Genomic DNA, 113,416 nt, shown 5'->3' on the forward strand with positions numbered 1-113,416 from the left:
CACAATCGCCCAGGCGAACCTGTGGGTGTAGATTGAGCGCTTCGCCGCGCGCGGGGACTTGCCCGTCCCGCGGCCCCGGCCGCGGGCGACACTGTCGCCCGCGGCCTTCGCCACCGACTGGCTGGGGGTGTCCACAGCCATCAGCCGGCCTGCCTTCCTTCTTCTTCCTGCGTCTTCGCTACTGCTGCGCCTGCGGCTTCGCCTGCGTCTTTCCCGCTACTTCCAGTCCTTCAGGAGCTTGCGGTAGGCGTCACCCGTCGCCTTGGCGCCCGCGTCCGGGGAGGTCTGGCCGGTGAGGACCTTGGTGTACTCGGTGACGAGCGGCGCGAAGAGGCTGCCGGTCTCCGGGATCCAGGGGCGCTCGACGGCCTTGTCGACGACCGGCTTGAAGAACGTGATCATCTCGTTGGTGGCGACGTCCGACTTGAGGTAGACGGACTGGCGGGTCGGGAGGAGGCTGAGCTCCTTCGCGACCGTGGCCTGCGTCTCGGCCGAGGTCATGTACTCGGCGAAGGCGTAGGAGGCGTCGAGGTTCTTGGAGCCCGCGTAGACGGCGAGGTTGTGACCGCCCTGCGGGGCGCCCTGACCGGCGGAGCCGGCCGGGACCGGGGCGATGCCCAGGTTGGCCTTGTCCTTGAACTCCTTGCCGGCGTAGGTGTCGGCGACGGCCCACGGGCCGTTGATCATCATGGCGACCTTGCCGTCCTTGAAGGCCGTCTGCATGTTGTTCCAGCCGTCGGTCGCGTCGGTCTTGGCCGCGCCCGAGTCGACGAGGTCCTTGACGACCTTGAAGCCCTTCACGCCGGCCTCGTTGTCGACGGTGACCGTCTTCTTCTCGGCGTCGACGAGGTTGCCGCCCTCGCCGTACAGGAAGGAGAGGAACCAGTACGCGTCGTCGCCGCGGAGGTACAGGCCGGTCTTGCCGGTCTTCTCCTTGATCTTGGCGGAGACGGTCTTGAGATCGGCGACGGTCTTGGGGACCTCGACGCCGGCGTCCTTGAAGATCTTCTTGTTGTAGAAGATGCCCATGGAGTCGATGACCTGCGGGACGCCGTAGGTCTTGCCGTTGTACTTGGTGGAGGCGGCGGCCTGCTCCAGGAAGTCGTCCGCGTCCTTCAGGGCCGTGGTGCCGTCCAGCGGGGCCAGGTAGCCGAGGTCCGCGAACTCGGGGGTCCAGGCGACCTCGGAGCGGATGACGTCGGGGGCGCCGGAGCCGGACTGGGCCGCGTTCTTGAACTTGTTCTGCGCCTCACCGAAGGGCACGTTCACATACTTGACGGTGACCTTGGGGTGCTTCTTCTTGAAGTCCTCGGCGACCTTCTTGAAGACCTTGTCCTCGGAGCCGACCGTGGACGTGTCCCACCAGGTCACGGTGCCGGAGAGCTCGCCGGAGCCCTTCGAGCCGCCGCCGTCCGAACCGCTGCCACTCCCGCACGCCGCCAGGGAAACGCCCAGGGCCGCGACCAGCGCGGTGGCCGCTATGCCACGCCGCATGTGAACTCCTTCAGTGATCCCGGGGAGACGAGGGGGTCGAACCTTCCTCATTGCGACCGCTCCCTCGCGGCGCTCCGGGTTGGCAGGAACGTAACAGGGATGAAAACGCGCCGAAAGACCTTGCGTGAAATTTCTGCAAGACCCGGGGATCGTTACATCCGCGTGTCCCGAAGGTTGCCGAAGGGTCGGTTGACAGGGGCCGGAGCAGCCCACTTCCGGACAGAACGCCCTCATGGCGGCGCACCGGCCTCCGGCGGTTCGCGCCGCAAGCCTTGCAAGACCTTGCGCAATCTCGCGACATCCGCCCCGAATCCACCCCGACGGGCGTTCGGTGGGCAATACGCGCTGTGACCGGTACAGTCCATCCTCATGACCGCGCGGCTTGCCGACATCGCAGCCCAGGCGGGGGTCAGTGAAGCCACAGTCAGCCGCGTGCTCAACGGCAAGCCCGGTGTGGCCACCGCCACCCGTGAATCCGTGCTTGCCGCACTCGACGTGCTCGGCTACGAGCGGCCCGTACGACTGCGTCAGCGCAGCGCCGGGCTCGTCGGCCTCATCACCCCCGAGCTGGACAACCCGATCTTCCCCGCGCTCGCGCAGGTCATCGGGCAGGCCCTGACCCGGCAGGGGTACACGCCGGTCCTCGCCACCCAGACCCCCGGCGGATCCACCGAGGACGAGCTCACCGACATGCTGGTGGAGCGGGGCGTCGCCGGCATCATCTTCGTCTCCGGGCTGCACGCCGACACCACCGCCGACATGACGCGCTACGACCAGCTGCGCGGCAAGGGCGTCCCGTACGTCCTCCTCAACGGCTTCTCCCCCAAGGTCCAGGCGCCCTTCGTGTCGCCAGACGACCGGGCGGCGATGCGGCTCGCGGTGACGCACCTGGCGGCGCTCGGCCACACCCGGATCGGGCTCGCGGTCGGCCCCAAGCGGTTCGTTCCGGTGCTGCGCAAGATCGAGGGCTTCCAGAAGGGCATGGAGGAGCGGCTCGGCCTCGGCCCCGAGGAGTCCGAGGAGTTGATCCAGCACTCCCTGTACACCCTGGAGGGCGGCCAGGCTGCGGCCGGTGCGCTGATCTCCCGCGGCTGCACGGCGGTCGTGTGCGCGAGCGACATGATGGCGCTCGGTGCGATCCGGGCGGCCCGGCAGCAGGGGCTCGACGTGCCCCGGGACGTCTCCGTCGTCGGCTTCGACGACTCTCCGCTCATAGCCTTCACGGATCCGCCGCTGACGACCATCCGCCAGCCCGTGCAGGCGATGGGCCAGGCCGCGGTCCGCGCGCTGCTCGAAGAGGTCGGGGGCACCCCGGCACCGCACTCCGAGTTCGTCTTCATGCCTGAGCTGGTCGTTCGCGGTTCGACGGCGTCGGCCCCGTCCTCCGGCTGAGGGTCTCCTGGGGGAGAACCCCTCCTTCTTGAGAGGGAGCGGGTGCGCTCGGAACCCGACCGGGGGATGATCGGTCGGAGGGACGGGATCTGGCAAACTCTCTGCCTATGGGTGAAACGACCGTGAAGAGTTTGGACGACCGGACGACCCCGTCGTCACCCATCGTGGCCGACGGCAGGTGGTCCCGCATGCGTGGGCGCGTACCGCGCCGACCCACGATCTGGTTCGAGATCGCGCTCATCGCGATCAGTTACTGGACGTACTCGCTGATCCGCAACGCGGTGCCGGAGCAGAAGACGCAGGCGCTCAAGAACGCGGACTGGATCTGGCGGACCGAGGATTCCCTCGGCCTCGCCTTCGAGCACGCCGTCAACCACGCCGTGAACTCGGTGACCTGGCTGATCGTGTCGATGAACTACTACTACGCGACGCTGCACTTCGTCGTGACCATCGGTGTGCTCGTGTGGCTGTACCGATGGCAGCCGGGCCGTTACGCGGCGTTCCGTACGGTCCTGTTCGCCACCACCGGTGTGGCACTGGTCGGTTACTACCTGTACCCGCTCGCGCCGCCGCGGCTCATGACCGGCCAGAACTTCATCGACACGGTCCTCGTCCACGAGACGTGGGGCTCGATGGCCTCGGGCAACCTCAAGCACGTGTCGAACCAGTACGCGGCGATGCCGTCGATGCACATCGGCTGGTCGCTGTGGTGCGGGCTGACGATCTTCCTGCTGGCCAAGGCGCCCTGGGCGAGGATCCTGGGCCTGCTCTACCCGACGGTGACGCTCGTCGTGATCGTCGCGACCGCCAACCACTTCTGGCTGGACGCGGTCGGCGGCATGATCTGCCTGGCCTTCGGCTTCCTCGTCTCGTACTTCTGGTACGGCTCCCGGCCGCACCGGCTCCCGAAGCTGGTGGAGCCGGCCGTCCCCGTCGCCCAGGGTGGTCCGCGCCCGCCGGAGAGCACGGAGGACGCGGACCAGGAGGCGGAGCGCCCGGTCGGTTCCCGGAGGTAGCGGGTCCCGCCGCTCAGTCCTGCCTGTACGCGATCCGGCCACCGGTGACGGTGAGCCGGATCGCTGTCTTTGCGACCTCGGCCGCCGGGGCCTCCACGGGGTCCGCGGCGAAGGCCGTGAGGTCGGCCCGGAAGCCCGGGGCGACCCGGCCGGCGACCGACTCCTCCCCCGCCGCGACCGCCGCGTGCGTCGTCATGCCCTCCAGGGCCATCAGACCGGTCAGCCCGTGCCGGGCCGAGGCCGCGCCGCGCGGGGCCCGGGCGGTGGCGAGGACCTGACGGGCGTCGTGGTGGGCGATGGGCCAGTCGGAGCCGAGGGCGAGGTGCGCCCCGGCCTCGCGCAGGTCGCGGCAGCGCCAGGCGCGGGCGGCCCGCTCCTCGCCGAGCCGCTTGGACCACTCGTCGGTGTGGTCGGCGCGGGTGTACGCGGTGTGCGGCGGCTGCATGGAGGCGACGACCCCGAGCGCGGCGAAGCGGCCGAGCTGGTCGTCGGGGACCGTCTCGATGTGCTCGACGCGGTGGCGGGGACCGCCCGTACCGAGGGCTTCCACGGTGTCGAGGACGTGCCGGACGGCGGCGTCCCCGATCGCGTGGGTGGCGGTGCCGACCCCGGCGCGGTGGAGGTGCGCCACGGCGGCGGAGTACGCGGCCGGGTCGGGCCAGAAGGCGGCGGTGCCCTGGCCGTGGCAGTCGGCGTGGTCCAGCCAGGCGGTGCCGCCCTCGACGGTGCCGTCCATGAAGAACTTCACGCCGCCGATCCGCCACAGCCGGCCGGCCCGCTCCTGGAGGCGTACGAAGCCGTCCAGCTCCTCCTCGGTGGCGCCCGGCATGCACCAGGGCGCGAGGCGCAGGCGCAGCGGCAGGTCGCCGTCCTCCTCCAGGGCGGCGAGGAGCCCGGGCACGTCGTGTCCGCCGAGGTCCATGACGTGGGCGCCGGTGAGGCCGGTGGCGGCCATGCCGGTGAGGAGCTCGACGAGCCGGTCGCGGCGCTCGGCGTACGGCTGGGCGGGCAGGACCGGGGTCAGCAGGTCCATGGCGGCGTGCTCGACGAGGTGCCCGGTGGGGCGGCCGTCGGCGCCGATGACGATCTCGGAGCGCTGGGTGAAGGCGCGCGGCCCGTCGATGCCCGCGGCCCTGAGGGCGGTCGCGCTGACGAGGGCGGAGTGTCCGTCGTAGAGGCGCAGGTGGGCGGGGGCGCCGTCGAGGACGTCCTCGATCAGGTCACGGTGGACGGGCCGGCCGCCGAAGGCGTTGTGGTCGAGGCCGAAGCCGAGGACCCAGCCGTCGCGGCGCTCGGCGGTCCTGAGGGCGGCGCGGAGTCCTTCGAGGTCGGTGACGCCCGAGAGGTCGGTGCCGGTGTACATCTCCAGTCCCCAGACGGGGTGGCTGTGGGCGTCGGTGAGGCCGGGCGTGAGGGTGGCGCCGGCCAGGTCGACGGTCTCGGTGCCGGGTCCGGCCCAGGAGCGGGCGTCGGCGGCGTCGCCGAGGGCGGTGATCAGTCCGCCATGGACGGCGACGGCGGTCGCGCCGGTGAGTTCGGGGTCGCGGACTCGGGCGTTGACGAGGACGAGGTCGGGTGCGGACACGAGGGGTCGGTCCCTTCGGTAGGGGGTTCGGTGGCGAAGTTCGCGTAGACCTCGGGGCGCGTGCGGCGGAGCCGGTACGCGAGGAGGAGCCCGAGGAGGAAGACGGCGGGGACGAGCGAGACGAGCACGGTGTTGACGGTCGTCGAGGCCGCGGTGAAGAGCTCGATGTTGGCGGCGACGAGCCCGATCGCCCCGGCGAGCAGGACGAAGGCGGTGACGGGGGCGACGACCGTGCGGAGGAGGCCCTCGCGGTGGTCGATCCGCCGGAAGAAGAAGGGCACGGCGAGCGCGGCGAGCAGCTGGAGGACCATCAGGCCGAGCATGCCGGGGGTGTTCACCCAGAGCAGGAGCTGTTGGTACGGGTCGGCCCCGGCGAGCGCGAAGGCGAGGACGACGACGGCGCCGAGCACGGTCTGCGCGGCCCCCGCGACGTACGGGGAGCGGTGGCGGGAGTGGATCCGGCCGAGGGTCTTCGGCAGCACGCCCTCCTCGGCGAGGGAGAGGGTGTAGCGGTTGATGGCGTTGTGGAAGGCGAGGAGGGACGCGAGGACGCTGGTGACGATGAGCACGTGCATCAGGTCGGCGGCCCAGGCTCCGACGTAGGTGGTGATCGCGGCGAAGAAGAGGCCGCCGGGGTCGTCGGCGGCGGCCTGGACGACCTTGTCCTCGCCGAAGGCCTGGATCACGGTCCAGACGACGAAGGCGTAGAAGAGGCCGAGGAAGGCGACCGCGAGGTAGGTGGCGCGGGGGATGGTGCGCTCCGGGTCCTTGGCCTCGCGCCGGTAGATGACGGTGGACTCGAAGCCGGTGAAGGCGGCGAAGGCGCAGGCCAGGACGGCGGCGGTGCCGCCGGTGAGGACGTGGGCGGGGGCGAGGCCGCCGAGGGAGAGGCCGTGGGCGCCGCCGGCGAGGAGGACGCCGCCGGCGAGGAGGACGAGGATGCCGGTCTCGGCGACGAGGAGGACGCCGAGGAGCTTGGCGCCGAAGTCGATCGAGCGGTAGCCGCCGTACCAGATCAGCAGGAGGCCGGCGAGGGAGACGGGCAGCCAGGGGACGTGGTGGCCGGTCAGGGCGGTGGCGGTGTCCGAGGTGGCGGAGCCGAGGAGCCCGTACACGCCGATCTCCATGCCGTTGTAGCCGAGCATGGCGACGAGGGCGGCGGCGATGCCGATCGGTCGGCCGAGGCCGCGGGTGATGTACGCGTAGAAGGCGCCGGCGCTGCGGACGTGGCGGCTCATGGTGGTGAAGCCGACGGCGAAGACGGTGAGGGTGAGGCCGGCCAGGAGGTAGCCGACGGGGGCGCCGATGCCGCCGAGCAGGATGGCGACAGGGGCGACGCCGGCCATGACGGTCAGCGGGGCGGCGGCGGAGACGACGAAGAAGGAGATGTCGGCGGTGCTGAGCGTGCCGGTTCTCAGCCCCGGTGGCTCGTCGGGGGTGCCCTTGGGCATGGGTGAGGACATGGGTGGGGAAGCCCTTCCACGGCAGGAAACCTATAGGCTTTCGGTTTTCGCAATGTAACCTCGGCTCCGACGATTCGGGAAGACCCGACGTGGACCCCAAGTGGACCTGAACAGGGAGTGACGATTCATGGGCCGGCCGCGCAGACCTCTCCTCGACCGGGAGCGGATCACCACCACGGCGCTCGAAATCGTCGACGAGCAGGGCGAGTTCAGCGTCCCGCAGATCGCGCGACGGCTCGGCGTGCAGACCGCGTCCGTCTACCACCACGTGGACGGCCGGGACGGGATCGTGGAACTGCTCCGCGAGCGGGTGGCCGCGGCGATCGACGGCGGGACGCTGGAGCTGACCCCCTGGGACGAGGGCATGGCCGCCTGGGCCCGCTCCTACCGCGCCGCCTTCGCCGCCCACCCGCGCGCGATCCCGCTGCTCATGACCTCACCGGTGCGCGCGCCCAAGGTCCTCGCCCAGTACGAGCAGGCCGTCGGCCTCCTCCTCGACGCCGGGTTCGCACTGCCGGACGTCATGCCGGTGATCATCGCCCTGGAGAACCTGGTCCTCGGCTCGGCACTCGACCTCGCCGCCCCGGAGGCGATGTGGGAGCTCGCCGACGAGACGGCGACCCCCCGACTGGCCCGCGCGCTCGGCGCGGTGCCCGAGGGGCGCGCGGACCAGGCCTTCGAGCTGGCGCTCACGGGGTACCTGGCCCACGTCCGGGAGGTCTACGCCCCGTAGGGACCGGGGGGCGGGGACGGCAGGGGATCGCCGACCACCGCGACGCCGCGACGCACATGCTCGCGCATGTCGGCGGCCCTATCCTGAGGGTGTACGGCCCTCGGGGTCCCGGCCGCTCCGACTCCCCCGACACGGTCCACCGCCCGCGGTGGTCCCGTGACAGGAGGCAGAGAATGCGCTTCCACCGCAGATGGGCCGCCGCCCTCGCCGCCACCGCCCTCCTGACCGTCGGCGCGTCCACCACGACCGCCGCACCCGCCGCACCCGCCGCGCCCGGTCCCGGAGGGCTCGTCGTGAGCTACCAACCCGCCCAGACCGAGGCGGGCCTGACCGAGCAGCAGTTCCTCCAGGAGAACGAGGTCCTGGAGAGCGCCGCCGCCCACGCGAACGCCCAGATCGGCCTGCCCCGGGACATCCCCCTGGTGGCGGTGAGCTGCGACCCTCCCAACGCCTACTGGGATCCGGAGTCCCAGGCCATCCTCTTCTGCTACGAGTACGCCGCGCTGTTCCGCGGGATCTTCTCGGAGCGCAACACCGAGGGCACTCCCGCCGAGCAGGCCCGGGCCACCGACGAGGACGTCATCGGCGTCTCCAACAGCACGGTCTTCCATGAGCTCGCGCACGCCCTCATCGATGTCTACGACCTTCCCGCCACGGGCCGGGAGGAGGACTCGGCCGACCAGCTCGCCACGCTGCTGCTCTCCGAGGACTCGCTCCACCAGGGGTACGCGATCAGCGACATCGAGGCGTGGGGCGCCCTCGCCGAACTCTCCGAGCAGGGCGACCTCAGCGACAAGGTCGCCGACGATCACGCCCTGGACTCACAGCGCTACTACAACGCCATCTGCTGGCTGTACGGCTCCGACCCGAAGACCTACGAGTTCGTGGTCCGCACCGAGGCCAACCCCGAAGGCTTCCTGCCGGAGTCCCGCGCCGTCCGCTGCCCCGGCGAGTACACACAGATGCAGGAGGCGTGGAGCACCCTGCTCGCCCCGTACCTGAAGTGAGGGGTCCTACGCCCCGTAGAACAGCTCCTCGACGACGGCCCTCGCGCGGCGGGTGACGCGGCGGTAGTCGTCGACCAGTTCCCCGACATGGCCGGGGACGTACCCCAAGTACCGTCCGACCGCCGCCAGTTCGCGCGGCTCCGAGGGGAAGGTGTCGCCGGGGCGGCCGCGGACCAGCATCACCGCGTTGCGGACGCGGGTCGCGAGGACCCAGGCCTCGTCGAGGGTCTGCGCCTCCTCCGTCCCGATCAGGCCCGCCGCGTGCGCGGCGGAGAGGGCCTCGCGGGTACGGGTCGTCCGCAGCCCCGGTTCCGCCCAGCCGTGCCGCATCTGGAGCAGCTGGACCGTCCACTCGACGTCGCTCAGGCCGCCGCGCCCCAGCTTGGCGTGGAGCGTCGGGTCGGCGCCGCGCGGCAGCCGCTCGGACTCCATCCGGGCCTTGAGGCGGCGGATCTCGCGGGCCGCGTCCTCGCCGAGGCCCTCGGCGGGATAGCGCAGCGGGTCGACGAGCTCGATGAACCGGTCCGCCAGCTCCCGGTCGCCCGCCATGGGTTCGGCGCGCAGCAGGGCCTGGCTCTCCCAGACGAGCGACCAGCGGCGGTAGTAGGCCTCGTACGACTTCAGGGTGCGGACCAGCGGGCCGCTCTTGCCCTCCGGCCTGAGGTCCGCGTCGATCAGCAACGGCGGGTCGGCGGTGGGGAGCTGGAGCAGTCGCCGCATCTCCGAGACCACCTTGTTCGCGGCCCGCGTCGCCTCCTGCTCGTCGACGCCCTCGCGCGGCTCGTGCACGAACAGCACGTCGGCGTCGGAGCCGTATCCCAGTTCGTGTCCGCCGAAGCGGCCCATGCCGATGACGGCGAACCGGGTCGGGAGCGTCTCGCCCCACTCGGCGCGCACGGCGGCCCGCAGGGCGCCCGCGATCGTCGCCGCGTTGAGGTCGGTGACGGCCTCCCCCACCCGGTCGACGAGCGCGCCGGGGTCGGACTCCCGAGGGTTGTCCTCGGTGCCGTACGAGCCGATGAGGTCGGCCGCGGTGGTACGGAACAGCTCCCTGCGGCGCACCCCGCGGGCCGCCGCGACCGCCTGCTCGGCGTCGTCCGCGCGGCCCACCGCCGCCAGGACCTCCTGCTCCAGGTGGTCCCGGCCGCGCGGCTTCAGGCCCTCCGGGTCGCCGAGGATCGCGACCGCCTCGGGGGCGCGGAGCAGCAGGTCGGGGGCGAGGCGCCCGGCGGACAGCACCCGGGCGAGGTTCTCGGCGGCGGCGCCCTCGTCCCGGAGGAGCCGGAGGTACCAGGGGGTCTTGCCGAGGGCGTCGGAGACCTTGCGGAAGCCGAGGAGGCCGGCGTCCGGGTCGGCCGAGTCGGCGAACCAGCCGAGCAGCACCGGGAGCAGCGTCCGCTGGATCGCGGCCTTGCGGCTCACCCCGGCGGAGAGCGCCTCCAGGTGGCGCAGGGCGGCTACCGGGTCCCGGTAGCCGAGGGCTTCGAGGCGCTGCCCGGCCGCCTTCGGGCTGAGCCGGATCTCGCCGGGGGCGAGCTGGGCGACGGCGTCGAGCAGCGGCCGGTAGAAGAGCTTCTCGTGCAGCCTGCGGACGACGGCGGCGTGCCGCTTCCACTCCTTGTTGAGCGCGGTGACCGGGTCGGTGCGCAGGCCGAGGGAGCGGCCGAGGCGGCGCAGGTCGGCCTCGTCCTCGGGGACGAGGTGGGTGCGGCGCAGGCGGTAGAGCTGGATGCGGTGCTCCATGGCCCGCAGGAAGCGGTACGCCTCGTCGAGCTGGGCCGCGTCGGCGCGGCCGACGTAGCCGCCGGCGGCGAGCGCGGCGAGCGCGTCCAGGGTCGTGCCGCTGTGCAGGCCGGCGTCGCTGCGGCCGTGCACGAGCTGGAGGAGCTGGACGGCGAACTCGACGTCCCGCAGACCGCCGGGGCCCAGCTTGAGCTCGCGCTCGACCTGGGCGACGGGGATGTTGTCGACGACCCGGCGGCGCATCTTCTGCACGTCGGGGACGAAGTTCTCGCGCTCGGCGGCCTGCCAGACGAGCGGGGAGACGGCGTCGATGTACTGGGCGCCGAGCTCCGGGTCGCCCGCCACCGCGCGCGCCTTGAGCAGCGCCTGGAACTCCCAGGTCTTCGCCCAGCGCTGGTAGTAGGCGAGGTGGGAGGAGAGGGTGCGGACGAGGGGGCCGTTGCGGCCCTCGGGGCGGAGGTTGGCGTCGACCGGCCAGATCGTGCCCTCGATGTTGGTCTCGGAGCAGATCCGCATGAGGTGCGAGGCGAGCCGGGTCGCCGCCTGGAGCGCCTTCCCCTCGTCGGCGCCCTCCATCGGCTCGCCGACGAAGATCACGTCCACGTCGGAGACGTAGTTGAGCTCGTGGCCGCCGCACTTGCCCATCGCGATCACGGCAAGGCGGCACTGGGCGGCGTCGGCGGGCGCGGCGGTACGGGCGATGGCGAGCGCGGCGCGCAGGGTCGCCGTCGCCAGGTCGGCGAGCTCGGCGGCCGCCTGCGCGACGTCCGTCGTGCCGCACACGTCTCGGGCCGCTATGGCGAGCAGGCAGCGGCGGTAGGAGACGCGCAGCGAGACGGCGTCGGTGGCGTCGGCGAGCCCCTGCTCGAACTCGGCGACCCCCGGGTGCAGGTCGGCCGCCTCGTACGTGACGAGGGTCTCCCAGTCGCGGGGGTGGCGGGCCAGGTGGTCGGCGAGGGCCTCGGAGGCGCCGAGCACCCCGAGGAGCCGGTCCCGGAAGGGCTTGGCGGAGAGCAGGGTGGAGGTGAGGGTCTGCCGCTCGGTCTCGGGCTGGGCCTCGACGAGCCGGACCAGACCGCGCAGGGCGAGGTCCGGATCGGCGGTGGCGCCGAGGGCGTCGAGGAGGACGGCGTCGCCGCGGAGGGCGGACAGTTCGGGCACGTCGAGGAGCCGTTCGGCCCCCGAGGGATCGGTGAACCCGTGCCGCAGCAGACGTGAGAACGTACTGCTCCTGCGCCCCGGCACCGTCATCCGACCGCTCCCTCCACGCACGCCCGTCCCGGTTCTCCCACAAGGTCGGGCCCGGGAGATCGAGCCTATCCGGAGTGGGGGGCGCGGGCGCCCAGGCCTTCGGATCGAAGCGGATCACACGTGACATCTCGCACATCGATCGCTTTTCGGACCCAATGAACCGTATTTCTTGAAAGTCCGTCTTGTTGTGCGTGCACCACCCCCGCACGCCCGACCGACCGATGTCCCGTCCTTCTCTTCCCTGTGAAAGCGCGCCCTCACCGATGCCCGTCCGCCTCCCCCGCCGTCCCGCCGCCGCCTCCCGTCGCGGGGTCCCCCGCCGCAGAGTCGTCACGACGGCCGTGACGGCCGTCCTGGTGGGCGGCACCTTCGCCGGTCTGCTGTCGGTGACGACGGCGCCGGACTCCTCGGCGGCCGCGGTTCCCCTTCCCCCGCGGACACCCGCGGGAGGGGAGATACGCCCGGTCGAGGCGCCCGGGAAGGCACGCCCGGCCGAGGCGCCGACCGCCGCGTCCGACGGCGCGTCCGTGGTGCAGATCGTGGCGCACCCCGACGACGACCTGTTCTTCATGAACCCGGACACCTCCCAGTCCATCCGCTCCGGCAGCCCCCTGACCTCCGTCTACCTCACCTCCGGCGAGTCGGACGGCGTCAACGCCCGCCCGCGCGACGCCGCCGGCACCGAGCCCGACAAGGCGGGATACGCCGAGGCCCGGCAGAACGGCATCCGCGCCGCGTACGCCGAGATGGCCACCGGCAGCCGCATCAGCCCCTGGGACCGGGTCGCGATCCCCACGGCCGGCGGCGCGACCGCCGAGCTGGACACCCTGCGGGCGAAGCCGCACGTGAAGCTGGTCTGGCTGCAGATGCGCGAGGCCGGGGCGACCAACGGCGACCGCCCCGAGAGCCTGAACGGCCTGTGGCACGGCCGGATCTCCGCGCTCGCCTCCCAGCGCGCCTCCGGCACCCCGGTCGCGGCGGACTTCACGTACACCAAGGAGCAGGTCGTCGCGACGGTGACCGGGGTCCTGGAGCGCTTCCGGCCGACCTTCGTCCGGATGCAGGACCCGACCTCCGGCAAGGTCCCCGGCACGGACCGCTACCAGGACCACCAGGACCACCTGTACGGGGCGCGGTTCGTCCAGGCCGCGCTCGCCCGGTACGCGGACCTCCCCGGGCACCCGCACCTCGGCGTCCAGAACTACCTCGGCTACCCGACCAGCGTCCTCCCGCACACGCTCGACCCCGAGACGGCGGACGCGAAGCTGAAGACCCTGAAGACGTACGCGTGGATGGACGGGGTCAACGACTGCGGGACCGTCTCGGGCTGCGGCGACCTGAAGGTGGCCGCGCGGCCCGCGGGCCGGGGCTGGACGCACACCATCCGGTACGCCCGGGGCACCTCCACCTCCTGGGTGCAGCGCGACCGGGACGGCGGGCTGCACGCCTTCTCCGTCCTCGACGGGCGACTCGCGACCTGGCGGAAGGCGGCGGGCGCGAGTGCCTGGCAGGGGCCGGTGCTGCTGCCCGGCGGCGGCCTGGACAGCGGCGTCACCTCCACCCTGCTGTCCGACGGCCGCCTGGCCGTCTTCGGCACCCGGACGACGCTCGGCACCGGACCGGCGGACTACCGGCGCGAGGTGGTGACGGCCGAGCAGACGACGAGGGGCGGCGCGTTCGGCCCGTGGCGCTCGCTCGGCACGCCCGAGCTGGACGACGTCAGCGGCACCTCCGACATCAGCGCGCCGGCCGTGACCGTGGGCCTTGACGGCCGGGTGACCCTGGTCCTGCGGGACAGCGGTCACCGGCTCGCGGCGCGCGAGCAGGGCGCGGACGGCCGCTGGGGCCCGTGGCGGACGCTCGGCGGGGCCGACGTGCACGGCGACCCGGTGGCGGCGACCGACTCGGCGGGCCGCGGGTACGTCTTCGCGAGCACCCCGAACACCGTCCTGGCGTGGGCGGCGCAGCGCCCCGGCGGCCCGCTGACGGGTCCGGTCCGGACGGGCCTGCCGGCGACGACGCTGGCGCTGAGCGCGAGCCCGATGCCGGGCGGCGAGGGCGTACGGCTCTGGTTCCGCAAGCCGTCCTCCAACGACCTGCGGTCCGCCGACTTCTCGGGTGCCGGCCTGGTCTCCCCCATGCGGGAGCTGGTGGGCGGCGTCGCGGGCTTCGGCCCGGTGAGCGGGGCGGTGGGCGGCTCCACCGGCGGCTCGGTGGGCGGGTCCCGGGGCAGCGCCTCGGTGAGCGGCGAGGGCATGCTCGCGGTCCGCTCCCGTACGGGCGTCCTGGCGACGGCCCCGCTGGGGCGGGGCGCGACCCGGCCGACGTGGACGCTGGAGCGGTTCCTGTTCTCCGGGGCGCCCGACGCGGGGACGGACGGAGTCGCGGCGATCGGCCTGAACGGCAGGCTGCACTGGACGCCCGCGGGCCACTGAGTTCGGGCGGGTGTGTGGGCCGACCGAGGGATCCCCACGGGCGTACGGGCCGGCGACCGATGAGTTCGGGCGGGCGGACCGGTCTCCTTTTCGTGGCCCCTTCCCGGGCGCAGCGACTTCCCGGGAGCCGCGAACGAAAGGACGGCCGGTCATGGACCCGCGTACTTCCCTCGACCCCCGCTACAGCGATCCCCGGGCGGCCCCGCTGCCCTGGTCCGACGCGGCCGCCCGGCTCGCGGCGGCCGAGGTCTTCTGGCTGACGACCGTCCGCCCGGAGGGCCGCCCCCATGTCACCCCGCTCATCGCGGTCTGGTCGGCGGGGGCCCTGCACTTCTGCACCGGGCCGGACGAGCGGAAGGCCCGCAATCTCGCCGAGAACGCGTCGGTGGTCCTCACCACCGGCTCCGGCGCGCTCGACGAGGGCCTCGACCTGGTGGTCGAGGGCGAGGCGGCCCGGGTGACGGACGAGGACCGGCTGCGGCCCCTGGCGGCGGCGTACGTGGAGAAGTACGGCCCGGATTGGCGGTTCGGCGTGCGGGACGGGGCGTTCGTGGGCGACGGTGGTACGGCCCTGGTGTTCGCGGTCGCGCCTCGTACGGTCTTCGGCTTCGCCAAGGGCGAGCCGTTCGGCCAGACCCGCTGGCGTTTCCGAGGAGCAGAGGAGCAGACGTGAACTGGACCCTGGAGGTCGTCCCGGTCCCCGTGACCGACATGGACCGGGCCAAGAAGTTCTACGGCGACAAGTGCGGCTTCACGATCGACCTGGACGACGAGGTGGCGCCGGGCATGCGGATCGTCCAGGCGACGCCGCCGGGCTCGCGATGTTCGATCGCGATGCTGAGCGGCATGCCGACGATGCCGGGTACCAAGGAGATGGCCCCCGGCAGCCTGCACGGCCTCCAGCTCTGCGTCACGGACATCGAGGCGGCGCGGGCGGAGCTGGTCGAGCGGGGCGTCGACGTCTCGCCCGTGATGCACGTCGGCGAGAAGGGCTGGGAGGACGGGAAGGGCGACACCTGGAACTCGTTCATGACCTTCGAGGATCCGGACGGCAACGGCTGGGTGGTCCAGGAGGCCCCGTCGGAGCTGTCGGAGCGCTGAGGGCGGTCACGGCCTCCGGGGTCCAGTGCCCGGCCGCGCCGGGGCAGCCGGCGAGATAGGCGGCGGTGTCGGCGGGGCTCCAGGCCCCGGCCAGGTTCAGCCCGGCCGCCAGCTGCCGCAGGTACGCGGCGGAGGGCGGCCGCAGCTCGCCGGAGTCCGCCGGCACCGGCATCGGCCACGGCGCGGTGAAGGTGAGGACGGGCAGGCCGTCGAGGAGGCCGGGAGAGACGAGGGTCTCGTACCGGCCCGGCCCGAACGACCGGCGCCCGGTGGCGAGCACCTCGGCGAGATCGAGGTCGGTCCCGGGCGGCCGGTCCATCTCCTGCGCGGCGATGTCGGAGAACTGTCCGACGGTGAGCAGGTGGGCGACGCCGCGGGCGGTGCCGTCCGCCGACGGGTCGTAGAAGGCCCGGCCGCCTCCCCACACGGGCGACTCGGTCGCGAAGTAGACGCGCCCGGGCATCAGGAGCGCCACCGACCGCTCCGGCGGGCTCGGGTCCCGGCACCCCGGAAACGTCCGCGCGGCTCCGGGCGGACGGCCGCCGGCGAGGTAGTACCCGAGGCGCTCGGCATGCGTGTTGGAGCCGTAGGCGGCGTACCAGACGCGGGAACGGGATGATTCCGGCATACGGCCAGACGGTAGCGGCTGGAGCCGGTCTGGAACCCCACGGAGAGCCGGTCTAGAAGCCCAGGTAGAAGTGGACGAGCTTCTCGTCCGCGGCGACGCGTGCCATCCCGGCCGCCTCCATCACCCGGTGGGAGGGCGGGTTGTCGACGTCGGCGTCGCCCTTGACCCCCTCGGCGCCGGCCTGCCGGGCGAGCTCCAGGACCGCCCGCAGGGCCTCGGAGGCGTACCCGTTCCCGCGTACCCCGGGCGTGAGCCCGTACCCGATGGTGGCGACCCCCAGCTCGTCCGGCGGCCCGTGGAACCCGATGCCACCGACGGCGACACCGCTGTCCCGGAGCCGTATCTCGTAGAGCCGGAACGCCCCCGGGTCCCCCCGCTCGGCGACTCCGCGCAGGAACCCGGTGTTCGCACGGACGTCCCCGGCCCCGGGATACCCGTCGCCCCACAGGTCCTGGTCCCCGGGCTCCCCAGCGAGGATGCGCTCGGCCTCGGCCACGCTCAACGGGTGCAAAAGAAGCCGCTCGGTGGCGACAGCACTGATCTTCACCGGGGCAGTGTGAGCCGCTCCCCGTCCGCCGGGCAACGCATTTCCTCCGGCAACGGCCGGGCCGGTGGCTGCCCGCCACCGGCCCGGATCGTCAAGTCCCCTACAGGACCGGCAGGTTCTTCCGCAGCTCGAAGGCGGTGACCTCGCTCCGGTACTCCTCCCACTCCTGCTTCTTGTTGCGCAGGAAGAAGTCGAAGACGTGCTCGCCGAGGGTCTCCGCGACCAGTTCGCTCTTCTCCATGAGGGCGATCGCCTCGCCCAGGTTCTGCGGGAGCGGCTCGATGCCCATCGCGCGGCGTTCCGCGTCGGAGAGGGCCCAGACGTCGTCGTCGGCGCCGGCCGGGAGTTCGTAGCCCTCTTCGATGCCCTTGAGGCCGGCCGCGAGGAGGACCGCGTACGTCAGGTAGGGGTTGGCGCCCGAGTCGATGGAGCGGACCTCGACGCGGGACGAGCCCGTCTTGCCCGGCTTGTACATGGGGACGCGGATGAGGGCCGAGCGGTTGTTGTGGCCCCAGCAGATGTACGAGGGGGCCTCGCCGCCCGAGCCGGCCGTGCGGGAGGAGCCGCCCCAGATGCGCTTGTACGAGTTGACCCACTGGTTGGTGACGGCGGAGATCTCGCCCGCGTGCTTCAGGAGGCCCGCGATGAAGGAGCGGCCCACCTTGGAGAGCTGGTACTCGGCGCCCGACTCGTAGAAGGCGTTCCGGTCACCCTCGAAGAGCGACAGGTGGGTGTGCATGCCCGAGCCGGGGTAGTCGGAGAAAGGCTTCGGCATGAAGGTGGCCTGGACGCCCTGTTCGAGCGCGACCTGCTTCATGACCAGGCGGAACGTCATGATGTTGTCCGCGGTGGAGAGGGCGTCCGCGTAGCGGAGGTCGATCTCCTGCTGGCCCGGCGCGCCCTCGTGGTGGGAGAACTCCACCGAGATGCCCATCGATTCGAGCATCGTGATCGCCTGACGGCGGAAGTCCATGCCGACGTTCTGCGGAGTGTGGTCGAAGTAGCCCGAGTTGTCGGCCGGGGTGGGCCGCGTGCCGTCGAGCGGCTTGTCCTTCAGGAGGAAGAACTCGATCTCGGGGTGGGTGTAGAAGGTGAAGCCGAGGTCGGAGGTCTTGGCCAGGGCCCGCTTGAGGACGTACCGCGGGTCCGCGAAGGACGGCGAGCCGTCCGGCATCAGGATGTCGCAGAACATCCGGGCCGTGCCCGGGGCCTCGGCGCGCCACGGCAGGATCTGGAAGGTTCCCGGATCCGGCTTGGCGATCATGTCCGATTCGTATACGCGGGCGAAACCCTCGATCGCCGAGCCGTCGAAGCCGATGCCCTCGTCGAAGGCCTGCTCAAGCTCGGCGGGCGCCACGGCCACCGACTTGAGGAAGCCCAGCACATCGGTGAACCACAGGCGCACGAAGCGGATGTCGCGCTCCTCGAGCGTACGGAGCACGAATTCCTGCTGCTTGTCCATTTCCACACCCATCCTCGCTGGTCAGGCCGCCTGCTCCCACCGCCTCCGATGCATCGGGGGGCACCTGAGCATCCCACCACATGGTTTCGCGCACGTTGCACACCCATAGTGCCTGCTCGGGTGTGACGCAGGTAACGGGAGGAGGCGGATTCGGGGGTGTCGTGATCGTTCGCCGGTACCGAGTGGTACCCCGTTCGGCCCACGGAGGGCTCGCGCCCACTACGATCTGCGCCCATGGGGGCCACGCGGCTCGTACGCCTGTTCCGACACGCGCGTCCCATGGCACTGGTGAGTGCCGTGGCGACGCTCCTTGCCGCGCTCTTCGTCTGTCTGGGGACCGGGCCCGGGCCCGACCCCCATCACGAGGCGGCCCCGGAGGCGTACGGCGCACACGCGTCGGTGGCCGTGGCCGAGTACATCTGCCCGTACGAACGCGACGGCTGCTCCCTCGTCCCCTCCCTCTCCCCCGCGGTGCTCAGCGCGGCGCCGGTCGACCCCCCGCTCCACGCGGAGGGCCGGCTCCCGCGCCTCGACCCGCCCTCCGGTGACGGCCCGGCCCGCCGGTCCGGCGTCCGGCCGCGCGCGCCGGACCTGCACGTCCTTCAAGTTCTCCGGACATAGCGGCGGCGGGCCTGCCGCCCGCTCCCCGCGTGTCCCGCTCCGAACTCCACCCCATCCCTGAAGAAGGACGACATCACCATGGCCGCCAACCGCTCCGCCAACGCCGACCGCCGCGCCCGAATAGAGGAGATGCGCCGCGCCGAGCAGTCCCGCGAGCGCCGCAACCGTCTGATCACCATCGGCGTCTCCGGAGTCGTCGTCCTCGGCCTCGTCGGCTTCGGCACCTTCGTGCTGCTGAAGAAGTCCGACGAGCAGGACGCGAAGGAGGCCGCCGCCAAGGCCCCCATCAAGGCCGAGCAGACCTGGGACGCGAAGAAGCTCGGCCGCAACCACGTCGAGACCCCGGTCAAGTACGACATGAAGCCGCCGGTCGGCGGTGACCACCACCCGGTCTGGATGAACTGCGACGGCGTGGTCTACGACAAGGCGATCAACGACGTGAACGCCGTGCACTCGCTGGAGCACGGCGCCGTCTGGGTGACGTACAGCAAGAAGGCCGACAAGGCCGACGTCGAGAAGCTGGCCGAGAAGGTCGGCAAGACCAAGTACACGCTGATGAGCCCGGTGGACGACCAGACCGGATCGATCATGCTGTCCGCCTGGGGCAAGCAGGTGACCGTGGACAGCGCCACCGACCCGCGGATCGACGCCTTCTTCACGAAGTACGTCCAGGGCCCGCAGACCCCCGAGCCGGGTGCCGCCTGCACCGGCGGGGTCGGCCAGTGAGCAGGCCGGTGAGCCGGTCGGCGAGCGAGGGGACCGGGGCGGACGAGGAGTTCGCGCCCGCCGCGCGGCGCCGGGGCGGACGGACGCAGTGGGCGGCCGTCACCGCCGTCGCGCTCGCGCTGCTCTTCGCCGGGGGCGCCGTCACCGTCGCCTCCGCCGAGCGCGACGAGGCGCCTCGCACCCCCGCGACCGACTCCGCGGACGCCGGCTTCGCCCGGGACATGTCCGTCCACCACCAGCAGGCCGTCGAGATGTCGTTCATCGTCCGGGACCGCACCCGGGACGAGGCGGTGCGCCGTCTCGCGTACGACATCGCCAACACCCAGGCCAACCAGCGGGGCATGATGCTCGGCTGGCTGGACATGTGGGGGCTGCCGAAGCTCCAGTCCGGTGTCGAGCCGATGGCCTGGATGGGCATGGGCGGCATGGGCGGCAGCGGTGACCAGGACGGCGCGCTGATGCCGGGCATGGCGACCAACGCGCAGATGGACGCCTTGCGCAAGGCGAGCGGCCGGGAGGCCGAGGTCCTGTACCTGAAGCTCATGACCGAGCACCACAAGGGCGGGGTCCACATGGCCGAGGGCTGCGTGGCCAAGTGCGCCCCCGGCGTCGAGCGCGACCTCGCGCAGGGCATGGTCGACGCGCAGCGGTCCGAGATCCTGCTGATGGCCGACATGCTGAAGCAGCGCGGGGCCTGAGCCGCGCGGGGCCTGAGCCGCGCGGCGGACCGACCTCGCAAGGCCTTGACGGCCCCCGTGACCCCTTGCGGTCGCGGGGGCCGTGTCGCGCGCCGACAATGGGTGGGCTCGGGGACGTTCGTGCGACGACGTCGACGAAAGGTACGCAGCTCATGACCACGGCGAAGGACATCATGCATCCCGGGGCCCAGTGGATCCCCGCACACGAGACGCTCGACCGTGCCGCGCAGATGATGCGCAACCTGAACGTGGGCGCGCTGCCCATCGCCGACGAGAACGAACGGCTCTGCGGCATCCTCACGGACCGCGACATCGTGATCGGCTGTGTGGCCATGGGCCACGATCCGGCCAAGATCACCTGTGGCGAGATGGCCAAGGGCACCCCGCGCTGGGTCGAGGCGGGTGCCGACGTGGGCGCGGTCCTGGAGGAGATGCAGAGCCACCAGATCCGGCGGCTCCCCGTCATCGAGGGCAAGCGGCTCGTCGGCATGATCAGCGAGGCGGATCTGGCCCAGCATCTGTCGGACGAGCAGATCAAGGGCTTCTGCGCGAGCGTCTACGCCGCGACCTGACCCGGGTGCAGCACGGCTCGGGCCACCGCGTCCGGGCGGTCCAGCATGACCAGATGGCCCGACGGCACGGCCGCCTCGTAGGAGGCGCCGAGCCGTCGGGCCAGCGCGCGTTGCCGGCGCTCCCAGCGGGCGGAGCCGTCGGGGGCGGCGAGGACGGTGACGGGCAGGCCGGGCGGGAGGGGGAACCGCTCCCGCAGGTCGAGGAGTTCGGCGGCGACGGCGCCGTAGTGGGCGTTCTCCAGGAGGGTGCCGCGCAGGACCCGTGAGGTCCCGTAGACGCGGCGGATCAGCTCCGTGGGCGCCGGGTCCCGCCGTACGGACGCCCGGCGGAGGGCCGGGCCGAGCGCGGCGGGGACGCCGGCGGCGGAGAGCGCTCTGCCGAGGACCCGGGAGACGGCGGTCGTACGGGAGGGGCGGGGGTGCTCCTCCACCGAGGAGTCGACGAGGACGAGTGCGGCGGTACGGGTGGGGTGGAGGCGGGCGAAGGCCTCCGCGTGGAACCCGGCGAGGGAGTGGCCCACGACGGTGACGGGGATTTGGTGGCCGCCCAGCGCGTCCAGCCCGCCCGGCGCGTCCCATGCGTCCAGCGCGTCGAGGAGCGACGCGATCCGGGCCGCCTCGCCCGCCGCCGTCGGCGGCGCGGACGCGGGGGCGGAGAGGCCGTGGCCGGGGCGGTCGAAGCGGACCACGGTGCGGTAGGGGGCGAGCAGCGGCACGACCGGGTCCCAGTCGAACCAGCTCAGGCCGAGACCGGCGCTCAGGACGCAGACGGGTCCCGAGCCCTCGACGACCACGTGGTGGGCCACTCCCCCGATCCGTACGAAGGTCATCGCGCCCGCCTCCGTACGAGGGAGCCGGCGAGGACGGCGAGCCACACGGCCACCAGGAGGACCTGGAGCCGCTGGCCCGCGCCCAGCGACCACGTGCCCTTGCCGGCCTCGAAGGCGGCGACGGCCGCCAGGGTCCAGGCGGTGGCGGCGAGCTCCAGGACGACGAGGGCCGGGCCGGTACGGGCGAGGGGGCGCCAGTGGCCGTACCGGCGGGCGGCCACGGTCAGGGCGACCATCGCGGCGAGGGCGCCGGTCATGGCGAGGCTCGAACTGACGGCGTGGGCCGTATGGGTGGCGGGCACGAGACCGGCGGTCTCGCGCGCCGCGCACTCCGGGTCGGCGGTGGGGGTGCAGCTGAGCGGGAGCCGGGAGTCGGCGACGGTGGCGGCCCCGAAGACGGCGAGGGCGATCCAGCCGCCGAGCGCCCAGGGGCCGTGCCGCCGGGGTCCTCGGGTCGCGGCGAGCCCGGCGAGCGCGCCGGCGAGGACGAGGAGGCCGGCCGCGAGGTCGGTGGCGCGGAAGAGGCCGCCGAGGGGCTGGTCGGCGGCGGCGAGCTCGGAGACGTACGTCCGGACCGGGTCGAGCCCGGTCCGGACGAGGACTTCGAGGAGCCAGGCGGTGTACGCGAGCGCGCCGAGGCCGAGCAGGACCGCTGCCGCTCTCGTCGCCTTCTCGGGCACCTTTCCGGGCATGGTGGTTCGAACGTCAGGGCGTACCGGAAGGTTCCCTGTGGTCGGGGTGGACCCAGCTGGGCTTGCGGTACTTGAGGAGCGCGGCCGGGATGGCGATGCCGAGGACGAACAGTCCGCCGCCGACGATGAGCAGGTAGCGCCAGAGCGGCTGGTCGCCGAACTGGTCGGGCGGGACGAAGCCGATGACGAGCGCGGCGACGGAGGAGACGAAGCCGATGCCGGCGACCCACTGGACGGCGGGGACGCGGAAGCCCCGTTCGACCTCCGGCCGGCTCCTGCGGAGCTTGACGACGGCGACGAACATCAGGAGGTACGCGATCAGGTAGATCTGCACGGTGATGACGGAGAACATCCAGTAGGCGCTGGAGACGTTGTCGCTGAAGGCGTACAGGACGCCGATCAGGGTGGTGACGACGCCCTGCGCGATCATGATGTTCTGCGGGACGCCGTTCCTGTTGAACTTCTGGAGCGCGGGCGGCAGGTAGCCCTCCTGCCGGGAGAGCAGGACGAGGCCCTTCGCAGGTCCGGCGAGCCAGGTGAGCATGCCGCCGAGGGCGGCGCAGACCAGCATGAGGCCGACGACCTTGGTCATCCAGCCGATGGAGAAGTGGTCGAAGAAGGCCTGGAATGCCTGCATGAGTCCGGCGGTGAGGCTGAGCTGCGCCGAGGGCATGACCCAGGCGATGGCGAGGGCCGGAAGGATGAAGATCATCAGGACGAGGCCGGTCGCCAGGAACATCGACTTCGGGTACTCGCGCTTGGGCTCGCGCAGCGAGGAGACGTGCACGCCGTTCATCTCCATGCCCGCGTAGGACAGGAAGTTGTTGACGATGAGGACCAGGCTGGCGAGGCCGGTCCACGGCGGGAGCCAGTGGTCGGCGCTCATGGGCTGCGCGGAGGGGTTGCCCTGGCCGAGGAAGACCAGGCCGAGGACGACGAGCAGGACGCCGGGGATGAGGGTGCCGATGATCAGGCCGAAGGAGGAGAGCCCGGCGATCGCCTTCGTCCCGCGCGAGGAGATCCAGACCCCGCTCCAGTAGACGACGACGATGACGATCGCGACGTAGAGACCGTTCTCGGCGAGGGAGGGGTCGATGACGTACGCGAAGGTCGAGGCGACGTACGCGAGCAGGCTCGGGTAGTACGCGATGGTCATGGCGAACTGGCACCAGACCGCGAGGAATCCCAGCGGCTTGCCGAGGGCCTCGCCGACCCAGCGGTAGATGCCGCCGGACCAGCCGGAGGCGAGCTCGGCGCCGACGAGGGCGGTGGGGAGCAGGAAGACGATGGCCGGGAGCAGGTAGAGGAAGATCGCGGCGAGGCCGTAGATGGCCATCGACGGCGAGGGCCGCAGGCTCGCGACGGACGCGGTGGTCATGAAGGCGAGGGTCAGCCAGGAGATGCTGTTCATTCCCGGGGGACGCCCCCGGACCCCCTGCCTCTTCGTGCCGTCGTCCTGGACCGTCGCCGCGTCACCGGCGGTGGGACGTGCCGACTCTGCCGGGTCGTCAGTGGTCGTCATGGGCCCATGATCAGCGGGGCGGGGGCGGGCCGCATGTCGAGAGCGCGGGCGGACCGCAGGTCGGGCGTGGGGCGGACCGCAGGTCGGGCGTGGGGCGGGCGTGGGACCTGCCGGGGCGTTTTCCGGGACATCGCGTCGGTGTGACGATTACACTGGCCGGGTGCCTCAACTACGCCTCGCCCTGAATCAGATCGACTCGACCGTCGGAGACATCGCCGGGAACGCCGAGGCGATCGTCCACTGGACCCGGCACGCCGCCGGACAGGGCGCGCATCTCGTCGCGTTCCCCGAGATGGCGCTGACCGGCTACCCCGTCGAGGACCTGGCCCTGCGGCCCTCCTTCGTCGAGGCGTCCCGGGAGGCCCTGCGCGGGCTCGCCCGGCGGCTCGCGGACGAGGGCTTCGGCGAGCTGCCGGTCGTCGTCGGCTACCTGGACCGTTCCGAGCGGGCCGCGCCGAGGCTCGGCAGGCCCGCCGGCTCACCGGAGAACGCCGCCGCCGTGCTGTACCGCGGCGAGGTGGCGCTGCGCTTCGCCAAGCACCACCTCCCCAACTACGGCGTCTTCGACGAGTACCGCTACTTCGTCCAGGGCGACACCCTGCCGGTCGTCCGCGTCCACGGCGTCGACGTGGCCCTGGCGATCTGCGAGGACCTCTGGCAGGAGGGCGGCCGGGTCCCGGCGGCGCGCGCCGCGCGGGCGGGGCTGCTCCTGTCGGTCAACGCCTCGCCGTACGAGCTGAACAAGGACGACACGCGGCTCGAACTGGTCCGCAGGCGGGCCCGGGAGGCCGGCTGCGTCACGGCGTACCTGGCGTCGACGGGCGGTCAGGACGAGCTGGTCTTCGACGGCGACTCGATCGTCGTGGACGCGGCGGGCGAAGTGATCGCGCGCGCCCCGCAGTTCGTCGAGGGCAGCGTGATCGTCGACCTGGAGCTGCCGGCGGCCGACCCGGAGGCCCCGGAGGGGGTCGTGGGCGAGGGCACCGGCGATGGGCTGCGGATCGACCGAGTGGTGCTCTCCGGGAAGCCGCTGCCCGCGTACGAGCCGGAGCTCGCGGGCGGGTACGCGCACCGGCTCGACGACGACGAGGAGGTCTACTCGGCCCTGGTCGTGGGACTGCGGGCGTATGTCGCGAAGAACGGTTTCCGCTCGGTCCTGATCGGGCTCTCCGGCGGCATCGACTCGGCGCTCGTCGCGGCGATCGCCTGCGACGCGGTCGGCGCGGGGAACGTGTACGGGGTGTCGATGCCCTCCAAGTACTCCTCCGACCACTCGCGCGGCGACGCGGCCGAGCTGGCCCGCCGCACCGGTCTCCACTACCGGACGGTGTCGATCGAGCCGATGTTCGACGCGTACATGGCGTCGCTGGGACTCACCGGCCTCGCCGAGGAGAACCTCCAGTCCCGGCTGCGCGGCACGACGCTGATGGCCCTCTCCAACCAGGAGGGCCACATCGTCCTCGCGCCGGGCAACAAGTCCGAGCTGGCGGTGGGCTACTCGACGCTGTACGGCGACTCCGTCGGCGCGTTCGGGCCCATCAAGGACGTCTACAAGTCGACCGTCTTCCGGCTCGCGCGCTGGCGCAACCGGGCCGCCGAGGACCGCGGGATGACCCCGCCGATCCCGGAGGACTCGATCACGAAGCCGCCCAGCGCCGAGCTGCGCCCGGGCCAGGTGGACACGGACTCGCTGCCGGACTACGACGTCCTCGACGGGATCCTCGCGCTGTACGTGGACGCGGACCGCGGCAAGGACGAGATCGTGGCGGCCGGCTTCGACGAGGAGGTCGTCGCGCGGACGCTGCGGATGGTGGACGCGGCGGAGTACAAGCGACGGCAGTACCCGCCGGGCACCAAGATCTCGGCGAAGGGCTTCGGCAAGGACCGCCGGCTCCCGATCACGAACCGCTGGCGGGAGACGACGACGTCCTCCTGACCGTCCCGGCCCTCCTGTCGTCGGGGTCGAGGGGGCTTCCCGCCACGACGCGGGAGGCCCCCTCCGCCGTCGCGGGGGCCCGGTCGAGCAGGCCCGCGAGCGCCGCGATCGCGAGGCCGACGACCGTGAGGGCCGCGCCGACGAGGGCCGGCGAGGTCCAGCCCCAGCCGGCGGCGACGGCGGCGCCGCCCGCCCAGGCGCCGCCGGCGTTGGCGAGGTTGAAGGCGGAGTGGTTGGAGGCGGAGGCGAGCGTCGGGGCGTCCTTGGCCTTGCGCATGACCAGCATCTGGAGCGGGGTGGTGGTCATGAAGCCGACCGCGCCGAGCACGACGACCGTGACGAGGGCCAGCCACGGCACGTGGACGGTGAAGCGGAAGGCCACCAGGGCGAGGACGAGGGCCGCCAGGGAGCCGTACAGCGTCGGGCGGAGCGCGCGGTCGGTCAGCGGGCCCGCGGCGAGCGCCCCGCCCGTCATGCCGAGGCCGAAGAGGGCGAGGACGATCGTGACGGTGGACTCGCCGAAGCCCATCACCTCGGTCGTCATCGAGGCGAGGTAGGAGTACACGGCGAAGACGCCCGCGAAGCCGAAGACCGCGGTGAGCAGGCCGAGGAGCACCTGCGGGCGGCCGAGGGCCCGGATCTCGCGGCCCAGGCCCTGCCGCTCGTCCAGGGGGACGTACGGCACGAGGCGGGCGAGCGCCACCATGGCCAGGAGGCCGATGACCGTGACGACGAGGAAGGTGGCCCGCCAGCCGAGGTGCTGGCCGAGGAGGGTCGCGGCCGGTACGCCGAGGATGTTGGCGACGGTGAGGCCGAGGAACATCGTGGCCACCGCCCGCGCCTGCCGGTCCTCGGGCACGAGCCGGGCGGCGACGACCGCGCCGACGCCGAAGAACGCCCCGTGCGGGAGTCCGGCGAGGACCCGCCCGGCGACGAGCCAGCCGAAGCCGGGGGCGAACGCGGAGGCGAGGTTGCCGACGACGAACAGGGCCATCAGCAGGAGCAGCATCCGCTTGCGCGGGATCCGCGAGCCGAGGGCCGTGAGCAGCGGGGCGCCGACGACCACGCCGATCGCGTACGCGGAGACGAGGTACCCGGCGGTGGGGACGGAGGTGCCGAGGTCGTCGGCGACGTTGGGCAGGAGGCCCATCATCACGAACTCGGTCGTGCCGATGCCGAAGGCGGAGACGGCGAGCGCGAGCAGCGCCAGGGGCATGGGGAGAGCCTTTCCGGAATGTCCCGAAGATAGTTCTTCGTCGGAACAAAGACTCTCAGGTGGATTCTTCCCCGCGGCTTCCGGGGGATGAAGGGAAGGTTTCGCCCCGACCCTCAGAGCTTCACGCGGGCGGCGATCGGGAGGTGGTCGCTCTTCGTCTCCGGCAGCGCCCAGGACGACATCGGTTCGACGCCCTTCACCATGATCTGGTCGATCCGGGCCATCGGGAACGAGGCCGGCCAGCTGAAGCCGAAGCCGTCGCCCGCCGCGCCCTGGGTGGAGCGCAGCTGCGAGGTGACCGCGTTGAGCGAGCGGTCGTTCATGGTGCCGTTGAGGTCGCCGAGGAGGACGATCCGCTCGTGCTTGTCGTGGGAGATGGCCTCGCCGAGGGCGTTGGCGCTGTTGTCGCGCTGGTTGGCGGTGAAGCCCGCGTTGAGCTTGACCCGGACGGACGGCAGGTGGGCGACGTACACCGCGACCTCGCCCTGGGGGGTCACCACGGTGGCGCGCATGGCGCGGGTCCAGCCCATCCGGATGTCGACGGGCTGCGCGGCGCGCAGGGGCAGCTTGCTCCAGAGGCCGACCGTGCCCTGGACGGAGTGGTACGGGTACGCCTCGGCCAGGCCCCGCTCGTACGTCGGGACCATGTCGCCCTTGAGCTCCTCCAGGGCCAGCACGTCGGCGCCGGACGCGGCGAGTCCGCGGGCGGTGCCCTCGGGGTCCGGGTTGTCGGCGTTGACGTTGTGGGTGGCGACGGTCAGGTCGCCGCCGGAGGCCGACTTGTCGGCGACGAGGCCGCCGAAGAGGTTGAGCCAGACCACGGACGGCAGCAGCAGGGCGATCAGGGCGGTGGCGGAGCGGCGTACCAGGGCGAGTACGAGCAGCAGGGGGACGAAGAGGCCCAGCCAGGGCAGGAAGGTCTCGGTCAGGCTGCCGAGGTTGCCGATCTTGTTGGGGATCTCGGCGTGGAACACCATCAGGAGGGTCAGTGCCACCGCCGCGGCGGCGATCAGGATGCCCCGGCGCCAGATGCCGCGGTCGCGGCGGAGGCCGTCGAGGGCGGTCCGGAACCGGGATCCGGAACCGGTGGGCCCGTTCCCGTCGCCGCCGTACTCGGTCTCCGTCATGTCCACCCGCGCCATCGCACTGTCCTCACTGCTGCCTTGCCGTCTTGCGTGACCCGGTGCCGACACTAGGCGATCCCGGGTCCGTCGTACTCCCCCAGGGACGACACTCGCGCGTGGCGGGTTCCTGCAGGTGGCGCGGGCGGGGGCCCTGTGACAGAACGCGCACATTCGTCCGGGCCGCCGACCGGGCCGGCGGGCGGATCAGGTGCGGGGGCGGAGGCCTTCCATGACGGTGTCGACGATCCGCTCGGCGAGGCCGGGCTCCAGGGTGCCGCCGGGGCGGATGACGGTACGGAGGAGCAGGGGGCCGGTGAAGAGGTCGTTGACGAGCTCGACGTCGAGGTCGTCGCGGAGCTCGCCGCGCTCCATCCCGCGCCGCACCGCGTCCAGGCCGAGGCGGCGGCGCGGCTCGATCACGGTGTGGTGGTACGTGTCCCACAGCTTGGGATAGAGCTGCATCTGCGAGAACACGTTGTGGAGGAGGGCGGAGGTCCGCTTGGCGAGGCCACGCTGCCGGATCGACTCCAGGAGCGTCACGAGGTCGTCCCGGACCGAGGTGCCGGGCAGCACCGGGTCCGGGAGCTCCACGGAGCGGAGCAGGTCGACGAAGAGCTCTTCCTTGCCGGGCCAGCGCCGGTAGATGGTGGCCTTGCCGACGCCGGCGGTGCGGGCGAGCTTCTCGATGGACAGCTCGGCGAGCGGGGTGCCGCCCTCCAGGAGCGTGATGGCCGCGTCGAAGATCGCCTGCTCGGCCGCCTCGCTCCGCGGCCGCCCCCGCCGGGCGGGCCCGGCCTCGGGGCCCGCCTCGGGGCCCGGACCCCCGCAGCCCACGGGCCGCGGCCCGTCGTCGTGGGGTTCCGGGGTCCCGCCGTCCTGCAGCGACACGTGCGCTCCGCCTCTCCTCCGGTGGCCGGCCGTCGGCCTATCGACGGGCCGATTCTCCCGCCTCGGCGCCGGGCCCGGGTACGGCGGCCCGCCGGGCGGCACCGTCCGGAGCGGTGGCGTCCGGTGCGGTGGCGTCGGAAGTGGCACCGTCCGGAGTGGCACCGTCCGGAGCGGTGGCGTCGGGACCGGCGCCCTGCGGCGTACGGCCCGGGAGGAAGCCGGCCACCACGGCCGCGCCGATCAGGGCGATCACGGCGGAGGCGACCGCCGTGACGTGCATGGCGCCGAGGAAGGCGTCGTACGCGGGGGCCACGAGGTCCCGGCCGGCCGGACCGAGCTTCTCCGCGACCGCGAGCGTCGCCTCGATGGACTCGCCCGCCGTGTCGCGCAGGGCCGCAGGGACGCCGCCGAGGTGTCCCTCGATCTCCCCGCGGTACGTGGAGGACAGCACCGACCCGAGGACGGCCACGCCCATCGCGCCGCCGACCTGCCGGAAGGTGTTGTTGACCGCCGAGCCGGAGCCCGCCTTCTCCCGGGGCAGCGCCTGCATGATCGAGACCGTGACCGGCGGCATGATGTGCGCCATTCCGGCGCCCTGGACGAAGAAGACGACCTCCATCGCCCAGATCGGCGTCGAGGCGTCGAAGAAGGCGAAGGCGGCGAGGCCCGCGGCGACGAGCAGCATGCCGACGGTGCACACGGCCTTCGCGCCGAAGCGGTCGACGACGAGCCGCGCCCGGGGCGAGAACACCATCTGGGCGACGGCGAGCGGCAGGATCAGCAGCCCGGACTGGAGCGCGCTGTAGCCGCGCACGCTCTGGAGGTAGAAGGCGGAGAAGAAGGTCACGCCCATGAGGGCGAAGAAGACGAGGGCGATCGCGGCGACGGCCGCCGAGAACGCGGGCTTCCTGAAGTACGCCATGTCGATGGCCGGGTGGTCGCTGCGCCGCTCGTGCAGGACGAAGAGGACGAGGACCGCGAGGCCGCCGAGGACCGGGGCGAGGACGGTGACGTCGGTGAAGCTCGCGAGCTCGCCGCCGCGGATGATCCCGTACACGAGGAGGACGAGTCCGAGGACGGAGAGCAGTACGCCGGGTACGTCGATCCGGCCCGGCTTCGGGTCACGGGAGTCGGGGACCAGCCAGATCATCAGGGCGAGGGCGAGGAGCACGACGGGGACGTTGACGAGGAAGATCGATCCCCACCAGAAGTGTTCGAGCAGGATGCCGCCGGCGATCGGTCCGATCGCGATGCCCATGCCGACGCCGCCGGCCCAGATGCCGATGGCCTTGGGCTGCTCGTCCCGCTCGAAGACGTTCATGAGGACGGAGAGGGTCGCGGGCATGACGAACGCGGCGCCGAGGCCCATGACGGCCCGGTAGGCGATGAGCTCGTCCGGGGAGCCGGAGAGGGCGGCGAGGGCGGAGCCGATGCCGAAGACGGTGATGCCGAAGAGCAGCACCTTCTTGCGGCCGAGGCGGTCGCCGAGCAGGCCTGAGGTGAAGAGGAGGCCGGCGAAGACGAGCGTGTAGGAGTTGATCGCCCACTCCAGCTCGCTCTGGGTGGCGCCGATGCCGGTGGGCGCGGGGGCGGCGATCGTCCTGACCGCGACGTTCAGGATCGAGTTGTCGAGGACGACGATCAGCAGGCTGAGCATGAGGACGCCGAGGACGGCCCAGCGGCGCCGGTGGACGGCCTCGGGTATCCGGGGCGGGGCAGGGGCAGGGGCGGGAGCAGGGGACGGCTGCGACATGCCGATCACCCTAACCCTATTTCGATACGAGACCGTCTCGTATCGAAAAACCTGGCGGAGTCTTTACGCGACGTCCTTACGCGACGTCTTTACGCGACGCGGGACGTTGCACCGGTGTGAACAGCGCCACTCCGGCCCACTTCCCCGCCCGCCCGGCGAAGTGCCACCATGGATGTGGTCCGGGGACGCCGTCAGGGCGCCTCGAGATGACGAAGGAGCCGTTCCCCATGACGCTTCAGGCTGCCCAGAAATCACCCGCCGACAGCAGCAAGGCGCTGTACGGCGGCCAGGGCACGCGCCGCATCACCGTCCACGACATCGCCGCCGCCAAGGCCCGCGGCGAGAAGTGGCCCATGCTCACCGCCTACGACGCGATGACCGCGTCCGTCTTCGACGAGGCCGGCATCCCCGTGATCCTCGTCGGCGACTCGATGGGTAACTGTCACCTCGGCTACGAGACCACCGTGCCGGTCACGATGGACGAGATGACGATCCTCTCCGCCGCCGTCGTCCGGGGCACCAAGCGCGCCCTCGTCGTCGGCGACCTCCCCTTCGGCTCGTACCAGGAAGGGCCCGTCCAGGCCCTGCGCAACGCCACCCGGCTGATCAAGGACGCGGGGGTCAACGCGGTCAAGCTGGAGGGCGGCGAGCGCTCCCTGGCCCAGACCGAGCTGCTCGTCCAGGCCGGCATCCCCGTCATGTCCCACCTGGGCCTCACCCCGCAGTCCGTCAACACGATGGGCTACCGAGTGCAGGGCCGTACCGACGAGGCCGCCCACCGGCTGCTCAGCGACGCCAAGGCGGCGCAGGACGCGGGCGCCTTCGCGGTCGTCCTCGAACTCGTACCGGCCGAGCTGGCCGCCGAGGTCACCCGCTCGCTGCACATCCCGACCATCGGCATCGGCGCGGGCGCCGGCACCGACGCGCAGGTCCTCGTCTGGACCGACATGGCCGGTCTGACCGGCGGCAAGGTCCCGCGCTTCACCAAGCAGTACGCCAACCTCCGCGAGACGCTCGGCGACGCCGCGCGCGCCTTCGCCGAGGACGTCTCCGGCGGGGCGTTCCCCGCCGAGGAGCACACCTTCCACTAGTTCGACGGAGAGTCCCCCGAAGCCACTGCGGCACCTCCGACAGCCCGCCGACATCCCCCATCGGCGGGCTGTCGGTCGTCTGTCGGGGGATTGTCGGTGGCGGCTGGTGTAGTGGCTGCCATGACGCGATCACACACCAACGCCGTCGAGGTCCGGGGCCTCGTGAAGCACTTCGGCGCGACGAAGGCCCTCGACGGGGTCGACCTGGACGTCCGGGAGGGCACCGTCCTCGGGGTCCTCGGGCCGAACGGCGCCGGGAAGACCACCCTCGTCCGCTGCCTGTCCACCCTCCTCGTCCCGGACTCCGGGACCGCCACCGTCGCCGGCTACGACGTGGTGAAGCACCCCCGCCAGCTGCGCCGCACCATAGGCCTCACCGGCCAGTACGCCTCCGTCGACGAGAAGCTCTCCGGCTGGGAGAACCTCTACATGATCGGGCGGCTGCTCGACCTGTCCCGGCAGGACGCCCGACGCCGGTCCGACGAGATGCTGGAGCGCTTCTCCCTCACCGACGCCGCCAAGCGCGCCGCGATGACCTACTCCGGCGGCATGCGCCGCCGGCTCGACCTCGCCGCCTCGATGATCGGGCAGCCCTCCGTCCTCTACCTGGACGAGCCGACGACCGGTCTCGACCCGCGCACCCGCAACGAGGTGTGGGACGAGGTCCAGCGGATGGTCTCCGAGGGCGTCACCGTCCTCCTCACCACCCAGTACATGGAGGAGGCGGAGCAGCTCGCGAGCGAGCTGACCGTCATCGACAAGGGCAAGGTCATCGCCAAGGGCGGCGTCGACGAGCTCAAGGCGAAGGTCGGCGGCCGGACCCTGAAGATCCGCCCGGTCGACCCGGACCAGCTGTCCGCGATGGCCGCCGCGCTCCGCGAGACCGGTCTCGACGGCATCGCCGGCTCGACCGTCGTGCCCGACGAGGGCGCCCTGTACGTGCCGATCCTCACCGACCAGCAGCTGACCGCCGTCGTGGCGCTGCTCGGGGCGCGCGGCTTCGGCATCGCCCACATCGGGACCCATCTGCCCAGCCTGGACGAGGTGTTCCTCGCGATCACCGGCCAGAAGACCGACGTGTCCGACGCGATCAGCGAGGAGGTCGCCGCGTGAGCACGACCACGACCACCACGACCACTGCCACCAAGGCCCCCGGCGACACCCCGAGGACGGCTCCGGCGCGCCCCGCGCCGTCCGCCGAGGGCCGGATCGGGCTGCGGGCCAATCTCCGCCACATCGGCGCCCTGGCCCGCCGCAACGCCCTCCAGATCAAGCAGGACCCGGAGTCGATGTTCGACGCCGTCCTGATGCCGATCATCTTCATCCTGCTGTTCGTGTACGTCTTCGGCGGCGCGATCTCCGGCAAGGGCAACAACGACGTCTACGTCAACTACGTGACGCCCGGCCTGATGGCGATGATGGGCATGAACATCGCCATGGCCGTCGGCGTGGGCATCAACGACGACTTCAAGAAGGGGGTCATGGACCGGTTCCGGACGATGCCGATCGCCCGGTCCTCCGTCCTGATCGCGAAGATCGTCGTCGAGGTCGGCCGGATGCTGATCGCCACCGCGATCCTGCTCGGCATGGGCTTCCTGCTCGGCCTGGAGATCCACACCTCGGTGCTCCACCTCTTCGCCGCCATCGGTCTGTCGATGGTCTTCGGCGCCTCGCTGATGTGGATCTTCATCCTGCTCGGGCTCACCCTCAAGACGGCCCAGGCCGTCCAGGGCATGGCGATGCTCGTCCTGATGCCGCTCCAGTTCGGCTCCTCGATCTTCGCCCCGACGACGTCGATGCCGGGCTGGCTGGAGACCTTCACCGACTACAACCCGCTGTCGAACCTCGCCGACGCCGCCCGGAACCTGATCAACGGCGGTCCGGTCGCCCACTCCGTGTGGATGACCCTCGGCTGGGCGCTGGTGATCACGGTCGTCACGGCGCCGCTCGCGGTCACCAAGTTCCGCAAGAAGACCTGACCGGAAAGACGGGGTTCAGGACTCGGCGCGCTCACTGATCGCGTCGGCGGCGCGGCCGAGCAGGGCGGCGGTCTCTTCCAAGGAGAGGCCGCCGCCTTCGGCGTACGCCGCGGCGAACTCCTCCTCGCCGAGGACGGACCGGGTCAGCTCCGTGGCCGTGGCCAGGTTCTCCCGCTCCAGCGGCGGCGGCAGGTGCCCGGGCGGAACGAGACCCGCCCCGGCCCCGAGGAGCGTCGCCGCGAACCGCGCGGAGGGACCGCCGAGGCCGGCGAGCGCCCAGGCGGCGACGACGACGTGGACCGCCGGCATCTGCGGGGCGACCATCATCGACAGGGAGCCGAGGGAGCGCTCGTACGCCTCCCCCGCGAGGGCGAGCGCGGAGCCGTACCGCCCGTCCACGGCGTCCAGCCAGGCCAGGCTGCCGAGCGTGAAGCCCTCGAAGATGGACAGGGTCTCGGAGCCGAACTCCCCCCGCAGCGCGTGCAGGTGCTCGCGGGCCTCGGCGGTGCGACCGCTGCGGCCGAGCGCCAGGGCGAGGAAGATGCGGGCGCCGAGCAGGGGTTCGTGGCCCCAGCCGTGGCCGCCTGCCACGATCTCGCGCAGGATCGCCTCCCCCTCGTCGACCCGCCCGGTCTCGACGAGCGTCCCGGCGTACCGGGCCCGCAGGAGCGCCATCTGCGACTGGGCGCCGATACGCTCCGCGCAGTCGATGGCGGCGGCGAAGTCGTCGGCCGCCTCCTCGAACTCGAGCCGCCGCTCGTGGGCCTCCGCGCGGGAGGAGAGCGCCTCGGCAGCACCCCAGGCGTCACCGAGCCGGAGGAAGAGCTCCAGGCTCTCGTCGGCGTCGGCGATCGCCTCGACGGCCAGGTCGGCCCGGTTCGCGGACATGTTGGCGCGCATCTGGAGGGCGTTGGCGAGCTCCCAGTCGTAGCCGTGGCGCCGGCAGGCCCCGACCGTCATGTCGAGGAGCTCGCGGAGCCGGCCGGCCTCGCCGATGAGGAGGACGGCGAAGACGGCGAAGGAGCCGGGCAGCCGGCAGGTCTGCGGCAGGCCGGGCTCGTAGACGGCGGTCATCTCACGGAGCCGGCGCACGCCTTCGGGGCTGGTCCAGCGCCCGGTCTCGTGGTCCATGTTGAGGAGCTCCACCAGCCGCACCCCGCGCCGGGCCTCCCAGCGCTGCTCCTCGGAGAGCGGCGGCGGGGCGGCCGTGCACGGCTCGTGCAGGGGGACGACGGGGGCGGCGGGCGGCGTGAACGGGTCGGGCCCGAGGGCGGCGGCGGCCCGGGCCCAGTGCAGGGCGTCGGTGCGGAGGTCGCGCATCTGCCAGTACCAGAGCAGGGAGTGGACGAGGACGAGCGCCTCGTCCTCGTCGCGGGCGGCGACGGCCCGGCGCAGGGCGGTGCGGAGGTTGCCGTACTCGGTCCCGAAGCGGGTGATGGCGGCGACCTGTCCGGAGCCGCGGAGCTCGGGGTCGGTGCGGCGGGCCAGCTCGCGGTAGTACGCGAGATGCCGCCGCTCGGTCGCCGGCCGCTCCCCGGCCTCGTCGAGGCGCTCCCCCGCGTACTCGGCGACGGTCTCCAGGAGCCGGTAGCGCATGCCGGTCTCGCCGGGTGCGGAGACGACGAGGGACTTGTCGACGAGGGAGCCGAGCGCTTCGAGGACGTCGGCGTGAGCGTGGACGGGGGCGTCGGGGTGGGCCGGGGCGTCGGCGTGAGCCCGGGTGTCGGCGTGAGCCCGGGTGTCGGCGTGGGCCCGGGCGTCGGCGTGGGCCCGGGCGTCGGCGTGGGCCCGGGTGTCGGCGTGGGTGTCGGTGCCCGCGCACACCGCCTCCGCCGCCTCCAGGTCGCTGCCGCCGGTGAACACCGACAGACGGCGCAGGACGGCCCGTTCGGGGTCGTCGAGGAGGTCCCAGGACCAGTCGACGACCGCGCGCAGCGTCTGCTGGCGGGGCAGTACGGTCCGGGCGCCCGAGGTCAGCAACCGGAAGCGGTCGTCGAGCCGGTCCGCGATCTGGCGCAGGGTCAGCATCCTCAGCCGGGCCGCGGCCAGTTCGATCGCCAGCGGCAGCCCGTCCAGGCGGCGGACGATCTCCGCCGCCGCCTCCGGGTCCTCCGCGGTGCGGAAACCGGGGCGGACCGCCGTGCCCCGCTCCCCGAAGAGGCGCAGCGCGGTCTCCGTCGGCAGCGGTCCCAGCGGGCGCACCACCTCGCCCGGCACGCCCAGCGGCTCCCGGCTCGTCGCGAGGACCCGGAGCCCGGGGCAGCGGGCGAGCAGGGTCTCGGCCAGGTCGGCGGCGGCCGCCACGAGGTGCTCGCAGTTGTCGAGGAGCAGCAGCATCCGGCGCCCGGCGCAGTGCTCGACGAGCCGGGCGAGCGGGTCGTCCCCGGCGCGCAGCTCCTCGGCTCCTGCGCCGCGCAGCACGGTCTCGCGGGCGCCGACGGCGGCGAGGACGGCCTCGGGCACGGCCTCCGGGTCGCGTACGGACGCGAGCTCGGCCACCCAGACGCCGTCGGGCCATGCCCCGGCGCCCCGCTCGGCGGCCTCCTGCGACAGCCGGGTCTTGCCCGCCCCGCCGGTCCCGAGCAGGGTGACGAGCCGCGCGCCCCGCAGGTCCTCCTGGAGGGCGACGATCTCCTCGTCCCGCCCGACGAAGCTCGTCAGCCGGGCGCGGAGGTTCCCGGGACGGCCGGGGGCCGGCGTCGGCTCCGGCCTCGTCGCCGGCTTCGGCCGCGGCTTCGGCTCCGGGGCCAGCAGCTCCGTGTGGAGGGCGCGCAGGGCCGGGGAGGGGTCCGTGCCGAGGCGGTTGGCGAGGGCGCGGCGGACCGACTCGTACGCGGCGAGCGCCTCGGCGGCGCGGCCGGTGTCCCGCAGGGCGCGGATCCGCAGGGCCTGGAGGGGCTCGTCCAGGGGGTGGGCGGCGCAGAGCGCGGTCAGCTCGGGGAGGGCCGCGGTGGCCTCGCCGAGCGCGAGGGCCGCGTCGAGTCTGGCGCGGCGGGCGTCGAGGCGGCGGGCCTCCCAGCGGGCGGCCTCCGTGTCCCGGTCCGGGAGGTCGGCGAGGGCGGGCCCGCGCCAGAGCCCGAGGGCCTCGTCGAGGAGGGCGGCGGCCCGCGCGGCGCCCCCGCCGGCGAGTGCGGCGACGCCCTCGGCGGTGAGGTGTTCGAAGCGGTGGGCGTCGACGTCCTCGGGCCGGGCGTCGAGCCGGTAGCCGCCGTCGGCCGAGATCACCTCGGTCCGCCCGAGGGCCCGGCGCAGCCGCCCGACGAGGGCCTGGAGCGCGGCGACCGCGTCGGCGGGCGGCTCGTCGCCGTACCAGACCTCGTCGACGAGGGCCGGTACGGGCACGGTCCGGCCGGCCCGCAGGGCGAGCACGGTCAGCAGCGCCCGCACGCGCGGACCGCCGACGTTCACGGCGGCGCCGTCGGGCGCATGGGCGAGGGTCGGGCCGAGCAGGGAGTAACGCACGCCCCCATTCTCCGCGAGAAGCCGCCCATCCCCGGAAGCGGGGCGCGCGGACGGGGGCATCCGATGCGGGGAGGGAGCGACGCAGGGCAGGGGGGACGGCCCGTACGTCGGCGGCGCCCCCGCCCCGGAACTTCGTCCGCCACCCGGTACGTTTCCCGCACACCAGCCCTTCGTCCCCTGGGAGTTCCCGCGATGAGCACGGCCACCACCCGGCGTCACGAGCGGCGGATCAGCCCCGTCTTCCTGGCGATCCTCGCCGTCATGGCCGTCACCGGCTGGGCGGTGTGGACGGACTTCGCCGCCTTGCCCGGGCTCGCGGTGTTCCTCTTCGTGACCTCGGCGTGGGTGGTGTCGCTCTGTCTCCACGAGTACGCGCACGCCCGCACCGCCCTGCACGGCGGGGACATCACGGTCGGGGCGAAGGGCTATCTGACCCTGAACCCGCTCGCGTACACCCACGCGTGGCTGAGCATCATCCTGCCCGTGCTGTTCGTGATCATGGGCGGGATCGGTCTGCCGGGCGGGGCGGTCTTCATCGAGCAGGGCCGGATCAAGGGGCGCTGGAAGCACAGCCTGATCTCGGCGGCGGGCCCGCTGGCGAACGTCCTCTTCGCGCTGGTCTGCACCGCGCCGTTCTGGCTGGACGCGCTGGACGGCGTGCCCGTCGCCTTCCGGTACGCGCTGGCGTTCCTGGCGTTCCTCCAGGTGACGGCCGCGCTCCTGAACTTCCTGCCGGTGCCGGGCCTCGACGGCTACGGCGTCGTGGAGCCCTGGCTGTCGTACAAGGTGAAGCGGCAGATCGAGCCGTACGCGCCGTACGGCTTCTTCATCGTGATCGCGCTGCTGTTCGTGCCGGCGGTCAACGGCGCCTTCTTCGACGCGATCGACGCGCTGATGAAGACCCTGGGGGTGTCGGAGGACAGCCGGTACTGCGGTGCGCAGCTGTTCCGGTTCTGGCAGGAGACGCCGGAGTTCTGCCGGGTCTAGGGCCGGACGGGCCCTAGGGGGTGTCTTGTCGATCAGGCCGGATCAGGGAGCGGCGTCTGGTGCCGTGGATCGCAAGGCGGAGGAGGGAGTCGACGCGGAGCGTCGGCGAGTGACGACAACGCGGCGAGGCACGGTGCCAGACGCCGCGAGCCCGGCCTGATCGGCAAGACACCCCCTAGACCTGCGGTGCGGTGGCGGCGGCCTGCTTTTCGATCTTCGCTCGGCGGACGTAGTACCACGCCATGTTCGAGGAGAGGCCCGCGAGGAGGACCCAGATCACGCCCAGGAAGCTGCCCTGGACGAAGGAGACGACGGCCGCGGCGACGGCCAGGGCGCAGACCACGAGGGCGTAGAGGGCGAGGCGGGGCATGGGGGACGGCTCCTGTCCGGGTACGGCTGCTGGTGCCCGTCCAGTGTCCCCCATGCCGCGCGCCCGGCCGGGACCGGCTCAGATGTCGGTGACCCGGAGGCCCGCGTGGGCCTTGTAGCGCCGGTTCACCGAGATCAGGTTCGCGACGAGCGACTCGACCTGGTGGGCGTTGCGCAGGCGGCCGGCGAAGACGCCGCGCATGCCGGGAATGCGGCCGGCGAGCGCCTGGACGAGCTCGACGTCGGCGCGCTCCTCGCCGAGGACCATCACGTCCGTGTCGATCTCCTCCAGGGAGGCGTCCTGGAGGAGGACGGCGGAGAGGTGGTGGAAGGCGGCGGCCACCCGCGAGTCCGGGAGGAGCGCGGCGGCCTGCTCGGCGGCGGAGCCCTCCTCGGGCTTCAGGGCGTAGGCGCCCTTCTTGTCGAAGCCGAGCGGGTTGACGCAGTCGACGACGAGCTTCCCGACGAGCTCGTCGCGCAGCGACTCCAGGGTCTTGGCGTGTCCGTCCCACGGCACGGCGACGATCACGATGTCGCTGCGCCGGGCGCACTCGGCGTTGTCGGCGCCCTCGACGCCGTGGCCGAGCTCCTCGGCCACGGCCTGCGCGCGGTCGGCGGCCCGGGAGCCGATGATCACCTTCTGGCCGGCCTTGGCGAGCCGGTAGGCGAGGCCGCGGCCCTGCTCGCCGGTGCCGCCGAGGACGCCGACGACGAGCCCGGAGACGTCGGGGAGGTCCCACGGGTCCTTGGGGGCGGGCTTGGGGGTGGCGGTGGAGTCGGTGGAGGTGGAGGCAGTCGAGGAAGTCATGGGCCGACATTACCGAGCGGTCGGGGCGCCGGGGCCCGTCCCGTACGGGTGGAACCGACCACAACCGGCCACGCCCGGGGCGCCGCTGCGGCAGGATGCCACCCCATGGATGCCGTACGGGTCGCGTTGCTGCGGGAAGTGCTCGCCGGGACGGAGTGGCCTCGGGCGGCCCGCCGCTTCGCGGGGGCGCTCCGCTCCTCGGTCGTGCCGCACCGGGGCGGTCTGCTGCTCGTCGGCACGGAGGAGTACGAGCCCTGGCACCTGGCGGCGCACCTCGTCGACGAGGCGGCCTGGTCGGGGCTGCCGGAGCTGGCGCCCACGCTCGTACGGCACCGGGTGCGGCCGGGTGACCCGGCGCATCTGGCGGTCGGTCTCGGCCGTCTGGAGGCGGCGGGGCGCGGGGCGACGCTGCTGATGGTGGCGCCGGAGCGGCCGGACGCGGGGCTGCTCCAGCGGGTGCACGACGCCCGGCGGGCGGGGGCGACGGTGCTCTCGCTCGACGGCGGCGACGCGGAGGTGCGGGGCCTCGCCCACGAGACGCTCACGGTGGCGGAGGGCGCGGAGGTCGACCTGGACACGGTGCAGCACCTGGTGAGCGCGGCGGCCGGGGAGAACAGCCTGCCGTCGCCGCGCGGGAGCCGTCGCTTCCGAGACCGGCTCTCGGACCTCGCCGACCGGCTGACGGCACCGCCACCGGCCCGCTGGTAGGCGAGGGGACCCGGCTCGCTGGTAGACGAGGGGAACCGGTTCGCTGGGAGAAGAGGGGAACCGGCTCGCCTGCCGGCATATTCGGTTGCCCGGGCGTTCTCCTGGCCGGAACATGACCCCTCGTGTCCTCTGCCTCCCCCGAACCCTCCGCCAAACGCTCCCCCAAGCTCTCCGCCCTCCTGCCCGATCTGGCTCCCTGGCGCGCGTCCCGCGACTTCCGGCTCCTGTGGATCCAGGGGCTCGTGACCTACTTCGCCAGCGCGATGGCGATGATCGCCCTGCCGCTCCAGATCAAGGAGCTGACGAACTCGCCGCTCGCGGTCGGTGCGATGGGCGCGGTCGAGCTGGTGCCGCTGGTCGTCTTCGGGCTGTACGGCGGCGCGCTCGCCGACGCCGTCGACCGGCGGAAGGTGATCGTGGGGACGGAGGCGGGTCTCGGCGTGCTCGCCCTGCTCCTGCTGCTCAACGCGCTGCTGCCGGAGCCGATGCTCTGGCCGCTGTACGTGGTCGCGGCCGGTGTCTCCGCGCTCGCGGGGCTCCAGCGTCCCGCGCTCGACTCGCTGCTCGCCCGGATCGTGCCGCACGAGCAGCAGACGGCCGCGGCGGCCCTCAACTCCCTGCGCTGGCAGATCGGCTCCATCGCGGGACCGTCGGTCGCGGGGCTCGTCGTCGCGCTGGCGGGGCACGCCCCGGCGTACGCGGTGACGATCGTCGGCTTCGCCGCCTCGGTGCTCATGTGCCGCCGGCTCTCCCCCGCGCCGCCCGCGCACGACGCGGAGAAGCCCTCGCTGCGGGGCATCGCGGAGGGCGCGCGGTACGCCTGGTCGCGGCCGGTGCTGCTCGGCACGTACGCGATCGACCTCGCGGCGATGTTCTTCGCCTTCCCGAACACGATCTTCCCGTTCCTCGCGGACGAGCTGGACGCGGACTGGTCCCTCGGCCTGATGTACGCGGCGGGCTCGGTCGGCTCGCTGGTGCTCGGTCTGACCAGCGGCTGGACGTCGAGGGTGCGGCGGCACGGGCTGCTCGTGGTGGGCGGCGCCGCCGGCTGGGGTCTGGCGATCGCGGCGGCCGGCTGGTTCGGGAACATCTGGCTCGTCCTGCTCTGCCTGGCCTTCGCGGGCGCCGGCGACATGCTGAGCGGGCTCGGCCGGGCCACGATCTGGAACCAGACGATCCCGGAGGAGCTGCGCGGGCGGCTGGCCGGCATCGAGGTGCTGTCCTACAGCGTCGGCCCGCAGCTGGGCCAGGTCCGGGCGGGCGTGATGGCCGGCTGGACCGGCACCAGGGCGGCCGTCTGGTCGGGCGGCGTGGCCTGTGTCGCCTCGGTGGGGCTGCTCTGCCTGGCGCTGCCGAAGCTGCTCACGTACGACTCCGAGACGGACGAGGACTCGCTGCGCCGCAAGGCCCAGCAGGAGGCCGCCGCGGCCCGGGAGGCGGCCGGGGCCGTGTGAACGGTCCCGGCCGGCCCCCGTCCCGGGTCAAGCCGTCAGGCCGGGGGGTTCTCGTCCGGCCGCCCGCCCTCGTGCCAGCGCGGGTCGGTCTCCCACTCCAGGTTCCGCTCGCGGGCGGTCTCCATCGCGTGGGAGGCCTCCTCACGGCTGGCGTACGGGCCGAATCGGTTCTTCGCCGGGCACTCCGGGCCCTCCTCGACCTTCTTGTGCTCCAGGCAGTAGTACCACTCGCCGGGTTTGCCCACGGTCTTCTTCTTGAACAGGGCCATCGTCGTCGGCTCCTTCCTCCGAGACCATGCTGCCCCAGACGCGGTCGTTAGACTCGCTGACATGTCTGGCCAGTCGCTTCTCGTTCCGGGGGAGCTCTCCCCCCACCGCTCCGTCCCGGGCTCCATCCGCCGCCCCGAGTACGTCGGGAAGCCCGCCCCGACCCCGTACAGCGGGCCCGAGGTGCAGGATTCCGACACCATCGAACGGATGCGGATCGCCGGCCGCATCGCCGCGCAGGCGATGGAGGAGGCCGCCAAGCACATCGCTCCGGGGGTCACCACCGACGAGCTCGACCGGGTCGCCCATGAGTACATGTGCGACCACGGCGCCTACCCCTCGACCCTCGGCTACCGCGGGTTCCCGAAGTCTCTCTGCGCCTCGGTCAACGAGGTCATCTGCCACGGCATCCCGGACTCCACGGTGCTGCGGGACGGCGACATCGTGAACCTGGACGTCACCGCGTACATCAACGGCGTCCACGGCGACAACAACGCCACCTACCTCTGCGGCGACGTCGACGAGGAGTCGCGGCTGCTCGTGGAGCGGACCCGGGAGTCGCTGAACCGGGCCATCAAGGCCGTGCGGCCGGGCCGCCAGATCAACATCATCGGGCGGGTCATCGAGTCGTACGCCAAGCGCTTCGGGTACGGAGTCGTCCGCGACTTCACCGGGCACGGAATCAACTCGTCGTTCCACTCCGGCCTGATCGTCCCGCACTACGACTCCCCCCACCACACCACCGAGATCAAGACCGGCATGACCTTCACGATCGAGCCGATGCTGACGCTCGGCACGCACGACTACGACATGTGGGACGACGGCTGGACCGTGGTCACCAAGGACCGGAAGCGGACCGCGCAGTTCGAGCACACGCTCGTCGTGACCGAGAACGGGGCCGAAATTCTTACGTTGCCCTGACCTCTCGAACGGGTACGTTTTTACCGACAGGACGTCGGGAACCAGTTGACTTAGGTATGCCTAACTTGGCAGGATCAGCACTGGTTCCCGTCCCATCGGTCCCGGAGGCACGCCTTGGACACGCCCTTCTCCACGCTCATCCGTACGGCCTCGCACGAGCAGCACACGGAGGCGGAGACGTCGTCCTTCATGGGCGACCTCCTGGGCGGACGCCTCGCCGTCGACGCCTACGCCCGCTACACGGAGCAGCTCTGGTTCGTCTACCGCGCCCTGGAGGAGGGGGCGGAGGCGCTGCGCGAGGACCCGGTCGCCAGGCCCTTCATACAGACCGAGCTGTTCCGCACGACCGCCCTGGAGCAGGACCTCGCCCATCTGCGCGGCTCCGACTGGCGCGCCGGGGTCTCCCCGCTGCCCGCCACCGTCGCGTACGCCGAGCGGGTCGCGGAGTGCGCCCGTGACTGGCCCGCCGGTTACGTGGCCCACCACTACACGCGCTACCTGGGCGACCTGTCGGGCGGCCAGATCATCCGCGACAAGGCGGAGCGGACCTGGGGCTTCGCGCGCAAGGGCGACGGCGTGCGGTTCTACGTCTTCGACGAGATCGGCAACCCCGCCGCGTTCAAGCGGACCTACCGGGAGCTGCTCGACGCGGTGAACGCGGACGACCTGGAGAAGCAGCGGATCGTCGACGAGTGCAAGCGCGCCTTCGCCTTCAACAGCGCGGTCTTCCACCAGCTGGGAGGCGAGTTCCCGCTCAGCGCGTGAGCCTGTCCGGACCTAGCGCGTGAGCGTTCCCTCCAGGCGGACGCGTCCGCCCAACTCCACGATGCCGTCAGGGCCGGGGGCAGTGAGCAGCTGCGAACCCCGGCCCTGCGTGATGTTCAGGGCCCGTCCCAGCTGTGCCGTCAGGAGCAGCGCCGCCGCACCGGTCGCCTCGTCCTCGTCGATGCCGTCGCCGCGCCCCGGGAACCCGCGCGCCCTGACCCGGCCCGCGGCCTCCTCCTGCCAGGCCCAGGCGTAGATCCACTCGCCGGGCTCGGGCACCTCCAGGGCCTCCACCTCGGCGACGGAGCCGTACTGGCGCAGCGTCCGCGGCGGGGCCCACTCGGCGCGCGCCGCGATCCAGGTGAACTCCCCGTCCCCACGCACCCACACCTCACCGGCGGGCGGGCAGACGACCTCCAGGTCGAGCAGCCAGGCGGCACCTATGAGCGGGTGCCCGGCGAACGGCAGCCGCACGCCGGGGGTGTAGATGTCGACGTGCCCGCGCTCCGGGTCGTCCACGAACACCGTCTCGCTGAAGCCGAGCTCCTTGGCAAGCGCCTGCCGGGAGGCCTCGTCGGGCTGGTGCCGGGGGTCCCGTACGACCCCGAGAGCGTTGCCGTGGCCTCCGTCGCCCGCACAGAAGACCCGGAGGACGTCGATGTCAGTGGCAGTCGTGTTCATGGCGGAATTCAATCACTAGGAGGTCTCGCTTCACCGGCGATCGAAGCGGCAGGGCCGCACCCGGGGATCGGGGACGGCCCTGCCTGTTGGGGGGGTGGCGGTAGAGGGGGTGTCGGTCAGGACTCCGTCGCGCGGCGGCGGACGGTGATGACGACGGCCGCGCCCGCGCCGGCGATCAGGCCGGAGGCGGCGAGGAGGAGGCCGGTCGGGGTGCCCGAGCCGGTGGCGGCGAGGGCCCCGGAGCCGCCGACGGAACCGGAGCCGCCGACCGTGCCCGCTCCCCCGGCCGCGCCCGTGCCGCCGACGGTGCCGGAACCGCCGACGGCCCCGGCGCCGCCCGTGGTGGACGAGCCGCCGGTGGTGCCGGTGGTGCCTGTGCCGCCCGTGGTGGACGAGCCGCCGCCGGAGGTCGACGGGAGCGAGGCGTCCTCGTCGGCCGCGAGGGTCACGGTCACCGGGTCCATCTCGGTGCCCGCGGGGTAGCCGCCCTGGCCGCCGGGGGCGTGGAACGTCGCGGAGCCGGCCGCCGTCAGCTTCGCCGGGAGGTCGGCGAGGGTGACGAGCCCCTTGTCCACGGTCCAGTCGGCCCGGGAGAGGTCCAGGTCGACCAGCGCCACGTCGTTCTTCGTGCCCGCGGCGCTCGCGACGTCGGCGGTCAGGATGCCGGTGGTGCCCGTCGCCTTCACCTTCAGGTCCGTGACGGTCCAGTCGATGCCGTGCGCGGCGCAGACGAAGGCGAGCTTGCCGGAGAAGGCGGCCTCGGCCTTGCGGGCGTCGGCGTCGAGGTCGGCCTTGACGAAGCCGAAGTCGTAGGCGGAGCCCCGCTTCACGGCGCCGCCGGAGGCGGTGACGGAGCCGCCGCACATCTCGCCGACGTACCGCTGCCAGCTCTGCTTGACGCCCCAGGTGAGCCTGCCGTCGACGACGCCGGACGGGTCGGTCGGCGGCTGCGTCGTGGGGGCGGTGGTGGTCGGGGCCGGAGAGGTCGGGGAGGTCGGGGAGGTCGGGGCCGTGGTGGTGGGCGCGGGGGACGTGGGGGCCGTCGTGGTGGGCGCCGGGGACGTCGGGGCCGTGGTCGTCGGCGTGACGGGCGGGGTGGTCGGGGGCTCGGTGGTCACGGGCGGCGTGGTCGGCGGCTCCGTGGTCGGGGGCGCGGTCGTCGGCCGGGCGCCCGCCTTCACGGTGAGCGTGGCCGCGTCGAGCTGGTCGCCCTCCTTGTAGAAGCCCGCGAACGCCGCGGCGCCGTCCTTCGTCAGCTTCGCCGGTATGTCCCTGAACACCATGGCGCCGCCCGCACCCTGGCCCGGCCTGACGCCCGTCATGTCGAGCGCGGCGAAGGCGATGTCGTCACGCGTGCTGAAGCTGCCGTCCTTCTCCTTGGTGACGACGTCCGCGACGATCTCGCCGGTCGGCGCCGCCGTTCCCTTCGTCGTCAGCCTGACGTCCGAGATGCGGATGTCGAGGGCGCCCGAGTGGGCCTCGAAGTGGACGCCGCCGCGGAAGGAGTTGGCCGTGGCGTGGGTGCCCGTGTCGTACGTACCGGTGCCCTCGACGAAGGTGAAGACGCCGTTGTTCGCGGCCTGCCGGGCGCCGCCCTCGACGGTGGTCTTCCCGTGGGCGAAGGGCTGCGCCAGGTACGAGCGGAAGGACTGCTTGATGCCCCAGTCCAGGGTGCCGTCGCTCAGCGCCATCGGGGGCGCGGCGTCGGCGGCCGAGGCGGGCAGGGCGAGGGCGACGGCGCCCGTGCCGAGGGCGGCGGCCGTGGCGACGGCGGCGGCCAGGGTGACGGATCGGCGCAAGCGGAAGGGGGTGGCCATGGCGGGGGTTCTCCTAGGTGGTGCGCGGGGGGCGGCGCAGGGGGGGGTGCGCGCGGGGGCGTGGCGTAAGGCGGGGCGTGGGGGCGGGGCGTGAGGCGGCGCGCCGGGGCGGCGCGTCGGGGCGGCGCGTCGGGGCGGCGCGTCGGGGCGGTACGGGTGAGGGGGCGGTGTGCGGCAGGGGTAAGCCCATGGGGGTCAGTCCGTGGGAGTGCCGGTGCGGCGGCGGCGTACGGCGACGAAGACCCCGAGCGCGGCGGCGAGGAGCACACCCGCGCCGATCGCGACGTACGTGCCGGTGGAGGAGTCGGAGGTCCCGGCCGCCGCGACGGACGGAGCGGCGGGGGCGGCCGGCTTCGTCGGGGCGGCGGAGGACGTGACCCCACTGCCGAGGTCCGGGAGCGCCGGCAGTTTCGCCGTGGCGTCGACGGTGACGGCGAGCGACACCGGATCCATCGCGGTCCCCGCCTTGTACATCCCGCCGAAGGCCTTGGCGCCGCCCTCGGTGAGGGTGGCGGGTGCCTCGGTGACGGCGGCGAGGCCGTTCTCCGGGGCGAAGTCCCGGGCGGGGAAGGTGACCAGGGGTACGGCCTTCGTGGTCGTCCCGGCGCTGGTGACGTCGGCGCTGAGCGTGCCCGTGCCGCCGGTCACCTTCGCGGTGACCCCGGAGAGCGTGAGGTCGAGGTGGGCGCCGGTGAAGCGGACGCTGCCCGCGAAGGCCGCGTCGAGGGTCTGCTTCCTCGCGTCGTACGCGCCCTTGCCGCTCGGGAAGCGGAAGAGCGCGCCGCCGTCCTGGGCGCCGTCGGCGAGGGTCCACCTGCCCTGGGCGATGGCTCCGGTGACGTACTCGCGGAAGGTGCGGCGGACACCCCAGTCGACCGCCGCGGTCCTGATCGGGCTGGTGCTCGCGGGCGCATTGGGGGAACTCGCCGTGGGCGACGGACTCGTGGGGGGCTTCGCCGTCGACTCGGTGGCCGGCGGGGCGGCCCGCACGGTGGTGGGTGCGGTGGTGGGTGCGGCCTGCTTCGGGGTCTGGACGTCGACGGTGAGGCTGACGGGGTCGAGCTGCGTGCCGGCCGGGTAGTAGCCGGCGAAGGCCGCGGCGCCCTGCGCGGTGAGCGTGGCCGGGACGCCGTTGAGGGCGAGGGGGCTGCCGCCGCCGCGCATGTCGATGCCGCCGAGGTTCAGGGTGGCCATCGGCACCTGCGCCGTGACGCTCATGCGCCCGCTGCCCTTGGCCTTGCTCGCCATGTCGGCGTAGAGGGTGCCGTGTCCGCCCCGGACGACGACACGGGGGCGGCTGACGGTGAGGTCGAGCTCGTTCGTGCCGTCCGCCTTCCGGTGGCCGGTGAAGTGGACGCCGCCGGCGAAGGCGGCCTCGAAGGTGCCGGTCCCGGGGTCGTACGAGCCCTGCGCGGAGTGGAAGCGGAACTGGCTGCCGCCGACGGTGGCGGCTCCGCCGGTGAGGCTCCAACTGCCTTGCGCGATGGGCCCGGTGACGTAGCTCTGGAAGGAGGTCTTGATGCCCCAGTCGAGCCGCCCGCCCTGCACCGTGCGGTCCTCCGCGTGGGCGGCGGAGGCCGGGATCAGGGCGGCGAGCAGGGCCGTGAACAGGGTCACGGCGAGCGCGCGGGCGGGTCTGGACAGCAGCATGGAACCCCTCCGAGGACTGGCTAGTGAGGTAAGGCTAACCTAAGCTGCATCGAGCCCCGGCCGGAACCCCTCCGGCCCGTACGCGGCAGAACGAACGACGACAGGACGGTGTCCGGTGCGCAGAACTCGCCTCGCGGGAGCGCTGACAGCAGCGCTCGCCCTCGCCCTCGCGGCGACCGGCTGCGGCGGCGGAAGCGGCGGCGGGACCGCCCCGGGCGGGTCGTCGGCCAAGAGCGCCGCCACCGCCCCCGACCGGGTCGAGCCGCTCGCCGCCCCGGTCGCGCCCCGACTCCCCGTCACCGTCCCCTCGGCGGACGGGCGCGCGGTCGCCGTCACCTCCGCCGACCGGATCGTGCCGCTCAGCGGCTCCCTCAACGAGATCGTCTTCACGCTCGGTCTCGGCGGGAAGGTCGTCGCCCGCGACATCACCGCGACCTTCGAACAGGCCGCGGAACTCCCGGTGGTGACCCGCGCCCACGACGTCTCCGCCGAGAGCGTGCTCTCGCTGCGGCCCACCGTCGTCCTCGCCGAGTCCACCACGGGACCGGCCGAGGCCATCGCCCAGATCCGGGATGCGGGCGTCCCCCTCGTCGTCGTGAAGCCCGCCAAGGAGCTCGCCGACGTCGGCACCCGCATCGACGCGGTCGCCGCCGCCCTCGGCGTGCGCGACTCCGGCACGGCGCTCAAGGAGCGCACCCAGGAGCGGATCGACGCCGTACGGAAGGGGATCCCGGCCCGCGAGGAGAAGCCGCGGGTGGCCTTCCTCTACGTCCGCGGCTCGGCCGCCGTCTATCTGCTAGGCGGCGCCGAGTCCGGTGCGAGCTCCCTGCTCGAAGCGGCCGGAGCGGTCGACGCGGGCAAGGAGTCCGGGCTGAGGAAGGACTTCACCCCCCTCACCAGCGAGGCCCTCGCGCAGGCCGCGCCCGACGCGATCCTCGTCATGAGCAAGGGGCTCGACTCGGTCGGCGGGATCGACGGCCTGGTGAAGATCCCGGGTGTCGCCCAGACCCCGGCCGGCGCGGGCAAGCGGGTCGTCACCGTCGACGACGGCGTGCTCCTCAACTACGGCCCGCGCACCGACCAGGTCCTGAAGTCCCTGGTCGGCCAGTTGTACGGGGAGGAGAAGTGACGGCACTCCAGGATTCCCCGCAGCGCACCGCCGGCACGAAAGCCACGGACGCCACAGACGCCACGGACAGCACGGACAGCACGGAAGGCGCCAAGAGGGCGGCGGCCCCGCCCGCCCCCCGACCCCGGCGCGCCCGCTCCACCGTCCTCACCGTCACCCTCCTCGCCGTCCTGCTCCTCCTCTCCCTCCTCTCCGCCGGGATCGGGGCGTACGAGATCCCGCTGGGCGACGTCCTCGCCTCCGTCCAGCACCGGATCGGACTCGGCGGGCACGCCCTGGACCGCACGGCCGAGAGCGTCCTGTGGGACATCCGGCTCCCCCGGGTCGTCCTCGCCGTCCTCGTCGGCGCCTCGCTCGGCTGCGCGGGCGCTCTCATGCAGGGCGTGTTCGGCAACCCCCTCGCCGAGCCGGGCGTCATCGGCATCTCGGCGGGCGCGGCCGTCGGCGCGGTCGGCGCGATCGCGCTCGGGCTCACCTTCCTCGGGAACTGGACGGTGACCGTCTGCGCCTTCGTCGCCGGTCTGGCGACCGTGCTGCTCGTGTACGCGATGTCCCGTTCGGGCGGCCGTACGGAGGTGGTGACCCTGATCCTCACCGGCATCGCGGTCAACGCCTTCGCGGGCGCGCTGATCGGCCTCTTCCTCTTCTTCGCCGACAACGCGCAGGTCACCCAGATCACCTTCTGGCAGCTCGGCTCGCTCGCCCAGGCCACCTGGCCCAAGGTCCTCGCCGTGCTGCCCTGCGCGCTCCTCGGTCTGGCCGTCGCCCCCTTCCACTCCCGCCGGCTCGACCTCCTCGCGCTCGGCGAACGGCCCGCCCGGCACCTGGGCGTGGACGTGGAGCGGCTGCGGGTCGCGCTGATCCTGGTGGTGGCGCTGCTCACCGCGGCGGCGGTCGCGGTCGCGGGGATCATCACCTTCGTCGGTCTGCTCGTCCCGCACCTGCTGCGGATGGCGAACGGCCCCGGCCACCGCTTCCTGGTGCCGGGCAGCGCGCTGGGCGGCGCGGTCGTCCTCGCGGCCGGCGATCTGGCGGCCCGTACGGTCGCGGCCCCGGCCGAACTCCCCCTGGGCGTCCTCACCGCACTCCTCGGCAGCCCCTTCTTCTTCTGGCTGCTGCGCAGGACCCGTCGCAAGCAAGGTGGTTGGGCATGACATCCGCGGCATCCACGACGTCCGGGGCTTCCGTACGGCTCCGAGGGCTGCTCCCGCGGCGGCGCACCCGGGCGCTCCCCTCCCCCGCCGCGCGCGGCGAACTCGTCGCCGAGGCGGTCGGGCTGTGCGTCGCGCTCGGCGGCCGTGCCGTGCTCGACGGCGTCGGGATCGGGGTGCGGGCCGGGGAGGTGCTGGCCCTGGTGGGGCCCAACGGCGCCGGGAAGTCGACGCTGCTCGCCGCGCTCGCCGCCGACCTCGCCCCGAGCGCGGGGGAGGTACGGATCGGCGGGCGGCCCGCCGGGGACTGGCCGGCCGGTGAACTCGCCCTGCGCCGGGCGGTGCTGCCGCAGGCCGCCGCGCTCTCCTTCCCGTTCCCCGTCGCCGAGGTCGTCCGGATGGGGCGGGCGCCCTGGGCCGGGACCGGGCGGGAGGACGAGGACGAGGCGGCCGTCGCCCTCGCGATGGCGGCGACCGAGGTCGAGGCCTTCGCCGGGCGGCCGTTCTCCGCGCTGTCGGGCGGCGAGCGGGCCCGGGTCGCGCTGGCCCGGGTGCTGGCCCAGCGGGCCGGGCTCCTGCTGCTCGACGAGCCGACCGCCGCGCTCGACCTGCGCCACCAGGAACTGGTGCTGCGGGTCTGCCGGGAGCGCGCGGCGGCCGGGGACGCGGTGGTGGTCGTGCTGCACGACCTGGGGCTCGCCGCCGCCCACGCGGACCGGGTCGCGGTGCTGCACGGCGGCCGGATCGCGGCGGACGGCCCGCCCTCCGAGGTGCTCGACGCGGAGGTCCTGAGCCGGGTCTACCGGCAGCCCGTGGAGGTCTTCCCGCACCCGCGGACCGGGGTCCCCCTCGTCGTACCGATCCGTACCAACGAGTAGTAACAAACGGACAATTCACCTCTCTTGACCTTTCCTTGACCGTGCCATGAGGACTCCATGAGGACCCCGTGACCCGCCCGTGTCCGGCCCGCCGGAGCTGAGAGCTGAATCACCGGACGCATGGGTATGGCTGAGGTAAGCCTCGGTTAAGTTAGGTCCGCCTCACTCCCTGTCCCCGCGTTCCTGGAGTCCCCATGCGAGCCGTCCGCCTCTCCGTCGTCACCGCAGCCGCGACCGCGGCCGCCCTGACCGCCGTCACGGGCTGCGCCGAGAAGAGCGACGCCAAGGGCGCGGACGGCGCGGTCACCGTCGTCGCCAAGGACGACTCCTGCGAGGTCTCGAAGAAGGAGTTCCCGGCCGGTCACGTGACGCTCGCCGTCGAGAACCGCGGCTCCAAGGTGACCGAGGTCTACGTCCTCTACCCGGACGACCGGATCGTCGCCGAGCGCGAGAACATCGGCCCCGGCACCAAGGCCTCCCTCACCGCCGAGATCAAGGCCGGCGACTACGCCATCGCCTGCAAGCCCGGCATGAAGGGCGACGGCATCCGCCAGCAGGTCAAGGTCACCGGCGCGGGCACCGCCACCGCGAAGCGCTCCCCGGAGATGGACGCCGCCGTCGCCGCGTACCGCCAGTACGTCCAGGCGCAGGCCGACGCGACCCTGCCCAAGGTGAAGGTCTTCACCGACGCCGTCCGCGCCGGTGACATCGAGGCCGCCAAGAAGGCCTACGCCGAGTCCCGCATCGGCTGGGAGCGCACCGAGCCGGTCGCCGAGTCCTTCGGCGACATCGACCCGAAGGTCGACGTCCGCGAGGACGGTCTGGAGGAGGGCCAGGACCCGGCGAAGGACTGGACCGGCTGGCACCGCCTGGAGAAGGCGCTCTGGAAGGACAAGAAGCTCGGCGCCGCCGAGAAGCAGCTCGCGGACACCCTCGACAAGGACCTCGCGGACTGGGTGAAGCGCGTCGGCAAGGCCGAGATCACCCCGACCTCGATGGCCAACGGCGCCAAGGAGCTCCTCGACGAGGTCGCCTCCGGCAAGGTCACCGGCGAGGAGGAGCGTTACTCCCACACCGACCTCGTCGACTTCAAGGCGAACGTCGAGGGCGCGCAGAAGTCCTTCGAGCTGCTCAAGCCGGTCGCCACCAAGAACGACGCGAAGCTCGTCGCCGAGCTCGACAAGCAGTTCGCCGCGCTGAACACGCTGCTCGACAAGTACCGCACGGACAAGAGCAGCTACGTCTTCACCTCCTACGAGAAGGTCGGCAAGCCCGAGCGCAAGGAGCTCTCGGACGGCGTCAACGCGCTGGCCGAGCCGCTCTCCAAGCTCGCCGCCGCCGTCGTCAAGTAGTCGTCAACACCAGGAGGGACGGGGCCATGTCCGAGGAAACCCAGGAGCAGACCGAGGGCACGGCGCCCTCCCGCCGCAAGGTCATCGGCTGGGGCGGTGCCGGGCTCGCGCTCGGTGCCGCGGCGGCCGGCGGCGCCGTCGCCCTGACCCGGGACGGGGACGCCACGGCGCCCGTCGCGGACAGCGGCTCGGCCGTGCCCTTCCACGGCGCGCACCAGGCCGGCATCGCCACCGCCGTACAGGACCGGCTGCACTTCGCCGCCTTCGACGTGAAGACGAAGGACCGCGCGGAGCTGATCCAGCTCCTCAAGGACTGGACGCGGGCCGCCGAGCGGATGACGGCCGGCGCCGAGGTCGGCGAGGGCGCGTACGGCGGTCTCGCGGAGGCCCCGCCGGACGACACCGGCGAGGCCCTCGGCCTCAAGCCGTCCCGTCTCACCCTCACGATCGGCTTCGGCCCCTCGCTCTTCGACGGGCGTTTCGGGCTGAAGGACAAGCGGCCCGGGGCCTTGGTGGCGCTGCCCAAGTTCCCGGGCGACAACCTGGATCCGGCGCGCAGCGGCGGCGACCTCTGCGTCCAGGCCTGCGCGGACGACCCGCAGGTCGCCGTGCACGCCATCCGGAACCTCGCGCGGATCGGCTTCGGCAAGGTCGCGGTGCGCTGGTCGCAGCTGGGCTTCGGCAAGACGTCCTCGACGACCCCGGACGCCCAGACCCCGCGCAACCTCTTCGGCTTCAAGGACGGCACCCGCAACATCGCGGGCACCGAGACCGAGCGGCTCGCGAAGCACGTGTGGGTCTCCGGCAAGGACGCCGAGGGCCCGGCGGCGTGGATGGACGGCGGTTCGTACCTCGTCGCCCGCCGCATCCGCATGAACGTCGAGACCTGGGACCGCACCCCGCTCGGCGAGCAGGAGGACATCTTCGGCCGCGACAAGCGCGAGGGCGCGCCGGTCGGCAAGGCCAAGGAGCACGACGAGCCGTTCCTGAAGGCGATGAAGCCGGACTCGCACGTCCGGCTCGCCCACCCGGACAGCAACGGCGGGGCGACGATCCTGCGCCGCGGCTACTCGTTCACCGACGGCACGGACGGCCTCGGCCGGCTGGAGGCGGGCCTGTTCTTCCTGGCGTACCAGAAGGACGTCCGCAAGGGCTTCATCCCCGTCCAGACCTCGCTGGCCTCGGACGCCCTCAACGAATACATCCAGCACGTGGGTTCGGCACTGTTCGCCGTCCCGCCGGGCGTCCGGGACAAGGACGACTGGTGGGGCCGGGCACTGTTCTCCTGACGGGACTGACGGACAAGGAGCACCGACGTGTTCGGTAACTATCTGATCGGACTGCGCGAGGGCCTGGAGGCCAGCCTCGTCGTCTGCATCCTCATCGCGTACCTGGTGAAGACCGGGCGCAGGGACGCGCTGAGGCCGATCTGGATCGGCATCGGCGTGGCCGTCGGCGTGGCCCTGGCCTTCGGCGCGGGCCTCGAATTCGGCTCGCAGGAGCTGACGTTCGAGGCGCAGGAGCTGCTCGGCGGCTCGCTGTCGATCGTCGCCGTCGTGCTGGTGACCTGGATGGTCTTCTGGATGCGGCGCACGGCCCGGCACCTGAGGACGGAGCTGCACGGCCGGCTGGACGCGGCCCTCCAGATGGGGACGGGCGCGCTGGTCGCGACCGCCTTCCTGGCGGTGGGGCGCGAGGGCCTGGAGACGGCGCTCTTCGTGTGGGCGTCGGTACGTGCCTCCTCGGACGGCTCGTACGCGCCGCTGGCCGGGGTCGTCCTCGGCCTCCTCACGGCGGTCCTGCTGGGCTGGCTGTTCTACCGGGGCGCGTTGAAGATCAACCTGGCGAAGTTCTTCACCTGGACCGGCGGGATGCTGGTCGTGGTGGCGGCGGGCGTCCTCGCGTACGGCGTGCACGACCTCCAGGAGGCGCGCTTCCTCGGCGGCCTCGCGGACAAGGCCTTCGACGTCTCGGCGACGATCCCGCCGGACAGCTGGTACGGCACGCTCCTCAAGGGCGTCTTCAACTTCCAGCCGGACCCGACGGTCCTTCAGGTCACGGTGTGGGCGCTGTATCTGATCCCGACGCTCGCGCTGTTCCTGGCCCCGATAGGGTCGGGTCCGTCCGTGCGGGTGGAGAAGCAGAAGGCGACCGATGAGAAGGTTGACGCTGAGGCGAGCGCCGAGACGGCCGGTTGAGCGGAGTGCGGCGCGACCGGTCGAGCGGCTTTCACCGCGACCGGCGCGACCGGTGAGGGCGCTGGCCGCCACCGCGGCGGTCACCGTCCTCGCGCTGGCCGCGAGCGGCTGCGTGACGGTCCACGGTGAGACGGCGCTGCTTCCGGCGGTGACGAAGAGCGAGGCCGCGCAGGCACTCGCCGACTTCACCGCCGCCTACAACCGGGCCGACAAGGCCCACGATCCCGCCCTGGACGCGGGCCGGGTCACCGGTCCGCTCGGGGCGATCAACCAGGCGGGCCTGCGCTCGCGGGCGATCACGAGCCCCGGCGGAAACCCGAACCACACGCCCCTGGAACTGACCGACGCGCGGTTCGTCGTGCCCCGCAAGGCGGGCTGGCCGCGCTGGTTCGTCGCGGACACCGACTCGAACCGGGACGTCGACCAGGGCAGCTCCGACCAGCGCTGGGTCCTCGCCTTCGTACGCAACGGGCCCGAGCAGCCGTGGGAGGTCGCCCACCTGGTGGTCCTCAGCCCGCAGGCGGTGCCCGAGTTCGCCGAGGAGGAGGGGTACGCGGTGCCGGTCGCCGCGGACACCGACGCCCTCGCCGTCGCGCCCGAGGACCTCGGGGCGGGGTACGTGGCCTACCTCCAGGACGGGCAGCCGGGGCCGTACGCGGCGGGGCCGCACACCTCGCTGTGGCGCGAGGGGCGGCAGAAGACCGCGAAGCGGCCGGGGCTCGCCACGCAGTACATCGACCGCACCGCGGACCAGGGGGACTTCGCCCCGCTGGGGCTGCGGACGAAGGACGGCGGCGCGTTCGTCTTCTTCGCGACCCGGTACTTCGAGCGGCAGACGGCGGCCAAGGGCTACCGGCCGAAGGTCACCCCGGACATCAAGGCGCTGCTCAACGGCGAGGTGAAGAACACCGTCACCAAGGAGTGGGTGTCGAACCAGGTGGCCCTGGTGAAGCCGGCGGGCACGGACCGGGACGGCGTCACGATCGCGGGCCGGCTCCAGGGCGTGGTGGGCGCGGAGGGCTCGTAGCGGGACGCCGCGGCGGACCGACCGGGGGCTCGTGGCACGACCCCGCGGTGGACCGACGGCTCGCTGCGGACCGGCGGCTCGTGGCGGATCCACGGGCCGGCGGATCGACGGGGCAGCGGGCCGGCGGATCGCCAGGCCAGCGGGTCAGCGGATCAGCGGGTCAGCGGATCAGCGGGTCAGCGGCCAGGCGATCTCGTGGGCGGTGTGTTCCCCGTCCCCCTCGGCCTCCCGCGCGGCCGCGTGGCGCGCACAGGCCTCGGTGAGGGTCTCCAGGAGGTTCAGCGGGTCCGGCAGCGGGTGCTCGGGTCCGCGGACCCAGGCGACCACCGGGTGGGCCTCCTCGTCCCCGGGCAGCCGGGCCGGCGGGACGAGGACGTAGCTGCCGCGGCAGTGCCAGCGCAGCCCCGGGTGCTCGTCCATCGTCTCCGGGTGGCAGTCGAGCTCACAGGGCCACCACTCGTCCTCGTCCTCGGGGGTGCCGCGGGTGGCGGTGAAGAAGAGCATGCGCCCGCCGACCGGGTCGACGTCGGCGGACTCGGCGACCGGTCCGACCTCGACGCCCTCGGCCAGCAGACGCTCCAGGGCGGCGCGGCCGGCGGCCAGCGGCACGTCGAGGACGTCGTGGACCATGCCGGTGGCGGTGATGAAGTTCGCCCCGGGCTCGTTCCGCGCCCAGCGCTCGATCTGGCCCCGGTCGGTGGTCGACTGGGTCTGCCACGCGAAGGAGACGGGGTGCCGGGCGGGGGTGGGACAGCCGATCCGCTCACAGGAACAGCTGTAGCCGACGGGATACGCGGCGGGGGCCAGGGGCAGCCCGGCGGCGGCAATGGCCAGGAGCAGCTTCTCGCGGTCGTTCTCGTCGTCGGCCGCGGTGCGTTTCGGGCGCCTGCGCAGCCACTGTGCGAGTTTGCTCTCCGTGCCGCGGTAGCGGCCGATGCCGTCGCCCATCTATCCCCTCACAGCTCATGCTCGCCCGTTCGGCTCTGCCCATGGTCCCACCATCCTGCGCCTCGGGTGACCGGAGTGCGGAACCGGGGTGCCGAACAGGGGTGCGTACGGTGCGGGGGCGGGCGGGGACGCGAACCACCCGAACGGTCCACAGCGCGCGGGGCGCCCAGGGCGGACCATGGGTCCACCGATCTTCGGTTCTTCCGTCCGCCCGTTCGTGAGGAGCCCTCATTGCGCCCCACTCCGCGCACGTCCTCGCCCCGCCGTTACCTGATGTGCCCACCCACGCACTTCACGGTGACGTACTCGATCAACCCCTGGATGGACCCCACGAAACCGGTCGACCTGCCGCTGGCCCTCGCCCAGTGGGAGGACCTGCGCGACCGCTACCGCTCGCTGGGCCACACCGTGGAGCTCCTGACGCCCGACCCGGCGCTGCCGGACATGGTCTTCGCGGCGAACGGCGCCACCGTCGTCGACGGCCGGGTCCTCGGCGCGAAGTTCGCCTACCCGGAGCGGGCGGACGAGGCCGCCGCCCACCTGTCCTGGTTCCGCAGGAACGGTTGGCCGGGTGACGCGGTGCGGCTCCCGGAGCACGTGAACGAGGGCGAGGGCGACTTCGCCGTCACGGCCTCGTGGATCCTCGCGGGGCGCGGTTTCCGCGCCAGCCCGCTCTCCCACGGGGAGGCGCAGGAGTTCTTCGGCCGGCCCGTGATCGGTCTGGATCTCGTGGATCCGCGCTACTACCACCTGGACACGGCACTGTGCGTCCTGGACGAGGCCGGGGACGAGGTCATGTACTACCCGCCCGCCTTCTCCCCGGGCAGCAGGGAGGTGCTCGCCCGGCTCTTCCCGGACGCGCTGATCGCGACGGACGCGGACGCGGCGGCGCTCGGGCTGAACGCGGTGAGCGACGGTCTGCACGTGCTGCTGCCGCAGGCGGCGGTGGGACTGTTCGAGCCGCTGCGGCAGCGCGGCTTCGAGCCGGTCGGGATGGACCTGGGCGAGCTCCTCAAGGGCGGCGGCAGCGTGAAGTGCTGCACCCAGGAGCTCCGGCTGCCCTGAGTCCCGTCCGGCGGATCATGGCCGGACACGGCCTAGGCGTCGGTCTCCGGCGGCCAGGAGTCGCCCCACTCGGTGTCGCGGGCCTGCTTGTACAGGGGCCCGTGGCGCTTCGTGACCGTCTCGCGGGCGAGGCCGTCGGGGCCGCACAGGTCGAGCTGGACCAGGCCCTTGCGGATCTGCGGCCTGCGGGTGACGCGGGAGACCGTCGGGGTCACGGGGAACCTGGTGGCGGCGACGTAGCTGTACTTCTCGTCCTCGTACGGCAGGGAGCCGCCCTTCACCTGGCGGTGCAGCGAGGAGCGGCTCACGCGGGCCGAGAAGTGGCACCAGTCGGTGCCCGGCACGATCGGGCAGGCCCCGCTGTGCGGGCAGGGCGCGGCGACGGTGAATCCGGCGTCGACGAGCAGGGTGCGGGCGGCGATGATCCGCTCGTAGCCGTCGGGGGTGCCGGGCTCGACGATCACGACCGCCCGCGCGGCGCGCGCCGCCTCGGTGACGAGCGCCGTGCGGTCGGCTCCGGTGAGCTCCTTGAGGACGTACGAGACGGTGACGAGGTCCGTGTCCGCGAGCTTCAGGGCGGTGCCGATGCGTTCCCGCCGCCACTCGGCGTCCAGGGCGCCGTCGGCCAGCTCGCGGCCGAGCGCGAGGGCGGGCTCGGCCCAGTCGAGGACGGTGGTCCGGGGCGGCGCCTCCTCCCAGGCCTCGGCGACGGCCCAGCTCGCCGCTCCGGTGCCGCCGCCGACGTCGGTGTGCGTGCCCGGCACCCACTCGGGCGCGGCGTCGCGCAGGGCGTCGAGGACGCCCCGTACCGCCTCGAAGGTCGCCGGCATCCGGTACGCGGCGTAGGCGGCGACGTCGGAGCGGTCGCGCAGCACGGGGGCGTCCGTCGGGGTGGTGCCCCGGTAGCTGGCGATCAGCCGCTCGACGGCTTTGGCCGCCTGGGTGGGCGGCAGCCCGTCGAGGAGCCCGGCGAGGGCGGCGCGCAGGGACTCGGCGGAGGGAGGGGTGACGGCGTTCACCGCGACAGTCTAGGCGGCCGGGTCCCGGTCCTCCGCCGCCCTGAGGTGCTGGTCACGAGCGTCGGGGCGGGGGCGGGAGTTGGTCACCGCACCGTTGATGATGTTGAGTGTCCATGCCAAATCGTGAGATCGCAGGAGGAGTTCGGGTGAGGTCTGTCGTACGGGGGACTGCCGTGGCGGCGGCGCTGGTGCTGGCACTGACGGGATGCGAGGAGGGCGGGAGCCCGGCGGCAGGGGGCGACAAGGCTCCGGGGGTTCCCGGGGAGGCGCAGCCGGGGGCGGACGGCGGGGCGGACGCGCCGAAGGTCGTCTGGCTGGACCCGACCGGTCTGATGAACGCGCTGCCGATCGAGTCCGCCGTGGGCGGGTGGTTCGTCGGTGGCGATCCCTTCATGGTCCAGGGGCCCGAGGCCGTCAAGCACTGCGCCGAGGAGACGGGCGTGGCGTGTGACGGGCTCGTCGCCGTCGGCGGGAAGGACATGGAGACCGCGGGTAGCTCGGACGGCACGCGCGTGGAGTTCCGGCTCTACTCGTTCGGGACGGAGGAGCAGGCGCGCGCCGCCATGAAGGGTCTGGCCGCCGAGCAGCGGAAGAAGTCCGCCGAGTACGGAGAGCCCTCGAAGCCGGTGACCCTGGCCACCGTGGCCGACGAGACCGACGCGTTCGCGGACGACTCGACCGCCGATGTGGTCATGCGGATCGGCACCGTCGTCGCGCACGTCGACGCCAACGAGACGGAGCCCGCCGGCCTGGAGCACGTCTCGAACGTCCAGGTCGAGCGGGTCAGGACCGTCGCCGCGGGCAAGAACCCGGGGTACTGACCCGCCCGGCGCCACCGTTCGCCGGGCGCCATCCCGTCAGAGGCCCGTGGCCGTCCTGTCAGAGGCCCGTGGCCGTCCTGCCCGACTGCCACGGGCGGCACAGGCCCAGGAAGCAGGCCAGGGACAGGGCGGCGCAGGTGAGCTGGACGACCGCCATCGGGACGGCCGTGTGCTCGCCCGCGATACCGACGAGCGGGGAGGCGACGGCGCCGACGAGGAACGACGAGGTGCCGAGGAGCGCGGAGGCGGATCCTGCCGCGTGCGGGGTGCGCATCAGGGCCTGTGCGTTCGTGTTCGGCATCGCCAGGCCCATCGCGGACATCAGGACGAACAGTCCGGCGGCGATCGGGACGAGCCCGACCTCGCCGAAGACGCCGCTGGTCATGAGGAGCAGCGCGAGCGCGGCGAGCAGGATGATCCCGAGGCCCCAGCCGAGCGCCTTGTCGAGGCTGACGCGACCGACGAGGAGCTTGCCGTTGATCTGGCCGACGACGACGAGGCCGATCGAGTTGAGGCCGAAGAGCAGGCTGAAGGTCTGCGGCGAGGCGCCGTAGATCTCCTGGACGACGAACGGCGAGGCCGAGATGTAGGCGAAGAGGGCCGCGAAGGCGAGCCCGCCGGCGAGCATGTAGCCGGTGAAGACGCGGTCGGCGAGGAGTCCGCGCATGGTGCGCAGGGCGTCGCCGACGCCGCCTTCGTGGCGCCGCTCGGGCGGCAGCGTCTCGCCGAGGAAGCGCCAGACGACGAGGGTGAGCAGGATGCCGATGACGGTGAGGACGTAGAAGACGCCCCGCCAGTCGGTGATCCGCAGGATCTGGCCGCCGATGAGGGGCGCGATGATCGGGGCGACGCCGGAGATCAGCATCAGGGTGGAGAAGAAGCGGGCCATCTCGACGCCGTCGTAGAGGTCGCGGACGACGGCGCGGGCGATGACGATGCCGGCGGCGCCCGCGAGGCCCTGGAGCAGCCGGAAGCCGATGAGGAGTTCGGCGGTGGGCGCGAGGGCGCAGACGGCGGTGGCGAGGACGTACACGACCATGCCGATGAGCAGCGGGCGGCGGCGGCCCCACTTGTCGCTCATGGGGCCGACGACGAGCTGGCCGAGGGCCATGCCGGCGAGGCAGGCGGTGAGGGTGAGCTGGACGGTGGCGGCGGGCGCGTGGAGCGCGCCGGTGACCTCCGGCAGTGCCGGCAGGTACATGTCCATGGAGAGCGGGGGCAGGGCGGTGAGTCCGCCCAGGACGAGGGTGACGAGCAGCCCCACGCTCCGGGCGGCGGGGGTTCCGCCGGTGGCCGGGGCGACGGGGGCGCTCTCGGTTATGTGCCCTTGTGTTGTTTTCTGGCCGCTCTCCGGCATCGACTGCTCCATTTCGTTGAATCCTTGCCTATGCTCTCAGCTCGATCGGCATGGTCGAGACCTCTGTGGGACGGGTGGGACAGGTGGGGAACATGGGAGACACGGTTCGCTGGGGAATCCTGGCGACGGGCGGCATAGCGGAGCGGTTCACGACGGACCTGCAGACGCTCGACGGCGCCGAGGTCGTGGCGGTGGCATCCCGCACGGAGGCGTCCGCGAAGGCCTTCGCGGACCGGTTCGGAATCCCGCGGGCGTACGGGGAGTGGGCCGGGCTCTTCGCCGACGAGGACGTCGACGTGGTGTACGTGGCGACACCGCACCACGCGCACCGGGAGGCGGCCGGGCTGGCCCTGGAAGCGGGGAAGGCGGTGCTCTGCGAGAAGGCTCTCACGCTCAACGCCCGCGAGGCTGAGGAATTGGTCACCCTCTCCCGGGACCGCGGCCTCTTCCTGATGGAAGCCATGTGGATGTACTGCAACCCGCTGGTCCGGCGGCTCGCGGAGCTCGTACGGGACGGGGCCGTCGGCGAGGTCAGGACCGTCCAGGCGGACTTCGGGCTCCAGGGCCCCTTCGCGCCCGACCACCGGCTGCGGGACCCGGCGGTGGGCGGCGGGGCGCTGCTCGACCTGGGGGTGTACCCGGTGTCGTTCGCGCAGCTGCTGCTCGGCGAGCCGGACACGGTCCAGGCGCACGCGCTGCTCTCGCCGGAGGGCGTCGACCTGAACACGGCGATGCTGCTGGGCTGGGACACGGGCGCCTCGGCGCTGCTGTCCTGCTCGCTCGTCGCGGACACGCCGCTCACGGCGTCCGTGACGGGCACGCTCGGCCGGATCGACGTGCCGCGCGGCTTCTTCTTCCCGGAGCGGTTCACGCTGCACCGGGACGGCCGGGAGCCGGAGGAGTTCGTGTCGACGGACGACCCGCACTCCTTCCGGCACGAGGCCGCCGAGGTGATGCGCTGCCTGCGGGCGGGCGCGACGGAGTCGCCGCTCGTGCCGCTGGGCGGTTCGCTCGCGGTGATGCGGACGCTCGACGCCGTACGGCAGCGCGTCGGCGTCCGCTATCCCTCCGAGCGGGGCGCTACGCGGGCGTGAGGCCCGGGTTGCCCGCCTCGGTGACGTAGGAGGCGGCGGTGGTGACGGGGGCGCCCGGGGTCGTCACGTACGGGACCGTACGGAAGTCGGCGCGGGCGCCGTCCTCGTCGAGCGCCACCGTCACGTAGCCGCGCCGGCCGTTGTAGAACTTCAGGTGCGGGTTGGCCTGGGTGAGCTTGTCGTAGTTGGCCGGCCGGTCGGCGCCGTCCTTGCCGCTGCTGATCGAGGTGGCGACGATCTCGGTGCCCAGCGTCCGGGAGGCCGGGTCGCGGAAGTCGGCCTTGAGGTCGAGGCCGTAGCCGACGTGGACGTCGCCGGTGAGCACCATGAGGTTCTCGACCCCGGCGGCCTCCGCGCCCGCGAGGATCCGCTGCCGGGAGGCCGGGTAGCCGTCCCAGGAGTCCATGGAGAGCTTGAAGTCGGCGGTGGAGCGGTCGCGGCGCTCGCCGAACACGACCTGCTGCGGCAGGACGTTCCAGCGGGTGCGGGAGGAGCGCCAGCCGTCGATCAGCCACCGCTCCTGCGCGGCGCCGGTCATCGTGCGGGCCGGGTCCTCGGACTCGGGGCCCGGGACCTGCCAGCCGTCCCCGTACGCCTGGTCCGAGCGGTACTGGCGGGTGTCGAGGATGTCGAACTGGGCGAGGCGCCCGAACCGCAGCCGCCGGTAGAGCCGCATGTCCGGGCCTTCCGGCTGCTGGGGGCGGCGCAGCGGCTGGTGCTCCCAGTAGGCGCGGTAGGCGGCGGCGCGGCGGAGCAGGAACTCCTCCGGCGGGACGCCGTTCTCGGGGGTGCCGCCCGCGTAGTTGTTCTCGGTCTCGTGGTCGTCCCAGGTGACGACGAAGGGGTGGGCGGCGTGCGCGGCGCGCAGGTCGGGGTCCGACTTGTAGAGGCCGTAGCGCAGCCGGTAGTCCTCCAGGGTGATCGTCTCGCGGTTGAAGACGGCGGGGAGGGTGCGGTCGGTGTAGGCGCGGGCGCCGCCGGTGGCGTTGACGGCGTACTCGTACAGGTAGTCGCCGAGGTGGAAGACGACGTCGACGTCCTCCTGCGCGAGGTGGCGGTAGGGCGTGAAGTACCCGTCGTGGTACGCCTGGCAGGAGACGGCGGCGAGCTTCAGCCCGGAGTTGCGGGCGCCGGGCGACGGGGCGGTGCGGGTGCGGCCGACGGGGCTGGTCCAGTCGCCGACGCGGAAGCGGTAGAAGAAGACCCGGTCGGGGTCGAGGTGGTCGACCTCGACGTGGACGGTGTGGCTGAACTCCGGGTGCGCGGTGGCCCGGCCGCGCCGCACGGTCCGGGTGAAGCGCTCGTCGCGGGCGAGCTCCCAGTGGACGGAGACGCGGGACGCGGGCAGACCGCCGCCGGGCTCGAAGGGGCGGGGGGCGAGCCGGGTCCAGAGCAGGACGGAGCCGGGCAGCGGGTCGCCGGACGCCACCCCCAGGGTGAACGGGTCCTCGGTGACGCGCCGGCCGTCGAGCTCGGCGGCGGCCGCGACGCCGGCGGCGGGCAGCTGGGTCGCGAAGGCGAGCGCGGCGGCGGCGCCGGTGACGGTGAGGAACCGGCGGCGGCCGAAGTGGCGTGCTGCGGCGCGGAGTTCCTCGGAATGGCCCTGCGTGCGGCCCTGTACGTGGTCCATGTGCCCCTCCCCGGACGGATGGTGTGCTTCCGCCATTCGAGGAGGGCAGGACGACCTCACGTTGTCGGGTACAGAACATCCACGTGTCGGACGGATGAGTTCATGGGGCACGCGTCTCGCGTACGCTCCGCGCCCATGAGCATCGCAGTGGTGACGGGAGCGGGATCGGGCATCGGCCGGAGCGTGGCACTGGCCCTCGCGGAGGCCGGCTGGTCCGTGGCCCTCGCCGGGCGCAGGGCCGCGGCCCTGGAGGAGACGGCCGCGGCCCTCCCGGTCGGCGACTTCCTGACGGTCCCGACGGACGTGACCTCGGCCGGTGAGGTCCGGGCGCTCTTCGCGGCGGTACGGGACCGCTACGGCCGCGTCGACCTGCTCTTCAACAACGCCGGTACGTTCGCGGGCGGCGGCGTCCCCGTCGAGGACCTGGACCCGGAGACCTGGCGGGCGGTCGTCGACGTCAACCTGACGGGCGCGTTCCTCTGCGCCCAGGCGGCCTTCCGGACCATGAAGGAGCAGGACCCGCAGGGCGGCCGGATCATCAACAACGGCTCGATCTCCGCGCACGTGCCGCGCCCGCACTCGATCGCGTACACGGCGACGAAGCACGCCATGACGGGCCTCACCAAGTCGCTGTCGCTCGACGGCCGCCCGTACCGGATCGCCTGCGGCCAGCTCGACATCGGCAACGCGGCGACCGAGATGACGGCCCGCATGCAGACCGGCATCCTCCAGGCCGACGGGCAGCTCGCGGCGGAGCCGGTGATGGACGCGGCGGACGTGGCGGCGACGGTGGTGCACATGGCGGCGCTGCCGCTGGAGGCGAACGTCCAGTTCGCGACGGTGATGGCGACGGCGATGCCGTACATCGGCAGGGGCTAGCACCCCGGCCGATGTACGGGGGCGGTTACGCCTGGCCGGTCTCGAAGCGGGCGATCTTCCCGCCCTCGACGGTGAACCGCCAGCGCGTCTTCATCTCGCCCCAGGCGTCGTTGCGGTAGCGGGCCACGAGGTCGAGTCCGTCGTGCTTCTCGGACTCGATCTCCATGTGCCCGTTCGAGGCGAAGACCTCCTTCTCCGTCCACTCGTCGAGGTCACGCTCCGAGCCGTCGTCGGACATGGTCGCGCCGGACGTGAGGGCCTCGGTGAAGGCCTGCCGGTCGTTGGCGTTGAGCGCCGTGACGAAAGCACGCACGGCGGGGTCGGTGAGCTGGTTCGCGGGGATCGTCATGCCCTAGCCGTACACCGCGCCGCCCGTTCTCCCCGAGCACCACGGCCGTGCGTGCGGGCCGGGTGTCGCCCGTACGCACCCGCGTGTTCACTGGCCCGCGCCAGGCCGGGGCGGGCAGGATCGGGACAACTGCCGCACTCAGCACAGGAGGCTCGATGTCGGACAACGTCAAGGTCGTCAAGCTGTACGCGAAGGAAGCCCCGGTCGGGGTCCTGGACGGGCGGCTGGTGGGCCTGCTCGTGCAGCAGGAGCAGGCGGCGGAGTGGGCGGTCGGCCCGGCGGACGACGGGTTCCGGTTCACCGTGAAGGGCACGGAGGACACCGTCGTCGCGGAGGGCAGCGAGCGGGCCCCGGTCGCCGTCCGGCCCGACGACTCCCCCGCCTCCGTCTGGCGCCTCCAGCGCATCGACGAGCACGGCGCCACCACGGTCACCGGCCTCGAAGACCTCCGGGACGGGACCTACGCCATCGACCAGAACGGGCTCGCGCTCGGCCGCGACCTCTTCGAGGACCGCTCGCTCCTCCCCAAGCGCGTCTTCGTCCGGACGGACGACCGCGACCCCCAGTGGCGGATCGAGGTCCTCGCCTGAGACCGACTCGCCCACGCCTGGGGCCAGTTCACCCGCCGTGCCGCTCCTGGGCGGCCATGACCTCGTCGCCGTGCTCGAACGCCCAGGCCCCGAAGGCCTCGATCGGGTCGAGCAACGACCGACCCAGCTCGGTGAGTTCGTACTCGACCCGGGGCGGCGCCTCGGCGTAGGCCTTCCGTTCCACCAGCCCGTTGAACTCCAGCCGCCGCAGCGTCTCGGTGAGGACCTTGGGACTGATGCCGCCGATGCGCTCGCGCAGGTGGGCGGGGCGCCTGGGACCGTCCCGCAGGACCCAGATCAGCACGGCGTTCCAGGTGTTGGAGAGAAGGTCGAAGGCGAGGCGGGCACGGCAGTCGGCGAGATAGGCGTCGGTCGTCACGTACCGAATGGTGCCTGACGGGCTTCCTAGTGTCGTCCCGAAAGCGGTAGGGGCGGACACGGAGAGGACCGGATCGATGAAGATCGGCGTACTGGGAACCGGGAACATGGCGGACGCGCTGGCCACGCACTGGGTGCGCGCCGGGCACGAGGTGCTGGTCGGAGGCCGGGACGAGCGGAAGGCCCGGCAGCTCGCGGCGCGCATCGGGGGCGGCGCGGAGCACGGCAGCCCGCGGGCGGCGGCCGGCTTCGGCGAGGTGGTGCTGGCCGCGCTGCCGTACGCGGCGGGCGCGGACGTCGTCGGGGAGCTCCGGGAGCCGCTCGCCGGGAAGGTCCTGCTCGACTGCGCCAACCCGGTCGGGCCCGGCTTCCGCCTCCTGACGGACGGCGGGCCCTCGGCGGCGCTCCGACTGGCCTCGGCGGCACCGGGCGCCCACGTCGTCAAGGCGTTCAACCTCTGCCACGAGGACGTGTGGCGGATGACCCCGCCGGTCTTCGACGGCCGCCCCCTGGCCGTGCCGGTCTGCGGGGACGACGAGGCGGCGCTCGCGCGGGTCCACGAACTGGTGCGGGACGCGGGCTGCGAGCCGTTGGCCGCGGGCGGCCTCGACCGGGCCGGACTCCTTGAGGCGACCGCCGCGCTGTTCATCGGACTGTGGGTGGCGGAGCAGGCGGACGTCCAGGCGATCGCGCCGCCGCTGGCCTACGCGTCGGGTCCGCGAGCCGGGAGCGCGTGAGGCGTGCGGGCCCCGCCTCTCCGACGGAGAGGCGGGGCCGGCCGGCCGACCACGGTCCTAGAAGGCGTCGGTGGGGACGTACGTGCCCCAGACCTCGCGGAGGGCGTTGCAGACCTCGCCGACGGTGGCGCGGGCCTTGAGGGCGTCCTTCATCGGGTAGAGGACGTTGTCCGTGCCCTCGGCCGCCTTCTTCAGTTCGATGAGGGCGACGTCGACGGCCGTCTGGTCGCGTTCGGCCCTCAACTTCGCCAGGCGGGCCGCCTGTTCCTCTTCGATGACGGGGTCGACGCGGAGGGGTTCGTAGGGCTCTTCGACGTCGATCGTGTAGCGGTTGACGCCGACGACGACCCGCTCGCCGCTGTCGGTCTCCTGCGCGATCCGGTAGGCCGAGCGCTCGATCTCGTTCTTCTGGAAACCACGCTCGATCGCCGCGACCGCGCCGCCCATGTCCTCGACCTTGGCCATCAGCTCAAGGGCCGCGGCCTCGACGTCGTCGGTCATCTTCTCGACGACGTACGAGCCCGCGAACGGGTCGACCGTGGCCGTCACGTCCGTCTCGTACGCCAGGACCTGCTGCGTACGCAGAGCCAGACGGGCCGACTTGTCGGTCGGGAGCGCGATCGCCTCGTCGAAGGAGTTCGTGTGGAGCGACTGCGTGCCGCCGAGGACGGCCGCCAGGCCCTGGATCGCCACCCGGACCAGGTTCACTTCCGGCTGCTGGGCCGTGAGGGCCACACCCGCCGTCTGCGTGTGGAAGCGGAGCATCAGCGACTTGGGGTTCTTCGCGCCGAACTCCTCCTTCATCACCCGCGCCCAGATCCGGCGCGCCGCACGGAACTTCGCGACCTCCTCCAGGATCGTCGTCCGCGCCACGAAGAAGAACGACAGACGCGGGGCGAAGTCGTCGACGTCCATGCCGGCCGCGACCGCCGTACGCACGTACTCGATGCCGTCCGCGAGGGTGAACGCGATCTCCTGCGCGGGCGACGCCCCCGCCTCGGCCATGTGGTAGCCGGAGATCGAGATGGTGTTCCACTTCGGGATCTCGGCCCGGCAGTACTTGAAGATGTCCGCGATCAGACGCAGGGACGGCTTCGGCGGGAAGATGTACGTGCCCCGCGCGATGTACTCCTTCAGCACGTCGTTCTGGATCGTGCCCGTCAGCTTGTCCGCCGGAACACCCTGCTCCTCACCGACCAACTGGTACAGGAGCAGAAGGAGGGAACCGGGGGCGTTGATCGTCATCGACGTGGAGACCTTGTCCAGCGGGATGCCGTCGAACAGGACCCGCATGTCGTCGATCGAGTCGATCGCGACACCGACCTTGCCGACCTCGCCCGAGGAGATCGCCGCATCGCTGTCGTGGCCCATCTGCGTCGGCAGGTCGAACGCCACCGACAGGCCCATCGTGCCGTTCGCGATCAGCTGCTTGTAACGGGCGTTCGACTCGACCGCCGTACCGAAGCCCGCGTACTGCCGCATCGTCCAGGGACGGCCCGTGTACATCGACGGATACACACCACGCGTGAACGGGTACGCACCCGGCTCGCCCAGCTTCCCGGCGGGATCCCACCCCTCCAGAGCCCCCGGCCCGTAGACCGGCTCGATCGGTAACCCCGACTCCGACTCGCGCGTCATGTGTGGTGCCTCCCCTGTGCTCAGTTCGACTGGTGGACGTGCCCGTTCAGGCCCAGGTGATGAGCCGCTTCGGTTGCTCCAGGATCGCGGCGGTGTCCGCGAGGAACTTCGAGCCGAGCTCGCCGTCGACGAGTCGGTGGTCGAAGGAGAGTGCCAGGGTGGTGACCTGACGCGCCTTCACCTTGCCCTTGTGGAGCCAGGGTTGGAGCTTGATCGTACCGACGGCCAAGATCGCGGCCTCGCCGGGGTTGAGGATCGGCGTACCGGTGTCGACGCCGAAGACGCCGACGTTGGTGAGGGTGAAGGTGCCGCCCTGCATGGCCGCCGGGGTCGTCTTGCCCTCGCGGGCGGTGGCGACGAGCTCGCTCAGGGACTTCGAGAGCTCGGGCAGGGTCCGGTCGTGCGCGTCCTTGATGTTCGGCACGATCAGACCGCGCGGGGTGGCCGCGGCGATGCCCAGGTTCACGTACTGCTTGAGCACGATCTCCTGCGCCGCCTCGTCCCAGGCCGCGTTGATGTCCGGGTTCCGCTTCACCGCGACCAGCACGGCCTTGGCGATGAGGAGCAGCGGGTTCACCCGCAGGCCCGCCATGTCCTTGTCGGACTTCAGCTCCTCGACCAGCTTCATCGTCCGCGTGATGTCGAACGTCACGAACTCGGTGACGTGCGGCGCGGTGAACGCCGAGCCGACCATCGCCGCCGCCGTCGCCTTCCGCACACCCTTGATGGGGATACGGGTCTCCCGGGCGTCCGGCAGCGCTGCGGGGGTCGCGGCGGGGGTCGCGGCCGGCCGGTCCACGATCTCCCGGGTGCCGATGTCGACCACGGCGGCGGCGTGCACGTCGGCGCGCGTGATCGTGCCTCCGCCGCCGGAGGGGCGGACGACGGTCAGGTCGACCCCGAGGTCCTTGGCCAGCTTGCGCACGGGGGGCTTGGCCAGCGGGCGCGGGCCGGCGGCGGGGCCGCGGGCGCCGGGGGACGTGCCGTGGGCCGGCTTGCGGGGGCGGCGCTTCGCGGAGGACTCCACGACGCCGTAGCCGACCAGGACCGGCCGGCGTTCCGGCCGTACGGGCTCGTCCCCGACGGACTTGTCCCCGACGGGCTCGTACGCGGCGGTCTCCGCGACGGCCGGGGCCGTCGTGACGACCGGGGCCACCGGTTCCGGCGTGCCCGCCGCGCCCTCCGTGTCGACCGAGATGATCACGGCGCCGACGTCCACCGTCGTGCCCTCCGGGAAGCCGATCTCCCGTACGACCCCGTCGAAGGGGACGGGGAGTTCCACCGCCGCCTTCGCCGTCTCGATCTCGCACACGACCTGCCCGTCCACGACGGGGTCACCCGGCTTGACGTACCAGGTGAGGATGTCGGCCTCGGTCAGCCCCTCCCCCACGTCGGGCATCCTGAATTCGCGAATCGCCATGATCTCTATTCCCTAGTACGCCTAGTACGCCAGCGAGCGGTCGACGGCGTCGAGCACCCTGTCGAGGCCCGGCAGGTACTCCTCCTCCAGGCGCGCCGGCGGATACGGCGCGTGGTAGCCGCCGACCCGCAGGACAGGGGCTTCCAGATGGTGGAAGCTGCGCTCCGTGATCCGGGCGGCGATCTCCGCGCCCGAACCGTAGAAGACCGGAGCCTCGTGGACGACGACCAGACGGCCGGTCTTCTCGACCGAGGTCTGGATCGTGTCGAAGTCGATCGGGGACATCGAGCGGAGGTCGAGGACCTCGATCGACGTGCCCTCCTCCTCGGCCGCGGCGGCGGCCTGAAGGCAGACCTTCACCATCGGGCCGTAGGCGGCGAGGGTGAGGTCGGTGCCGGCGCGGGCGGCCCGCGCCTTGTGGAGTTCGCCGGGCAGCGCCTCCGTGTCGACCTCGCCCTTGTCCCAGTAGCGGCGCTTCGGCTCGAAGAAGATGACCGGGTCGTCGGACTCGATGGCCTGCCGCAGCATCCAGTACGCGTCGGCCGAGGTCGAGGGCGACACGATCCGCAGGCCCGCGACGTGCGCGAACAGCGCCTCGGGGGACTCGGAGTGGTGCTCGACGGCGCCGATGCCGCCGCCGTACGGGATGCGGATGACGACCGGCAGGCGCACCTTCCCCTGCGAGCGGGCGTGCATCTTCGCGAGCTGCGTGACGATCTGGTCGTACGCGGGGAAGACGAAGCCGTCGAACTGGATCTCCACGACCGGGCGGTAGCCGCTCAGGGCCAGACCGATCGCGGTGCCGACGATGCCGGACTCGGCGAGCGGCGAGTCCATGACGCGGCTCTCGCCGAAGTCCTTCTGCAGGCCGTCGGTGACCCGGAAGACACCGCCGAGCTTTCCGATGTCCTCGCCCATGAGCAGGACCTTGGGGTCGGCCTCCAGCGCCGCGCGCAGGGCCTCGTTGAGCGCCTTCGCCACGGGAAGGCTCTTCGTGACCATGACTAGTTGCTCCGTCCGGCGTCCGCGAAGGACGCCTGGTAGGCGGCGAACCGGGCACGTTCCTCGTCGACGAGCGTGTGCGCGTCCGCGTACACGTGGTCGAACATCGTCGTCGGGTCGGGGTCGGGCATGGTCCTGACGATCTCGCGGACGCGCCGCGCGAGCGCCTCCGCCTCCTCGTCGAGGGCGGCGAACCACGCCTCGTCGGCGTGGCCCTCGCGCTCCAGGAGCCGGCGGAGCCGCAGGATCGGGTCCTTGGCGCGCCACTCCTCGACCTCCGCCTCGTCGCGGTAGCGGGTCGGGTCGTCGGAGGTGGTGTGGGCGCCCATGCGATACGTGAACGCCTCGACGAACATCGGTCCGGAGCCGGTCCGTACGTGGTCGAGGGCGGCGCGGGTGACGGCCAGGCACGCGAGGACGTCGTTGCCGTCGACCCGGACGCCGGGGAAGCCGAAGCCCGGGGCGCGCCGGTAGAGCGGGGCCCGCATCTGGCGCTCGGTGGGCTCGGAGATGGCCCACTGGTTGTTCTGGCAGAAGAAGACGACCGGGGCGTCGTAGACCGCTCCGAAGGTGAAGGCCTCCGCCACGTCGCCCTGGCTGGAGGCGCCGTCGCCGAAGTAGGCGATGACGGCGGTGTCGGCGCCGTCCTTGGCCATGCCCATCGCGTAGCCGGTGGCGTGCAGGGCCTGGGAGCCGATGACGAGGGTGTAGAGGTGGAAGTTGCGTTCGGCGGGGTCCCAGCTGCCGTTGCTGGCGCCGCGGAACAGCGCGAGGAGGTGGGCCGGGTCGACGTCCCTGACCAGGGCCACGCCGTGCTCGCGGTAGCTGGGGAAGGCGTGGTCCCGGGGCCGCAGGGCGCGGGCGGAGCCGATCTGGGCGGCCTCCTGGCCGAGCAGCGAGGGCCACAGGGCCAGCTCGCCCTGGCGTTGCAGGGTGACGGCCTCGGCGTCGAGGCGGCGGGCCAGCACCATGTCACGGTGGAGGCCGCGCAGTTCCTCCGCGCTCGGGTCGACGGCGTACTCGGGGTGGTCGATCCGACGGCCCTCGGGAGTGAGCAGCTGGACGAGCTCGGTGGTCATTCGGGGTCTCCGGCTCTCGTTCGGTCGGTCTCAGTCGGTGCCACGGCATATGTGGGGCTCCGCCGCCGCTCCCTCGGGCTCGCCCGCGAGAAGGACGAACGGGGGCACTGCCGGGGCGGTGGGCGGCTGGGTGGCCGGGGCGAGGGGCGGCGCCGGGAGGGCCGTCGTACGGCCCAGGGCGTCGTCGTACACGAGGTTGAAGAGCTCGACGCAGGGCAGCGTCCGGGCCAGGTGGGCCTGGAGGCCGGGGGCTTCGAGGGTGAGGCGGACGTCCGAGACGGCGATGCCCCGGTCGGTGGCGCGCAGGTCCACCCGGAAGACGCCGAAGCAGAGTCCGAGGTGGAGGACGGCCGCGGCGGCCTCGGCGGCGGCGTCCTGGGGGGACCGGCCCCGCTCGGTGACCGGGGACCAGCCGTCCTCGGTGACCGGGGACCAGCCGTCCTCGGTGGGCGTGGCGAGGAGGAAGACGTGGGGCCGGCCGGAGACGAAGGCGCCGACGGCGGTGAGGGCGGTGCCCTCGGGTGCCCGGTCGGGGTCCTCGTCGACGAGGAATCCGCCGGCGGCGAGGGCGGCGAGCCGGGCTCCGGTGTCCTGCACGCGGCGGACGGCGTCCGGGTGGTTGCCGGGCAGGTGGAGGGCGGCCGCGAGGACGGCGGCGGCGAGCTGGACGTCCTCGCGCAGTCCGAGGACGAGGTCGAAGCGGTGGCCGGCGGCCTCCCGCTCGCGGGCCCAGGCCACGCAGGCGTCGGCGTGGACGCTGTCGAGGCCGGTCGCCTCGTCGGAGAGGATCCGGGCCTCGGGGCCGCGGGCGGCGAGCAGCTCCGCGCGGTCGAGGACCCAGGTGCGTACCCCGCTCGACCAGGTCTCCAGGAGGGTGGAGTTGGCGGCGGCCTCGCCGGGGTGCCGGTGGGGTGCCGCCGCTCCGAGGAGGAGGGCGACGGGGCCGCCCTGGGTGACGGGGCCGCCCTGGGCGGTGGCGGGGGCGGCGGTGACGGTGGCGTCCGGGGCGGCGTGCCGTGCGGCGGACCGGTGGCGTTGCTGGAGCATCTGTCTGCCTCTCTGCGCGGAGAGAGCGGGCTGGGGATCTCCTGTCCGGGTTCCCTCGCGGGTGGGAGAGGAGGACGGGGCCGCCGGGCGGGTGGGGGGCCGCCCGGCGGCGCTGGTCAGGACTTCGGCTGGTCGGCTTCGGCGGCCGGGCGGCCGGCGAACCCGAGGAGGCCGATGGCCAGGTTGGCGGCGATCCAGACGAAGAGGACCAGGAAGCCGCGCTGGAGCGCCTCGGTGAACGCCTCGGCGGTGCCGACTCCCTGGGCGGTGAGTTCGGCGAGGCGGGAGCCGACGACGGTCGCCGTGACGGCGAGGGCGAGGGCGCCGCCGACCTCGGTGGAGGCGTTGAGGATGGCGGAGGTGGTGCCCGCGTCCTGCTCCGAGGCGTCCTGCGTGCCGACGACCGGGGCCGTCATCATGCAGAGCACCAGGCCGACGCCGAGCAGTGCGGTGACGGGCAGCAGCAGCGACCAGTAGCCGCTGGTGGTCTCGGCGCCGAGCATCAGGACCAGCATGACGGCGAGCAGGACGGTGCCGATGACGTACGGGACGCGGGGCCCGAACTTGGCGATGAGCACCGGGACGGCGCCGGAGACGCCGAGCATCGCGAGACAGGTCGGGATGTAGGCGAGGCCGACCTCCATCGGGGTGTAGCCGAGGCCGAGCTGCATGTACTGCGGCAGCATGAAGAACGCCGGCAGCATGAGACCGGCAGTGATCAGCTGGGCGACGGTGCCGGTCGCGACGGAGCGGCGGCGCAGCAGGTGCAGGGGCAGCAGCGGCGCCTTGGCGGTGGCCTCCACCCGGACGAACACGGCGAGCAGGACGACGGCGGCGGCGAGCGAGCCGAGGGCGGTCGCGTCGGTCCAGCCGTCGGTGCCGGCGGTGACGATGCCGAAGACCAGCGCGAGGAGGCCGAGGGTGCCGGTGAGGGCGCCCAGGACGTCGGCCGGCGGGCGGGCGCCGGTGCGGACGATCTTCGGGACGTACACGAACGCGGCGGCGATCAGCAGCACCCCGATGGGGACGTTGATGAGGAACGCCCAGCGCCAGTCGACGTCGGTGACGGCGCCGCCGAGGAGGGTGCCGAGGCTGGCGCCGACGCCCATGACGGTGCCCCAGATGCCGAGGGCCTTGGCGCGCTCGGCGGGCTCCGGGTAGGTCGTGACGAGGATGGAGAGGGCGGCCGGGGAGAGGACCGCGGCGCCGATGCCCTGAAGGCCGCGGCCGGTCAGCAGCATGCCGCCGGTGTCGGCGGTGGCCGCGGCGAGCGAGCCGAGGGTGAACAGGGCGATGCCGCTGACCAGGACGGTGCGGCGGGCGAAGACGTCGGTGAGACGGCCGCCCAGCAGCATGAGGCCGCCGAAGAGCAGCACGTAGATGTTCATCACCCACTGCAGGCCCGTCGTGCCGAGCCCGAGGTCGCCGCGGAGCTGGGGCAGCATCACGTTGGCGATGGTCGCGTCCAGGACGCAGACGAGCTGGGCGACGGCGACCACGGCGAGGATCAGTCCGCGCTTGCCGGGGGCGGGGGCCTCCGGGCCGGCGGCGGACGGACCGGCCGGGCCGGCCTTCGCCTCGGGGGACGCGGGCCGGGCGGCCCTGGTGGTGTCCCGGGTGGTGTCCCGAGCGGTGTCCCGGGCGTCGATGCTCATGGGGTTCTCTCCTGCCTCTGCGGGATTCCTCGGCGGTTCACGCCGCGCTGATGCGCTCGTAGATGGCGGCGAGGCTGCGGTCGGCCAGCAGCTTGCCGACGGGGACGCGGGAGCCGGTCTCGCGCTCGACGGCGGCGACGAGCCGCAGCATGTGCATCGAGTCCCAGCTCACGACGTGGTCGAAGTCCGCGGAGAGGTCGTCGACGCCCAGGGGCAGGTCGAGCTCGTCGCGTACCAGGTGGATGAAGTCCTCTTTGGTCATGACGCGGTGCCTTCCAGGGTGGAGTCGAGCAGGATGTGGGAGGGGACGACCGGGAGGTTCTCCAGGTCGTGGCGGAAGTGGAGCTCGTCGTCCGCCGTGGAGGTGGGGGTGAAGCCCATGGAGGGCCAGAACTCCCGGACGTTCTTGTTCTTGGCGGTCGGCCGGTAGCTCGCGAGGACCGCGCGGGCGCCGGTGGCGGCGGCGTGGGCGAGGAGGCTCGCGACGGCGGTCTGCTCGATGCCGCGGGCGAAGACCCGGCAGGAGAGCAGCATGTTGTCGATGTGGAGTTCCTCGCCCGTACGGCGGGCGAAGACGGCGCCGACGACGCCGTTGTCGCCGAAGCGGTCGCCGGAGCGGATCGCGAGGACGAGGTGGTCGGGGTCGTCGACCCGGGCGGTCACGTCCGCCGGCTGGAGCCGTACCGTCGTCAGGTTGAACTGGTTGGTGCGCAGGGAGAGTTGCGCGACCCGGTCGATGTCCCCCGGGCCAGCCTCGGCGAGCTTGACGCGGACGCCGAGCCCTTCGAGGTACTCCTCCATGGAGCCGGCGTTCTCGAGGAGTTCGGCGCGCTCGGACTCGGTGCGGTAGAGCGCGGCCCGCGCGCGGTCCTCGTCGGTGAGGCGGGCGGTGTCGAACCAGCCGTCGGCGAGGAGCTTCTCGATGTGCAGGGCGGGCTCTTCGTCGAGGCGGACGACGGCGACCTGCGGGAGGCTGTCGGCGACCAGGCCGCACTCGAAGGGCGAGTCGTCGGCGAAGACGAAGCTGTCGACGCCGAGGTTGAGCTTCTCGGCGATGTCGAGCAGATTCGCGTCCTTGGGCTGCCAGTTGGCGTTGACGCGGGCGAAGTCGGCCTCGCGGAGCACCATGTCGGGGTGGTCCTTGAGGACCTGGACGACGGGCTCGTGGTCGTTCTTGCTGCTGACCGCGAGCAGGATGCCCTGGGTGCCGATCTGCTTGACGACCCGCTGGAAGTTGCCGAAGGCCTCGCCGCGGAAGGTGGTGGCGGCGGCGATGCCGTCGGGGCCGTCGTCGCCGAGGATCCCGTCCCAGAGGGTGTTGTCGGCGTCGACGACGAGGACCTTCTTGGTGCGGCCGCGCAGCATGCGGGAGAGGTGGGCGACCTCCCGGGCGTAGCGGGCGAGCAGGTCGTCGCCGAGGTTGGCCTTGGCGTAGGCGGCCATGCGGGGCTCGTCGAGCGGGACGCCGGAGGCGACGACGGGGTCGAGGTCGACGACGTGGATGCGCGGGTTGCCGAGGGCGAGGCGCAGGAGGCCGCTGTTGAAGTCGCGCCAGGCGATGCCGGCGCGGGCCCGGGACTCGTGGTCGATGAGCTGGTGGGTGACGCTGCGGGGCAGCGGCACGGTGTTGAGGACCAGCGCGGCCGTGGCGTTCCCGGTGAAGGCGGTGGCGAGGCTCTCGATCTGGGCGAGCTTGCGCTCGGCGGTCCGTACGAGGTCGTCGGCCTGCCAGGGCGTGCCCATCTCGTCGAGGAGGGTCTGCGGGTCGATGATCCACAGGGCCAGGTCGACGTCGGGGGCGTGCAGGGCGCTCGTGGGGTCGCGCAGGTCGCGCAGGTAGGCGTCGAAGTCGCCGAGGCGGTCCTCGACGAGGACGCCGTGGCGGGCGAACTCGGCGGTCAGCGGGGCTCGTACGCCGCCGATCGTGGAGTGTCCGGTGAGGGTGACGACCGCGGTCTCGGTGTCCGGGCGGGCCGCGAGGACGGCCTGCCGGTCGAGCTGGACGAGGAGGTTGCCGGCCCGCCGGAAGTCGGCGTCCGCTCCGCCGGACACCATGGCGGCGAGGAGCGGGGCGACGGACGGGTAGTTCTCGGCCAGAGTGCCGTCGGCGCGCAGCGCGCGCAGTGATTCCAGCGGGGACTTCCGGGTTTCGCGATCCGCCGGGCTGGATACCGTGGTCAATGATCTCTCCTCACGCGCGCGCCTCCGTCGGCCGGGCCCTGTCCTCGTTGTGCGGACAGTTCGCCGGTACGGGCAGATCGTCCGTACGGGCATTCGGTACGGGCCGATCGTGGGCGGCGGCGCTTGAGCCGGACTCGCACTCCCGTCCAGCGGCCCCGTACGGACCATGGATTTCTCATGGATCGGCACGTTCGGGGTTCATGGGAGGCCGGTGACCTGGGCACTGTCGTCACAACAGGCGGGCGGGCCAGACTCGGTAGCACCATGAGAGCTGGCGAGTGGAGGGGTGGAGCTGCATGGACATCAAGGTCCTGGGGTCCTTCGAGGCTTCGGAGAACGGGGTGGCGCTCCTGCCGACCGCGGGGAAGCCCCGGCAGATCCTCGCGCTGCTTGCCTTGCAGGCCGGCCAGATAGTGCCGGTGCCCACGCTCATGGAGGAGCTGTGGGACATGGAGCCGCCGCGGAGTGCGCAGACGACGCTGCAGACGTACATCCTCCAGCTGCGCAAGCGCATCGAGGCGGCGCTGCCGCCGGAGGGTCCGCGCCGGGCGAAGGACGTGCTGGCGACCCGGTACGGCGGATATCTCCTCGACATCACGCCGGAGGAGGTCGACGTGCACGCCTTCGAGCGGCTCGCGGCCGCCGGGCGGCGGGCGCTGGACCTCGGCGACCGGGAGACGGGCTCGCGGCTGTTGCGGCAGTCGCTCGCGGTGTGGCGCGGCCGGGCGCTGGTGGACGTGCACCACGGGCTGCGGCTCGGCGTGGAGGTGACGCGTCTGGAGGAGAGTCACCTGTGCGTCGTGGAGTCGCGGGTCGAGGCCGATCTGGCGCTCGGCCGGCACCACGCGCTGCTGTCGGAGCTGGCGGTGCTGACCGCCCGCCACCCGATGCACGAGAACCTGTGCGCCCAGTACATGACGGCGCTCTACCGGTCCGGTCAGCAGTGGCGGGCCCTGGAGGCGTTCACCGGGCTCCGCGGCTTCCTCGTGGAGGAGCTGGGCGTGGAGCCGTCGCCGCGGCTCCAGGAGCTCCAGCGCGCCATCCTCAGCTCCGACCCCCGGCTGACCCGTTTCACGCTCCGTACCGATCTGACGGTCTGATCTGCCCATCCGCGCGGAACCCCCGCACCGCGGAAGCCCGCACCCGCACGTTCTAGGAGTCGTTCATGCTCTCGTCCCTCAAGGCCTTCAACCTCCTTGTGATGTTCCTGCTGGAACTCTCGGTGTACGCGGCGGTCGCCCTGTGGGGGTTCACCACGACCGACAAGTGGCCGCTGAAGCTGCTGCTCGGTGTGGGTGTGCCGGTCGGTCTGATCGCCGTGTGGGCGCTGTTCGGGGCGCCGCGTGCCACGTACGCGGTGCACGGCGGCGGCCGGGTGCTGCTCGAGGTGCTGTGGTTCGGAAGCGGCGCCGCCGCCCTGGCCGCCTCGGGGAGGCAGGGCTGGGCGGCGGCATTCGCGGGGATCTTCCTGGTCAACGCGGCGCTGCGGCTCCTCTGGAGCCAGTGAGCGCGCCGCGCCGGCGGGGGTGGACCGTCACCACTGGGGGGACTCGGTGAACTCCAGGACGGCGACGGTCCACATGAAGCCGACGCCGACGCCCATGGTGATCAGCAGGTCGCCCGGCTGCGGGTTCCTGGCCTCCACGACGTGGTTCATGCCGATGAGCTGGTCGCCGGCGCCCATGTGGCCGAAGTCCTGGCCCCAGTCGTACGTGGTGGTGGCGCGGTCCACGCCGAGCAGCGAGTAGAACGAGAACTGAGCGATCGTCTCCGCGATGTTGGCGTGGACGAAGAAGCGGGCGTCGGACAGCTTGGCGTCCGCGTCGTCGAGCGCCTCCTGGAGCACCTGGGAGGCGTTCTTCGTCATCTGCTGGATGACGTGGTCGTAGGCGCCTTCCTCCTTGAGGAGGTAGTCGGACTTGCGGGTGCGCAGGTCGACCGGCTTGCCGTCGAGGAACGGGCCGTCGGTCCAGCCCGTCGTGCCGCGGTAGATGGGCTCCAGGGAGGAGTCCGTGTAGGTCGCGGTGGACTTGAGGCGGGCGAAGCCGCCCTGGTTGGAGAGGACGAGGGCGCCGGCGCCGTCGCCGTACGCCTGCTGGCTGTCGGAGCCCCAGCGGTCGAAGTACGGCAGCCGGAAGGCGTCGCCGGTGGTGACGAGGGCGGCGGCGGGCTTGCTGCGGCTCGCGAGGTGCGAGGCGGCGATCTCCAGGCCGGCGAGGCCGCCGTTGGAGCCCTGCCGGATCTCCAGGGAGAGGCCGGTGCCGCCGACCGTCTCGTTCTGTACGTAGTTGACCGGGGTCCAGAAGTCCTGGCCCTGGTGGCCGACGCAGCCGTGGAGGACGATGTCGTACTCCTCGTGGGGGCGGCCGGCGCGCTCGACGGCCTGGCGGCCGGCGTGGGCGGCCATGACCGGGCCGGGCTCGTCGGCGCGGGCCACGCGGACGGCGCGGATGCCGTTGGAGGTGGCCTCCTCGGCGTCGTAGCGGCCGGCGGCGACGGCCTCGGCGGCGGTCTCGACCTGCTCCGGAAGGTAGGCCCCGAGTCCGGCGACGTACAGGTTGTCCCAGCGCATGTGCGTTCTCCCTCTGATGTGATGCGTGTGTGTGACGGGCTGTGCGACTGCTGTGTCGTGCGGTGCGCGCTTACGCGACCTGTACGTCGTCCGCCAGGTCGAGGCAGGCCTCGATCTGGCCGACCACCTGGTCCGCCAGGGCCGGGAAGCCGGAGTCCAGGAAGTAGAAGTGGCCGCCGGGGAAGAACCGCTGGGCGAACCGCGCCCCGGTCTCGCGGCGCCACAGGTGCATGGCGGAGGCCGGGGCCCAGGCGTCCTGGGTGCCGCCGAACACCGTGAGCGGCGAGCTCAGCGGTGAACGGCCCGGCGCGGGGCGGTAGTTGTCCACGGCCTTCAGGTCGGCGCGGACGGTCCGCAGGAACCGGTCGAGGAATTCACTGGCCTCGGTGACCCGTTCGGGCATGCCGCCGAGGTTCAGCATCACGTCGAGGAGCGCGGCGTCGTCGAGGGCGTGCAGCGGTACGGCTCCGACGCCCGGGTGCACGGGCGCGACCCGCCCCGACACCCCGGTCCACACCGGGTACCGGCCGAGGGCCTCCAGGGCCCGGGCGGTCTCCAGGGCGACGACCGAGCCCATGCTGTGGCCGAAGAGGGCGAACGGCGCGTCGTCGTCCGCCCACGGCAGGACGTCGGCGACGACGGTCTCCACCACCTCGGCCATGTCGTCCAGTTGGGGCGCCGCCGCCCGCCTGCCGCGGCCCGGCAGGTCGAGCAGGAGCAGGTCCCAGTCGGCCGGCAGATGCCGGACGAAGGGGTAGTAGACGGCGGCGGAACCGCCCGCGTGGTGGAAGCCGATCAGCCGGACCGCCGGCTCGTCGACCGGGCGGGGCCGCAGGAACGGGCTCCTCACGACGGTCACGTGTCCACCCCCATGGCGACGCAGACCTGCTCGCTGAGGTGGGCGAGGAGATCGGCGACCGGCATCTCCACCGGGCAGTCCAGGGTGGGCAGTTCCACCCCGTACTGCTGCTCGACGCTCTTGGTGAGGAGCATCGCGGTGAAGGAGTCGCCGCCGACCTCGCAGAACGGCACGTCCGGGGCGAGCGCCCCGTCCGCCTTGAGGACGGCGGCGAGCTCGGTGGTCAGATAGGCGCCGATCTCGGCCCGGTCGAGCGGGGCGGTACGGGTGGGGGCGACCGGGACCGGCACGGCGTGCGCCGGCTCGGGGGCCGTCTCCTCGATCCAGAACCGCTTGCGCTGGAACGGGTAGGTCGGGGCGTCGACGAACACCGCGCCGGGCGCGCCGAGGTGGTCGAGCCGCAGGGGGGCGCCGCCCCGGTAGAGCGTGGCGAGCGCCTCGGCGAGGAGGCGGGGCGCGTCCTCGGGGGCGGCGCCGGTGAGCGGCAGGGTCTGCCCGCCGGCCGTGATCCGGGCGGCGCCCGGGGCCGACGCGTCGGCCCCGGTGGCGAGGGTCGTCTTGACGCCGAGGAGCGTCAGGACGGCCCGCAGCCGGGCGGCGGGCGTGCCCTCCGCGCCGATGGTTCCGGCCAACCCCGGGTAGTGGCGGGCCAGTTCGGCCAGCGCGCCTTCCAGGGCGGCGGTGTCGGGGCCGGTCGTCAGGACGACGCGGTCGGCGGAGCGCGCGCCGTCCGCCGGCTGCCCGGCGGCGAGGGCGTCGGCCAGGGCCGCCGCGTCGGTGCCGACGACGGCGAGCCGGTGGCCGAAGTGGACCCGGCCGGCGCGCAGGGTGTGGCAGAGGGAGGCGACACCGGCGGCGTCGAGGCCCGTCAGCGCCTCCTGCACCCGCTCGGACAGCTCGGCGAGCGCCCGGGGGTCCTTGGCGGACAGGGTGAGCAGCTCCGGGTGGTGCGCCGGTACGTCCGCGGGGGCGGCGGGTGCCGGGTGGTATGCGGAGAGCACGGCGTGCGCGTTGGTCCCGGAGAGACCGAAGGCGCTGATGCCGGCGGTGCGGTCCTCGGGGGCGCCCGCCCACGGGGCCGCCTCCCGGGGCACGGTGAGGGCGATCCGGTCCCAGGGGATGAGCGGGTTGAGGCGTCCGTCGCCGGGCTGGGCGCCCGCCGGGACGGTCCCGTCGCCGAGCATCAGGACCAGCTTCAGGACGCCGGCGATGCCGGCCGCGGCCTCCAGGTGCCCGATCCGGGCCTTGACGCTGCCGAGGGCGACGGGGGCGGTCCGCTCCCCCGCGCCGGTGCCGAGGACGGCGTCCAGGGCGCCGACCTCGATGGGGTCGCCGAGGGCGGTGCCGGTGCCGTGCGCCTCGACGTAGCCGACCGAGCCGGGGGCGACCCGGGCGTCGGCCAGGGCCGCGCGGATCACCTCCTGCTGGGCGGGGCCGCTCGGCACGGTGAAGCCGGAGGAGGCCCCGTCGTGGTTGACGGCGCTGCCCCGGACGACGGCGAGCACCGGGTGGCCCTGTGCGAGGGCGTCGTCGAGCCGCATCAGGGCGACCATGCCGACGCCCTCGCCCCGGCCGTAGCCGTCGGCGTCGGCGAGGAAGCTCCGGGACCTGCCGCCGGGCGAGAGGGCCTCGCCCTGGCACAGGGAGACCATCAGGTCGGGGCCGAGGATCAGGTTGGCGCCGCCGGCGAGCGCGTAGTCGCACTCGCCGCCGCGCAGCGCCCTGACCGCCTGGTGGATCGCCACCAGCGAGGAGGAGCAGGCGGTGTCGACGCTGGTCGCCGGGCCGGAGAGGCCGAGCGCGTAGCTGATCCGGCCGGCGACGAAGCAGTGGCCGCTGCCGGTGGAGTGGTACGGGTCGATGCGGCTGTAGTCGCCGTCGTGGACGAACCTGCGGCCGTACTCGGAGGCCATGACGCCGACGAACACGCCGATCGGCAGCCGGTCCTGGCGGCGGGCGGCGATGCCGCCGCGCTCCAGGGCCTCCCAGGCCACTTCGAGCAGCAGGCGCTGCTGCGGGTCCATGGTCTCGGCCTCGCGCTGCGAGATCCCGAAGAACGCCGCGTCGAAGGAGGCGATGTCGTCCAGGAACCCGGCGCGGTCGACGTAGGAGTGGCCCTCCTTGCCGCGCTCGGGGTGGTAGACGGACCGCAGGCCGGTGCGGTCCTCGGGGATCGGGCCGACGGCCCGGGTGTCGGGGTCGGCCGCGTACAGGAAGTCCCGGTACGCGTCGGGGGTGTCGATGCCGCCGGGCAGCCGCATCGCGGTGCCGACCACGGCGACGGGGGCGTGGGTGCGGGCCTCCAGCTCGGCCACGCGGTCCTTGAGGCGGCGGGACAGCTTGAGCTGGTCCTGGATGACCTGCCGCAGTGCTGCGGTGTCGGGGCCGGTCGCCATCACTCTGCTCCTGCGGGGGTGGGTGTCGCCGTGTGCGCGGGTATCGGGGTCGGTATCGCCTTCATCGCCTGCTCACCGCTCCTGGGAGAGGTCGTCGTGGACGGCCTGGAGCAGATCGTCGAGGGACAGCTCGTCGAGCTCCTCGGACGACGGCCCGGCCTGCGGGGTGTCGGCGGTGCTGGGCACCAGGGCGGACACCGGCTTCGTCGCCGGTGCGGGGGTGGTGGTGGCGAGGGCGGCCGGCGACGCGGCGTCCTCGGCCAGGAGGAACTCGCTCATCGACAGGACGCTCGGGTGGTCGATGGCGACGGTGGCGGGCAGGTCCTTGCCCATCGCGTGGGCGAGGGCGGCCCGCAGGTCGATCGCCATGATCGAGTCGAGGCCGAGCTCGGAGAAGCCCTCCGCGTCGGCGGAGCCGTCGGCGGGGAGTCCGTCGTCGGAGCCGAGCATCCGCGCGACGAGCGAGCGGACGGCGGCGCGCAGGACGTGCTCGCGCTCCTCCTCGTCCGTGCCGCGCAGCCGCTCGGTGATCCAGCCCGCCGGTTCGGCGGTGGCGTCGGCGCCGGAGCGCTCGGCGGCCGGGGCGGGGCCGGTGAGTTCGGCGACCAGGGCGGCGCGGGCGTGGCCGGCGTTCTGCTCGGCGTACCGGGCGGGGTCGAGGCCGACGACGACGAGCCGGGCCAGGGGCGCGTCCGTCGCGAGGGCGAGCGGGGCGGCCGCGTCGGCGTCGGACAGGGCGCGGATGCCGAGCCGGCCCGCGGCGCGTTCGACGGCCGCTGCGGCGGCCATGCCGCCCTTGGCCTCCGGGACCCAGGGGCCCCAGTTGACGCTGACGGCGGGGACGCCCCGGTCGCGGAGCCGTTCGGCGAGTCCGTCCAGGTAGCCGTTGGCGGCGGCGTAGTTGGCCTGTCCGGCGGCGCCGAGGACGGCCGAGACCGAGGAGAACAGCACCAGGGCCTGCGGGTCGTGTCCGGTGATCGCCTCGGCGAGGACGTCCGCGCCGCGTGCCTTGGCGTGGAAGACCTTCTCGTACGAGGCGTCGGTGAGGGAGCCGAAGGCCGCGTCGGCGTTGACGCCGGCCAGGTGGTAGACGGTGCCGAGCGGTCCGTCGGCGGTGGCGGCCGCGACGGCGGCGGCCACGTCGGCGGGGTCGGTGACGTCGCCGCGGACGACGGTGACGCGGACGCCCGAGGCGCGCAGTCCGTCGATGACGCCCTGCTCGGTCTCGCCGGGAGCGGACCTGGCCATCAGGGTGAGGCGGTCGCCGCCCCGGGCCGCGTGGGCGGTGGCGACGGCGAGGCCGAGGGCCCCGAGTCCGCCGGTGACGAGCGCGCCGCCGGCGGGCCGGTCCCCGTCGGGTTCGGCCGCGACCTTGACGAGCCGGGCGGCCCGTACGCCGTCGTCGGTCAGCGCGAGCCGGGTCTCTCCGGGCAGCGCGCCGATCAGCTCGGCGAGGGGCCGGGCCGAGTGGGCGGCGTCGAGCCGGACCCGGGTGAGGCGGCGGTCGGCCTGCTCGGCCTCCAGGGCGGTCGCCATGCCGAAGAGGGCTTCGCGGAGCGGGGCCCGCCCGGCGGAGCCGTCGACGGCCAGGAGGTACGGCTGGGTCTGCGGGAGGGTCCGCAGGCCGGCGGCGAGGGTCTGGGCCGCGTGCAGGGCGTCGGGCGCGTCACCGGTGCCGGGGACGGCCCAGCGGGCGTCGAGGACGAGGTCCGCGTCGGGGTGGGCGGGCAGGTCGCCGGTGTGGACGACGGCCCGGTGTCCGGCGGCGGTCAGCGCGGCGAGGAGCTCGGGGGCTCCGTCCTTGGAGGCATCGTCCGCGAGGACCAGGACGCCGAGCTTCGCGCCGGCCTCCGGGGTCTCGGGGAGCGGCGCCCAGTCCAGGGTGTGGACGAGGCCGTCGCCGCGGAGGCTGGCCTCCAGGACGGCCCGGGAGGCGTGCCGGATGCGGAACTCGTCGGCGGTGAAGACGCTGTGCTCGGCGCCGGTGACGGCGTCCCTGGCGTACAGGTGGAGGTCGGCGGTCTCGACGCGCAGCCGGTCGTTCGGGAGGGGTTCGGCGCGCAGGACGCGCACCCGGCCCCACAGCTCGCCGCCTTCGGCGAGCGGGCGGCCGTGGAAGGAGAGCTCCTTCGCGGCGAACGGGATGGCGAGCGAGGGCGCCTCGACGGCTCCGTCGTCGACGAGGAAGACGGCGATGCTCTGGAAGCAGGAGTCGATCAGGCCCGGGTACAGCTCGTATCCGGCCGGGTCGTCGGGGAGTTCGGGCATCGTGTAGCGGACGAGTGCCTCGTCGCCCCGGATCCACACCTCGTCGATCCACTGGAAGGACGGGCCGAGGGTGTAGCCGAGCTCCCGGAAGTAGTCGTAGAACTCGGTCCTGCTCAGGTGCCGGTCGCTGGAGTCGATGAACGCGGTACGGCTCTCGGCGGGCGGGCGGTGGGCCTCGGGGCCGCTGGAGTACCGGCCGCCGATGTGCTTCTGCCAGACGCCGCGCTCGGGGTCGAGCAGGCTCTGTACGGAGAGTTCGGCGCCGCCGTCGGCGGTGGGCCGGTCGACGACGATCTGGGCCTCGTACTCCTCGCCGTCCTTGATGACCAGGGCCCGCGGGCAGATCAGGTCGCGGACGACGACGGGGCTGCCGTCGTTGCCGAGGGCGGAGAGCACGGTGGCGAGGTGGGACGCGGCCGGGGTGACGACCGTGCCGTAGAGGCGGTGGTCGGTGAGGTACGCGGGGAAGCCGGAGCTGCGCTCGAAGGAGAAGGCGCGGCCGGTGAGGCCGGGCGAGCGGAGTTCGGCGCCCCAGTGGCGTCCGGCGCCGGTGCGGACGGCCGCGGAGGCGGACCTCCCGGTGGCCGCGGAGCCGGTGACCGTGCTGCCTCGGGTGCCCGCCGTGGTCCAGTACGCGGTGTCGGCGAAGGGGTAGCGGGGGGCGTCGGCGCGGTCGGTGCGGGTCCCGGTGATCTTCGTCCAGTCGAGGCTCTGGCCGCGCTCGTAGAGCGTCTTGGCGGCGCCCAGCAGGACGGCGCGGTCCTGGCCGCCGCGGCGCAGCGAGGGCGTGGAGCCGCCGTCGGGGGTGAGTCCGGCGGCCCGGACGAGGTTGACGAGGGTGCGGTCGGGGCCGACTTCCAGGAGCACGTCGACGTCGAGGGTGCTCAGCGCGCGGGCGCCTTCGACGAACCGGACGGGCCGGCGGATGTGGTCGGCGAAGTAGGCGGGGGTGAAGGTGTCGGGGCCGGCCTCGGTGCCGGTGACGTTGGCGATGACGGGGAGCTTCGGGGCGCCGAACTCCAGGCCCGCGAGGGCCTGCTGGAACTCGTCGAGGACCGGGTCCATCAGCCGGGAGTGGAAGGCGTGCGAGACGGTCAGCGGACGGCACCGTACGCCCTGGTTCCGCAGGCGTTCGGCGAGCGCGTCGAGCCGGTCGGAGGGGCCGGCCACGACGACGGACTGCGGTCCGTTGACGGCGGCGACGTCGACTCCGGCCTCGGCGGCCCAGGCGGCCACGGTCTCCGGGTCCTCCGGGACGGACAGCATCCCGCCGGGTGCGGTGGACTGCATGAGCCGGGCGCGGTGGGCGATCAGCGTCATGCCGTCGTCGAGGCTCATCACCCCGGCGTGGACGGCCGCGGCGATCTCGCCGACGCTGTGGCCCATGACGGCCACGGCGCGGACGCCCCAGGACTCCCAGAGCGCGGCGAGTGCCAGCTCCAGGGCGACGAGGGCGGGCTGGGTGATCCGGGTCTGGTTGACGACGGTCGGGTCGTCGCCGTAGAAGACCAGGTTGAGGAGCGAGTCGCCGAGGTGCGGGGCGAGGGCCCGGTCGCAGGCGTCGAAGACCGCGCTGAACACCGGTTCCGTCTCGTACAGTTCGCGTCCCATGCCGAAGTACTGGGCGCCCTGGCCGGAGAAGAGGAACGCCACCCGGGGCGCCTTGACCGGGCCGGCGGCCGGGGTCGCCGAGGCGAGCGCGGCGAGCAGCTGCTCGCGGTCGCGGCCGAACACGGCGCGGCGCACCGGGAGATGGGCACGGCCCGCGCCGGCCGTGGCCGTGAGCTGGGCGAGCGCCTCCTCGGGGGTCTCCTCCAGGGTCCGCCGCCACTGCTCGGTGAGCCGGTCGAGACCGGCCGCGTCGGGGGCGGAGAGCGGCAGGAGGAGTCCGTCGGCGGCGTCGCGCGGCGGGGTCTGCTCGGCGGGGGCGGGTGCCTCGCCGATGACGACGTGGGCGTTGGTGCCGGAGAAGCCGAAGCCGGAGACGCCGGCGAGGCGCGGGGCGTCGCCGCGGGCCCAGGTGGCGCGGGAGTCGACGACGCGGACGTTCATGTCGCGCCACGGCACGTGCGGGTTGGGGTTCTCGAAGTGCAGGTCGCCGGGGATGCGGCCGTTGCGCAGGGCGAGGACCGTCTTGAAGACGGAGGCCATGCCGGAGGCGGACTCGCAGTGGCCGATGTTGCTCTTCACGGAGCCGATGAGCAGCGGTTCGCCGGGGCGGCGGCCGGGGCCGAACACGTCCCAGGCGGCTTCGAGTTCGATCGGGTCGCCGAGCGAGGTGCCGGTGCCGTGCGCCTCCAGGTAGCCGATCTCGGCGCCTTCGACGCCCGCGTCGGCGAGTGCGGCGCGGATGACCTGGCGTTGCGCGGTGCCGTTGGGGGCGGTGAAGCCGGAGGAGGCCCCGTCCTGGTTGACGGCGCTGCCGTGGATGACGGCGAGGACCTGCTCGCCGTCGCGGAGGGCGTCGGAGAGGCGGCGCAGGACGAGGACTCCGCAGCCCTCGGCGCGGACGAAGCCGTCGGCGGAGGCGTCGAAGGTCTTGCAGCGTCCGTCGGGGGCGAGCATGTGGGCGCGGCTGACGGCGACGGAGCAGGAGGGTGCTGCGATGACGTTGACGCCGCCGGTGAGGGCCCGGTCGGTCTCGCCGGAGCGCAGGGAGCGCACGGCGAGGTGGAGGGCGACGAGCGAGGACGAGCAGGCGGTGTCGACGGCGAGGGCGGGGCCCTGGGCGCCGAGGTAGTAGGAGAGGCGTCCGGCGGCGGCGTTCAGCGCGGTGCCGGTCGCGAAGTAGGCGTCGAGGGGTTCGAGGCCGCCGCTCTCCAGGACGCGGGCGTAGTCGGAGTTGGAGATGCCGACGAAGACTCCGGTGCGGCTGCCGGCGAGGGACTTCGGGTCGGTGCCCGCGTCCTCCAGGGCGTGCCAGGCGGCTTCGAGGAGGAGGCGCTGCTGCGGGTCGAGGCTCTCGGCCTCGCGGGCCGGGACGTCGAAGAACGCGGCGTCGAAGCGGCGGATGTCGCGGAGGAAGCCGCCCTGGTCGGTGGAGATGGAGCCGGGTCGGGCGCCCGCCGGGTCGTGGAGGGTGCCGGTGTCCCAGCGGTCGGCGGGGACGGGTCCGACGCCGTCGCGGCCCTCGTCGAGCAGGGACCAGAACTCCTCGACGGAGTCGGCGCCGGGGAAGCGGCCGGCCATGCCGACGATGGCGATGGGCTCCTGGTCGGTCGACCGGTGCTGTCCGGCGGCCGGGGTGACCTCGGCGGCCGGGGCCGGTGCGGGGCGGGCGGCGGCCGGGGCCTTGCGCGGCGCGGGGGCCGTGGTGCGGCCGGCGAGGCGGCCGGTCAGTTCGGCGGAGAGCCGCTCGACGGTCGGGTGGCCGAAGATGTCGCCGATGCCGACGTCGACGCCGAGCGTCTCGGTGAGCGCGGCGGCCGCGTCGACGGCCATGATCGAGTCGAGGCCGAGGTCGAGGAAGCCGGTGGTCTCGGGCAGGGCGGTGGCGTCGTCGTGGCCGAGGATGCCGGCGAGGACCTCGCGGGTGCGGCGGGTGACGAGGGTGGGGCGGCGGTGCTCGGGGGCCTCGGCGAGTTCCCTGGCGAAGGCGGCGGCCGGGGTTTCGGTCGGGGTGTCGGGCGTGGCGTCGGTGGCCGGGTCCGCCCCGGTGAGGCCGTCGAACAGGGGCCGGGCTCGTACGGAGTTCATGACCGTGCGGAAGCGCTCGGCGTCCAGGCGGCAGGCGACGGTGTGCGCGCCCGTGCCGTTTCCGGCGAGTCCGGCGAAGCCCTCGGCGGGGGCGACGGGGCTGACGCCCATCCGGGCGAGGAGCGCGCGGGCCTCGGGGCTCGCCATGCCGTCGAGGTCCCAGGGGCCGAAGGCGACGCTGGTCGCCGGGATGCCCTCGGCGGCGCAGAGCGCGGCGACGGCGTCGAGGCCGCCGTTGGCCGCGGCGTAGGCGCCGTAGCCGTCGGTGCCCCAGACCGCCGAGACGGAGGAGAGGTGGACGAGGAAGTCGAGCGGCCAGTCGGCGGCGAGCAGGCGCAGCCAGGCGGCGCCGGTGAACTTGCCGGCGAGGGCGGTCGCGAAGGTGTCCGCGTCGGCCTCGGCGAGCGGCAGCCGGTCGATGCTGCCGGCGGCGTGCACCACTCCGCGGACGGGCGGCAGGCCGTCGAGGACGGCGAGGGCCTCGGTGAGGCGGGCCGCGTCGCCGGTGTCGGCGGAGGCGTAGACGGCCTGGACGCCGGAGGCCGTGAGCTCGGCAAGCAACTCGCGGGCTTCTGCGGGCAGTTCGTCCTGGGGCCGGCGGCCGAGGAGGACGAGGTGCCGGGCGCCGCGGGCGGCGAGGTCGCGGACGAGTCCGGTGCCGATGGCGCCGAGCCCGCCGGTGAGGAGGTACGTGGCGTCGGGGCGGACGGGCAGCGGGCGCAGCGCTTCGGCGGCGGGCCGCAGGCGCCCGGCGTGGGCGGCGCCGGCGCGGACGGCGATCAGGTCCTCGGCGGAGCCGTCGGCGAGCGCCGCCAGGGCGGCGGTGGCGTCGGCGGCGGTCGGGACGGCCGGCAGGTCGACGATCCCGCCCCAGGTGTCGGGGAACTCCAGGGCGAGGACCGGCGCGAGGCCGTGCAGGACGCCGTGGTCGGCGGCGGCGATCGGGTCGGAGCCGGTCACCTGGCGGACGCCCGCCGTGACGAGGTGGACCCGGCCGGTGCCGGCGGGCAGGGCGCGGACGGCGGTGGTCGCGGCGGCGCAGAGGGCCGCGGCGTGCGCGGTGGGCGCGGCGGCGTCGAGCGTGCCGGGCAGCGGGGCGGCGGCGAGCGCGAGCAGCAGGTCGCCGCCGTGCTCGCCCCGGACCCGGGCCCACTCCTCGGTGGTGGCGGGGAGGGTGTCGAGGGCGGTGACGGTACGGCCGGCGGTGCGGGCCGCCTCGGCGAGCAGGGCGACGGCGGCGCTGTCGTCCCCGGCCACGACCAGCGGGGTGTTGGGGGCGGTCGCGGCCGGGGTGTACGGGATCCACTCGACGGCGAGCGCGGGCAGCGGCTCCACGGCGGTGGCGGAGTCGGCGGTGGCGGAGTCGGCGGTGGTGTCGGCAGCGGCGGCCGAGCGGAGCGTCGCCGGGGCGGCCGTCTCCGGTGCGTACCGGACCCGCTCCCACGGGTAGGCCGGCAGGTCGGCGACCTGGCGCGGGAGGGCATCGGCCGGGGAAGCGGTGCCGTCGAGGCGTACGGCCTCGTCGGTGGTGTCGCCGGCGGCGAGGGCGCGCAGGGCGCGGGCCGCGTCGGCCGGGCCTCCGGCGGTGATCGCGGCGCGGACGGCGTGGCGGGCGCGGCCCTCGGTGACGGTGTACGCGAACGCCGGGTAGGCGTCCTCGGGGAGTTCGGCGACGCGTTCGGCGAGCCGGCCGGCCCAGGCGCGGAGGGCGTCCTCGCTGCGGGCGGTGATCTCGAACCCGGTGACGGGGGCGGAGCCGGTCGCGGGGGCGGCGAGTTCCTCGGCGGTGAGCGGGCCGAGGACCACGTGGGCGTTGGTGCCGCTCATGCCGAAGGAGCTGATGCCGAGGCAGTCGCCCGCGCCGTCCTCGCCGGTCCACGGGGTCTCGCCGCGCGGGAACTCGATGCCGGTGTCGGCGATGTCGATGCGGGGGTTGAGGGTGTCCAGGTGGACGACGGGCGGGACCGCGCGCCGCTTGACGGACGCGACGCCCCTGATGAGTCCGGCGATGCCGGAGGCGGCCTCCAGGTGGCCGATGCTCGTCTTGACGGAGCCGATGCGCAGCGGGGCGCCGCCGTCGCGGCGGCCGAGGGCCTCGACGATCGCCTCGACCTCGATGGGGTCGCCGAGCGCGGTGCCGGTGCCGTGGGCCTCCAGGGCGCCGATCGCGGCGGGCGTCAGGCCCGCGTCGTCGAGCGCGGCCTGGATGAGGGCGATCTGGGCGCGGACGTTGGGGGCGGTGAAGCCGGAGGAGCGGCCGTCCTGGTTGACGGCGCTGCCGCGGATCACGGCGTGCACCCGGTCGCCGTCGCGCAGGGCCTCGGAGAGCCGCTTGAGGACGACGACGCCGCAGCCCTCGCCGCGGGTGAAGCCGTTGGCGCGGGCGTCGAAGGTCTTGCAGAGACCGTCCGGGGAGAGGGAGTTGGTCTGCTGGATGAGGCGGGTGGAGCGCGGCGACAGGATCAGGTTGACGCCGGCGGCGATGGCGACGTCGCACTCGTCGCGGCGCAGGGCCTGCCCCGCCAGGTGGACGGCGGTGAGCGAGGACGAGCAGGCGGTGTCGACGGCGACGGCCGGGCCCATCAGGCCCATGGTGTAGGCGATGCGGCCGGCGGCGAAGCAGTGGCCGTTGCCGGTGAGCCAGTACGCGTCCTCCTGGCCAGCGGGCTGCCAGTCGCGGTAGTCCTGGCCGGTGACGCCGACGTAGAGGCCGGTCCGGAGGCCGGAGAGGTACTCCGGCGCGAAGGCCGCGTCCTCCAGGGCCTCCCAGGCCACTTCGAGGAGCAGGCGGTGCTGGGGGTCGAGGCTGCGGGCCTCGCGGGGGCTGATGCCGAAGAACCCGGCGTCGAACTCCAGTACTTCGTCGAGGTAGCCGCCCCGGCGCGGGAGGGTGTCCCACTCCGCGGCGAACGGGCCCTTGCGGTGTTCGGGCATCGGGGCGACCAGGTCGCGGCCCTCGGAGAGTGCCTCCCAGTAGCCGTCGAGGTCGACGATGCCGCCGGGCAGGCGGAGTCCGACGCCGACGACGGCGAGCGGTCCGCTCTGCCCGGAACGGGCCTCTTCGAGCTCTCCGCGCAGCCGCTTGATGGTGTCCATCGCGCGGCTGAGCGGGGTGGTGGTGCTTCGCCCGGCACCGGTCTTCCGGTCTGCCGAATCCTCATGGGTCGGTTGCGTCGTCACAAGAAGGTCCCTCGCGGTCGGCATGTCGTACTGACGTGGTTTGCAGGAGCCGGGCGGAGCTCCACTCGTCCTACGGGTGGGCGTCGTCCGTTCCGCCGAGGCGTCCGGTCAGCATTCCCGCGAGGGCCGCCGTGGTGCCGTAGGTCCACAGCAGCGTGGGCGACAGCTTCATCCCGAAGGCCATTTCGAGGCGGTTGCGCAGCTCCAGGCTCATCAGTGAGTCCAACCCAAGTGACTTGAAAGGAGCTTCACGGTCGATGGAGCCCGCCTCGAGCCGCAGTACACGGCCCGCGAGTTCACGGATCTTGCCCTCGACGAGGACGGGCCGCTCCGTGTCGGAGGAGCCGCGCAGCCGGCCGAGGAACTCCTCGGCGCCGCCGCCCGCACCGCTGGCGCCGTCCTTGGCGAGCTCGGCGATGACACGCCAGCTGGGCTGTGCGGCCGTCTCCGGGTACGCGTCGAACCAGTGCCGGGCGTCCAGCGGGACGTACGACACGACCTGCCCCGGGGCGTCCAGGAGGTGGAACAGCGCCTGCCAGCCCTCGGCGGCCGTGAAGCCGGTCATGCCGTGGTCGGCGAGGCGTTCGCCGCGGATCGCCTCGTCGGCGGCGAGGCCGATGTCGGCGAACGGGCCCCATTGGACGGCGAGCGCGGGCCTGCCGCGGTGCCGTCGGGCCTGGGCGAGGGCGTCCATGTAGACGTTGCCGGCCGCGTAGCCCGCCTGTCCGGGGTTGCCGACGAGGCCGGCGACCGAGGAGAAGAGGACGAACAGGTCGAGCGGATCGTCCTCGGTGAGGGCGTCCAGGTGCCGGGCGCCGTCCACCTTGGGGGCGAGGACCTTGTCGAGCCGGGCGCCCGTGAGGTTGGCGAGGACCGCGTCGTCGAGGACACCGGCGGCGTGGAACACGCCTCGCAGCGGGGGCAGTTCGGCCCGTACGCGGGTGAGGACGGCGGCGAGGCCGTCCCGGTCGGCGACGTCCACCGGGAAGGTGGTGACGGTGGCGCCGCGCTCCCGCAGCGCCCCGATCCGGGCCAGGGCCGTGTCGCCGGGTGCGGAGCGCCCGAGGAGCACGAGGCTGCGGGCGCCGTGGTCCACGAGGTGTTCGGCCAGGGAGAGGCCGAGCGCGCCGAGACCGCCGCTGAGGAGGTAGCTCGCGTCGGGGCGCAGCCGCCCCTCGGGGAGCGGTTCCGGTACGACGGCGGTGACCCCGCCGGGCTCGGTGAGGACCAGTTTGCCGGTGTGCTCGCCGCGCGCCATGGTGCGGAGCACCTCGGCGGCCCGGTCGAAGGCGTACGGGGTGACGGGCAGCGGCGGCAGGGTGCCGTCGGTGACCTTCTGCCACACGGCGTCCAGGAGCTTCGCGAAGCGCTCCGGGCGGCGGGTGATGAGCCCCGCGACGTCGACGGCGGCGAAGCTGATGCCCTTGGCGAAGTCGCGGAGGCCGATGGTGCGGGAGGCGTAGATGTCCCGCTTGCCGACCTCGACGAACCGGCCGTCCTCGGCGAGCGCGGCGAGACCGAGGTCGATGGCGGCGCCGGAGAGGGAGTTGAGGACGACGTCCACGCCCCGGCCGCCGGTGACCCAGGCGACGTCCTCGGCCCAGGACAGGTCCCGGGAGTCGAAGACGTGGTCGATGCCGAGGGCGCGCAGTCCGGCCCGCTTGGACTCGGTGCCGGCGGTGGCGATGACGGTGGCGCCGAGCGCCTTCGCGACGCCGACCGCGGCGAGCCCGAGGCCGCCGGCCGCCGAGTGGATCAGTACGGTCTCGCCGGACTCCAGCCGGGCCTGCTCGGCGAGCGCGTACCAGGCGGTGGCGGTGACGAGGGGCAGTCCCGCCGCCTCGGCGTCGGTCAGGGTCTCGGGGACGGGCCTGACGTGCCCGGCGGGCACGGTCAGGTGGGAGGCGACGGCGCCGAAGCCGCAGGCGACGACCCGGTCGCCGACGGCGAGGCCGGTGACGCCGGGGCCGACGGCGGCGACCGTGCCGGCGCACTCGCCGCCGATGAGGCCCGCTCCGGCGGAGGTGTCGGGGTAGGTGCCCATCGCCTTCATCACGTCGATGAAGTTGAGGGCGGCGGCGGTGACCTCGACCTCGACCTGTCCGGCGGCGGGCGCCGTCCTGGCGTGCGGGCGGAAGGCGAGGCCCTCCCAGAGTCCGGTGCCGTCGGGGCTCAGCCGGAACGGCTGGGCGGGACCGGCCCAGGGCGCGGTGACGGTGCCCTCGGTGTCTCCGGTCTCCTCGCCGCGCACGACCCGGCCGACGTGGCGGTCGGTGCCGCGCAGGACGACCTGGTCCTCCGCGTCGGCGACGAGCAGCTGCCGTGCGGCGGTCTCGGCCCAGTCGTCGGCGGTGGTGCGGACGTCGAGGAGGGTGGCGGCGAGCTCGGGGTGCTCGCGGCGCAGGACGCGGCCGAAGCCCCAGTAGAGGGCGGCGCCCGGGTCGGGTGCCGTGTCCTCCGGTACGGACTGGGCGCCGTCGGTGACGACGAACGTCCGGGGCGGCACGGGCAGTGCCGTGACGGCCTTGACCGTGGCGGCGAGGGTGAGCAGGCCGGCGCGCTGGGCGTCGAGGCCCCGGTCGGCGCCGGGCGCGAGGAAGACGAGGCCGGTGGCGCGGTCGCTCTCGCGGAGCGCGGCGGCGAGGGTGTCGGCTTCGGCTCCGTCGGCCTTCAGGACGTCGATGCTGGCGCCCGCGGCGGTGAGCGCGGCGGCGAGCCGGGCTCCCTGCCCCGAGGCGTCGCAGACGACCCAGTGGCCGGGGACGCGGTCGGCGGCGCCGGGGGCTTCGGGGGCCTCCTCGGCGGGCCGGAACGCGAAGCGGTGCAGGCGCGCCGGGTCGACGCCCTCGGCGGTGGCCGTGTCGATGGTCTGGAAGGCGAGGCCGGCCATCCGCAGCAGCGGCCGGGCGTCCTCGTCGTAGCAGACCAGGTCGAAGGTGTCGTCGTCGTTGCGGACGGCGTGCGCCAGGAGCGCGGAGACGTGGGCCTCGCGCGGCAGGGCGTAGTCGACGCGCCGGACGGCGGTGGGGACGACGGTGGCGTCGCCGGGCAGCAGGGCCAGGGTGACCTGGAGCGCCGCGTCCCACAGGGCGGGGTGCAGCTCGCCCGGGCGGACCCCGGCGAGGCAGCGGTCCGGCAGCCGTACCTCGGCGAGCGCCTCGCGTTCGGCGACGCTCAGCGTGCGCAGGCCCTGGAACGCGGGACCGTAGTTGAGGCCCCGCTCGCCGCAGGACGCGTAGAAGGCGTCCGGTGCGACGTCCCGGGCGTCCGCCGGGGTGACGGGGAAGGCGGGCAGGTCGGGGGCGGTGTCGCCGCCGACGCGGGCGGTGGCGTGCCGGGTCCAGCCGTCGGACCCGGAGGCGAGCGAGCTGAGGGTGAAGCCCGCCGACGCGGCCCCGTCCTCGCGCCAGACGGCGCCGATGCGGACCGGCTCGTCGGTGAGGGTGAGGTCGCTGCGGAACCGGACGGAGTGCAGGGCGCCGGGGTTCTCGCCGGTACGGGCCCGGGCGGCGGCGACGGCGAGCGCCAGCATGGCGGCGCCGGGCAGCACGACGGCGTCGTACACCTGGTGGTCGCGCAGCCACGGCAGGTCGTTCAGGGACAGCTCGGTGCGGCCCTCGTGGACGTCCTGCTCGGTGGTGGCCGGTGAGAACTCGAAGGCGAGGCCGCCGGGTCCCGCGGTACGGCGCACGGCGTCCGGCAGCCAGAAGCGGGAGCGCTGCCAGGGGTAGGCGGGCACGGGGGCGCCCGCCCGGGCGGGCAGCCCGCCGAAGGGCGCGAGGCCCTGGACGTACGCGCGGGCGAGCGCCTGCGTGAAGTCGCCGAGGGAGCCCTCCTGGCGGCGCAGGCTGCCGAGGACGGCCACCGGCTCCTGCCGGGTGGCGGCCAGCTGCTCCACGGCCGGGGAGAGCACCGGGTGGGGGCTGATCTCGACGACGTGGGTGACGCCGGCGTCGAGGAGCTTGCCCATGGCGTCCGCGAAGAGCACGGGCTGCCGCAGGTTCGACGCCCAGTAGGCGGGGTCGAGGGAGTCGCCGTCGAGCTCGCGGCCGACGACGGTCGACATCAGGGGGACGGCGCCGCGCCGGGGGCGGATCGGCGCGAGTGCCTCGATCAGCTCGTCGGTGAGCTCATCCATGTGGTGGCAGTGCGAGGCGTAGTCCACGTTGACCAGGCGGCAGAAGGTGCCGTCGGCCTCCAGGAGTTCGCGGAGCATGAGGACGGAGTCGGTGTCGCCGGACAGCACGCAGGACGAGGGTCCGTTGTTGACGGCGAGCGAGACGGTGTCCTCGAAGCCGTCGAGCGCCTTGAGGGCGCCCTCGACGTCGAGGTCGACGGCGAGCATCCGGCCGCGGCCCGCGGTGCGCTTGGCGAGCGCGCTGCGCAGGGCGATGATGCGCGCCCCGTCCTCGTACGAGAGGTGGCCCGCGATGGTGGCGGCGGTCACCTCGCCCTGGCTGTGTCCGACGACGACGTCGGGCTCGACGCCGGCGGCCCGCCACAGCGCGGCGATGCCGATGGACATGGCCCAGAGGGTGGGCTGCACCTGGTCGTTGTGCTGGAGCCACTCGTCGCCGGCGGCGCCGGAGAGGACGGCCTCCAGGTCCCAGGCGATGTACGGGCGCAGGGCCTCGGCGCAGCGCCGTACGGTCTCGGCGAAGACCGGCGACCGCCGGTACAGGTCCTGGCCCATGCCGGCCCACTGGGAGCCCTGGCCGGGCAGGACGAAGGCGACCTTGCCGCGCTCCTTGGCGCGCCCGGTGAAGGTACCGGGCAGCTCGGCCTCCGGCTGCTCGGTGAACGCCCGGAGCCGGTCGAGGAGTTCGCTCGCGTCCTCGGCGACGACGGCCGTGCGGGCGGCGAAGTGGTCGCGCTCCCGGCCGAGGGTCGCGGCGAGGCGGACGACCTCGGCGGCCGCGCCGGGCGCGGCCGGGTCCTCGGGCAGGGCGTCGAGGAGGTCGGCGGCCCGCTGCCGCAGGGCCGCGTCGCTGTGTCCGGTGAGCGGCAGGAGCAGCGGGCCGGGGTCGGCGGGCTCCGGCTCGTGGGCGGCGGGCTCCGGGGGCGTGCGGAGGACGACGTGGGCATTGGTGCCGCCCCAGCCGAAGGAGTTGACGCCCGCGAACCAGGTGCCGTCGGCGGGGAGTTCGGCGGCCTCGTTGGCGACCGCGAGGTTCAGCTCGCCGAAGGGGATGTTCGGGTTGAGCTCCTCGGCGTGGAGGGTGCGCGGGATCGTCCGGTGCTTGAGGGCGAGGACGGTCTTGACGATGCCGGCGAGCCCGGCCGCCGCTTCCAGGTGGCCGATGTTCGACTTGGCGGAGCCGATGAGGAGGGGGCCTGCCTCGGCGCCGCGGGCGGTGCCGAGCGCGGTGCCGAGGGCCTCGGCCTCGATCGGGTCGCCGCGCAGGGTGCCGGTGCCGTGCGCCTCGACGTAGCGGAGGCGGTCGGGGTGGACGCCCGCGTCGGCGTAGACCCGGCGGAGCAGTTCGGTCTGGGCCTCGACGTTCGGGGAGACGAGGCTGTGGCCGCCGCCGTCGTTGTTGACGGCGCTGTTCACGATGACGCCGTGGATCCGGTCGCCGTCCGCGAGGGCGGTGTCGAGCCGCTTGAGGTAGAGGCTGATGGCGCCCTCGCCGCGGACGAAGCCGTTGGCCTGGGCGGAGAACGCCCGGCAGTGGCCGTCCGGCGAGAGGCCGCCGAAGTGGGTGAGGCCGATGGAGTTGTCGGGCATCAGGATCAGGTTGACGCCGCCGACGAGGGCGCCTTCGAGGTCGCCGGAGCGCAGGGCGGCGACGGCGAGGTCCAGGGCGACGAGGCCGGAGGAGCAGCCCGTCTGGACGACGAGGCTGGGGCCGCTCAGGCCGAGGAAGTACGAGAGGCGGGCGGCGACGATGTCGAGGCCGTTGCCGACGGCGCTGTGCTGGGTCGTCCGGACCCCGCGCTCCTTGCGGGCCAGCTCGTAGTCGTGCCAGAGGGCGCCGACGTAGACGCCGGTGCGGGTGCCGCGGACCCGGGAGGCGGGGATGCCCGCGTCCTCCAGGGTCTGCCAGCCGACCTCCAGCATGAGGCGCTGCTGCGGGTCGAGCTCCTCGGCCTCGCGCGGGGAGATGCCGAAGAACCCGGGGTCGAACTGGTCGACGTCGTCGACGAGTCCGGCGATGCCGGGGATCTTCTTGACGGGGTCGAGCTGGGCGGAGGTGTCCCAGCGCTCGGGCGGTACGGGGCGTACCGCCTCCTCCCCCGCCAGCAGGAGCTGCCAGTAGCGGTCGACGTCGGGGGCGCCGGGGAACCGGCCGGCCATGCCGACGATCGCGATGTCCCGCGCGGGGTCGACGTTCCCGTCGCCGTTCCCGGCGCTGTTCTGTGGCAGGTCGGTCACGTCAGTCACGGCTCGCCTCCTGGAGGATCGGGCTCGCGGACGCGGCGGCGGGCGCCGGGGCGTTCCGGGCGGCGGCGAGGTCGACGGGGTCGATGTCGTGCCGGGCGTTGATGACCTTGTTGAAGATCCGGTACTTGCCGGGGAGCGAGTTGAGCAGCCGGAAGCGGAGGCGGCGGAGCCGGATGCCGCGCGGGTCGCCGATGGCGAGGAGGCGCTCCTGCATCCGCTGGAAGCCGGTGACGTGGATCTTGTGGGCGCGGCGCTTGGCGACGAAGTCGGCGAGCTCGGCCTTGGTGACGACCCGGTCCTGACCGCCCTTGGCGAGCGACGCGGCGATCACCGGGACGATGGTGATGGCGTCCTGCATCGCGAGGTTGACGCCCTGGCCGAGGATGGGGGTCGCGGTGTGCGAGGCGTCGCCGATGAGCAGCAGGCCGTCGCGGGCCCACTCCTCCAGCTCGGCGGTGAAGATCTCCAGGAAGCCGGTGTCGTCCCAGGTGTGCAGGTGCTCGTCGACGAGCGGGGCGAGCTGCGGGGAGATCGCCATGATGCCGCGCTTGAAGGACTCGAAGCCGGCGGCCCGCAGGTCGCCGAGACCGCGCTTGGGCAGGTTGTGCCCGATGCGCAGGGAGTCGGGGAAGGTCGGCAGGACCACCAGGTGGCGGTCGCCCTCGATGACGAGCTGGGCCTCGCTGCCCCACTCGGGCGGGCGGGGCACGAGGAAGGAGAGGAAGTCGCGGGCCATCGGCTGGACGTCGGCGACGAGACCGGACGCCTTGCGGACCTTGGAGAAGCGGCCGTCGGCGCCGATCACGATGCGGGAGCGGACGGAGACCTTCTCGCCGCGCCGGGTCAGGACGGCGCCGCGGACGGTGCCGGCCTCCTCGATGAGGGTGGCGAAGGACCAGCCGGAGAGGTAGGTGTGGCCGGGCAGTTCGGCGGTGTGCCGGTTGAAGATGCGGATCAGCGCGGGCTGCGGGATGTCGATGGGCAGCGGCAGGCCGTCGAACTTGGAGTAGTCGACGCGCAGCACGGGGCGCTGCTCGGCGATCGTGGTGACGGCGGTGGTCTCCAGGAAGCCGTGCTCGCGCAGGGCCGGGCCGAAGCCCAGCTGGTTGAGCGAGGCCACCGACGGCGCGGCGATCGTCTCGCCGCGGAAGCTGCGCTCCAGGCTGGTCTGCTTCTCCACGAGGACGGTACGGATGCCTCGGCGGGCCAGCAGGCAGGCGAGCAGGGAGCCGGCCGGGCCTCCTCCGACGATCAGTACGTCGGTCTCGTCCGGTATTCCGGCGGAGCTGTCCCGGCGGTCGGATTCGGTCATGCCAACTCCCAGTTGTCCAGGCGGTTCTTGATGCCCGCGAGGATTTCGGCGGCCATCGCGCCGTCGAGCACGCGGTGGTCGAAGACGAGCGAGAGGGTGAAGACGGGGGCGACGGCGACGGCGCCGTCGCGCACCACGGGGGCGTCGGCGATGTGGCCGACGCCCAGGCCGAGCGTTCCGGTGATGAGCGGCAGGATCGCGCCGACCTGCTCGTGGCCGATGGAGGTCACGGCGAAGGTGCCCTGGAGGGCGGCCCGGCGGACCGGGTTGCGCATCATCGTCCGGTAGACGGCGCGGAAGGCCGGCAGGGGCAGGCGCTGGAGCCGCTTGATGTTCGCGAAGGGGCCCTGGTCGTCGACGTCGGCCGTCTTGTAGTGGTCGATGCCGGACTGGACGGCGGTCACGTCGAGGGCCTGGACGTCCCGCACGATGCCGGAGACGACGCACCGCTGGCCGTCGACGGTCTTGTCGAAGAGGACCTTGGCGTGGACCTCGGGCGAGGTGGTCAGCTTCGGCGAGCGGCCGCCGAGGAGGACGGCGCGGGCGTCCGGGTAGTCGGCGAGGACGTCGGCGGTGGCCTTGACGACGTAGCTGACGTAGCTGACCGGGGTGGCGGCGCGGGTCCGGGCGGCGCGCAGCGCGGTGGCGTCGACCTCGGTCATCAGATAGACGTGCGAGGTGCGCCGGGCGTCTTCGAGGAAGACGTACGTCTGCTTGCGGGCGGCGGGGAGCGGCGAGGTGACGGCGCTCATGCCCGGGCTCCGGCGGCGGCCCGGGTGTCGGCGACGAGGGACGCCAGGTCGGCGAGGGTCTCGGCGGCGGTGAACCGGTCGTAGTCGAGCGGGGCGCCGAGTTCGCGCTCCAGGTAGACGAGGATCCGCAGTTCGTTGACCGAGTCCCAGCCCTCGACGGACTGGAGCGGGGCATCGAGGGCGAGGGTGTCCTCGTCGACGTCGAGCAGCTGCGCGACGGCCTCGACGACGGTCGCCACGGCGGCGTCCAGCTGGTCGGAGGTCGTGTCGTCGGTGTTCGCCTCAGGGGGCATGGAACTTCCCTTCGCCGGTGCCGACCGCCACCCAGTCGGGCAGTTCGGCGAGTTGAGTGAGGTCGTGGCGGAAGTCGCCGTCCTGCCCGGTGAATCCGAGGGCGGGGTAGAAGTCCGCGAAGCGGCCGTTCTTGGCCGTGGGCACGTGCCGGCCGCGGACGCCGGGGGCCCCGGCGTCGCGTGCGGCGCGGAGCACCAGGCCGACGACGGTCTGCTCGATGGAGCGGGAGAAGACCCGGCAGGACAGGACGAAGTTCTCGATCGTCCAGTCGCCGTCGGTCTCCGGTACGAGGGCCAGGGCGCCGACGAGTCCGTTGTCGCCGAAGGCGTCGGTGGCGCGGACGCCGAAGAAGGCGGCCCGGCCGGTCTCGACGCGCCGGGCGACGTCGTCGGCGCCGTAGCGGATGCCGGTCAGGTTGAACTGGTTGGTCTTGCCGAAGAGCTGGGTGATGCGGCCGCCGTTGAGCGTCCCGTACTCCTCGACGGTGATCTCGGTGGCCAGTTCGCGGAGGTAGTCCTCGACGCTGACGGCGGTCTGCCGCAGCTCGTCGCGCTGGGCGCGGGCCCGGTAGAGGGAGCCGCGGACGCGGTCCTCTTCGGTGAGGGCGAACTGGTTGAACAGGCCGGCGCGGGCGACGGCGGAGGCGTACCCCGCCGGGTCGTCCGGCAGGGCGACGACCGCGACCTCGGGGCGCTGGGCCTCCATGAGGCCGCGTTCGGCCGGGTTGTCGTCGACGAACACCATCGCGTCGCTGCCGATGTTGAGTTCGGCGGCGAGCGACGCGATGTTGCCGGGCTTCGGGTCCCAGTTGGCGCGGAAGGCCGAGAAGTCGTCCGGGCCGAGGACCATGTCGGGGTGGGTGGCCACGGCCTCCCGCGCGACGGCGTCGTCGTTCTTCGAGCAGACCGTGAGCAGGACGCCCTGTCGGGACAGGTCCTTGGCGAGGGACTGGAGTTCGGCGTGGGCGGAGCCCGGGAAGGAGCCGCCGATCTTCAGGGCGGGGATCCCGTCGTCGCCGACGACGCCGCCCCACAGGGTGTGGTCGAGGTCGAGGACGAGGCACTTCCTGGCGCGGCCGAGGCGGGCCAGGACGACCCGGGCGACCTCGTGGGCGTACGCGTCGAGGAACTCCTCGCTCCAGGCGTGGCCCGCGATGTGCCGCATCCGGTCGGTGGCGGCGAGCGAGCCCGCGCGCTCCGCGATGCCGTCCGTGGCGAGCACCACGACGTTGGCCCGGCCGGCGAGGTCGAGGATGCCGGCGTTCATCCGGTGCCAGGCCGCTTCGACGCGGGCCTTGGTGGCGTAGTCGACGTACCGGTCGCGGCGCAGCGCCGACAGCGGCAGCGTGTTGAGTACGGCGACGCCGCCGGGCGCGCCCTCGAAGGCCGTCAGCCAGGCGTCGAGCTCGGCGGGGAGCGCGGCGCACCGGGCCTCCACCTCGGCGGCGTCCAGCGGGTCGGCGACCTTCTCGAAGACGGCGGTGTCGTCGAGGAGGCAGGCGGTGACGGCGGGGGCGGGCTCCTTGAGGTTGGGGGCGCCGGAGAGGATCTCGAACCGCCACTGGTTGAAGCCGGTGGTGGCGGTCTCGGGCTGGACGCCCTCGGCGAGGAGCGCGGCGGTCAGCAGGTGGGGCAGCGCGTCCACGGTGGCGCTCGCCAGCAGCCCGAGGGCCACGGGCGTGTACCGGCCGGTGGAGGCGAGCGCGGCCCGGACGGCCTTGCCGCCGAGGAGCAGTCCGGCGGCCTCGCGGTCGAGGGCGTCGTCGAGGGAGCGGAGGAGCCCGGGGACCCGGTCGGCGGAGTCCGCGATGCCGGCGCGCTTGAGGGCGCGGAGTGCGGTGAGGGCGTCGCCGGACATCACCGGGCTCCGTTCTGGTGGCGCAGGGCGAGGCCCGAGGTGATCCACTTCGAGGACTCGACGTTGGCGACGAGGAGCCGTCCTTCGACGCCGAGGCCGGAGCGGATGCGCCGCATCGCCCGGTTGAGCTGGATGAAGGGGACGGCGTTGCCGTTGTTGCCGGTGTCGGCGACGCAGTTGACGGCCTGCTCGGGGCGGACGCCGAGGCGCTTGCGGATGGAGTCCGTCATCACGCCGTTGAGCTGCGGGAGGAGGACGTGCTCGACCTCGTCGAGCTGCCAGCCGGTCTCGGCGGTGAGCTCCTTGAAGATGGACTCGGCGTGCTCGGGCACGTGGTGCTCGATCGCCTTGTAGTCCTCCTCGCCCCAGGACTCGCGGTGCGGTCCTTCGGGCCCGTCGAGGAGCGGGGCGCCCTCGACGCCGAACCAGCGGGCGATCTGCGCGGGCTTGCGCCCCATGCCGGTGGTCCGCAGGAAGAGGTGCTCGACGAGGAGGCCGGGGCCGTCCGGGTCGGCGTCGACGACGGCCGCGCCGGCGCCGTCGCCGAAGAGCGCGAAGTTGATGAGCTCGGCCGGCGACATGGCCTCGATCTGCCCGCTGGAGGGGAAGAAGTTGAGGCAGGTGTCGGCGCCGATGACGAGGCCGCGGCGGAGTCCGGAGGCGAGGAGCGCCCGGGCCGTGTAGAGGCCGGTGAGGGCTCCGGCGCAGCCCGACATGAGCTGGAAGGTGGGGACGTCGTTGAGCCCGATGCGGTCGGCGACCAGGTTGACGGTGGCCGGCATCAGGTGGTCGGGGGACGCGGTCGTCAGGACGAGGAAGTCGAGGGACGCGACGTCCACGTCGGCGTCCGCGAGGGCCGCGGTGGCCGCGGCGACGGCGAGGTCGCCGGTGCTCTTGGGTACGGAGGGTGGGGAGTCGGCCGCGCAGAAGTAGCGGGTCCGGTTCCCCGTCATCATGTCCAGCCACTTCTCGTGCAGGCCGAACCGCTCGGCCATGTCCCGATTGGTGACGGGATCGCCCGGCAGCACTTCGCTGAATCCGGTGAGCCTCATGCCGTCGCTCCAGTCAATGTGGTGTTGACCAGGTCGAGCAGCGCGCGCGGCGTCTCCGCCGAGGCCACCCCGTCCCGGTCCAGTTCGACGCCGTACTCGCGTTGGATACGGCCGGTGGTCTGGAGCAGCGCCAGCGAGTCGTACCCCAGATCCTGGAAGACGACGTCGAGGCTGCCGGTGTCGAGGACTCCCGGCGACTCCCGGTCCTGGAACTCGAGAAGGATCTCGCCCAGCTCCCGCAGGGTGAGTTGTGCCATCGTCAATTACCCCTTCACCACGGCAGATTCATCCGCTCCGGCGCGTCGGGGGCGGGGCAGCGGGCTTGTGGCCGGCTGCCCCGACCCGGGCGCCTGCGGTGTGAAACCCCCTCGGATCCCGAGGAGGCCCCACCGGCTCCACCACCTTGGCGGGGGTGACTCGATGGCCCCTTGAGTGCAGGTAGATCCAGGTCAGGCGGGCCTGGACCGCTTGATGGCGGCCAGGATCTGGCGGTTGAGCGCGGTACTGGCCCGGGTGTCGGGCCGGCCGGAGCGGCGGGTGTCCTGGAGGGCGACGGCGGCGACGTGACCTCCGGGAACGGGGCAGGTGGCGAACCGCCAGGTGTGGTCCTCGACGAGGGTGCCGTCGGCGCGTTCGAGCCGCGCACGCCCCGCCACGGCCCCTTCGCCGGCCCCCTGACCGGCCCCGTGACCGGCCCACTGGCCGGACCCTGCGCCGGGCCCCTCCCCGCCTTCCATGCGGAAGCCGAACTCGGTGAAGGGGAAGCGCAGTCCCTGCCCGAGCGCCTTGCTGTAGGCCTCCTTCAGCGTCCAGAGGCCGAGGAGCTGCCCGTTGCGCTCCGCCTCGGGGGCGCGGGCGATCCTCCGGCGTTCCGGTTCGGTGCACATCAGCCGTTCGACGTCCTGGCCGCTGAGCCGGCGGGTGGCCGGTTCGGTGTCGATGCCGACGACGCCGAGGGAGGTGATGCCGCAGAGGAGCAGGTCGGCGGTGTGGCTGAGGCTCACGTCGATCTGGTCGTAGCCGCGGAGGTGGACCCGGCCGTTGAGCCCGTACCGCAGCTCCAGGGAGTACGGTTCCGTGCCCAGGGCGACGGCTGCGGTGTGCCGGATGAGCATGCGGGTGGCGAAGAATCGTTCCCTCAGGTGGGTGCCGGCGAGCTTGCTGTACCGCTCCCAGTCCCGGCCGAGGAGCTCCCTGCGCTCCTCCTCCGGCGGCAGCTGGGTGCGCCACTCGCCGAGCGAGGCGTGCACCATGCCGAAGCCGGTGCCCTCCAGGTCGCGCAGCAGGTTCCCCCAGGGCCCGGCCGGACCGCCGACGCGGCTCGGCGCGGGCGGGAAGTCGCGGTCGACGACGGCCGTGCTCGTCCCCCGTGTGCTCATCCCGCGAGTCCGGTACGGAACAGGTCGAGGCTCTGCGGTACGCGCACCCGCGCCAGGACCTCCTCGCAGAGGCGGGTCTCGATCTCGCGGGGCAGCGGCGGTACGGACCGCCCGACCCGGCGCAGCAGCCGGTGCAGGGCGAGGACGAGCCAGGTGGGTTCGTCGAGGAACTCGTCGGGGCCGACGCCGGCGTTGAGCCAGACCCCGACACAGGCGGAGGCGGCGAGCAGCAGCGCGTACCGCTCGCTGAGGGGGAAGGTCCGCGTGTCGAAGAGCAGCCCGTCCTCGTCGCCGGCGAGCCCGGCGGCCTCGCGCCGGATCTCGGCGGCCTCCGCGCACAGGCCGGCCACGAGACCGGTGAGCAGCTCGCCGTGCGGGTGGCCGGTGAGCGCGTCGGGCAACCGGCGGGCGGCGTGCCCGAGGTAGTCGAGGAGCCCGTCGCCGCCGCCGAAGCCGGAGAGCCGCTCGCCGTCGAGCGGTGGCAGCGGCGCCTCCAGGCGGAACAGCTCGGCGGGGGTCGCGGCGGCCTCCGGGTCGACGACCGCGAGCGCCGGCAGGTAGGGGGCGATCACGGACTGGCAGATGGCGCTGCTGACGTGCCCGAAGGTGATGGTGGACAGGTCGCGCAGCTGCTTGCGGAAGACGGCGTCGTGCCCGCTCTCCGCGTGGAAGGCGTCGCCCATCACCGCCGACAGGTCGTAGAGCGCCTCGCCGACGATCTTCGGGACGATGTACTTGGTGACCGCGGCCAGCACGTCGCACTGCTCGGGCAGCAGATGGGTGGAGCGGCCCGCCGTCAGGGACAGGCAGTCCGCGATCAGCAGGTCCGCGAACGTACCGGCGAGCGCGGAGCGCGCCGAGGCGTCGCCCACCACGCCCTGGGTGCCGAGGTCGCGCTCCTGGGCGGCGCGCACGGCGGCCCTCAGCGCGGTGTCGGCGAGGCCGATGGCCATGGAGGGGAAGGCCGCGTGCACGGCCGGGTAGGCGCGCAGGCTGAGCGCCACCCCGTCGCCCCAGGTGCCGACGAGGGACTCGCCGGGCAGCGGGCAGTTCACGAACTCGAGACCGGCGGCCTGGAGTCCGCGGACCCCGGTCGTACGGTGCCGGGGCAGCGCGCGGACGTGCGCGGGCGGTACGGACGCCGGGTCGAACATCAGGATCGAGTAGTCGGTGGCGCCGTCCCCGGTCGAGACGAAGCCGACGATCAGCTCGGCGTTGTGGGCGTTGTTGATGGCACCCTTGCGGCCGTTCAGCCGCAGCATGCCGTCCTCGGCCCAGGCGGCGGTGAACTCCTGGGCGTGGAACTCGCTCTCGTGCTCGAAGCGCTGGCAGGCCACGCCCACCGTGCCGCCGCGCAGGATGACGTTGGCCATCCGGGAACGCTGGCGCGCGTCGCCGTTCAGCCACACCATCTGCGCGCCCAGGAACGGCGTGAAGCCGTGGCTGAAGGCGAGGGCCGGGTCGCGGCGGAAGAACGGCCGCATGAGCAGGCCGAGGAGGTCGACGCCGGCCATCCGGCCGCCGAGTTCCACCGGCACCGTCTCGGCCGGCATGCCGAGGCTCTGGAACCGCCGTACGCCGATGACGGAGCTCTCCCCCGCGTCGTCGGCGGCGAGGACGGCGGCGAGGCCGACGGGGTTGTCGGGGCTCCACGGGTCGCCGAGACCGTCTTCGATCTCGGCCACCCGGGCGCGGGTGCGCGTCAGCCGGTCGGGCTGCCACTGCGGATCGGCGCCTAGCGCGGCGGCGATCAGTTCATCGGGTTCGTACATGGTCACCCCAGGGCGTCAGAGGGGGCATCAAAGGACAATCCCTCGCACCCTGTCGACAGACGCTGGAGACAGCCTTGACCGGGAGTCGACCCGGACGAGGTCAGCGCGCCGGCGAACCCGCTCGGCGTACCCCGTCGACCAGCCAGCGATGCACGGACCCGCCGCGCGGTGACGTCCCCCCGGTCGGACCGAAGGCATGGAACACGGAGCTCTCCAGGGTCAGTTTGAGCAGGGCCAGGTCCTGCGGCGCGGTGAGCGGGTCGTCGGGGGCGTGGCCGACCCACACCGTCCCGCGGATCTCGTACAGCTGCTCCGGGAGGAGCGCCAGTCCGCCCATGAGGTACGGGAGTTGCTCGCCGCCCGCCGCCCCGGTGGCGTCCACCAGCGCGTCGACCGTCACCGGCGGAAGGGCCAGCATCCGGTCGGGCTCCTCGAAGAGCCGGGAGACCGGGGCGCCGACGAGATGGACGGAGGCGATCCGGCGGTCGGTCGCGGCGGCGGCCAGCGCGGGGCGTCCGCCGAGGTCGAAGCCGATGACGCGGGTCCGCCGGGTGTCCGTGGTGCGGACGTGGCGGTCGATCAGCCGGGAGACGGAGGCCGCGGTGCACTCGGCGCACGGCACGGGCCGGGGCAGGTGCAGGGCGACCACCGCGTGGCCGTGGGCCACGAGCCGGCCGAGGAGCCGGGCGCACTCCGGGCCGCCGCCCAGCGCCCCGCCGACGACGACCACGAGCGGGCGTGCGGGATCGAGTCCACCGCTCCACCAGACCGGGTCCCGACCGCTCGCGGGCACCGCCCCCCGACGGGCGTCGCGCAGAGCCATCCCTCACTCCTCTCGGCGGCCACGGCCTGTCCTGAAGGTGTCCGGCGGCTCACGGCAGGACGACCCCTGAGGGGCATGCTGACACCGCCCGCTCGAATCTCGTCGGAGCCCTCGGTCACTCCCGCTGAAGCGGCGCCGATTCGCCGCCGTTCCACCGGCGTTCGAGCGGGACGTGAGCGGCCGGGACGACGCTCCGGGGACGGCGGCGGCCCGAGGGACCCCCCGGCCCCGGCCGCCGCCCACGAACGGAGGACGAGCGGTGGACGGAGTACCGAACCGCGCCCTGGGACACCTCGTACGGGTGGCCCTGGGCTGCTACCGGGCCCTGGTGGCCTTCGGATCGTGCTGGCTGCCGCTCCCCGAGGACCAGGTGCGGCGGATCGTGTACGGGGAGGTCGAGGAACCCGGCCCGGAGGCCGCGGGAACCACGCCCCCGGACGCCACCACGCCCGCACCCGGACCCGGGCCCGCACCCCTGCCCGCACCCGGACCGGCGTCCTGGCCCGCCCGCAGGCCCGCCCGCTGGACCTCGCCCGTGCCCGCGTCCCGGACGCCCGGCCCGCCGCCCGGACACCCGGAGCGGCTCCGCTTCGACGTGCCGCTCAGCGAGCTCGAGGCCCGGCTGGCCCGGGAGTTGCGGGGCGTGTGACGCGACCACCCCGGCGGACCCGGCCTCGCCCGCGCCCCGGTCAGGCGCTGCGCCGGGCCTCCATGGCGGAGCGCCGCTCGGCCGCCGACGGCTCGGGGCAGCACTCCGCCGCTCCGGGATCCTCCGTCAGGAGGGCTAAACCGTCCTTCACGGCGGCCGCGTCGGCCGGGACGGCGACGAGGAGCCGGAAGGTGGCGCCCTCGGGGTCCACGCCGCTGCGCAGCCGGCCGCCCACGGCGGCGGCCCGCGCCGCCAGGTTGGTCAGTCCGGTGCCGGTGCTGTCGGAGGCGACGAGGCCCCGCTGCCCCACCCCGTCGTTGACGATCTCCAGCCGGATGAATCCCTTCCGCTCGGGATCCACGCTGGTCGTGATGGTGCAGGTACGGGGCTGGCTGTGGCGCAGGACGTTGGTGACGCCCTCCCGCAGCACGGTCGCCAGGATCGTGTTCGCGATCGACGAGAGCCCGGTGCAGTCCACCTCGATCTCGGACCTGATGCCGGCCGCCTTCAGCACCGAGCCGGCGGACTCGGCCTCGACGAGGAGGGACATGTCCCGGTAGCCGCGCGCCACTTCGCGGACGTCGGCCAGGGCCTGCCGGGAGATGACGAGGACCTCGGTGACCTCCTCGCAGGCGCGCTGCGGGTTGCTGATGATCAGCCGCTGGATCAGCTCGTTCTTCAGCGTGATGGACGAGAGGCTGTAGCCGAGCAGGTCGTGCAGGTCCCGGGCGAACCGGAGCCGCTCCCTGGCGACGGCCATGCGGGCGAGCTCTCCGCGCGAGTCGTGGATGGCGGTGGCCAGCATCGCGAGCCGGGCCATCGAGTACAGGACCAGGCCGGTGAGGGCGGTCGAGACGCCCATGTAGGCGATGTCGACGGGGCGCAGCTGCTCGGTCGCCGAGATCGCCATCACGCCGGCCACGGTGAGCCCGTAGAGCACCCAGCCCAGGACCGGCGACAGCCGGAGGAGGAACGATCCGGCAAGGAAGCCGGCCATGCCTCCCCAGTGCCATCCGAAGAGGGCGAACGGCACGAAGGTGACCAGCGCCTGGAGGATCAGGGACCACGGGTGCAGCCGCTGCCTGAGGCGCGTGAGGTGCGGTGCGAAGTGCACGTACTGGAGGGCCGCGAGCACCGGCGGAATGGTGAGACACGCGGTCAGCTCCGACCTCCCCGGCTCGGCTTCGAGGACGTTGACGGCCTGCATCAGCAAGTAGCCGAGGAATACCACCGCGACCAGGACGTTGGCGATGCCCGGCGCGGGTGCGGCTGAACTGATGGCCGACAACTCCCTTTTGCCGCCGGACCGTTCCGTGACACCCGGCCGAAGCGAGGTGAGTCTGAGGCGAGAGGTGCCTTGTGCTGTCATCGGATCCAGCCCCCTGTCGGCCCCTCCCCCGGGGCCACCCATGGCCGGATCATAACCACACGGATCCGGTCCATGTCGCTCTGTGGCCGGATTATGGTCGCCCGCCTGCCCGTATAGCGGACTGATCGACCGACTGGGGCTTTTATCCCCGTGGTGAAAATCTCATGCCAGTGAGGGTGAAGTGATCACTTGTGGAGAAGTCGCGAAGTTTCGTCTACTCCTATCGAGCCTCACGGCCTCACCAACCGCTGACATCACGGGAGTTGCCATGAACAAGTCTGTCATCACGGCCCTGGAGATCGGCTCGATCGAGCAGGAGCTGGCCTTCGCCGAGCTCATGCTCCACACCTTCGTGGACCCGGCCTTCGCCGCCCGCTACGCCAGCGACCCGGACGCCGTGCTGAAGGAGTCCGGCATCGCCCTCGACGAGGGCGTCAGCGCCCCGGCCATCCCGGCCACCACCGGGCTCGGCGCCGTCGTGGAGGAGTACGCCGCGATAAACCCCGACGGCACCACCCTGCTGACGCTCTGCATCCGCGCGCTGCCCGCCGCCGCCCTGGCGCCGCTGTCCCCGGCCGGCCACTGAATCCGTACGTCCGACACGTAGGGGGAGGGGCACACGCATGCGCATGGGGTTCAAGGAACATCTGCGGGCCGAGGTCGTGCCCGGCGAAGCGACGTACGTCATCTCCGAACGGGGCATCACCGCCTTCGACGACGCGCGGGTCGCGGTCGTCGCACCGCTCCTCGACGGCACCAGGGACTTCCGGTCCCTCGTCGCCGACGCCTCTCCCCACTGCTCGCCCCGGGACGTCGCCCTGGCGATCGGCCGTCTCAACGAGGCCGATCTCCTGAACCGCGACCCGGCGCCGGCGACCCCCACGGCGGCGGCCGCCGCCGCGTACTGGGAACTGGCGGGCGCTCCCGGCCCGTTATCCCTCTCGACCGTACGGGTCCGGGCGGTCGGCGGCGCCGACGCCCGGTCCGCCGAGCAGGCCTGCACCGCGTCGGGCCTGCTGGTGCGGGACAGCGGCGACGACCCCTCCGCCGCCCCCGCCGAGCTCACCCTGGTCGTCTGCGACAACTACCTCGACCCCGAGCTCGCCGAGGTCGACGCGGAACAGCGCGCCGCGGGCACGCCCTGGCTGCTCGCGAAGCCGCACGGCACCACCCCCTGGATCGGGCCGCTGTTCCGGCCCGACGAAGGCCCCTGCTGGCACTGCCTGTCCCACCGGCTCTCGGGCCACCGGGGCGCCGAGACGCATCTGCGCCGCGCCCTGGGCCGCCCGGTCGCGCATCCGCCGGCCGAGACGCCCGCGAGCCTCCTCCTCGGCAACCAGCTCGCCGTCGCGGAGTGCGTCAAGTGGCTGGGCGGGCACCGCCACCCCGGCCAGGACGGCGTCCTCACCTTCGACACCTTCAGCCTCACGACCCGGGTGCACCCGCTGCGGGCCCGCGCGCAGTGCGCCGGGTGCGGCGACCCCGGCCTGGTCGCGCGGCAGGTCCTCGCCCCCGTCACCGTGCGCTCCCGCCCCAAGGCCGACCTCACCGGCTCGGGCCACCGCTCCGCCACCGCCGAACAGACCCTCCGGCGGTACGAGCACCTCATCAGCCCCATCACCGGCGTCGTCAAGGCCGTGCAGCGCGACACCCGCGGCCCCGCCGGGCTCAACTCCTTCCGCGCCGGCCACAACCACGCCCGGGGACCGCGCGGCCTGACCGGCCCCGCCTCCGAGCTGCGCAGCGAGAGCGGCGGCAAGGGCATGACCGAGCTCGACGCCCGGGTCGGCGCCCTGTGCGAGTCCCTGGAGCGGCACTCCGGGATGCACGAGGGCGACGAGCCGACCGTACGGGCGAGCTGGCGCGAGGTCGCGGACCGGGCCGTCCACCCCGCCGACTGCCAGCTGTACGACCCCCGCCAGGGCATGGAGCCCTTCGACGACGACGCGCCCGTCGACTGGACCCCGGTCTGGTCGCTGACCCGCGGCGAGCACCGGCTGCTGCCCACCGCGCTGCTCTACTTCGACGCCCCGCGCACCCCGGGCCTCGGCCACGTCCGGGCCGACTCCAACGGCAACGCCGCCGGCAGCAGCCCGGAGGACGCGATCGTCCAGGGTTTCCTGGAACTGGTCGAGCGGGACGCGGTCGCCCTCTGGTGGTACAACCGCACCCGGCACGCAGCCGTCGACCTCGACGCCTTCGACGAGCCCTGGATCGGCCGGATGCGGGAGCTGCACGCCTCGCTCGGCCGCGAGGTGTGGGTCCTCGACGTGACCGCCGACTTCGGGATCCCGACCTTCGCCGCCGTCACCCGGCGCACCGACAAGCCCGCCGAGGACATGCTCTTCGGCTTCGGCGCGCACTTCGACCCGAAGGTCGCGCTGTGCCGCGCGCTCGCCGAGGCCAACCAGATGATGCCGGCCGTCGCCGAGGTCCGGGCCGACGGCACGGGATACGGCTGCCGGGACGAGCGGCTGCTGCGCTGGTGGCGGACGGCCACCGCGGCGGCCCACCCCTACCTGCTGCCGGATCCGGAGGCCCCGCTGCGCGGCCCCGCGGACTTCGCGTACACGCCGCGCACCGACCTCCGCGACGACATCGCCGCGATCGGGGCGGCGGTGCGCGAACGCGGCCTGGAGCTCCTCGTCCTCGACCAGACCCGCCCCGACGTCGGGCTGCCGGTGGTCAAGGTGATCGTGCCGGGCATGCGCCACTTCTGGGACCGCTTCGCCCCCGGGCGTCTCTTCGACGTGCCGGTGAGCCTCGGCAGGCTGGCCGCGCCGACCGCGTACGAGGAACTCAACCCGGTCCCGCTGTTCCTCTGACCTCCCCTTGACCTGCGCTTGACTCCCCTCTGACGCCCCTCTGACCTCCCGCTTACTCGCGTCCGAGAGGGCTACTCCCCAGTACTTCCTGAAGATCTCGTGAACGCACGACGACGACGGAGGCGGCTGTTCCACGGCCGCCTCCGTCGTCGTACGATTTCGGCCTCCCCACCCCGCGCGGGGATCGAAAATAGCCAGTACGCTCCATCCGCGCCGTGCGAGTACGCACGGAGTCGACGGAGTCCGCGGGGGTGGAACGAAGCTTGATCAGAATCCTGATCGCCGAAGACATGCGCATGCTGCGCCGTGCTCTGGTGGAACTGATTTCCCTGGAGCCCGACATCGAGGTGGTCGCCGAACTGGAGACCGGCACCGAGATCGTGCCGCGCGTCGAGGAGTTGCAGCCCGACGTGGCCGTCCTCGACATCGAGCTGCCCGGTGTCGACGGCATCGCGGCGGCCGAGGCCCTGCACCGGCGGGGGGCCGGGGCCAAGGTGCTGATCCTCACCAGCCTGGGCAGGCCCGGCAATCTGCGCCGGGCGCTCGACGCGCAGGTGTGCGGCTTCCTCCTGAAGGACGCGGAGCCCGGCCGGCTCGCCGAGGCGATCCGCGCCATCGCCAAGGGCGAGCGCGTCTTCGACCCGCAGCTGATGCTCGCCGCGCTGGGGGCCGCCGAGTCCCCGCTGACGCCGCGCGAGGCGGACGTCCTGCGGCTCGCGGCCGAGGGCGACGACGTCGACGAGATCGCCGGCGCGCTCTACCTCTCGGCCGGCACCGTCCGGAACTACCTCACCGCCGTCGTCTACAAGCTCGGCGCGCGCAACCGGGTGGACGCCATCCGGATCGCGCAGACCTCCGGCTGGCTGTGAGCCCCTCGCCGGGGCCGTGAGCTCCTTGCCGGGGCTGCGAGCTCCTCGCCGGGGCCGTGAGCCGGGACGGTGAGCTCCTCGCCGGGACCGTGAGCCCCTCGCCGGGGTGAGCCCGGACCGTGAATTCGTCATGGTGTGGCCGGGCACGGTTCATCCTTGGCCTGTTTCCGTCTCACTGGTCCACCGGCACGCGCGCGTGCGACGGTGGAGCCCACGACCAGGAGGAGGCACCGATGAGGATCGACATGCTGGGCCCGTTCTCCGCTGCCATCGCCGGCGTGCCGATCACCCCGAGCGCGCGCAAGCCCCGCCGGATCCTGGCGCTGCTCGCCCTCCACGCCGGCCAGGCCGTCCCGGTCTCCGCCGTCGTCGACGAGGTGTGGGGGGCGGCCGCCGCCCCCAAGGCGCACATCACGGTCCAGACGTACGTGCTCCAGCTCCGCAACTTCATCGGCCAGGCCCTCAAGGACCCGCGCGCCGCCCGGGACGTCCTCGTGACCCGCCCCGGCAGCTACGCACTCCTGGTCGGCGAGGGCACGGTGGACGTCCACACCTACGACCGGCTGTGCGCCCAGGGGCAGTCGGCCTTCGAGACCGGCGACGACGCGGCCGCGGCCGCCCTGTTCCGGGAGGCCCTCGCCCTGTGGAAGGGGCGCGCGCTCGACGGCGTCCAGGACGGTCCCGCCCTCGGCCTCGAAGCGATGAGGCTGGAGCAGAGCCGTAGCGACGTACTGGAGCGGTGTCTGACCGCCGAGGTGCGGCTCGGCGCCGGGGAGCGGCTGCTGCCCGAGCTGTCCGCCCTCGTCGAGGAGCACCCGCACCACGAGGCGCTGCACGGCCTGTTGATGACCGCGCTCGCGCGCTCCGGCCGCGTCGCCGGCGCGCTCACCGTGTACGAGACGGTCGCGGCCCGCCTCGACGAGCGCTTCGGGCTGCTTCCCTCGCCCGACCTCCGGCGCCTCGGACAGGAGCTGCGGGAGCGGGCCGGGCAGGCCTCCCACCACGCCTGACGTCCGGACTCCAGCGTCCCCCTAACGAGGCTGGACCGCCTGGGGGTCCCCTGGTCGCAAGAGCGTGCGCGAAGGTGCG

At 73.3% G+C, this 113,416-nt stretch carries 89 protein-coding genes and 1 pseudogene; 40 read left to right on the forward strand and 50 right to left on the reverse strand.

Annotated features, from left to right (window positions below):
* Positions 1 to 216 precede the first annotated feature (216 nt).
* A complete protein-coding gene (locus ACFC0G_RS18885; RefSeq protein ID WP_376404552.1) occupies positions 217 to 1,494 on the reverse strand; it encodes an extracellular solute-binding protein in 1,278 nt (425 codons plus the stop codon).
* A gap of 369 nt (positions 1,495 to 1,863) precedes the next feature.
* Between ACFC0G_RS18885 and ACFC0G_RS18890 the strand changes: the two genes are divergently transcribed.
* A complete protein-coding gene (locus tag ACFC0G_RS18890) occupies positions 1,864 to 2,886 on the forward strand; it encodes a LacI family DNA-binding transcriptional regulator (RefSeq protein ID WP_037643490.1) in 1,023 nt (340 codons plus the stop codon).
* Between the two features lie 107 nt (positions 2,887 to 2,993).
* Entirely contained in the window at positions 2,994 to 3,902 is a 909-nt protein-coding gene (locus ACFC0G_RS18895) for a phosphatase PAP2 family protein (RefSeq protein ID WP_376404555.1), read from the forward strand.
* Positions 3,903 to 3,915: 13 nt separating this feature from the next.
* Here the strand turns inward: ACFC0G_RS18895 and ACFC0G_RS18900 are convergent, their stop codons facing one another.
* The gene (locus tag ACFC0G_RS18900; protein ID WP_376404557.1) at positions 3,916 to 5,487 is read right to left on the reverse strand and encodes an amidohydrolase; all 1,572 of its coding nucleotides are present in this window, start codon (positions 5,485 to 5,487) and stop codon (positions 3,916 to 3,918) included.
* Positions 5,397 to 6,950, reverse strand: coding sequence for an APC family permease (locus ACFC0G_RS18905; protein ID WP_376404559.1), 1,554 nt, complete (start codon positions 6,948 to 6,950; stop codon positions 5,397 to 5,399). The genes ACFC0G_RS18900 and ACFC0G_RS18905 overlap by 91 nt, the downstream gene beginning before the upstream one ends.
* A gap of 127 nt (positions 6,951 to 7,077) precedes the next feature.
* Here ACFC0G_RS18905 and ACFC0G_RS18910 point away from each other — a divergent pair, with 127 nt between their 5' ends.
* Together ACFC0G_RS18910 and ACFC0G_RS18915 are read left to right on the forward strand one after the other, a co-directional pair.
* Positions 7,078 to 7,683, forward strand: coding sequence for a TetR/AcrR family transcriptional regulator (locus ACFC0G_RS18910; protein WP_376404561.1), 606 nt, complete (start codon positions 7,078 to 7,080; stop codon positions 7,681 to 7,683).
* Positions 7,684 to 7,856: 173 nt separating this feature from the next.
* A complete protein-coding gene (locus ACFC0G_RS18915) occupies positions 7,857 to 8,690 on the forward strand; it encodes a DUF4344 domain-containing metallopeptidase (protein ID WP_376404563.1) in 834 nt (277 codons plus the stop codon).
* Between the two features lie 6 nt (positions 8,691 to 8,696).
* Here the strand turns inward: ACFC0G_RS18915 and ACFC0G_RS18920 are convergent, their stop codons facing one another.
* The gene (locus ACFC0G_RS18920) at positions 8,697 to 11,684 is read right to left on the reverse strand and encodes a bifunctional [glutamine synthetase] adenylyltransferase/[glutamine synthetase]-adenylyl-L-tyrosine phosphorylase (RefSeq protein WP_376404565.1); all 2,988 of its coding nucleotides are present in this window, start codon (positions 11,682 to 11,684) and stop codon (positions 8,697 to 8,699) included.
* A gap of 263 nt (positions 11,685 to 11,947) precedes the next feature.
* Here ACFC0G_RS18920 and ACFC0G_RS18925 point away from each other — a divergent pair, with 263 nt between their 5' ends.
* The 3 genes from ACFC0G_RS18925 to ACFC0G_RS18935 all read left to right on the forward strand — a co-directional run bounded on the left by ACFC0G_RS18925 (position 11,948) and on the right by ACFC0G_RS18935 (position 15,220).
* Positions 11,948 to 14,119 carry a PIG-L family deacetylase gene (locus tag ACFC0G_RS18925; RefSeq protein WP_376404567.1) on the forward strand — a complete coding sequence of 724 codons (2,172 nt, stop codon included), beginning with the start codon at positions 11,948 to 11,950 and terminating at the stop codon, positions 14,117 to 14,119.
* Between the two features lie 151 nt (positions 14,120 to 14,270).
* Complete coding sequence (locus ACFC0G_RS18930) at positions 14,271 to 14,792, forward strand: pyridoxamine 5'-phosphate oxidase family protein (protein ID WP_376404568.1); 522 nt, start codon at positions 14,271 to 14,273, stop codon at positions 14,790 to 14,792.
* Entirely contained in the window at positions 14,789 to 15,220 is a 432-nt protein-coding gene (locus ACFC0G_RS18935) for a VOC family protein (RefSeq protein WP_376404570.1), read from the forward strand. Before ACFC0G_RS18930 ends, ACFC0G_RS18935 begins: the two co-directional genes overlap by 4 nt.
* On the opposite strand, the gene ACFC0G_RS18940 is transcribed toward ACFC0G_RS18935, so the two are convergent.
* The 3 genes from ACFC0G_RS18940 to ACFC0G_RS18950 all read right to left on the reverse strand — a co-directional run bounded on the left by ACFC0G_RS18940 (position 15,147) and on the right by ACFC0G_RS18950 (position 17,857).
* Positions 15,147 to 15,848 carry a histone deacetylase gene (locus ACFC0G_RS18940; RefSeq protein WP_376404572.1) on the reverse strand — a complete coding sequence of 234 codons (702 nt, stop codon included), beginning with the start codon at positions 15,846 to 15,848 and terminating at the stop codon, positions 15,147 to 15,149. The two genes, ACFC0G_RS18935 and ACFC0G_RS18940, sit on opposite strands and share 74 nt — an antisense overlap.
* 52 nt (positions 15,849 to 15,900) lie before the next feature.
* The gene (locus ACFC0G_RS18945; protein WP_376404574.1) at positions 15,901 to 16,395 is read right to left on the reverse strand and encodes a GNAT family N-acetyltransferase; all 495 of its coding nucleotides are present in this window, start codon (positions 16,393 to 16,395) and stop codon (positions 15,901 to 15,903) included.
* A gap of 100 nt (positions 16,396 to 16,495) precedes the next feature.
* Positions 16,496 to 17,857 (reverse strand): glutamine synthetase family protein, encoded by a 1,362-nt coding sequence (locus ACFC0G_RS18950; RefSeq protein WP_015033133.1) that lies wholly within the window; start codon positions 17,855 to 17,857, stop codon positions 16,496 to 16,498.
* A gap of 279 nt (positions 17,858 to 18,136) precedes the next feature.
* Between ACFC0G_RS18950 and ACFC0G_RS18955 the strand changes: the two genes are divergently transcribed.
* The 4 genes from ACFC0G_RS18955 (at position 18,137) to ACFC0G_RS18970 (ending at position 20,474) form a co-directional block, all read left to right on the forward strand.
* Positions 18,137 to 18,478 carry a hypothetical protein gene (locus ACFC0G_RS18955; protein ID WP_376404576.1) on the forward strand — a complete coding sequence of 114 codons (342 nt, stop codon included), beginning with the start codon at positions 18,137 to 18,139 and terminating at the stop codon, positions 18,476 to 18,478.
* Between the two features lie 78 nt (positions 18,479 to 18,556).
* On the forward strand, positions 18,557 to 19,204 hold the full coding sequence (locus tag ACFC0G_RS18960; RefSeq protein WP_376404578.1) for a DUF3105 domain-containing protein: 648 nt from the start codon (positions 18,557 to 18,559) through the stop codon (positions 19,202 to 19,204).
* A 119-nt stretch (positions 19,205 to 19,323) separates the two neighbouring features.
* Positions 19,324 to 19,902, forward strand: a complete 579-nt coding sequence (locus tag ACFC0G_RS18965; protein WP_376405213.1) for a DUF305 domain-containing protein — start codon at positions 19,324 to 19,326, stop codon at positions 19,900 to 19,902.
* 152 nt (positions 19,903 to 20,054) lie between these two features.
* Positions 20,055 to 20,474: a CBS domain-containing protein gene (locus ACFC0G_RS18970; protein WP_376404580.1), complete on the forward strand. Its 420-nt coding sequence runs from the start codon at positions 20,055 to 20,057 to the stop codon at positions 20,472 to 20,474.
* On the opposite strand, the gene ACFC0G_RS18975 is transcribed toward ACFC0G_RS18970, so the two are convergent.
* The 3 genes from ACFC0G_RS18975 to ACFC0G_RS18985 are packed head-to-tail and all read right to left on the reverse strand — an operon-like array spanning position 20,459 to position 23,518.
* Positions 20,459 to 21,304 carry an alpha/beta fold hydrolase gene (locus ACFC0G_RS18975; protein WP_376404583.1) on the reverse strand — a complete coding sequence of 282 codons (846 nt, stop codon included), beginning with the start codon at positions 21,302 to 21,304 and terminating at the stop codon, positions 20,459 to 20,461. The two genes, ACFC0G_RS18970 and ACFC0G_RS18975, sit on opposite strands and share 16 nt — an antisense overlap.
* On the reverse strand, positions 21,301 to 21,996 hold the full coding sequence (locus tag ACFC0G_RS18980; protein ID WP_376404585.1) for a DUF998 domain-containing protein: 696 nt from the start codon (positions 21,994 to 21,996) through the stop codon (positions 21,301 to 21,303). The genes ACFC0G_RS18975 and ACFC0G_RS18980 overlap by 4 nt, the downstream gene beginning before the upstream one ends.
* A 13-nt stretch (positions 21,997 to 22,009) precedes the next feature.
* Positions 22,010 to 23,518 (reverse strand): APC family permease, encoded by a 1,509-nt coding sequence (locus ACFC0G_RS18985; protein ID WP_376404587.1) that lies wholly within the window; start codon positions 23,516 to 23,518, stop codon positions 22,010 to 22,012.
* A gap of 160 nt (positions 23,519 to 23,678) precedes the next feature.
* Between ACFC0G_RS18985 and ACFC0G_RS18990 the strand changes: the two genes are divergently transcribed.
* The gene (locus ACFC0G_RS18990) at positions 23,679 to 25,454 is read left to right on the forward strand and encodes an NAD+ synthase (protein ID WP_376404589.1); all 1,776 of its coding nucleotides are present in this window, start codon (positions 23,679 to 23,681) and stop codon (positions 25,452 to 25,454) included.
* On the opposite strand, the gene ACFC0G_RS18995 is transcribed toward ACFC0G_RS18990, so the two are convergent.
* From ACFC0G_RS18995 to ACFC0G_RS19010, 4 genes are all read right to left on the reverse strand, one after another.
* The gene (locus ACFC0G_RS18995) at positions 25,417 to 26,670 is read right to left on the reverse strand and encodes an MFS transporter (RefSeq protein ID WP_376404591.1); all 1,254 of its coding nucleotides are present in this window, start codon (positions 26,668 to 26,670) and stop codon (positions 25,417 to 25,419) included. The genes ACFC0G_RS18990 and ACFC0G_RS18995 overlap by 38 nt on opposite strands.
* 113 nt (positions 26,671 to 26,783) lie before the next feature.
* Positions 26,784 to 27,812, reverse strand: a complete 1,029-nt coding sequence (locus ACFC0G_RS19000; RefSeq protein ID WP_376404593.1) for an endonuclease/exonuclease/phosphatase family protein — start codon at positions 27,810 to 27,812, stop codon at positions 26,784 to 26,786.
* Positions 27,813 to 27,998: 186 nt separating this feature from the next.
* Complete coding sequence (locus tag ACFC0G_RS19005; protein WP_376404595.1) at positions 27,999 to 28,682, reverse strand: TetR/AcrR family transcriptional regulator; 684 nt, start codon at positions 28,680 to 28,682, stop codon at positions 27,999 to 28,001.
* Between the two features lie 37 nt (positions 28,683 to 28,719).
* Positions 28,720 to 30,435 (reverse strand): MFS transporter, encoded by a 1,716-nt coding sequence (locus ACFC0G_RS19010; RefSeq protein WP_376404597.1) that lies wholly within the window; start codon positions 30,433 to 30,435, stop codon positions 28,720 to 28,722.
* A gap of 227 nt (positions 30,436 to 30,662) precedes the next feature.
* Between ACFC0G_RS19010 and panB the strand changes: the two genes are divergently transcribed.
* From panB to ACFC0G_RS19025, 3 genes are all read left to right on the forward strand, one after another.
* Positions 30,663 to 31,526, forward strand: a complete 864-nt coding sequence (panB, locus tag ACFC0G_RS19015) for a 3-methyl-2-oxobutanoate hydroxymethyltransferase (protein ID WP_376404599.1) — start codon at positions 30,663 to 30,665, stop codon at positions 31,524 to 31,526.
* 120 nt (positions 31,527 to 31,646) lie between these two features.
* Positions 31,647 to 32,639: an ATP-binding cassette domain-containing protein gene (locus ACFC0G_RS19020; RefSeq protein ID WP_376404601.1), complete on the forward strand. Its 993-nt coding sequence runs from the start codon at positions 31,647 to 31,649 to the stop codon at positions 32,637 to 32,639.
* Positions 32,636 to 33,505: an ABC transporter permease gene (locus tag ACFC0G_RS19025; protein ID WP_376404603.1), complete on the forward strand. Its 870-nt coding sequence runs from the start codon at positions 32,636 to 32,638 to the stop codon at positions 33,503 to 33,505. The genes ACFC0G_RS19020 and ACFC0G_RS19025 overlap by 4 nt, the downstream gene beginning before the upstream one ends.
* A gap of 15 nt (positions 33,506 to 33,520) precedes the next feature.
* Here the strand turns inward: ACFC0G_RS19025 and ACFC0G_RS19030 are convergent, their stop codons facing one another.
* On the reverse strand, positions 33,521 to 36,967 hold the full coding sequence (locus ACFC0G_RS19030; RefSeq protein WP_376404605.1) for a BTAD domain-containing putative transcriptional regulator: 3,447 nt from the start codon (positions 36,965 to 36,967) through the stop codon (positions 33,521 to 33,523).
* A gap of 192 nt (positions 36,968 to 37,159) precedes the next feature.
* On the opposite strand from ACFC0G_RS19030, the gene ACFC0G_RS19035 reads away from it, so the two are divergent.
* Complete coding sequence (locus ACFC0G_RS19035; RefSeq protein WP_376404607.1) at positions 37,160 to 37,954, forward strand: site-2 protease family protein; 795 nt, start codon at positions 37,160 to 37,162, stop codon at positions 37,952 to 37,954.
* A 175-nt stretch (positions 37,955 to 38,129) separates the two neighbouring features.
* On the opposite strand, the gene ACFC0G_RS19040 is transcribed toward ACFC0G_RS19035, so the two are convergent.
* Both ACFC0G_RS19040 and npdG read right to left on the reverse strand, forming a co-directional pair.
* Entirely contained in the window at positions 38,130 to 38,378 is a 249-nt protein-coding gene (locus ACFC0G_RS19040) for a hypothetical protein (RefSeq protein ID WP_376404609.1), read from the reverse strand.
* 24 nt (positions 38,379 to 38,402) lie between these two features.
* Complete coding sequence (npdG, locus tag ACFC0G_RS19045) at positions 38,403 to 39,131, reverse strand: NADPH-dependent F420 reductase (RefSeq protein WP_376404611.1); 729 nt, start codon at positions 39,129 to 39,131, stop codon at positions 38,403 to 38,405.
* Positions 39,132 to 39,236: 105 nt separating this feature from the next.
* On the opposite strand from npdG, the gene ACFC0G_RS19050 reads away from it, so the two are divergent.
* Entirely contained in the window at positions 39,237 to 39,839 is a 603-nt protein-coding gene (locus ACFC0G_RS19050) for a hypothetical protein (RefSeq protein WP_125747711.1), read from the forward strand.
* Positions 39,840 to 39,961: 122 nt separating this feature from the next.
* Positions 39,962 to 41,293: an MFS transporter gene (locus tag ACFC0G_RS19055; protein ID WP_376404613.1), complete on the forward strand. Its 1,332-nt coding sequence runs from the start codon at positions 39,962 to 39,964 to the stop codon at positions 41,291 to 41,293.
* 35 nt (positions 41,294 to 41,328) lie between these two features.
* Here the strand turns inward: ACFC0G_RS19055 and ACFC0G_RS19060 are convergent, their stop codons facing one another.
* Entirely contained in the window at positions 41,329 to 41,562 is a 234-nt protein-coding gene (locus ACFC0G_RS19060) for a hypothetical protein (protein WP_376404615.1), read from the reverse strand.
* A 61-nt stretch (positions 41,563 to 41,623) separates the two neighbouring features.
* Here ACFC0G_RS19060 and map point away from each other — a divergent pair, with 61 nt between their 5' ends.
* Both map and ACFC0G_RS19070 read left to right on the forward strand, forming a co-directional pair.
* Entirely contained in the window at positions 41,624 to 42,481 is an 858-nt protein-coding gene (map, locus tag ACFC0G_RS19065) for a type I methionyl aminopeptidase (protein ID WP_376404617.1), read from the forward strand.
* Positions 42,482 to 42,595: 114 nt separating this feature from the next.
* Positions 42,596 to 43,246 (forward strand): heme oxygenase (biliverdin-producing), encoded by a 651-nt coding sequence (locus tag ACFC0G_RS19070; RefSeq protein WP_376404619.1) that lies wholly within the window; start codon positions 42,596 to 42,598, stop codon positions 43,244 to 43,246.
* A 12-nt stretch (positions 43,247 to 43,258) separates the two neighbouring features.
* Here ACFC0G_RS19070 and ACFC0G_RS19075 read toward each other — a convergent pair whose 3' ends face one another.
* The 3 genes from ACFC0G_RS19075 to ACFC0G_RS19085 form a co-directional block, all read right to left on the reverse strand.
* Positions 43,259 to 43,927, reverse strand: a complete 669-nt coding sequence (locus ACFC0G_RS19075; RefSeq protein ID WP_376404621.1) for a PhzF family phenazine biosynthesis protein — start codon at positions 43,925 to 43,927, stop codon at positions 43,259 to 43,261.
* 116 nt (positions 43,928 to 44,043) lie between these two features.
* The gene (locus ACFC0G_RS19080) at positions 44,044 to 45,744 is read right to left on the reverse strand and encodes an HtaA domain-containing protein (RefSeq protein WP_376404623.1); all 1,701 of its coding nucleotides are present in this window, start codon (positions 45,742 to 45,744) and stop codon (positions 44,044 to 44,046) included.
* 195 nt (positions 45,745 to 45,939) lie between these two features.
* A complete protein-coding gene (locus ACFC0G_RS19085) occupies positions 45,940 to 47,394 on the reverse strand; it encodes an HtaA domain-containing protein (protein ID WP_376404625.1) in 1,455 nt (484 codons plus the stop codon).
* A gap of 115 nt (positions 47,395 to 47,509) precedes the next feature.
* On the opposite strand from ACFC0G_RS19085, the gene ACFC0G_RS19090 reads away from it, so the two are divergent.
* From ACFC0G_RS19090 to ACFC0G_RS19120, 7 genes are all read left to right on the forward strand, one after another.
* Positions 47,510 to 48,523 (forward strand): hemin ABC transporter substrate-binding protein, encoded by a 1,014-nt coding sequence (locus ACFC0G_RS19090; RefSeq protein WP_376404627.1) that lies wholly within the window; start codon positions 47,510 to 47,512, stop codon positions 48,521 to 48,523.
* Positions 48,520 to 49,677 (forward strand): FecCD family ABC transporter permease, encoded by a 1,158-nt coding sequence (locus ACFC0G_RS19095; protein ID WP_376404629.1) that lies wholly within the window; start codon positions 48,520 to 48,522, stop codon positions 49,675 to 49,677. The genes ACFC0G_RS19090 and ACFC0G_RS19095 overlap by 4 nt, the downstream gene beginning before the upstream one ends.
* On the forward strand, positions 49,674 to 50,552 hold the full coding sequence (locus ACFC0G_RS19100; RefSeq protein WP_376404631.1) for a heme ABC transporter ATP-binding protein: 879 nt from the start codon (positions 49,674 to 49,676) through the stop codon (positions 50,550 to 50,552). Before ACFC0G_RS19095 ends, ACFC0G_RS19100 begins: the two co-directional genes overlap by 4 nt.
* Positions 50,553 to 50,746: 194 nt before the next feature.
* Complete coding sequence (efeO, locus tag ACFC0G_RS19105; RefSeq protein ID WP_376404633.1) at positions 50,747 to 51,904, forward strand: iron uptake system protein EfeO; 1,158 nt, start codon at positions 50,747 to 50,749, stop codon at positions 51,902 to 51,904.
* Between the two features lie 26 nt (positions 51,905 to 51,930).
* Entirely contained in the window at positions 51,931 to 53,193 is a 1,263-nt protein-coding gene (gene efeB / locus ACFC0G_RS19110; protein WP_376404635.1) for an iron uptake transporter deferrochelatase/peroxidase subunit, read from the forward strand.
* 27 nt (positions 53,194 to 53,220) lie between these two features.
* Positions 53,221 to 54,102 (forward strand): iron uptake transporter permease EfeU, encoded by an 882-nt coding sequence (gene efeU / locus ACFC0G_RS19115; protein WP_376404637.1) that lies wholly within the window; start codon positions 53,221 to 53,223, stop codon positions 54,100 to 54,102.
* Complete coding sequence (locus ACFC0G_RS19120) at positions 54,059 to 55,129, forward strand: hypothetical protein (RefSeq protein ID WP_376404639.1); 1,071 nt, start codon at positions 54,059 to 54,061, stop codon at positions 55,127 to 55,129. Before efeU ends, ACFC0G_RS19120 begins: the two co-directional genes overlap by 44 nt.
* Before the next feature lie 168 nt (positions 55,130 to 55,297).
* Here the strand turns inward: ACFC0G_RS19120 and ACFC0G_RS19125 are convergent, their stop codons facing one another.
* The gene (locus tag ACFC0G_RS19125) at positions 55,298 to 56,077 is read right to left on the reverse strand and encodes a bifunctional DNA primase/polymerase (RefSeq protein ID WP_376404641.1); all 780 of its coding nucleotides are present in this window, start codon (positions 56,075 to 56,077) and stop codon (positions 55,298 to 55,300) included.
* A gap of 231 nt (positions 56,078 to 56,308) precedes the next feature.
* On the opposite strand from ACFC0G_RS19125, the gene ddaH reads away from it, so the two are divergent.
* The gene (gene ddaH / locus ACFC0G_RS19130) at positions 56,309 to 57,142 is read left to right on the forward strand and encodes a dimethylargininase (RefSeq protein ID WP_376404643.1); all 834 of its coding nucleotides are present in this window, start codon (positions 56,309 to 56,311) and stop codon (positions 57,140 to 57,142) included.
* Between the two features lie 32 nt (positions 57,143 to 57,174).
* Here the strand turns inward: ddaH and ACFC0G_RS19135 are convergent, their stop codons facing one another.
* Positions 57,175 to 58,161, reverse strand: coding sequence for a small ribosomal subunit Rsm22 family protein (locus tag ACFC0G_RS19135; RefSeq protein WP_376404645.1), 987 nt, complete (start codon positions 58,159 to 58,161; stop codon positions 57,175 to 57,177).
* A 146-nt stretch (positions 58,162 to 58,307) separates the two neighbouring features.
* Here ACFC0G_RS19135 and ACFC0G_RS19140 point away from each other — a divergent pair, with 146 nt between their 5' ends.
* Entirely contained in the window at positions 58,308 to 58,982 is a 675-nt protein-coding gene (locus ACFC0G_RS19140) for a hypothetical protein (RefSeq protein WP_376404647.1), read from the forward strand.
* A gap of 58 nt (positions 58,983 to 59,040) precedes the next feature.
* Here the strand turns inward: ACFC0G_RS19140 and ACFC0G_RS19145 are convergent, their stop codons facing one another.
* On the reverse strand, positions 59,041 to 60,339 hold the full coding sequence (locus ACFC0G_RS19145) for a Bcr/CflA family multidrug efflux MFS transporter (RefSeq protein ID WP_376405215.1): 1,299 nt from the start codon (positions 60,337 to 60,339) through the stop codon (positions 59,041 to 59,043).
* A 92-nt stretch (positions 60,340 to 60,431) separates the two neighbouring features.
* On the opposite strand from ACFC0G_RS19145, the gene ACFC0G_RS19150 reads away from it, so the two are divergent.
* The gene (locus ACFC0G_RS19150) at positions 60,432 to 61,433 is read left to right on the forward strand and encodes a Gfo/Idh/MocA family protein (RefSeq protein ID WP_376404650.1); all 1,002 of its coding nucleotides are present in this window, start codon (positions 60,432 to 60,434) and stop codon (positions 61,431 to 61,433) included.
* Here ACFC0G_RS19150 and ACFC0G_RS19155 read toward each other — a convergent pair.
* Positions 61,420 to 63,063, reverse strand: a complete 1,644-nt coding sequence (locus tag ACFC0G_RS19155) for an alkaline phosphatase D family protein (RefSeq protein WP_376404652.1) — start codon at positions 63,061 to 63,063, stop codon at positions 61,420 to 61,422. The two genes, ACFC0G_RS19150 and ACFC0G_RS19155, sit on opposite strands and share 14 nt — an antisense overlap.
* A gap of 102 nt (positions 63,064 to 63,165) precedes the next feature.
* Between ACFC0G_RS19155 and ACFC0G_RS19160 the strand changes: the two genes are divergently transcribed.
* Positions 63,166 to 63,942 carry an SDR family oxidoreductase gene (locus ACFC0G_RS19160; RefSeq protein ID WP_376404654.1) on the forward strand — a complete coding sequence of 259 codons (777 nt, stop codon included), beginning with the start codon at positions 63,166 to 63,168 and terminating at the stop codon, positions 63,940 to 63,942.
* A gap of 25 nt (positions 63,943 to 63,967) precedes the next feature.
* Here ACFC0G_RS19160 and ACFC0G_RS19165 read toward each other — a convergent pair whose 3' ends face one another.
* Positions 63,968 to 64,291: a nuclear transport factor 2 family protein gene (locus ACFC0G_RS19165; RefSeq protein WP_376404656.1), complete on the reverse strand. Its 324-nt coding sequence runs from the start codon at positions 64,289 to 64,291 to the stop codon at positions 63,968 to 63,970.
* 155 nt (positions 64,292 to 64,446) lie between these two features.
* On the opposite strand from ACFC0G_RS19165, the gene ACFC0G_RS19170 reads away from it, so the two are divergent.
* Positions 64,447 to 64,881: a hypothetical protein gene (locus ACFC0G_RS19170; RefSeq protein ID WP_376404658.1), complete on the forward strand. Its 435-nt coding sequence runs from the start codon at positions 64,447 to 64,449 to the stop codon at positions 64,879 to 64,881.
* A 28-nt stretch (positions 64,882 to 64,909) separates the two neighbouring features.
* Here the strand turns inward: ACFC0G_RS19170 and ACFC0G_RS19175 are convergent, their stop codons facing one another.
* Entirely contained in the window at positions 64,910 to 65,260 is a 351-nt protein-coding gene (locus ACFC0G_RS19175) for a winged helix-turn-helix transcriptional regulator (RefSeq protein ID WP_376404660.1), read from the reverse strand.
* A gap of 76 nt (positions 65,261 to 65,336) precedes the next feature.
* On the opposite strand from ACFC0G_RS19175, the gene ACFC0G_RS19180 reads away from it, so the two are divergent.
* The gene (locus ACFC0G_RS19180) at positions 65,337 to 65,996 is read left to right on the forward strand and encodes an NADPH-dependent F420 reductase (RefSeq protein WP_376404663.1); all 660 of its coding nucleotides are present in this window, start codon (positions 65,337 to 65,339) and stop codon (positions 65,994 to 65,996) included.
* Between the two features lie 57 nt (positions 65,997 to 66,053).
* On the opposite strand, the gene ACFC0G_RS19185 is transcribed toward ACFC0G_RS19180, so the two are convergent.
* The 8 genes and pseudogenes from ACFC0G_RS19185 to ACFC0G_RS19220 all read right to left on the reverse strand — a co-directional run bounded on the left by ACFC0G_RS19185 (position 66,054) and on the right by ACFC0G_RS19220 (position 76,018).
* On the reverse strand, positions 66,054 to 67,634 hold the full coding sequence (locus tag ACFC0G_RS19185; protein WP_376404665.1) for a methylmalonyl-CoA mutase: 1,581 nt from the start codon (positions 67,632 to 67,634) through the stop codon (positions 66,054 to 66,056).
* Positions 67,635 to 67,680: 46 nt separating this feature from the next.
* Entirely contained in the window at positions 67,681 to 69,054 is a 1,374-nt protein-coding gene (locus ACFC0G_RS19190; protein ID WP_376404667.1) for a dihydrolipoamide acetyltransferase family protein, read from the reverse strand.
* A 21-nt stretch (positions 69,055 to 69,075) separates the two neighbouring features.
* Entirely contained in the window at positions 69,076 to 70,056 is a 981-nt protein-coding gene (locus ACFC0G_RS19195) for an alpha-ketoacid dehydrogenase subunit beta (RefSeq protein WP_376404669.1), read from the reverse strand.
* Positions 70,057 to 70,058: 2 nt separating this feature from the next.
* Positions 70,059 to 71,126, reverse strand: a pseudogene (gene pdhA, locus ACFC0G_RS19200) (pyruvate dehydrogenase (acetyl-transferring) E1 component subunit alpha); the annotation flags it as partial.
* 39 nt (positions 71,127 to 71,165) lie between these two features.
* Positions 71,166 to 72,182, reverse strand: coding sequence for a hypothetical protein (locus tag ACFC0G_RS19205; protein WP_376404671.1), 1,017 nt, complete (start codon positions 72,180 to 72,182; stop codon positions 71,166 to 71,168).
* A gap of 116 nt (positions 72,183 to 72,298) precedes the next feature.
* A complete protein-coding gene (locus ACFC0G_RS19210; protein WP_376404673.1) occupies positions 72,299 to 73,837 on the reverse strand; it encodes an MFS transporter in 1,539 nt (512 codons plus the stop codon).
* A gap of 37 nt (positions 73,838 to 73,874) precedes the next feature.
* Positions 73,875 to 74,099, reverse strand: a complete 225-nt coding sequence (locus ACFC0G_RS19215) for a phosphopantetheine-binding protein (protein WP_024761885.1) — start codon at positions 74,097 to 74,099, stop codon at positions 73,875 to 73,877.
* Entirely contained in the window at positions 74,096 to 76,018 is a 1,923-nt protein-coding gene (locus ACFC0G_RS19220) for an HAD-IIIC family phosphatase (protein WP_376404675.1), read from the reverse strand. The genes ACFC0G_RS19215 and ACFC0G_RS19220 overlap by 4 nt, the downstream gene beginning before the upstream one ends.
* Before the next feature lie 296 nt (positions 76,019 to 76,314).
* Between ACFC0G_RS19220 and ACFC0G_RS19225 the strand changes: the two genes are divergently transcribed.
* Positions 76,315 to 77,118 (forward strand): BTAD domain-containing putative transcriptional regulator, encoded by an 804-nt coding sequence (locus ACFC0G_RS19225; protein WP_376404677.1) that lies wholly within the window; start codon positions 76,315 to 76,317, stop codon positions 77,116 to 77,118.
* 65 nt (positions 77,119 to 77,183) lie between these two features.
* A complete protein-coding gene (locus tag ACFC0G_RS19230) occupies positions 77,184 to 77,525 on the forward strand; it encodes a YrdB family protein (RefSeq protein WP_376404679.1) in 342 nt (113 codons plus the stop codon).
* A gap of 27 nt (positions 77,526 to 77,552) precedes the next feature.
* Here ACFC0G_RS19230 and ACFC0G_RS19235 read toward each other — a convergent pair whose 3' ends face one another.
* The 14 genes from ACFC0G_RS19235 to ACFC0G_RS19300 all read right to left on the reverse strand — a co-directional run bounded on the left by ACFC0G_RS19235 (position 77,553) and on the right by ACFC0G_RS19300 (position 106,615).
* Positions 77,553 to 78,590 carry a ketoacyl-ACP synthase III family protein gene (locus ACFC0G_RS19235; RefSeq protein ID WP_376404681.1) on the reverse strand — a complete coding sequence of 346 codons (1,038 nt, stop codon included), beginning with the start codon at positions 78,588 to 78,590 and terminating at the stop codon, positions 77,553 to 77,555.
* Positions 78,591 to 78,660: 70 nt separating this feature from the next.
* On the reverse strand, positions 78,661 to 79,449 hold the full coding sequence (locus tag ACFC0G_RS19240; protein WP_376404683.1) for a thioesterase II family protein: 789 nt from the start codon (positions 79,447 to 79,449) through the stop codon (positions 78,661 to 78,663).
* Positions 79,446 to 81,845 (reverse strand): beta-ketoacyl synthase N-terminal-like domain-containing protein, encoded by a 2,400-nt coding sequence (locus ACFC0G_RS19245; RefSeq protein WP_376404685.1) that lies wholly within the window; start codon positions 81,843 to 81,845, stop codon positions 79,446 to 79,448. The genes ACFC0G_RS19240 and ACFC0G_RS19245 overlap by 4 nt, the downstream gene beginning before the upstream one ends.
* Positions 81,846 to 81,917: 72 nt before the next feature.
* Complete coding sequence (locus tag ACFC0G_RS19250) at positions 81,918 to 90,989, reverse strand: SDR family NAD(P)-dependent oxidoreductase (RefSeq protein ID WP_376404687.1); 9,072 nt, start codon at positions 90,987 to 90,989, stop codon at positions 81,918 to 81,920.
* Positions 90,990 to 91,059: 70 nt separating this feature from the next.
* Positions 91,060 to 97,374: an SDR family NAD(P)-dependent oxidoreductase gene (locus ACFC0G_RS19255; protein WP_376404689.1), complete on the reverse strand. Its 6,315-nt coding sequence runs from the start codon at positions 97,372 to 97,374 to the stop codon at positions 91,060 to 91,062.
* Complete coding sequence (locus ACFC0G_RS19260; RefSeq protein WP_376404691.1) at positions 97,367 to 98,686, reverse strand: FAD-dependent oxidoreductase; 1,320 nt, start codon at positions 98,684 to 98,686, stop codon at positions 97,367 to 97,369. The genes ACFC0G_RS19255 and ACFC0G_RS19260 overlap by 8 nt, the downstream gene beginning before the upstream one ends.
* Positions 98,683 to 99,438, reverse strand: coding sequence for a 2-oxo acid dehydrogenase subunit E2 (locus ACFC0G_RS19265; protein WP_376404693.1), 756 nt, complete (start codon positions 99,436 to 99,438; stop codon positions 98,683 to 98,685). The genes ACFC0G_RS19260 and ACFC0G_RS19265 overlap by 4 nt, the downstream gene beginning before the upstream one ends.
* Positions 99,435 to 99,731: an acyl carrier protein gene (locus ACFC0G_RS19270; RefSeq protein ID WP_376404695.1), complete on the reverse strand. Its 297-nt coding sequence runs from the start codon at positions 99,729 to 99,731 to the stop codon at positions 99,435 to 99,437. Before ACFC0G_RS19270 ends, ACFC0G_RS19265 begins: the two co-directional genes overlap by 4 nt.
* The gene (locus ACFC0G_RS19275; RefSeq protein WP_376404697.1) at positions 99,721 to 101,589 is read right to left on the reverse strand and encodes an HAD-IIIC family phosphatase; all 1,869 of its coding nucleotides are present in this window, start codon (positions 101,587 to 101,589) and stop codon (positions 99,721 to 99,723) included. Before ACFC0G_RS19275 ends, ACFC0G_RS19270 begins: the two co-directional genes overlap by 11 nt.
* Positions 101,589 to 102,641 carry a 3-oxoacyl-ACP synthase III family protein gene (locus ACFC0G_RS19280; RefSeq protein WP_376404699.1) on the reverse strand — a complete coding sequence of 351 codons (1,053 nt, stop codon included), beginning with the start codon at positions 102,639 to 102,641 and terminating at the stop codon, positions 101,589 to 101,591. The genes ACFC0G_RS19275 and ACFC0G_RS19280 overlap by 1 nt, the downstream gene beginning before the upstream one ends.
* Positions 102,638 to 102,898 carry an acyl carrier protein gene (locus ACFC0G_RS19285; RefSeq protein WP_024758534.1) on the reverse strand — a complete coding sequence of 87 codons (261 nt, stop codon included), beginning with the start codon at positions 102,896 to 102,898 and terminating at the stop codon, positions 102,638 to 102,640. The genes ACFC0G_RS19280 and ACFC0G_RS19285 overlap by 4 nt, the downstream gene beginning before the upstream one ends.
* Before the next feature lie 192 nt (positions 102,899 to 103,090).
* The gene (locus ACFC0G_RS19290; protein WP_376404702.1) at positions 103,091 to 104,020 is read right to left on the reverse strand and encodes a 4'-phosphopantetheinyl transferase family protein; all 930 of its coding nucleotides are present in this window, start codon (positions 104,018 to 104,020) and stop codon (positions 103,091 to 103,093) included.
* Complete coding sequence (locus tag ACFC0G_RS19295) at positions 104,017 to 105,792, reverse strand: acyl-CoA dehydrogenase (protein ID WP_376404704.1); 1,776 nt, start codon at positions 105,790 to 105,792, stop codon at positions 104,017 to 104,019. The genes ACFC0G_RS19290 and ACFC0G_RS19295 overlap by 4 nt, the downstream gene beginning before the upstream one ends.
* Positions 105,793 to 105,892: 100 nt before the next feature.
* Positions 105,893 to 106,615, reverse strand: coding sequence for an alpha/beta fold hydrolase (locus tag ACFC0G_RS19300; RefSeq protein WP_376404706.1), 723 nt, complete (start codon positions 106,613 to 106,615; stop codon positions 105,893 to 105,895).
* Positions 106,616 to 106,874: 259 nt separating this feature from the next.
* Between ACFC0G_RS19300 and ACFC0G_RS19305 the strand changes: the two genes are divergently transcribed.
* A complete protein-coding gene (locus ACFC0G_RS19305) occupies positions 106,875 to 107,264 on the forward strand; it encodes a DUF6059 family protein (RefSeq protein ID WP_376404708.1) in 390 nt (129 codons plus the stop codon).
* 40 nt (positions 107,265 to 107,304) lie between these two features.
* Here the strand turns inward: ACFC0G_RS19305 and ACFC0G_RS19310 are convergent, their stop codons facing one another.
* Positions 107,305 to 108,552 carry a histidine kinase gene (locus tag ACFC0G_RS19310; RefSeq protein WP_376404710.1) on the reverse strand — a complete coding sequence of 416 codons (1,248 nt, stop codon included), beginning with the start codon at positions 108,550 to 108,552 and terminating at the stop codon, positions 107,305 to 107,307.
* Positions 108,553 to 108,901: 349 nt separating this feature from the next.
* Here ACFC0G_RS19310 and ACFC0G_RS19315 point away from each other — a divergent pair, with 349 nt between their 5' ends.
* The 4 genes from ACFC0G_RS19315 to ACFC0G_RS19330 all read left to right on the forward strand — a co-directional run bounded on the left by ACFC0G_RS19315 (position 108,902) and on the right by ACFC0G_RS19330 (position 113,337).
* Positions 108,902 to 109,219: a hypothetical protein gene (locus tag ACFC0G_RS19315; RefSeq protein ID WP_376404712.1), complete on the forward strand. Its 318-nt coding sequence runs from the start codon at positions 108,902 to 108,904 to the stop codon at positions 109,217 to 109,219.
* 37 nt (positions 109,220 to 109,256) lie between these two features.
* Entirely contained in the window at positions 109,257 to 111,458 is a 2,202-nt protein-coding gene (locus ACFC0G_RS19320) for a TOMM precursor leader peptide-binding protein (protein WP_376404714.1), read from the forward strand.
* 263 nt (positions 111,459 to 111,721) lie between these two features.
* Entirely contained in the window at positions 111,722 to 112,327 is a 606-nt protein-coding gene (locus tag ACFC0G_RS19325) for a DNA-binding response regulator (protein WP_376404716.1), read from the forward strand.
* A 233-nt stretch (positions 112,328 to 112,560) separates the two neighbouring features.
* On the forward strand, positions 112,561 to 113,337 hold the full coding sequence (locus ACFC0G_RS19330) for a BTAD domain-containing putative transcriptional regulator (RefSeq protein WP_376404718.1): 777 nt from the start codon (positions 112,561 to 112,563) through the stop codon (positions 113,335 to 113,337).
* The last annotated feature ends 79 nt before the right edge of the window (positions 113,338 to 113,416 follow it).

Origin of the sequence: Streptomyces sp. NPDC056169 (assembly GCF_042268445.1) — a bacterium.
Taxonomy (GTDB): Bacteria; Actinomycetota; Actinomycetes; order Streptomycetales; family Streptomycetaceae; genus Streptomyces.

What these genes read in the sequence shown, in the direction of transcription:
- ACFC0G_RS19300 (WP_376404706.1), bottom strand. Translation starts at nt 106,615, where the DNA reads ATGGCTCTGCGCGACGCCCGTCGGGGGGCGGTGCCCGCGAGCGGTCGG.
- ACFC0G_RS19185 (WP_376404665.1), bottom strand. Translation starts at nt 67,634, where the DNA reads ATGACGCGCGAGTCGGAGTCGGGGTTACCGATCGAGCCGGTCTACGGG.
- ACFC0G_RS19260 (WP_376404691.1), bottom strand. Translation starts at nt 98,686, where the DNA reads ATGACCGAATCCGACCGCCGGGACAGCTCCGCCGGAATACCGGACGAG.
- ACFC0G_RS18930 (WP_376404568.1), top strand. Translation starts at nt 14,271, where the DNA reads ATGGACCCGCGTACTTCCCTCGACCCCCGCTACAGCGATCCCCGGGCG.
- ACFC0G_RS19290 (WP_376404702.1), bottom strand. Translation starts at nt 104,020, where the DNA reads ATGAGCACACGGGGGACGAGCACGGCCGTCGTCGACCGCGACTTCCCG.
- efeB (WP_376404635.1), top strand. Translation starts at nt 51,931, where the DNA reads ATGTCCGAGGAAACCCAGGAGCAGACCGAGGGCACGGCGCCCTCCCGC.
- map (WP_376404617.1), top strand. Translation starts at nt 41,624, where the DNA reads ATGTCTGGCCAGTCGCTTCTCGTTCCGGGGGAGCTCTCCCCCCACCGC.
- ACFC0G_RS19205 (WP_376404671.1), bottom strand. Translation starts at nt 72,182, where the DNA reads ATGCTCCAGCAACGCCACCGGTCCGCCGCACGGCACGCCGCCCCGGAC.
- ACFC0G_RS19040 (WP_376404609.1), bottom strand. Translation starts at nt 38,378, where the DNA reads ATGGGGGACACTGGACGGGCACCAGCAGCCGTACCCGGACAGGAGCCG.
- ACFC0G_RS19020 (WP_376404601.1), top strand. Translation starts at nt 31,647, where the DNA reads ATGACGCGATCACACACCAACGCCGTCGAGGTCCGGGGCCTCGTGAAG.
- ACFC0G_RS19225 (WP_376404677.1), top strand. Translation starts at nt 76,315, where the DNA reads ATGGACATCAAGGTCCTGGGGTCCTTCGAGGCTTCGGAGAACGGGGTG.
- ACFC0G_RS18920 (WP_376404565.1), bottom strand. Translation starts at nt 11,684, where the DNA reads ATGACGGTGCCGGGGCGCAGGAGCAGTACGTTCTCACGTCTGCTGCGG.
- ACFC0G_RS19080 (WP_376404623.1), bottom strand. Translation starts at nt 45,744, where the DNA reads ATGGCCACCCCCTTCCGCTTGCGCCGATCCGTCACCCTGGCCGCCGCC.
- ACFC0G_RS19235 (WP_376404681.1), bottom strand. Translation starts at nt 78,590, where the DNA reads ATGCGCTGGGACAACCTGTACGTCGCCGGACTCGGGGCCTACCTTCCG.
- ACFC0G_RS19245 (WP_376404685.1), bottom strand. Translation starts at nt 81,845, where the DNA reads ATGGCGACCGGCCCCGACACCGCAGCACTGCGGCAGGTCATCCAGGAC.
- ACFC0G_RS18940 (WP_376404572.1), bottom strand. Translation starts at nt 15,848, where the DNA reads ATGCCGGAATCATCCCGTTCCCGCGTCTGGTACGCCGCCTACGGCTCC.
- ACFC0G_RS19010 (WP_376404597.1), bottom strand. Translation starts at nt 30,435, where the DNA reads ATGTCGCAGCCGTCCCCTGCTCCCGCCCCTGCCCCTGCCCCGCCCCGG.
- ACFC0G_RS19060 (WP_376404615.1), bottom strand. Translation starts at nt 41,562, where the DNA reads ATGGCCCTGTTCAAGAAGAAGACCGTGGGCAAACCCGGCGAGTGGTAC.
- ACFC0G_RS19150 (WP_376404650.1), top strand. Translation starts at nt 60,432, where the DNA reads ATGGGAGACACGGTTCGCTGGGGAATCCTGGCGACGGGCGGCATAGCG.
- ACFC0G_RS19315 (WP_376404712.1), top strand. Translation starts at nt 108,902, where the DNA reads ATGAACAAGTCTGTCATCACGGCCCTGGAGATCGGCTCGATCGAGCAG.
- ACFC0G_RS19145 (WP_376405215.1), bottom strand. Translation starts at nt 60,339, where the DNA reads ATGCCGGAGAGCGGCCAGAAAACAACACAAGGGCACATAACCGAGAGC.
- ACFC0G_RS19035 (WP_376404607.1), top strand. Translation starts at nt 37,160, where the DNA reads ATGAGCACGGCCACCACCCGGCGTCACGAGCGGCGGATCAGCCCCGTC.
- ACFC0G_RS18995 (WP_376404591.1), bottom strand. Translation starts at nt 26,670, where the DNA reads ATGCCCCTGGCGCTGCTCGCGCTCGCCGTCTCCGCCTTCGGCATCGGC.
- ACFC0G_RS18980 (WP_376404585.1), bottom strand. Translation starts at nt 21,996, where the DNA reads ATGCCCGGAAAGGTGCCCGAGAAGGCGACGAGAGCGGCAGCGGTCCTG.
- ACFC0G_RS18985 (WP_376404587.1), bottom strand. Translation starts at nt 23,518, where the DNA reads ATGACGACCACTGACGACCCGGCAGAGTCGGCACGTCCCACCGCCGGT.
- ACFC0G_RS19210 (WP_376404673.1), bottom strand. Translation starts at nt 73,837, where the DNA reads ATGAGCATCGACGCCCGGGACACCGCTCGGGACACCACCCGGGACACC.
- ACFC0G_RS19230 (WP_376404679.1), top strand. Translation starts at nt 77,184, where the DNA reads ATGCTCTCGTCCCTCAAGGCCTTCAACCTCCTTGTGATGTTCCTGCTG.
- ACFC0G_RS18960 (WP_376404578.1), top strand. Translation starts at nt 18,557, where the DNA reads ATGGCCGCCAACCGCTCCGCCAACGCCGACCGCCGCGCCCGAATAGAG.
- ACFC0G_RS19280 (WP_376404699.1), bottom strand. Translation starts at nt 102,641, where the DNA reads ATGAGGCTCACCGGATTCAGCGAAGTGCTGCCGGGCGATCCCGTCACC.
- ACFC0G_RS18955 (WP_376404576.1), top strand. Translation starts at nt 18,137, where the DNA reads ATGGCACTGGTGAGTGCCGTGGCGACGCTCCTTGCCGCGCTCTTCGTC.
- ACFC0G_RS19125 (WP_376404641.1), bottom strand. Translation starts at nt 56,077, where the DNA reads ATGGGCGACGGCATCGGCCGCTACCGCGGCACGGAGAGCAAACTCGCA.
- ACFC0G_RS19120 (WP_376404639.1), top strand. Translation starts at nt 54,059, where the DNA reads ATGAGAAGGTTGACGCTGAGGCGAGCGCCGAGACGGCCGGTTGAGCGG.
- ACFC0G_RS19050 (WP_125747711.1), top strand. Translation starts at nt 39,237, where the DNA reads ATGGATGCCGTACGGGTCGCGTTGCTGCGGGAAGTGCTCGCCGGGACG.
- ACFC0G_RS19155 (WP_376404652.1), bottom strand. Translation starts at nt 63,063, where the DNA reads ATGGACCACGTACAGGGCCGCACGCAGGGCCATTCCGAGGAACTCCGC.
- ACFC0G_RS18950 (WP_015033133.1), bottom strand. Translation starts at nt 17,857, where the DNA reads ATGGACAAGCAGCAGGAATTCGTGCTCCGTACGCTCGAGGAGCGCGAC.
- ACFC0G_RS19270 (WP_376404695.1), bottom strand. Translation starts at nt 99,731, where the DNA reads ATGCCCCCTGAGGCGAACACCGACGACACGACCTCCGACCAGCTGGAC.
- ACFC0G_RS18890 (WP_037643490.1), top strand. Translation starts at nt 1,864, where the DNA reads ATGACCGCGCGGCTTGCCGACATCGCAGCCCAGGCGGGGGTCAGTGAA.
- ACFC0G_RS19330 (WP_376404718.1), top strand. Translation starts at nt 112,561, where the DNA reads ATGAGGATCGACATGCTGGGCCCGTTCTCCGCTGCCATCGCCGGCGTG.
- ACFC0G_RS18895 (WP_376404555.1), top strand. Translation starts at nt 2,994, where the DNA reads ATGGGTGAAACGACCGTGAAGAGTTTGGACGACCGGACGACCCCGTCG.
- ACFC0G_RS18925 (WP_376404567.1), top strand. Translation starts at nt 11,948, where the DNA reads ATGCCCGTCCGCCTCCCCCGCCGTCCCGCCGCCGCCTCCCGTCGCGGG.
- ACFC0G_RS18885 (WP_376404552.1), bottom strand. Translation starts at nt 1,494, where the DNA reads ATGCGGCGTGGCATAGCGGCCACCGCGCTGGTCGCGGCCCTGGGCGTT.
- ACFC0G_RS19285 (WP_024758534.1), bottom strand. Translation starts at nt 102,898, where the DNA reads ATGGCACAACTCACCCTGCGGGAGCTGGGCGAGATCCTTCTCGAGTTC.
- ACFC0G_RS19000 (WP_376404593.1), bottom strand. Translation starts at nt 27,812, where the DNA reads ATGGCGCGGGTGGACATGACGGAGACCGAGTACGGCGGCGACGGGAAC.
- ACFC0G_RS19160 (WP_376404654.1), top strand. Translation starts at nt 63,166, where the DNA reads ATGGGGCACGCGTCTCGCGTACGCTCCGCGCCCATGAGCATCGCAGTG.
- npdG (WP_376404611.1), bottom strand. Translation starts at nt 39,131, where the DNA reads ATGACTTCCTCGACTGCCTCCACCTCCACCGACTCCACCGCCACCCCC.
- ACFC0G_RS18910 (WP_376404561.1), top strand. Translation starts at nt 7,078, where the DNA reads ATGGGCCGGCCGCGCAGACCTCTCCTCGACCGGGAGCGGATCACCACC.
- ACFC0G_RS19075 (WP_376404621.1), bottom strand. Translation starts at nt 43,927, where the DNA reads ATGAACACGACTGCCACTGACATCGACGTCCTCCGGGTCTTCTGTGCG.
- ACFC0G_RS19100 (WP_376404631.1), top strand. Translation starts at nt 49,674, where the DNA reads ATGACATCCGCGGCATCCACGACGTCCGGGGCTTCCGTACGGCTCCGA.
- ACFC0G_RS19170 (WP_376404658.1), top strand. Translation starts at nt 64,447, where the DNA reads ATGTCGGACAACGTCAAGGTCGTCAAGCTGTACGCGAAGGAAGCCCCG.
- ACFC0G_RS19215 (WP_024761885.1), bottom strand. Translation starts at nt 74,099, where the DNA reads ATGACCAAAGAGGACTTCATCCACCTGGTACGCGACGAGCTCGACCTG.
- ACFC0G_RS18975 (WP_376404583.1), bottom strand. Translation starts at nt 21,304, where the DNA reads ATGACCTTCGTACGGATCGGGGGAGTGGCCCACCACGTGGTCGTCGAG.
- ACFC0G_RS19275 (WP_376404697.1), bottom strand. Translation starts at nt 101,589, where the DNA reads ATGTCCGGCGACGCCCTCACCGCACTCCGCGCCCTCAAGCGCGCCGGC.
- ACFC0G_RS18905 (WP_376404559.1), bottom strand. Translation starts at nt 6,950, where the DNA reads ATGTCCTCACCCATGCCCAAGGGCACCCCCGACGAGCCACCGGGGCTG.
- ACFC0G_RS19320 (WP_376404714.1), top strand. Translation starts at nt 109,257, where the DNA reads ATGCGCATGGGGTTCAAGGAACATCTGCGGGCCGAGGTCGTGCCCGGC.
- ACFC0G_RS19085 (WP_376404625.1), bottom strand. Translation starts at nt 47,394, where the DNA reads ATGCTGCTGTCCAGACCCGCCCGCGCGCTCGCCGTGACCCTGTTCACG.
- ACFC0G_RS19265 (WP_376404693.1), bottom strand. Translation starts at nt 99,438, where the DNA reads ATGAGCGCCGTCACCTCGCCGCTCCCCGCCGCCCGCAAGCAGACGTAC.
- panB (WP_376404599.1), top strand. Translation starts at nt 30,663, where the DNA reads ATGACGCTTCAGGCTGCCCAGAAATCACCCGCCGACAGCAGCAAGGCG.
- ACFC0G_RS19295 (WP_376404704.1), bottom strand. Translation starts at nt 105,792, where the DNA reads ATGTACGAACCCGATGAACTGATCGCCGCCGCGCTAGGCGCCGATCCG.
- ACFC0G_RS18915 (WP_376404563.1), top strand. Translation starts at nt 7,857, where the DNA reads ATGCGCTTCCACCGCAGATGGGCCGCCGCCCTCGCCGCCACCGCCCTC.
- ACFC0G_RS19180 (WP_376404663.1), top strand. Translation starts at nt 65,337, where the DNA reads ATGAAGATCGGCGTACTGGGAACCGGGAACATGGCGGACGCGCTGGCC.
- ACFC0G_RS19165 (WP_376404656.1), bottom strand. Translation starts at nt 64,291, where the DNA reads ATGACGATCCCCGCGAACCAGCTCACCGACCCCGCCGTGCGTGCTTTC.
- ACFC0G_RS19195 (WP_376404669.1), bottom strand. Translation starts at nt 70,056, where the DNA reads ATGGTCACGAAGAGCCTTCCCGTGGCGAAGGCGCTCAACGAGGCCCTG.
- efeO (WP_376404633.1), top strand. Translation starts at nt 50,747, where the DNA reads ATGCGAGCCGTCCGCCTCTCCGTCGTCACCGCAGCCGCGACCGCGGCC.
- ACFC0G_RS18970 (WP_376404580.1), top strand. Translation starts at nt 20,055, where the DNA reads ATGACCACGGCGAAGGACATCATGCATCCCGGGGCCCAGTGGATCCCC.
- ACFC0G_RS19190 (WP_376404667.1), bottom strand. Translation starts at nt 69,054, where the DNA reads ATGGCGATTCGCGAATTCAGGATGCCCGACGTGGGGGAGGGGCTGACC.